The sequence below is a fragment of the Ancylobacter sp. GW821-FHT10E12 genome, from assembly GCF_058809335.1.
Window position 1 is genome coordinate 168,023 of the sequence record NZ_JBXASN010000004.1, and the last position, 104,060, is coordinate 272,082.

The following is a 104,060-nucleotide window of genomic DNA, read 5'->3' on the forward strand; positions in this document are numbered from 1 at the left end:
ATCCCGCCGCTCCCCGACGGCCTAGCCAAGCGATTTCGCATCCTGCCAGAGCTGCTCCATCTCGTCGAGGCTGGCATCGACCGGATGGCGGCTCTGTCCGGCGAGCGTATCCTCGATATGGGCGAAGCGCCGGGTGAACTTATCATTGGTGCCGCGCAGCGCCGCCTCCGGGTCGACGCCGAGGTGACGGGCGAGGTTTGCAACGGCGAACAGCAGATCGCCGACCTCGGCTCCGGCCGCGGCCCGGTCGCCGGCGCGGATCTCCACCTCGACCTCCTCGATCTCCTCGCGGATCTTGGCGACCACCGGCCCAGCGTCGGGCCAGTCGAAGCCGACCGATGCAGCCTTCTGCTGCAATTTCACCGCGCGGGTGAGGGCAGGCGAACCCACCGGCACTCCTGCAAGCACCCGATGTCCCTCGCCTTCGGCCGGCAGACCGCGCCGCGTCCGTCGCTCGGCACGCAGGCGCTTCTCCTCGACCTTGATCTCTCCCCAGGCGCGGTTGACGGCATCGACGTCGCGTCCGCGCTCGGCGCCGAACACATGCGGATGTCGGCGGATCATCTTGGCGGTGATCGCCGTTACCACGTCGCCGAAATCGAACAGGCCGCGCTCGCGCGCCATCTGCGCATGGAACACCACCTGCAGCAGCAGGTCGCCCAGTTCGTCGCACAGGTCCTCATAGTCGTCGCGGGCGATCGCGTCGGCGACCTCGTAGGCCTCCTCGATCGTATAGGGCGCAATCGAGGCGAAGTCCTGCTCGAGGTCCCACGGGCAGCCGGTACCGGGCGTTCGCAGGGCTGCCATGATCTCAAGCAGGCGTTCGATATCACGGGAGGGGGTCACTATTTTTCCGAGCCTCTATGAGTCGCAGAAGACATATTATGGAAAATAAATCGACATCGCAGGAGACACGCCTCGATACCCAGGCTTTTGTCAGGACGAGGCTATTTTGATTTTCATGCCATCGTGGGCCGGCACCACATTGGCGGGCAGCTCAGCGGCGAGGCGCCGATAGTCGAGGTCGGTATGCAAATTCGTCAGCACGGCGCGCTGCGGCTTCATCCGCTCGATCCAGCCGAGCGCCTCGCTCAGCGACAGATGCGTCGGGTGCGGTGCGTAGCGCAGCGCATCGATGATCCACATGTCCAGCCCCTCCAGGTAAGGCAGGCTTTCGGCCGGCAGGTCGTGGAGGTCCGGGCAATAAGCGAGCGAACCAAAGCGGAAGCCATAGGCGATGATGGAGCCGTGGAACATGCGGAAAGCCGTGGCCTCGATGACGCCGCCGGGTCCATCGATACGGATCGTGTCGCCGGCGGCAAAGCGATGCTCGACCAGGATCGGCGGATAGTCGCTGCCGGGTGGCGACTGGAAGCAGTAGCTGAAGCGGTTGTTCAGCATCGCGGACGTCTCGGCATCCATGAACACGTCGATGCGCCGGCGGTTCAGGATGGTGAGTGGCCGCAGGTCGTCGATGCCATGGGTGTGATCGGCATGTTCATGGGTGAACAGCACGGCGTCGAGCCGGTCGACACCGGCCTCGATCAGTTGCTCGCGCAGGTCCGGGGAGGTGTCGATGAGCACCCGGGTGACCGGACCGCCCTCGCCGTCCGAGCGCTCCACCAGCACCGAGCAGCGCCGCCGCCGGTTGCGCGGCTCGGTGGGGTCGCAGGCGCCCCACCCCTGTCCGACCCGCGGCACGCCGCCGGAAGAGCCGCAGCCGAGGATGGTGAAGGTGAGGGCCATGGCGATGTCGGAACGGAGCTCAATGGGCGCGGGAAAACAGGCGGAAGAAATTGTCGGTGGTCAATTGCGCGATCGCGTCGGGCGACAGGCCGCGCGCATCTCCCAATATACGGGCGGTTTCGACGACATAGGAAGGCTCGTTGCGCTTTCCCCGCCATGGATTTGGCGCCAGATAGGGCGCATCGGTCTCCACCAGCAGCCGGTCGGCCGGCAATTGCGCCGCGATCTCGCGCAGCGGTGCGCCGCTCTTGAAGGTCAATATGCCGGAGAACGACACATAGCCGCCCAGCGCCACCGCCCGGCGGGCAAGATCGGCGCCGGCGGTGAAGCAATGCAGCACGAAAGAGAACGCGCCCTTGGCCGATTCCTCCTCCAGAAGCTGCGCCACGTCGTCATCCGCTTCGCGAGCGTGGATCACCAGCGGCAGGCCGGTCTGTCGCGCCGCTTCGATATGCAGGCGGAAGCCGGCCATCTGATCGCCGCGCGGCGCGTTATCGTAGTGATAGTCGAGCCCCGCCTCGCCGATGGCGACGACCTTGGGATGGTCCGCCGCCGCCAGCAGCTCGGGGAGGGTGACGTCGCGCTCCTCGCCGGCATTGTGCGGATGGGTGCCGACCGAGCAGAACACGTCGTCGAAGCGTTCGGCGATCGCCCTCACCTCGCCCGAGCGCCGCACGCGGGTGCCGATAGTGACCATGCGACCGACGCCGACCGCGCGGGCGCGCGCGACGACGGCATCGATCTCGACGGCGAAATCGGGGAAATCGAGATGGCAGTGGCTATCGACAATCATGCGCTGGCGCTCGCGTCGGGCTCGACATAGCGCGGGAACACCCCGACGGGGGCGGGCAGGATCGTGCCGGCCGCGAGCCGACCCGCCTCCCCCATCGCCTCGAAACCGCGCTTCTCCGCGGGAATCGCGAGGAGATCCAGCAGCTTGCCGGCGCTGTCCGGGATGAAGGGCTGGGCGAGGATCCCGACCTGCCGGATCACCTCCGCCGTCGTCCACAGCACGCTGCCGAAGCGGTCCGGCGCGCTCTTGCGCAGTTCCCAGGGCGCCGAGGCGGCAAAGTAACGGTTGGCATCCGCCACCACCGCCCAGATCACCGCCAGCGCCTGGTGGATCTGCTGCTCGTCCATCGCCTTGCGCACGGATGCCAGCATGGCGTCGGCGCCGGCCAGCATCGTGGCGTCCTCGGGCGAGAGCGTGCCCGGCGCGGGAAGCGCGCCGCCGAGATTCTTGGCGATCATCGACAGCGAGCGCTGCGCGAGATTGCCGAGGTCGTTGGCAAGATCGGCATTGGTACGCGCCACGATCGCCTCGTGGGTATACGAGCCGTCCTGGCCGAACGGGATCTCGCGCAGCAGGAAATAGCGCAGCGCGTCGACGCCATAGGCCTTGGCGAGGTCGAAGGGGTCGATGACGTTGCCGACCGACTTCGACATCTTCTCCCCGCGATTGTGGATGAAGCCGTGCGCGAACACGCATTTCGGCACCGGCAGGCCCGCCGACATCAGGAAGGCCGGCCAGTAGACCGCGTGGAAGCGGATGATGTCCTTGCCGATGATATGCAGGTCCGCCGGCCAGAACCGCTTGAAGGTCTCGCTCTCGGTGTCGGGATAGCCGACGCCGGTGATGTAGTTGGTGAGCGCGTCGACCCACACATACATCACATGGGCGTCGTCGCCCGGCACCGGCACGCCCCAGGAAAAGGTGGTGCGGCTGATGGAAAGATCCTGCAGCCCGCCCTTCACGAAGCTCAGCACCTCGTTGCGGCGGCTTTCCGGGCGGATGAAGTCAGGATGCGCCTCGTAATAGGCGAGCAGCTTGTCCTGATAGGCGGAGAGACGGAAGAAGTAGCTCTTCTCCTCGGTCCACTCGACCGGCGTGCCCTGCGGACCGAGCCGCACGCCGTCGGCGTTCACGCTGGTCTCGTCCTCGGCGTAATAGGCTTCGTCGCGAACCGAGTACCAGCCGGAATAGGCGTCGAGATAGATGTCGCCGGCATCCAGCATCCGCTGCCAGATCGCCTGGCTGGCGGCGATGTGATCGTCGTCGGTGGTACGGATGAAGCGATCATAGTCGACACGAAGCAACTCGTCCATCGCCTTGAAGCGATTAGCATTCTTCGTCGCCCAGTCGAACGGCGTCAGCCCCTGGTTCGAAGCGGTCTGCGCCATCTTGAGCCCGTGCTCGTCGGTCCCGGTGAGGAATCGCACGTCATAGCCGTCCAGCTTCTTGAAGCGGGCGATGGCATCGGTGGCGATCTTCTCATAGGCATGGCCGATATGCGGCGAGCCGTTGGGATAGTCGATGGCCGTGGTGAGGTAGAAGGCGGGTTTCACGAAGCACGATCCTGCGGCAGCCGGACCCGGCGGTCTGCCACCACGCGGTCAGGGACGAACCGCCTCGTGAAGCGACGCGAAGATCCGGAACACAAATGTCTTGCGATCGAGATTGTAGACATCCGCGTCGATCGCGGCGCGGCGAACCTTCTCCCACACCTCCGGCAGGCGTGCAAGGCGCACGCCGGGGCTTTGCACCCTCCCCGTCGCCCGGTCTGAAATCCAGTTCTCGACCGCCGCCATGAAGCTCTCGGCGCCGCCGTCGCGGTCGGCCTGCAGCTTGTCGCCGAGGCTGTGCAGCGCCTTCGGATCGATATGGGGAAGCTGCGCCAGCAGCTCGTTGGTCGCCCGCCGCACCGCGAGCCGGTCGGCGGAGAGCAAAGCCAGAGCCTCGCGCACGCTGCCGCCGCTCGCCTCCGCGGCCTCTCCGAAACGCTCGCGTGCAAGGTCGGGCATATGGCCGGCAAGGTGTTCGAGCGCCTGCATCACCTGCTCCGTCCGCAGGGCGCGCAGTGGCAGCGCGCGGCAGCGCGAGCGGATGGTCGGCAGCAGCCGGCCCGGCGCGTGGCTCACCAGCAGGAACAGCGCGTTCGCCGGCGGCTCCTCCAGCGTCTTCAACAGCGCGTTGGCGCCCTGCGCGTTCATCTCGTCCAGCGTGTCGACGACGCAGACCCGCCAGCCGCCGAGCGCCGCGGTGGAACCGAAGAAGCTGCGCACCCGGCGCACGGTTTCTGCCGGGATAGCAGTAGGTAACTTGCCGGAATCGTTGGGAGTTCGGCGCAGCACCAGCAGGTCGGGATGCGAGAGCGCCGCCACTTGCCGCGATACCGGGTGGTCGGCACCGATCTCCAGCATGCCGGCCGGCGCTCGTCCGCCGGCCAGCGCGAAGCGTGCCAGCCGATAGGCGAAGGTCGCCTTGCCGATGCCTTCCGGCCCGCCGACCAGCAGCGCGTGCGGCAGGCGCCCGGCGTCCCAGGCTTCGCGGACCGACGCCTCCGCGTCGCCATGGCCGATGAGGAAATGATTGGTGCGCGGGGTCGGCGCGGTGCCGAAGCGATCGGCCTCGATGACGGCGTCGCTCATGGCACGTTCCCCTGCACGCTGGCCCTTGCCGGCAGTGCCAGCCGCTCGGCGACCGCGCGCCAGACATCCGCGGCGACGGTTTCAACGTCACGGCGGCCATCGATCACCACGCAGCGCGCCGGCTCCTGCCGCGCCAGCTCCAGGAACGCCTCGCGCAAATGCTTGTGGAAGCTCAGGCTTTCGCTCTCGAAGCGATCGGCGCCGGCGCCCGAACGCGCCGCAGCGCGTCCCAGCCCCTCATCTGCCGGCACGTCGAGGATGATGGTGAGGTTCGGCCGGGTCTCGCCGACCGTCACCGTCTCCAGCGCTCTCAGAATCCCCGCGTCGACCTGGCCGAGCGCACCCTGATAGACACGGGTGGAATCGGCGAAGCGGTCGCAGATCACCCAGCGGCCGGCGGCGAGGGCGGGGCGGATGGTTGCATCGAGATGATCAGCGCGCGCGGCGGCGAACAACGTCGCTTCCGCCAGCGGTCCCAATGGCTTGGCGGCGCCGGAGAGGATGACCTGGCGCAGGATTTCCGCCCCCGGCGACCCGCCCGGCTCGCGGGTGGTGACGACGTCGATGCCTGCCTGCCGCAGGCGTTCGGCCAGAAGCCGCACCTGCGTCGACTTGCCTGCGCCCTCCCCGCCCTCGAACGTGACGAAGCGCCCGGCCCTGGTTCGGCGGGTCGCGCGCGGCCGCAGCGCCACCGGCTCACGACGCGCCGGCATAAGCGCCCTTCAGCTTGCTGTAGCCCTGGCGGGCAAGGCCGACCACCAGTTCGTAGGCTCCGTCGAGCGCGCGGCGCCACAACGGGCCTTGCGCCACGTCCTCGGCCGCGACCAGCGGTACGTCGAGCGCCAGCTGGTCGCCGCGGAACACGCGAAGCCGCCCGAGCTCGGTGCCGGCCGCCACCGGGGCGTCGATCGGGCCCTGATACTGGATCCGGGCGTTGATCCTCTCGTCGCCGCTGCGCGGTACCAGAATGCGGATCGGGGTGCGGCCGACAAGCGGCACGCCGCCGCGCGCGCCGCCATAAAGCGTTGCTTCGCCAACCACTTGGCCCTTGTCGAACAGCAGCTTGGACTCGAAGGCGCGGAAGCCCCATTCGAGCAGCTTGCGCGCGTCCTCGGCGCGCTCCTTGTCGGTCTTGGCGCCCATCACCACGAGGATGAGGCGCTGGCCGTTCTGCACCGACGAGCCGACGACGTTGAAGCCGGATTCCTTGAGATAGCCGGTCTGGAAGCCGTCGGCGCCCAGACTCATGCCAAGCAACGGATTGCGATTGCTCTGGCGGATCTTGTTCCAGAGAAAGTCGCTCTCGGCATAGATCGGGTAAAATTGCGGATAGGTGCGGATGATATGGGTGGCCAGACGCATCATGTCGCGCGCCGTCGTCACTTGATCCGGGTCCGAGAGGCCATTGGAATTCAGGAAGACGGAGTTCGTCAATCCGATCTTCTTGGCTTCGTCGTTCATTTTCTGCGCGAAGGCGAGTTCGTTGCCGGAAATACCTTCGGCCAGCACGATGGTCGCGTCGTTTCCCGAGGGGATGATCGCCCCGCGCAGCAGGTCGGAAACCTTGATCGAGGTGTTGAGCCCGGCGAACATGGTGGCGCCGCCGGAAGGGGCGCCACCACGCCGCCACGCATATTCGCTGACCCTGAACTCGGTATCGAGGGTCAGCCGGCCTTCGCTAAGTTCCCGGAAAACAACGGCTATCGCCATCATCTTGGCAATGCTGCCGGGCGCGGTCCGGGCGTCGGCACCGCGCTCGAACAGCACCGTGCCGCTCTCGTAGTCGACGAGAATCGCCTCCGGCGAGGCGATGGTCGGCGGCTGCGACTGCGCGCGCGCGGGGAGCAGCGCGAGGCCGGAAAACAGCCCGACGGCGAGTATGGTGAGGTGTACGATGAGCCCGATGCGACCGATCGGACCGGGTCCGGCGACGACTTCCGATGACCCGATGCCCGACGACATGTCCGACGACCCTCCGCACAGATCCGAAGAGTTAGCAGCCGGCATCGGCGGGGGCAATCAGCCTCGCCTGCAGCCCGGCCTGACGGCCGTGCGGATCAGTAGAGGCCCTGCCCGGTATTGACCGCGACCGGAGCCTGCGAGGGGGCATAGGTCATGGCCGGCTGCGCGCCGACCACCCAGCCGGCGGCGGCGAGGGACTGCTGGGCCGGACGCGGCGGGGGCGCCATCTGGGCGACCGCCATCGGGGCGGTGGCCGGCGACTTCGGCTTGGCCGCGACGGGGGGCACGGTGACCGGAGCGGCGACCGGCTTCGGGGCAGCCACCGGGGCGGGGGTCGCGGAGGCGGTCTTCACCGGCTTGGCGGCCGGCAGCGGCGCGAAGGCGACCTGCTGGGGCGCCGGCTGCGGCGCGACGACGGCGACCGGCTGCTGGGCCGGGCGGGAGGCGACCCGCACCGGATTGACGGAATAGGCACGCGCCACCACCACCGGCGCGACGACCGGGGCTTCGGCGACGTCCTCGTCGCTGGGCTCGCCGAGCTCGAACGGGCGGCTCGGCGGCAGCGGCACATTCGCCACCGGCGCCGCGGCGGCCAGGCGGGGCAGCACCGGGGCGGCGGAGGCGAGCATCGTGGTCGGGACGACCTGCTGGCCGTTCTCGCGCAGCGTCGAGGCGAGCTGGACGTCGTCGGAGCCTTCCAGCGGCGCGCGGCCGACATATTCCACCCGCACGCGGGCGGTGCCGACGCGCTTGAAGCCGAGCAGGTCGGCGGCGCGCGAGGAGACGTCGATGACGCGGTTGCCGTGATAGGGCCCGCGGTCGTTCACGCGCACCACCATCGAACGGCCATTGGCCATGTTGGTGACCTTCACGTAGCACGGCATCGGCAGGGTGGGATGCGCGGCGGCGATGGAGTGCATGTCGAACACTTCGCCATTCGCCGTCAGGCGACCGTGGAAATCGTCGCCATACCAGGAGGCGAGACCCTCGGCGCGGTACTTGGTGTTCTCGTAGGGGGTATAGACGCGGCCGGCGACGGTATAGGGCTTGCCGACGCGATAGGTGCCGCCGCCCTTGGGAACCGGATCGCCCGGCTTGATCACGCGCGGGCTGGCGGCCACGCCGTATTTTGGATCGATCTTGCTGGAAATCTTGTCGGAGCCGCTGCAATTGGCGACGACAAGCCCGACCCCGACGAGAGCCGCGACGCGGCAGAGTCCCGGAAGACCCGTCAGCGTCCCCTGCGCCGGCTTGCCGCCGGCAGCTCGATCAAGAGCCGATTTCCGCCCCATTCACCCGACCGTTCCGTTGGCATCGCCGCGGCAACCTTTTAAGGCCGGTGCCGAACTCTACTGGCGGATGCGAACCCACTTTCGGGACATCGGTACACGCACCCGATCCCCCACTCCTTATGGCACAGGAGGCTGTCCGAGTGCGGCGAAAATGCGGCCAACATTACAACGTGGTAAACAAACGGTAAGCTGGCGTTCAGGAAAGCCTTGTGTTTTCAGGGCCGGAGGCCGCCCCGGCGCAACACTCCAGGGCAACCTCCCCCGCCGCCTCCAGCCCTCGGACAACGCCCTCGGACACCCGCGCTCGGGCGAGCCCCATCCCGAGAGCCTTGCTCATCCTTCGGTTCGGCCGCTCGAAAGCCGCCATTTTCGCCCTCATGCCCGGGGCGAGCCCGGAGATGAGGGCATATTTGAATTCCCGGTCGGTCCCTCAGGCGACGGGCCCTGCCCCCGCCGGCAGCACCACGACCCGCGAGCCGGCCGGGACGCGCCGGTACAGGTCGATGATGTCCTGGTTCATCAGCCGCACGCAGCCGGACGACACCATGGTGCCGATGGTCCAGGGCTCGGTGGTGCCGTGCAGGCGGTAATAGGTGTCGCGGCCGTCGCGGTAGAGATAGAGGGCGCGCGGACCGAGCGGATTGGTCGGCCCGCCGGCCAGCCCGTCCCGATAGGGGCCGTAGCGCTCCGGCTCGCGGGCGATCATCGACGGCGTCGGCGTCCAGCGCGGCCATTGCGCCTTGCGGGCGATCACCGCCTCGCCCTGGAAGTTGAACGCCTCTTCCCTGCCGACCCCGACGCCGTAGCGGATCGCCCGGTTGCCCTCGCGCACCAGATAGAGGAAGCGCCGGTTGGGATCGACCACGATGGTGCCGGCCGGATCGGTGCCGCGATAGGCCACTTCCTGCCGGAAGAACGCCGGGTCGACATCCGACAGGTCCACCGCCGGTACCGGAAACGGCTCGTCGTCGATCGGCCCGTACATGGCGAGGATGCGCGGATCGATGGCCGAGCTGGCGGCCATCGGGGACGGCGTCCGGCCCTGGGTGGCGCAGCCGGCAAGAAACAGGGGAGCACCGAGGAGGGCGGCACGACGGGTCAGCAGCATGATTGTTGGGGCCTCTGGGTGAGAGTCTCGGAACGTCGGGAGAGCCGAACGCAGCGGCAGCAAGCCTGATGGCCGGCGCCATGTCCATATGTTATGATGTGATTGTGATCATAACCGCTGGATATGAAGATGTGGTGTGAATGGACCTCTCGCTAGCCTTGCGCGCCTTCGTCCGCACGGTGGAGAAGGGGTCGGTCACCGGCGCGGCGCGCGACCTCGCCATCTCGCAGCCGGCGGTGACGAAACATCTGCGCAATCTCGAACGGCATGTGAACGCACGTCTGCTTGAACGCTCGGCGCGGGCCATGCGCCCGACCGCGCAGGGACAGGCGCTCTACGAGGCCTCGCGCACGGCGCTCGCCTCCATCGACGCGGCGCTGGAGGGCGTGCGGCGCGATACCGGGCGGCTGGAAGGCACGCTGCGCCTCTTCGCCCCCGCCTGCCTCGGCGCCCAGTGCGTGCATCCGCTGCTGATGGAGTTCCAGCGGCTTCATCCGGGCATCGCCGCCGATCTGGTTCTCGACAACCGGCAGGTCGACCTCGTCTACGAGAATTTCGACCTCGCGCTGCGCTATGGAAGGCCGGAGGAGCGCGACCTGGTGGCACGGCGGGTCGGCACCGTGCGGCGGGTGCTGGTCGCCTCCCCCGCCCATCTCGCCGCCGCCGGCCCGATCGACACGCCGGAGCAGCTGGCGGCGCGGCCGATCGTGGCGACGACGACGGTGCTGTCCGACCGCGACGGGCTGACGCTGCTGCACGACGCCGGGACCGTCGAGCTGACGGTGCGGCCGCTGCTGCGCACCAATGCGGCGCAGGTGATCGTCGCCAGCCTCAAGGCCGGGCACGGGCCGGGGCCGGTGCAGACGCTGCTGGTGGCGGACGAACTGGCGCGCGGCGAACTGGTGCGGGTGCTGCCGGACTACGAGGTGCGGCCGAGCGAGCTGTTCCTCAGCTTTCCCTCGACGAGGTTCCTGCGCCCGGCGGTGCGGGCCTTCGTCGACTTCATCGTCCCCCGCCTCAAGGAGGTGGAGGGGATCGACTGAGGCGGGCCGGAGCCGGGCTTCCGAGCGCTGCGGCTCAGTGAGGCGCGGCCATGCCGGCCTGCAGCCGCTGCGAAGCCCAGCCCGCGACCGAGCCGAGAGCGCCGGCGCCGCCCAGCTCGGCGAGCGCCGCCACCGACGGCTCGACATGCGCGGCGAAGAAGGCGATGAGGCCGAGGAACCAGGCCGGGATATTGTCGAGCATGCGGATGGCCCGCATCGAGACGACCAGCATCGCCACCACGAAGACGACCAGCGCCAGGGCCCATGGACCCATCATCGGCATCAGTTCCCGCAGGGCGAGGACGGCCATGGCGCCGAACAGAAGCCCGCCGATGAGGCAGAGCCAGGTATGGAGGCCCTGCCGGCCGGAGATCGGCCGGGTGAAATAGGCGACCCAGCCGACGAACATCGCCCAGGGCGCGAGGCCGAGATGCAGACTGGTGAACGCCGCGGTCGAGGCGACCGCCGCCGCGACGGCGCCGAAGCCGACGAATACCAGGGGCGCCTTCCAGCGCGAGGCGGGTGCGGATAAGTCGGTCATTGTGCTTGCTCCTGACGGTTTGGGAGGGGGCGGCCGGAGCGCTGGCCCGTCCGGCCGCCCGATAGGCCGGTCAGCCGGCGACGCGCGGCCCGAGCAGCGCCTGGAGATCGATGTTGCGGTACATCTCGCGGCGCATGCGGTCGGCGACGGCGTTCACCACTTCCGCCCCATCCTGGGACGGGTCGACATGCACCCGGAACGGGCGCTTGCCGAACGGCGTGTCGACCACGCGCACGATGGCGCGGGCGACCTCGGCCGGATCCGCATCGGCGGGCTCGAGGCCGGCGAGGCCCTTGAGGGCCTTGTCGGCGATGCCGGCATAGGGACCGGCCTCATATTCGGCGGCGCGAGCCTCGTCGGCGGGCTTGCCGGAATGGGCGAAATGGTTGGTGCCCTTGGTGAAGGCGCCGGGCACCATGATGGTGGTCTCGATCCCCCACAGCGCGAGCTCGGTGGAATAGGACACCGCGAGCGCGTCCATCGCCGCCTTGGCGGCGAAATAGGGCGAGAGGAAGGGCGGGGTGCCGCCGCGGGTGGAGGAGGAGCCGACCCACACCAGCAGCCCCCTGCCCTGCCGGCGCAGCTGGGGAAGCGCCGCCCGGTTCACCCGCTGCGTGCCCAGCACGTTGACGTCGTATTGCTGCATGAACTGCTCGGGCGTGAACGCCTCGGCGGGGCCGAACACCATGTGGCCGGCATTGTGGACGATGACGTCGAGGCGACCGGCCTCGGCCAGGACATGGGCGACGCCGGCGTCGGCGGACGCGTCGGACTGCACGTCCAGTTCGACGCTGCGCAGATCGGCGCCTTCGGCCTTCGACCATTCGGCGATTTCAGCCACGCGAGCCGCGTTGCGACCCTCGGTTTCACGCATCGAGGCGTAGACGGTATGGCCGGCCTTGGCGAGCGCCTGGGCGGTCATGAGGCCGAAGCCCGACGAGGCGCCGGTGACGAGAACGACATGCTTTGACATGGGGATTGTCCTTCAGGAATGATGGGCTGGCGGGCGGAGCGCGGGATCAGATGATCCCGCCGTTCACGCGCAGGGTCTGGCCGTTGACCCAGCCGCCGTCGGGGCCGACCAGCAGCGAGACGGCCGCGGCGATGTCCTCGGGCTGGCCGAGGCGCTCCAGCGGGGCGAGCTTGGCCAGACGGTCGACGACCTCCTGCGGCTTGCCGTCGAGGAACAGCTTGGTCGCGGTCGGGCCGGGCGCGATGGCGTTGACGGTGATGTTGCGGCCGCGCAGCTCCTTGGCGAGGATGCTGGTCATCGCCTCGACCCCGGCCTTGGTGGCGGCATAGACGCCATAGCTCGGCTGCAGCATGCCGACGACGCTGGAGGAGAAGTTCACGATCCGCCCGCCGTCCCGCAGCCGCCTGGCCGCCTCGCGCAGCGTGTTGAAGGTGCCCTTCAGGTTCACCGCGATCTGGCGGTCGAACAGCGCGTCGCCGCTGTCGGCGATGGTCGCCAGGTTCATGATGCCGGCATTGTTGATCAGCACGTCGACGCCGCCGAAGGCCGCTTCGGTGCTGTCGAACATGCGGCGAACCGCCTCGACGCTGGAGATGTCGGCCTGCGCGGTGACGGCGCGGCCGCCGGCGGCCTCGATCCGGGCGACCAGCGCCTCGGCCGGCGCGGTGCTGCCGGCGTAGTTCACCACGACGGTGAAGCCGTCGCTGGCGAGGCGCTCGGCTACCGCCGCGCCGATGCCGCCCGAGGCGCCGGTGACGATCGCGACCTTGCCGGCGGCTTTGGTGAAATTGGTGGTCATTGTCCTGCTCCTTGCTGTTCGCCGGGTGTCCGGCGGGTGTGATGAGACAATGCCCGTTCCAATGAGCGAGATAATCAGGCATAAATCGGCAACACTATCCGAATAGGCGAACAATGGATCGTTTCGATGCCATGCGGGCCTTCACCCGCATCGTGGAGCGCCGCAGCTTCACCAAGGCCGCCGAGGACCTCGGGCTGCCGCGCTCGTCCGTCACCGATGCGGTGAAGGGGCTGGAGGCGCGGCTGGGGGTACGCCTGCTTCAGCGCACGACGCGCCAGGTCAGCCCGACGCTCGACGGCGAGGCCTATTACCAGCGCTGCCTGGCACTGATCGCCGATCTCGAGGATGCCGAAGGCGCCTTTGCCGGCGCCAAGCCGAGCGGCCTGGTGCGGGTCGACGTGCACGGCACCCAGGCCCGCCACTTCCTGCTGCCGGGGCTATCGCGCTTCCTCGACACCTATCCCGGCATAAGGCTGCATATCGGCGAGGCGCATCAGGCTCTCGACATGGTGCGGGAGGGCTTCGACTGCATCCTGCGCGCCGGCCCGCTGAGCGACAGCCCGCTGATCCGCCGCAAGCTCGCCGAACTGCGCCGGGGCACGTTCGCCAGCCCGTCCTATATCGCGCGGTTCGGCACGCCGCGGACGCCGGACGATCTCGACAACCATCGCATCGTCGGCCTCTTCGCCGCCGATGCCGCCGCCGTCAGCCCGTTCGTCTTTCTCGACAAGGGCAAGGAGCGGCAGGTGACGCCGCCTTCCGTCGTGACGGTGACGGGGGCGGAGACCAACGTGGCCTGCGCCTGCCAGGGGCTCGGCATCATCCAGGTGCCGCGCTACCGCATCGAACCCGAACTCGCCGGCGGCGCTCTGGTCGAGATCCTGCACGACTATCCCCCGACGCGGCTGCCGGTGCATGTGCTCTATTCGCACACGCGCCAGCTCTCCCCGCGCGTGCGCGTCGTCATCGAATGGATGGCCGAGCAGTTCCGGGCACGCGCCGCCTGAACCGGGCCGGCGGCTCAGGATCGACGGGCCGGCATCGTCGTCGCGACGCGGCTCACGCTTCCCGCCGCCGCACGCAGCGAAACCCGATATGGCTCATCGAGCTGTCGACCGGCTCGGCGTGGCGGGCGGCGGGCCGATAGCGTTGGCAATAGCTTGGCGCGCACAGATGCGAGCCGCCCTTGACGACCTTGCGCGGAATGCGGACGGCCGGCTGCGAGGGATCGTAGCTCGCCTCCTCCGGGCCGCCGCGCGGGTTCTGCGGCACGCAGCAGGCCTTCGGCGCCTCCTCGGGGTGGCGCGTCGACCAGAAGTCGGCGGTCCATTCCCAGACATTGCCGATCATGTCGTAGAGGCCGTGGCCGTTCGGCGGGAACGTCTTCACCGGCGAGGTCCGCTCGAAGCCGTCGAGCGCCAGATTCTGGAACGGGAACTCGCCCTGCCAGGTATTGGCCATCTGCCGTCCGCCGGGATTCAGCTCGTCGCCCCAGGCGAACTCGGCGCCGTCGAGCCCGCCGCGCGCGGCGAACTCCCACTCCGCCTCGCTCGGCAGCTCCTTGCCGGCCCAGCGTGCATAGGCCTCCGCGTCGGCATAGGCGACGTGCACCACCGGATGCTCGTCCAGCCCCCTGGTCGACGAGCCGGGGCCATAGGGCCTGCGCCAGGAGGCACGGAAGCGGAACGCCCACCACTGGCTCCAGTCGCGCAGGTTCACCGGATGATCCGGCGGACTGAAGACCAGGGAACCCGCCCTGAGCATCTCCGGCTTCGCTCCGGGATAGTCCTTCGGGTCGGGCGGGGTTTCGGCCACCGTCACGTATCCTGTCGCCTCGACGAAGGCGCGGAACCGGGCATTGGTGACCGGGGCGGCATCGATGAAGAAGCCGGCCACCGTGACGCGATGGGCCGGCCGCTCCTCCGGGTAATGGCGGTCCGATCCCATGCGGAAGGTGCCGCCGTCGATCCAGACCATCTCGTCGGCGGCGGGCGGGGCCTTCGTCAAACGCTGGCGGCTCTCCCGGTTCATGGCACCCTCGTCATTTCGACACGGCCAGGGGAAAGGCCACGGTGACATAGCCCGCGGTACCCTCCAGCCGGTTCACGGCGTCGAACTCGCGATAGACCTTCAGCCGGGCGGAGACCGGCGTCCGCCCGAGCTCGAAATTATAGGCGACGGTTCCGCCCAGGGCCGTGACCTGTCCCTCGAAAGCACCCAGTTTCGCGCCGGGGCCGCTGTCGGCGGTGATCTGGTTGTAATAATAGCCGACCAGACCGACCGAGAGCTGCTTGGTCAGCGCCTTGGTCGCCGCCCATTCGACATGGAACTCGGTGCCGGTCGTGTAGTCGGTCACGTCGTTGGTGCCGTTGAAGGTGAAGCCGGCGGCGGCGGAAAGCTCGATGCCGCTCGACGGATTGAGCCACGTCACCGCGCCCGAGATGTCACCCGCCCAGCGATGGAAGGCGAGATTGGCGATCTCGCCCTCGCGATAGTCGCCGACCGGGATGTTGAGCAGGCCGGTGACGTTCCAGTGCCAGTCGCCCGCGTGCCAGCCGAGCGCCATCGACGCCACGGGGTCGCCGAAGATGCTGGCCGCGTCCTCGACGCCGACCTCGACCGGGGCGAAACCGGCGGGGGCGAGCAGCACGTCGGCGGAGACGTCGGGCCGGCCGAACGGCACGATCACGCCGATGGCGAGATTGCCGCCGAGCACCTCCTGCGGCAGCACCCAGCTTCCGGTCAAGAAGTCCGCCCAGATCTGCGCGCCGACATCGGCGATGATCTGTCCGCCGGCGGGAAAGCGCTTATTGCCGCCGCCGCTGCCGCTGTAGAAATAGACGTCGTTCTGGATGTAGAGGCCCGGCGGCGGGATGTAGCCGGCCATCGGCCCGCGTCCGCCGAGCAGGTAGAAGCCGACGCCGTTCTCGGCGGCGTGGGCGGGCGCGGCGACGGCAAGGAGAAGAGCGCAGAGGGCGGCATGGCCTGCCCGAGCGCGGGTCGATCCGTGAACCATGGCAGCCTACCCCCTCTACCTTTGCCGGCGGGACCCGAGGCCCCGCCCGCTATCGCCGGAGATTCCCAGCCGGCCCGCCTTCGGCGCCGCGCGGCCGCATGGAGGTCACTGGGCCGGGTTGACCGGCGGGGGAAGCATCGGGAATGCCCGTTGCAGCGCCCTTCCGGCTTTGATTTCACGCATTTTCCCTTCCATGACATTCGCCGGATTGAACGAGGGCGGGAAGGAGCGCGGCGGGAACTCGTCGAAGGTGGCCACGAACTTGAACACCTGGTCCATCATCCCGTAGGCGGACCCCACATGGTTGAGCTGCCAGTCCCAGAAGGTGTTGGAGGTGATATCCGCCCGCTCATAGGGGTCCTGCATGAGATTGAAGATCTTCTGCAGCCGCAGCGTGGTGAAGGGCTCGGCCCAAACCTGCATGGTGCCCGGCGCGCGCTGCTCGGAGAAGACGTATTTGTAGTCGCCCTGCCGCATGCCGACGAGAAGGCCGTCGTCGTCCGAGTAGAAGAACTCGGTGCGGCGGCTCTTCGCGTCATTCTCCCGGCCGATCTTGCCGGTGACCGTGGTCAGGAACTGCGATTGGTCGAAGCCGTCAAGGTGGACCTTGTACTCCACGCCGTTCAGCGTGCTGCCGGCCTTGAGCTCCTCGACGATGTTCGTGTCGCCGCCGATCGCCGCCAGCGTCGGAAGCCAGTCGTTGTGGCTCATGATCTGGTTGGTAACGGTGCCCGCCGCGATATGGCCGGGCCAGCGCACCAGCATCGGCACCCGGAAGGCGCCTTCCCAGTTGGTGTTCTTCTCGGACCGGAACGGCGTCATGGCCCCGTCCGGCCAGGTGTTCATATGAGGGCCGTTGTCGGAGGTGTAGACGACGATGGTGTTGCCGGCGATGCCCATGTCGTCGAGCGATTTCAGGATGGTGCCGATGGTGTCGTCATGCTCGATCATGCCATCGATATATTCGCTGTCGCCATGGGTGTACCGGCCGCGATGTTCCGGCCGGACATGCGTGCGAAGATGCATGCGCGTCGCATTGAACCAGACGAAGAACGGCTTGCCGGCGCCGTTCTCGCGCCGCATGAAATCGACGGCCGCGGCGGAGGTTTCGTCGTCGATGGTCTCCATGCGCTTCTTGGTGAGGGGGCCGGTATCCTCGATGGTCTGCTTGCCGACCCTGCCGAAGCGGGGATCGGTCGCGGGATCATCGACGTCGGTCGCCCTGGTCCTGAGAACGCCGCGCGGACCGAATTTCGCCAGATAGGCCGGATCCTTCGGATAGTCGGGAAGCTCCGGCTCCTCCTCGGCGTTGAGGTGATAGAGGTTGCCGTAGAACTCGTCGAAGCCGTTGACCGTGGGAAGCGTGTCGTTGCGGTCGCCGACATGGTTCTTGCCGAACTGCCCGGTGGCGTAGCCGAGACTCTTCATGACCACGCCGACCGTCGGATCCTTCTGGCTCAGCCCCATCGGCGCGCCGGGAAAGCCGACCTTGGTGAGGCCGGTGCGGATGCCGTGCTGGCCGGTGAGGAACGCGGCACGTCCCGCCGTGCAGCTCTGCTCGCCATAATATTGCAGGAAGCGGATGCCCTCGTCGCCGATGCGATCGATGTTCGGCGTGGCGTAGCCCATGACGCCGTCGCTGTAGGCGCTGATATTGGCAATGCCGATGTCGTCGCCGAAGATGACGAGGATGTTCGGCTTGGCCGCCGGCGGCGATGCCGGAGCCTGCTGCGCCGAGCTGACGCTCAGTCCGCATGCGAGACTCGCGGTGACGATCGCCACCGAGGTCAACAATCTTCCGATCCTCATTCTGTCCTCCCTGATTGCGTGCGCTGGAGCGGCACGACGTCGTTCACGGTCGCCCGCTGCCGCAGCACCACCCGGCGAGTGATGTGGCCGGCGGTGACGTGGTCGGTGGAGATGGCGGCGGCAGCCGCGCAGGGATGGCCGCGCCGGCGCGCGACAGGGCCCGGCGCCATGCCGAGGATGATAAAAACGCCGGCCGCCGACCCGATCGCAAGCACGGGGACGACGATGGCGAACACATCCAGAGCCGTCATGACCGACCTCACTTATGACGGCACGCCCTTGCGGAACCTAAGCCCCGATTGCGCGCATGGCGATCGGCGGGATTGGGAATCTCAAGGCTCCACCTGAACCATACCGCACGGAAACGGCAAAAAGTCCACGCGCGCCTCCCCTTTCCACAATCCGTTACCGAATATCGTGAAAGTAACAAACTGCCTCCGAGGGGTATATTCTTCGAATTTCATAGCATCGTGAAGAAACGCTTCCCGGTGGGCGGATTTCCATTGGGGATCGCGGGGTACCGGCTCGGGCCGGTCCTGCCCTCCGGCCAAGCGGGCGGTACCGTCGAGCGCGCGGGCCCACGCCTGGCAGTTCGACCGGGAAGAGACGGGCACGCCCGTCGCGGCGGGACGCATACCCGGCAAAGAGATGGTGCGGGCGGCCGGAATCGAACCGGCACTCTGTTAAGAAACGAATTTTAAGTCCGTTGCGTCTACCAGTTTCGCCACGCCCGCATATAGTCAGCGTATAATTCGGCAAGAACCGGATGACAACAAAAATTACGGAATTGCCTATCCGGCGGCGCTATCGACCCTATTGCGGGACGCCGTTTTATTTTCCCTGACGTTCATTACCAATATATCAAGCAAATTGCTGGCGTGAACGACATGGAAACACTCGATCATTTCAATGATCGCGCGCCGATGCTTGGCGCCTTCCCCTATATCCGCACCGGCGTGGAGCCGGAAACGGACATCGGCCTGCCGGTCTCGCCACGTCCCCGCCCAAGGGGCTGCCCAAGGGACCGCCCAAGGGGCCGCCGCGCGCGGATACTGGAGGCGCCGCCCTCTCCTCAGCTCAGCCCGGCGATGAAGCCAGTCTCGTCGACATAGATGTTCTCCGCCGCCGGATGCGAGGGCAGGCCCGGCATGGTCATCACGTCGCCGCACAGCGCCACCACGAAGCCCGCCCCCGCCGACAGCCTGACCTCGCGCACCGGCAGCACGAAGCCCTCCGGGGTGCCGCGCAGGCCGGGATCGGCGGAGAAGCTGTACTGCGTCTTGGCCATGCAGATGGGCAGGTCGCCATAGCCGAGCCCTTCGAACTCGCCGAGCCGCTTGAGCGCGGAACTGTCGAAGGCCACCGAGCCGGCGCGATAGATCCTGTGCGCGATGGTGTCGATCTTCTGCACCAGCGACAGGTTGGAATCATAGAGCGGCCGGAACGCGGACGGCCCGTCGGCGAGCCGCACCACCGCCTCGGCGAGGCCGAGCGCGCCGGCCGAGCCCTCCGCCCAGTGCGAGCACAGATGCACCTCGGCGTCCACCGCGGCGCAGGCGTCCTCGATGGCGGCGATCTCGGCCGGGGTGTCGGAGGTGAAGCGGTTGATCGCCACCACGACCGGCAGGCCGTAGGACTTCATGTTCTCGATATGGCGCACCAGATTGCCGGAGCCGACGCTCACCGCCGCCGGGTTCGAAGGCCCGAGATCCTTGTGGGCGATGCCGCCATGCATCTTCAGCGCCCGCACCGTGGCGACGATCACCACGGCGGACGGGGCGAGCTCCGCCTGCCGGCACTTGATGTCGAGGAACTTCTCCGCCCCGAGATCGGCGCCGAACCCGGCCTCGGTGACCACGTAGTCGGCGAGGCCGAGCGCGGTGCGGGTGGCGATCACCGAATTGCAGCCATGGGCGATGTTGGCGAAGGGACCGCCATGGACGAGGGCCGGCGTGCCCTCCAGCGTCTGCACCAGATTGGGCTGGAAGGCGTCGCGCAGCAGCGCCACCATCGAGCCGGTGACCTTCAGCTCGGCGGCGGTGATCGGCCGGCGCGCGCGCGTCTGCGCCACCACCATGCGGCCGAGCCGCTCCTCGAGGTCGTCGAAGGAACGGGCGAGGCAGAAGATCGCCATCACCTCGGAGGCGACGGTGATGTCGAATCCGTCCTCGCGCGGGAAGCCGTTGGCCGGCCCGCCCAGGCCGACCGTGACATGGCGCAGCGCCCGGTCGTTGAGGTCGACCACCCGCCGCCAGTTGATGCGGCGCGCGTCGATATCGAGCGCGTTGCCCCAGTAGATGTGGTTGTCGATGGCGGCGGCGAGCAGGTTGTGCGCGGCGCTGATGGCATGGAAGTCGCCGGTGAAATGCAGGTTGATGTCCTGCATCGGGATGATCTGCGCCCGCCCGCCGCCGGTGGCGCCGCCCTTGGCGCCGAACACCGGCCCGAGGCTCGGCTCGCGCAGCGCGATGGCGACCTTGTGCCCGGCCCGCGCCAGCGCGTCGCCGAGACCGATGGTGGTGGTGGTCTTGCCCTCGCCCGCGGGGGTCGGGTTGATGGCGGTGACCAGGATCAGCTTGCCGTCGGCCCTGGCCTCGGCGACGCGGGCGACCTCGAGCGCGATCTTCGCCTTGACATGGCCATAGCGGAACAATGCCCGCGGCGGCAGGCCGAGCCGGGCACCGACCTCCTCGATGGGAACCGGGGTGACGGAGGCGGCAATGGCCGCATCGCTGTTGGGATCGATCTTACGTGCGCCCCGTTCCATCACCGCTCCCGCTATCCAATTCCCGCCGCCTTAGAGCATGATCGTGCGAACATGCTCAAGGCCGTCGACCCGCGCCTGACCTCTCGTCGTCCCGGCGATCGCGCACGGCTGCAGGAGCCTCAGGCCGCGCGGGTGCGTTCGCCGAGAATGGCGACGAGCATCATTCCGCCGATGACGCTGACATGCTCCATCACGAAGAAGAATTCGAGCTGCGCGCGCTCGCCTTCCATCGTCCAGAAATGGTGGGCGATCGGAATGGTAAGCACGGTGAAGATGCCGAACGCGCCCGCGCCCAGCCAGGTCGCGCGGTTGAGCAGGATGAGCGCCGAGCCGACGATCTGGGTGACGATCGTCAGCACGGCGAAGAACCAGGGCGGGTTGAGCCCGAAATGCGCCATTTCCGCCACGGCCGCCGGGAAATCGACCAGCTTGGCGATGCCGCTGCCGAGGAACGGAACCACCAGCAGGAGGCGCGCGAACAGGAAGGTGACCGGCGATCGCAGGATCGCTGAAACGATGGCGGGCGTCATCGGGGAATGCCTTGTCCCAGGAGTTGCAGGGAGACAAGCTCGAATAGCGTAACGGCCTCGTGATTGCGAGGGGTTCGGATACCGTTATTGACGCCGGGGAAAGCTGCGGCTGCCGGCGAGCGGCGCCGCCGGATCGGCCGGGTTCGAGCCGGAAGAGGGCGGCTCGGCGGCCGGGCCGTCGGCCTGGGCACTCCCGGCCGGTACCTCGGCGGCGGGAGCCTCGTCCGGCTCGGCATCGTCCGCTTCCCGCGCGGCCTTGGCCTCGGCGATGAAGGCGGCGGCATTCTTCTTCGCCTCCCTCACCGAATCGCCCAGCTCGCGGGCGAAGCGGTCGAGGTCGAGTCGCAGCCCGCCGAGCGAGGGGCGCTCGGTTTCCGACGCATAGGCCACCATGCGCAGCGACAGGCCGAGATCGGAGACGAGGTCGGACATGAAGCCGTCGGCCAGCTCGTGCTGGTCGGCATAGGCCATCAGCATGTCGTAGAGCGCGGCGCGGTGGGTGTCGTAGAGCTCGTCATAATCGTCCGGCACGTCGTCGTCGGGCGGCGGGTTGCCGTAGAATTCATTGCCGCTCATCGCGGGCACTCCTCAGGCGACGCCGTCGCGGATGGGCGGCTGGAAGGACAGGCCCATGTCCCAGGGGAAGTAGATCCAGGTATCCTGGCTCACTTCGGTGATGAAGGTGTCGATGACGTCGCGCCCGAGCGGCTTGGCATAGACGGTGGCGAAATGCGCCTTGGGCAGCATGGCCCGAACCAGGCGCGCGGTCGAGCCGGTGTCGACGAGGTCGTCGATGACCAGAAGGCCGCGCCCGCCCTCGCCCGCCGCATCCAGCACCGTCTGGGCGATGGGCTTCAGCACCAGCGTCTCGCCCTGGTTCTTGTAGTCGTGATAGGAGGCGATGGAGACGGTCTCGATCAGGCGCAGGCCGAGCTCGCGCGCCACGATCGCCGCCGGCACCAGCCCGCCGCGGGTGATGCAGACGAGGCCGCTATACGGACCGAATCCCGACAGCCGCCAGGCGAGCGCCCGCGCATCGCGGTGGAACTGGTCCCACGAAACGGGAAACGCCTTCTGCTGACGTTCATCGGACATGTCGTGCCTCCTTCCGGCGGACGTGCGCGCCGGCGCTTGCGCGGATCAATAGCGGGTGTGGCGGCGCGGATGAAGGGGGCGTTTCGCGGAAATCGCGGGAGGCTCGACAGGATAGGCGGGCAGGACCGCCGGGTCACCGGCCTGCGCGGGCCGATCCGGCGGCGATCGTCACGTCGTACGCGCCCGGCGACAGTCGGTGCGGAGCGGAGGATGACGCCGTTCCGGGCCTTGAGCGCTTGCGCCGGAAGCCGACGGCAGGGCCGAGCCGGATGGTGCGGGCCGTGGCGATGCCGCTTTGGCCCGGCCGGCACCGGCCGTGGCGAGAGCCGTCCGGCGAGCCGGACCTCTTGCCCGCGCCCCCGCCTGCGCCATGATGGAGGGCGGGTCACCCGACCGCCCTCCTCTTCCGGGGCCGCCCATGCAGCACATTCTCTCCGCGTTTTCCGCCCTCGACCCGTTCATCGCGCTCGGCGTGTTCGTCGCCACGGCGGCGACCGATGCCTGCTACGTGGCCTTCACCTCGGCCGTGGTGGCGCGCAAGCGGCTCTCCGCCGCCAACTGGTCGAGCGTCTGGTACATGCTCTCGTCCTTCGCCGTGATCAGCTACACGGAGAACTGGGTGTATGTGGTCTTCGCCGCCGTGGGATCCTGGGTCGGCGCGTTCCTGTCGCTGACCCTGCTGCATCGGCCGGGACAGGCGCCGGCGCCCATCGGCTCCTCCCCGCCGGAGTAGCGCGGCGACGGGGCCCGAACCGGACCCGAAGCTATTTGCCGGGCAGCTTGTATTTCTTCGCCGCCTTGCCGGCGGCGGCGAAGACTTCCTTGGCCTCCGCGGCGGTGAATGCTTCCGTCGTCTCGTTGTCCGTTATGCCGCCGGCGGCGGCCGCCGCCAGGATGAAGGCCGACGCCTCCTGGGCATTGGCCGCCTCGGTAATCACCAGGAAATCGTAGCGACCGAGGGTGACGTAGAAGTGCAGCAGCTTCGCGCCGCTGGCCTCCACCAGATTGCGGACGGCCGGCAGGCGATCCTCGGGGTGGGCGACGAGGTTCTTGATGGACTCGGCCGAGTAGCGGCCGCGCGTGACGTAAATCGGCATCGGACTTCCTCCCAGGTGCGACCGGGGCTCTCAAGCGCCGGTAACGGGGTCGACGGTGATCCCCGGCACTGCTTCCGTCATCTGCTGATTGCGCCCAGTGCGCTGGTCGGGAGCCCCACATCGCTGGTCGGAACGTAATGGCGGGCTGGCCGATCATTACCCGGCAGCACGTCCGGCCGGCCTCCGCCCGACGGGTCTTGTCGCGCTGCGGGCGGGACGCGGTCCCCGGCGACGCCTATGCAGCTCAGTGACGGATCAATTGGGCCGTCGCACCGATGCCTCTGCGCAGACGATGCCGGGTGCGCGGAGACGCGACGAATCGATGGCCGCCGGTCCGGGCGTCCGCGTTTCGAGGTCTGGATGATCGGCGCCGCAGGAGACCGACGCTCGCCCTAATGAGACCGTGCGGCCACGGCGTTGAACGGCGGCCTCGCTTGGGAAGCCGCCCCCTCACCTCACCAGCGCCGCCAGCATCGCCCGCACGTCCGCCACCGCGGCGGCGAGCGGGGCGGCGTCGCGCGAGCGCACCACGAGATTGGTGTTCGGCCGGCCGAGCTCGTCGGCGAAGGGATAGGAGCCGATCGACACATCCGGGTGCGCCTTGGCGACCGCGGCGAGCGGGCCGCCAATGTCGCCCTCCTTGGCGTCGGCCCGCAGAGTCTCCGACAGCATCACCCGGCCGGTCTTCAGCTTCGGCGCCACCTCGTCCAGCATCGCCTGCATGATCGAGGGCACGCCCGCCATGACGATGACGTTGCCGATCCAGAAGCCGGGCGCCTTGGAGATCCTGTTGGCGACCAGCGCCGCCCCGTGCGGGATGCGCGCCATGCGCAGGCGGGCCTCGTTGAGGTCGGCCTCGGGGATGCGCTCCAGCAGCATGGCGCGGGCCTCCTCGTTCACCGAGATGTCGACGCCGAACGCCCTGGCGACGCTGTCGGCGGTGATGTCGTCATGGGTCGGCCCGATGCCGCCGGTGGTGAAGACATAGGTATAGCGGGTTCGCAGGGCGTTGAGCGCGGCGACGATCTCCGCCTCGACGTCGGGCACCACCCGCACCTCGCTCACATCCACGCCGATGGCGGTGAGATATTCGGCGATATAGCCGATATTGCGGTCCTTGGTGCGCCCCGACAGGATCTCGTCGCCGATGACCAGAATGCCCGCCGTGATCGTTTCCTGCGCGCTCATGCACCGATTCCTTGCCGATCGCGGCGTATCGGGCGCCGCATTCGCCGCAAATGCGCGCAAACTCCGCCGCAGGCAAGGGCAGCGAGCCTTCCTATTGGGCAAAATCGAGCCATTCCACGCAATATCGTCGTCGGTACCCGGCCCCCCCTTCCGCTGGCACGGCGTTTGTAGCTAACTTGCCTGAGTTGGGGAGTGAATTTGCCACGATGACGGTCGCGTTCGACGAAATGACCAATGCGGACGGCAGCGTTCGCGCCGCCTACACCGCCCTCGCCCGCTGGCTGAGCAACGTTCCGCCCGACGTGCTCGACTATCGCCGCAAGGAAGCCGAGTTCATCTTCCGGCGGATCGGCATCACCTTCGCGGTCTATGGCGACAGTGACGCCCAGGAGCGGCTGATCCCCTTCGACATCATCCCGCGCATCCTGACCGGCGGCGAATGGACCCGCCTGTCGCGCGGGCTGGAGCAGCGCACCAAGGCGCTGAACCTCTACATCAAGGACGTCTATTCCAGGCGCGACATCCTCAAGGCCGGCATCGTGCCGGAGGATCTCGTCTACCAGAACCCGGTGTTTCGCCCCGAAATGAACGGCCAGAAGGTGCCGCACGATCTCTATGTGCACATTGCCGGCATCGACGTGGTGCGCATCGACGCCGACACGTTCTACGTGCTGGAAGACAATGCCCGCACCCCCTCCGGCGTCTCCTACATGCTGGAGAACCGCGAGATCATGATGCGGCTGTTCCCAGAGCTGTTCGCGGAGAACCGCGTCGCGCCGGTGGAGAACTATGCCGACGAATTGCTGGCGACGCTGAAATCGCTGGCGCCGACCACCGCCACCAGCGACCCCGTGGTGGCGGTGCTCACCCCCGGCATCTACAACTCGGCCTATTACGAGCACTCCTTCCTCGCCGACAAGCTGGGCGTCGAGCTGGTGGAAGGGCGCGACCTGTTCATCAAGAACGACGTCGTCTACATGCGCACCACCGAGGGGCCGAAGCGCGTCGACGTGATTTATCGTCGCCTCGACGACGACTTCCTCGACCCCCTCGCCTTCCGCCCGGACAGCGCGCTCGGCGTGCCCGGCCTGATGAGCGCCTACAATGCCGGCAACGTCACGCTGACCAATGCGGTCGGCACCGGCGTCGCCGACGACAAGGCGGTCTACAGCTACATGCCGGACATCATCCGCTTCTATCTCGGCGAGGAGCCGCTGCTGAAGAACGTGCCGACCTGGCGCTGCCGCGAGCCGGACCACCTGAAATACGTGCTCGACAATCTGCACGAGCTGGTGGTGAAGGAAGTGCACGGCTCCGGCGGCTACGGCATGCTGATCGGCCCGCGCGCCGACAAGGCGCAGATCGAGCTGTTCCGCGCCAAGCTGAAGCAGGACCCCAACAATTTCATCGCCCAGCCGACGCTGGCGCTCTCCACCTGCCCGACCTTCGTCGACGAGGGCATCGCGCCGCGCCATGTCGACCTGCGGCCCTTCGTGCTGACCGGCTCCGACCGCACCCGCATCGTGCCGGGCGGGCTGACGCGCGTCGCCTTGCAGGAAGGCTCGCTGGTGGTGAATTCCAGCCAGGGCGGCGGCACCAAGGATACCTGGGTTCTGGAGGAAAACTGAGGCCGGCGCGTCGCGCATCTCCCCCGCGAGGGGGAGGAAGAAGCGAGTGAGTTGAGGGGGAAGATCGATGCCGATCGACGCGATGTCCATGGAGACATGGCTGGCCTTCGCCGCCGCCTCGGCGGTGCTGCTCGTCATTCCGGGGCCGACCATCCTGCTCGTGGTCTCCTATGCGCTCGGCCAGGGGCGGCGCGTCGCCCTGCCGGTGGCCGCCGGCGTGGCGCTCGGCGACTTCACCGCCATGACGCTCTCCATGTTCGGGCTCGGCGCGCTGCTCGCGACCTCGGCGGTGCTGTTCACCGCGTTGAAATGGGTGGGCGCGCTCTATCTGATCTGGCTCGGCATCAAGCTGTGGCGCGCCGGGAGCAGCCCGCTGGTGGCACCGGCGGGCGGCGCCGGCTCCTCTTGGCGGATGCTCGCCCACGCCTGGGTGGTGACGGCGCTCAATCCCAAGAGCATCACCTTCTTCGTGGCGTTCCTGCCGCAGTTCCTCGACCCTGCCCGGCCGATGCTCGGGCAGATGGCGGTGTTCGAGACCACCTTCCTGGTGCTCGCGGCGCTGAACGCCTTCACCTATGCGCTGGTGGCCGGAAGGCTGCGCGGCGCCATCGCCAATTCCTCCGTCGTCACCGCCGTCAACCGGGTCGGCGGCTCTCTTCTCATCGGGGCGGGCCTTGCCACGCTCGCCTGGCGGAACGCCAAATAAAGCGCGGGTCACATGCTTTCACGTACAGCCGACAATCTCTACTGGCTCGCCCGCTACATGGAGCGGGCGGATTGCCTCGCCCGTCTCCTCGATGTCACCCAGCGCCTCGCGCAGCTGCCGGTCGCCTATGGCGGCTCGACCAATGAATGGCGCTCGGCGCTGCTGACCGCCGGCTGCGCCGACCTCTACAAGCAGGTGCACGGCGAGGAGGCCACCGAGCAGAAGGTGATCTCCTTCCTCGCCTTCGCGCCGGAGAACCCCTCCTCCATCCGCAACTGCTTCGAGATCGCCCGCACCAATGCGCGCTCGGTGCGCACCGCGCTGACCATCGAGATGTGGGAGACCATCAACTCCGCCTGGCTGGAGCTGAAGCGCTATTCCACCAAGGACATGACCCGCGAGGAGTTGGCGCGCTTCCTGAGCTTCGTCAAGGAAACCTCGCTGCGCTTCGACGGCGCCGCCTACCGCACCATGCTGCGCAACGATGCGTTCTGGTTCTCGCGGGTGGGGATGTATGTCGAGCGCGCCGACAACACCGCGCGCATCCTCGACGTGAAATATCATGTGCTGCTGCCGGATTCGGAGCATGTCGGCGGGCCGCTGGACTATTTCCAATGGTCGTCCATCCTGCGCTCGGTCTCGGCGCTGACCTCGTTCCACTGGGTCTATCGCGAGAGCGTGAAGCCCTGGCTGGTGGCCGACCTGTTGATCCTCAACGCGCAGATGCCGCGCTCGCTCACCAGTTGCTATCAGAACATCTCGCGCTATCTCGACGATATCGCCGCCTATTACGGCCGGCAGGGAACCTCGCAGCGGCTCGCCCGTTCGACCTTCACCCGCCTGTCGAACAGCCGGATGGACGACGTGTTCCAGACCGGGCTGCACGAATATATCGAGACCTTCGTCTCCGAGAACAACCGCCTCGGCGCGATGGTCACCGAGCAATATCTGCTGTGACGGGCGCCGTGCCGTCCCCGCTCCCCGTCGCCGCTTCTCGCCTCGCCTGCTCCCTTGCGTGACCGCCGCCTCCGAGCCGCCAACCGGTTTTCCCATGCGTATCCATGTCAGCCATGCGACCGTCTACCGCTACGAGCCGCCAGCCAACGGCGCCATCCAGATCCTGCGGCTGACGCCGCGCAGTCATGACGGGCAATATGTCGTCGCCTGGCGCATCGACGTGTCGGAAGGCTGCCGGCTGCAGGCGCACGAGGATGCCTTCGGCAACCTGACCCACAGTTTCGCCGTCGACGGCCCGCTCACCGAATTGCGCGTGCTGGTGGATGGCGAGGTGGAGACGCAGGACACCTCCGGCGTGGTGCACGGAAGCATCGAGCGCTTCCCGCCCAGCCTGTTCCTGCGCGAAAGCGAACTCACCGTTTCCAATCCCGCCATGCGGCAATTCGCCGAGGCGGCGGTGGGCGCCGAGCCGGACAGGCTGGCGCGGCTGCACCGGCTGATGGAGGCGCTGTCGGAGGAGATGACCTACGACCCCGACCCGACCGTCGTCTCCACCAAGGGGAGCGAGGCCTTCGGCCTGAAGCGCGGCGTCTGCCAGGATTTCGCGCATGTCTTCATCGGCTGCGCGCGCCATCTCGGCGTCCCGGCCCGCTATGTCAGCGGCTATCTGGTCGGCGACGGCGCCAGCGCCGAGCAGGGCGCCGGCCACCAGGCCGGCCACGCCTGGGCGGAGGCGCATGTGGAGGGGCTGGGCTGGGTCGGCTTCGACGCCGCCAACAATCTGTGCCCGACCGATGCCTATGTGCGCGTCGCGGTGGGACTGGACTACCTCGGCGCCGCGCCGGTGCGCGGCAATCGCTATGGCGGCGGCGACGAAGTGTTGTCCGTGGCGCTCACCGTCGATCAATCGAGCCGCCAGATCCAAGGCTGATATTGCTCGCCCACAAAGCGTCCCGCTATAAGGACGCGCTTGAAACACGCGCCGCTGGGCGCCGGGGGAAGTGCCTTCCATGACCTATTGTTGCGGTATATTGGTGCGTGACGGGCTCGTCATGATCGCGGACACCCGCACCAATGCGGGCCTCGACAACGTGTCGACCTTCCGCAAGCTGCATATTTTCGAGGAACCCGGCCGCCACGTGATGGCGCTGGCGACCGCCGGCAACCTGTCGATCTCCCAGGCGGTGATCTCGACGCTGCAGGAAGGGCTCGAAAACGCCGAGACCGGCGAGAAGGACACCCTCGCCAGCGCCACCAGCATGTTCCGCGCCACGCAATTGGTGGGCCGCGCCATCCAGCACGTCCACGACCTCTATGGCGAGGGGCTGAAGGAAGCCGACGTGCGATTCGACGTGTCCTTCCTGTTCGGCGGGCAGGTGGACGGCGGACGGCTGCGGCTGTTCATGATCTACGCCGCCGGCAATTTCATCGAATGCACCAACGACACCCCGTTCCTGCAGATCGGCGAGCACAAATACGGCAAGCCGGTGCTGGACCGCTCCATCACCTACGGCATGGATATCTATGACGCCTTGAAGTCCGGGCTGATCTCGATGGATTCGACCATGCGCTCGAATCTCGGCGTCGGCATGCCCATCGACATCCTGGTGGCACGGCGCGATGCCGGGCAGTCGGAGCTCAATTACCGGATCGAACCCGGCGAGCCCTATTTCCACGACCTGCGCGAACGCTGGTCGGCGGCGCTGCGGGCGGCGCATAACGGCATTCCCCGTCCGCCCTATCGCTGAGCTCGATCAAAAAGCCCGACCGACATTCAGGTGCCGATCGAGCTTTAGTGAAGCAACCGAAGATATTCTGGCACACCGCGATCAGGTGAGCAGATAGAGAATGATGATGATCGGAATCGGAATGCCGATGAGCCACATCAGAATAGCGGGCATTGCTTGAGTCCTCCCTGAGGTTCCGAGCTTTCCTGCTTCGATAACACTCACCGGGCCGGTCAGTTCCCCCGTCGATTCCGCGAAAGGCAGGATGCCACCATGACCGAGACCGCGAAAATCGCCCTGATCACCGGTGCCGGCACCGGCATCGGCAAGGCCGCCGCCCTTGCCTTGGCCGCCGACGGCTTCATCCTGGCGCTGGCCGGACGCCGCCGCGAGCCGCTGGAGGCGCTGGAGGCGCAGATCGGCTCCGCCGCGCATGTCCTGCCCGCCGACGTGAGCGACAAGGCGTCGGTCGACGCGCTGTTCGCCGAGGTCGGCGTACGCTTCGGCCGGCTGGACCTGCTGTTCAACAATGCCGGCGGCTGGTCGCCGGGGAGCCCCATCGAGGACGTGCCGTTCGAGGACTGGCAGCGGGTGGTGAACGTCAACCTCACCGGCGTGTTCCTGTGCACGCAGGCGGCGATCCGGCTGATGAAGGCGCAGGACCCCAAGGGCGGGCGCATCATCAATAACGGCTCGATCTCGGCGCATGCGCCGCGACCGCTTACCGGCCCCTATACCGCGACCAAGCACGCGGTGACCGGCCTCACCAAGCAGGTGGCGCTGGAAGGGCGGGCGCACAACATCGCCTGCGGGCAGATCGATATCGGCAATGCCGACACCGACATGGCGGTGAAGATGAAGACCGGCATCCTGCAGGCCAACGGCCAGATCATGGTGGAGCCGACCTTCGACCCCGCCCATGCCGGACGCGCGGTCGCCTACATGGCGGGCCTGCCGCTCGACGCCAATGTGCTGACCATGACCATCATGGCCACCGCCGCGCCCTTCGTCGGCCGCGGCTGACGGATCAACCGCGCGGCCGGCGTGGCGCCTCGTCCATCTCGATCCCGGAGCTGAGAAGCTCGCCGATCGGATAGCCCTCGAAGCGCTTCACCGTCTTGGTCACCACATAGGTGTAATAGACCGAGATGCCGATCTCGCGGGTCAGGAGGTCCTCGATGATCTCCTGATAATGGGTGATGTTGCGGGCGATGATCTGCAGGATGTAGTCGATGCCTCCGCCCACCGCGTGGCAGGCGAGGATTTCCGGGATCGTCTTCACCACCTGCTCGAACCGGGCGAAATGCGCGCTGGTGTGGTGCTGCAGGGTGAGCGTGGTGAAGATGAGTTCCGTCTTCACCAGCCGGGCGAGGTCGATCTCGCCGCGATAGCCCCTGACATAGCCGGCCTGCTCCATCTTCTGCAGCCGGTCCCAGCAGGACGACAGCGACAGGCCGATGGCGGAGGCGAGCTCCACCTTCTTGATGCGGCCGTTCTTCTGCAACAGGGCGAGGATGCGCACATCCACCGCGTCCAGTCTGTCACCCGCCATCGCTCTCTCCCAGGCTGACAGCGCCGACGCGCTCAGCCGAAACTGCGCTCAAGCCAGGCTTTTGGCAAAGCCGGTACGAAATTTCCGTCGCGGCCGGTCATGTCGTCATTGGCGACCATCGCGTTGAGGATGGCCTCCTCGACGCTGTGCACGACCGCATCGAAGAACCGATCGATATCGGCATCCGGCACGAAAGCCGCGTTCATCAGCCGGCCGGAAGCCGCCGTCGCCGCCGCTCCGTTCGCCGTTGAGAAGGCCAGAAAGATGTCGCCCGAGGAATGGTATCCCAATCCGCCGGTCCAGGCGACGCCGAGCGGCACGCGCCGGGCGAGGCGCTTGAGCTGATGCGGCAGGAACGGCGCATCGGTGGCGATGACGGCGATGATGGAGCCTTTTTCCGCGCGCGGGGTGCGCTCGATCGGCTTCGGCTCGGCGAGCTCGGCGCCGCAGCGCCGGCCGCGAATGACGAGATTGTCCCGCCGGCCGAAATTCGCCTGGACGAAGGCGCCGACGGTGAAGCTCGCCCCCGCCCAGTCGACCCGGCGCGAGGCGGTGCCGGAACCGCCCTTGAACTCGAAGGCGATCATGCCGGTGCCGCCGCCGACGCTGCCCTCCTCGACCGGCCCCTCCGCCGCCCCGTCGACGGCGGCGAAGACATGCGCGTCGCGGACATGGAAGCCGTTGATGTCGTTGAGGAAGCCGTCATAGGTCTCGGCGGCGACCGGCAGGCCCCAGGCATCTTCCATCGCCCCCGGCAGCCGGGCGTTCATCCAGCGCAGCGTGGCATCGCGGGTGACGCCGCAGCTATGGGTGTTGGTGATGGTGATCGGGAAATTGAAGGCACCGATCTCCTCGATGATGTGCGAGCCGCTCATCTCGCCATTGCCGTTGGCGCTGAACAGCCCGGCGAAGACCGGCGTGGCGAGCGCCTCCCGCGGGCGCGGCAGGATGGCGGTGACGCCGGTGCGCACCGGCCCCTGGCCGACCACGAGCGGCCCCTCCCCCTCGATCAGCGTCGCATAGCCCACCGCCACGCCCGGCACATCCGTGATGGCGTTGTTCGGCCCCGGCATCCCGTCGAAGGGGATCGCGAAGCGACGGGCGCGCGGCAGGCCGGCAGGGGTGAAACGATGGCTGTGCGGAATCATGACTCGAAGTTGTAGAGCCGTTTGCTATCCGATGGAATGCGCTTCGGGATAGGAAAGTTCTATCTATTCAATAGTTTGGACCTCATGGTCCGAACCGACGGATCGGATGCAATCGGGCTTTGGATCGGATTCTACCCTACTTGAGCACCGGCGCCTCGTAGAACGGCACACGCTCCACGCGTGGACGCCAGGTGCCGGCGGCCTCCAGCGCCCGCACATGCGCGGCGATCTCGGACAGGGTGGCGAACCATACGCCGCCCTTCGCCTGCGTATGCTCGATCAGCGAGCGGATGGCGAGCGCCTGCGCCGGGCGTCCGCTCACCGCGGGATGCCAGACCGACACGAACAGGCCGCCGAACTCCCAGAGCGCGTCGAATTCGGCCTTGAACACCTCCAGCGCCCGCGCCGGCGGCGAGATCGTCATCACGTAGTCGAAGGCGCGGCTCGACACATATTGGTTGTAGTCGTCCACCGAGGCCGGAACCGGCAATTCGACCAGCGTGCCCTTGCCGTTGTCGAGCAGGATCGGCACGTCGTCGGCGAAGGTGGAGGAATCATAGGCGAATCCGTTGGCGATCAGCAGGTCGAAGGTGACGCGGGACAGCCCGTAATAGGGCGCCCGATAGCCCACCGGCCGCCTACCACAGAAGCGCTCGATGATCTCGCTGCCCTGCAGCAGCGTCGCCAGTTCCTCGGCCTCGCCCTGCTGGCTCGGCCATTCGTGGAAATGGCCGTGATGACCGATCTCCGCGCCGGCCTTGAGCAGGGCCTCGACCGCGGCGGGATAGGTCTCGATCACCCAGCCGGGCACGAAGGCGGTCAGCGGGATGCCGGCACCGGCGAACAGCGCGGCGAGGCGCGGCGTGCCGACGAACGGGTCGTAGCGCATATGGGCGAGCTCGTGCGGCATGTCCACCGCGCCGGCACGATGGGACGCGTGGACGACGCTGTCGGCATCGACATCGAAGCTGAAGGCGACGGCGCAGCGCGCGCCATTCGGCCAGGGCGGCGGATTGGCGATCATCACGGGTCCTCAGCTGGTGCGCACGCCGCCGTCGAGGAACAGCGCGTGCAGATGGCGAGTGTCGACCTCGGCGACCGGCACGTCCAGCGCCTCGCGCCCGCGCACCAGCACGCAGACGCGGCTGGCCAGCGACAGCGCCTTGGCGACGTTCTGCTCCACCAGCAGGATGGGGATGGACAGGCGCCTGTGCACGTCGGCGATCGCCTCGAAGACGAGATCGACGGTGGCCGGGGCAAGGTCGCTGCTCGGCTCGTCCAGCAGCAGCACCGAGGGGTTCAGGAGCAGCGTCGAGCCGATGGCGAGCATGCGCCGCTCGCCGCCGGACAGGTTGCCGGCGAGCGCCCGGCGCCGTTCCTTGAGACGCGGGAACAGCGCGAACACCTTCTCCACCTCGCGCTCGAAGGTGCTGGGATGGATATAGGCGCCCATGCGCAGATTGTCGGCGACGCTCATGTCGGCGAAGACATTGCGGGTCTGCGGGACATAGCCGAGGCCGGCCGCCGCGCGGCCATGCGCCGGCAGCGCGGTGATGTCGCGCCCGCCGAGCGCGATGCTGCCGGCCCGCACCCGGGTGAGGCCCATCGCGGTCTTCAGCACCGTCGACTTGCCCGAGCCGTTGGCGCCCAGCACCGCCACCACCTCGCCGGCGCGCAGCGTGAGCGACAGGTCGTCCAGCACGGTGATCGGGCCGTAGCCGGCGGTGAGGTGCGAGAGGGTCAGAACGTCCATCGGCGTATCCATTTCCCTGGGCGTATCCATTTCCTGGACATATCCTTGCCCATCCTCACGCCGGCATGCCGAGATAGGAGCGCACCACCCGCTCATCGGCGCGGATCTCCGCCGGGGTGCCGGAGGCGATCAGCTCGCCGGCATCGAGCACGAAGACCCGGTCGCAGACATTGGCGATCATGTCCATGTTGTGCTCGATCAGCAGGATGATGCGTCCCTCGGCCTTGAGCGCGTGCAGCAGCGCCGCCTGCTGCTCGATGAGCACCGGATTGACGCCCGCCGCCGGCTCGTCGAGCAGCAGCACGGCGGGATCGGACATCAGCAGCATGCCCATGGTGAGCAGCTTCTGCTGGCCGCCGGAAAGGCTGCCGGCAGTGTCGTTCGCCTTGTGGGCGAGGCCGAGCCGGGCGAGCATGGCATCGGCGCGCCCGGCGATCTCGGCCTCGCGCGCCTTCACCTTGCCGGGGCGCAGGAACAGCGCGGCGACGCCCTCCCCGCACTGGTCGCGCTCGCCGGCCATCATGTTCTGGAACACGGTGAGCCGGTGGGCGAGGCGCGGAATCTGGAAGGTGCGGCCGATGCCGGCCTGCGCCACCCTCTCCGGCCGGCCATAGGGCAGCGGCCGCCCCGACAGCGTCACCTCGCCGGAATCCGGGACATAGACGCCGGCCACCACGTTGAGCAGCGTCGACTTGCCCGAGCCGTTCGGCCCGATAATGCCGGTGATGCTCGCCGGCGGCGCCTCCAGCGACACCGAGCGGAGCGCCTGGAAGCCACCGAAGGCGAGGCTGACGTCACGGACGCTCAGCATCGCGGACCTCCTTCTTCTCCGGGAACAGGCCCTGCGGGCGGAACAGGAACATCAGCACCAGCACCAGGCCGAACAAGGCGAGGCGGCCGTTGGCCAGCACATCGGGCCTGAGGTCGATCCAGCCGGCGACGAAGCGCGAGGACACGCTCATCAGCTGGATCACCGCCGCGCCGACGACGACGCCGAGATTGTTGCCCGGCCCGCCGAGGATGAGCGCCGTCCAGACGATGAAGGTCTCGGTGACGGTGAAGCTGTTCGGCGCCACGTAGCCGATGATGTGGGCGTAGAGCACGCCCGCCGCCGCCGCCATGATCCAGGCGATGATCGACACCGCGCGCTGGTAGCGCACCGGGTTGCGGCCGAGCGTGGCGGCGAGCACCTCGTCCTCGCGCAGCACCTTCAGCATGCGGCCGAACGGCGACGCGGCCACGCGGTGCGAGACCAACCACGCCGCCAGCAGCAGCGCCAGCGCGGCGGCGAGCGCGACGCGCGGATCGGCGAAGCGCGGCACGCCGAGCCCGTCGGCGCCGCCGGTGAGGTCCGGCGAGTTGAGCGCGGTCAACCGGAACAGCTCGCCGGCGCCGAGGGTGACCAGCGCCCAGTAATCCTGCGACAGGCGGCGCGTGGGGATGAGCACCAGCAGCGCGACCGCCGCCGCCGCCGCGAGCCCGACGAGCGCCCCCACCGGCCAGGGCACATCGGCGCGGGCGGCGATGGCGGCGGCATAGGCGCCGAGGCCGAAGGGCAGGATCTGGCCGAAATTGACGAGGCCGGTCAGCCCGAACTGGATGTTCAGGCTGAGCCCGAGCACCGACCAGACGGCGATGATGGTGAGGCAGTAGATGGTGAAATCGAGCATGCCCTCACCTCCCTTGCAGCGGCGACAGGCGCGGGCGCAGCAGCAGCACCACCACCAGCGCCAGCACGGCGACATAGTCGCGGAACTGGGTCGGAATCTGCCAGGAGGTGCCGAAGGGCGCGCCGAAATCGATATAGATCAACAGGTTCTGCGCCAGCGACAGAATGAGCGCCCCGGCCACGGCGCCGAACACGTTGGACAGGCCGCCAATGGTGACGGCGGCGAAGACCGGCAGCAGGATGATGAGGTCCATGTTCGGCTGCAGCCGCGTCTCCATGGCGAGCAGCGTGCCGCCGACGGCCGCCAGCGCGCCGGAGAGGAACCACATCAGCCGGATCAGCCTATCGCCGGGAATGCCGCGGGTGACCGCGAGATCGGCATTGGAGGCGAGCGCGCGCAGGCCCGAGCCGATGCGGGTGCGGTTGAGGAACAGGTGCAGCAGCACCATCAGCGCCGCCGCGACGACGACCACCAGCACGTCCAGCGTGGTGAACACCGCATCGCCGACGATGACGGCGTCGGTGGAAAGATCGAACACCCGCGCCGCGCCGCCATAGGCGATGGCCACCACCGCGCGGATGAACAGCGCGACGCCCCAGGAGACGATCATCCGGCCTTCCGGCGTGATGTCGCGCAGGCGGCTGAAGACGAGGAAGTCGACCAGGACGGCGAGCAGGCCTGTCGCCACCGCGCTCATCGCCATCGCGGCCGGCAGCGGCACGCCCGGCAGGGCGGCGAAGCTGTAGGTGAGATAGCCGCCGACCACGGCGAACTGGATATGCGCGAAATTGGCGAAGCGCAGGATCGAGTAGCAGAGCGCCACGCCGACCGCGATCACCGCGATCATGCTGGCATAGACGAGCGAATTGATCAGGACCTGGAGCACGAGCGGCGACGGCTTCCGTATCTGCGGACAAGACGGGGCCGCCCGGCGCGAGCACGAGGCTCCGCCGGACGGCCATCGAAAGGATTATGCGTCAGTTGCGGCTGCCGGTGGTGACGAACTCGCCGGCCTTGTACTCGATGACGTCGAGCGGCGGGTCGATGCGCTGGTCGCGCGCGTCCCACACGATCTTGCCGGTGGCGCCGTCATAGGACTTCACCGCTTCCGGCATCGCCTTGGCGATGGCGGCCGGGTCGGCGCCGGCGGTCTTGATGGCGGCGGCGAGCACCATCAGCGCGTCATAGCCGTAATAGACATGCGCCATCATGTCGGCGGTGCCGTTGAACTTGGCGGCGTATTTGTCGGCCACCGCCTTGCCGGCCGGCTGCGCATAGCCGCCATTGTCGACGCCGAACAGCTTGCCGCTCATCCAGTCCTTGTTCTCGATCTCGAGGATCGAGGGATAGGCGGCGTACCACTTGGCAGTGATGCCCAGCTCGCGGGCGGCGCGCAGCGCGGCGCGGGAATCGTCGCCATAGCCGGCGGTGATGATGATGTCCGGCTTGGCCGCGACCACCGGCTGGATGTCGGCCTTGTAGTCGGGCTGGCCCTCGGTGAAGGCGACCTTCTTGACGATCTTGCCGCCCTTCGATTCGAAGGCGGCGGCCGCCGCGTCGGCGACGCCGAGGCCGAACGTGCTGTTGGGCACCACGATGGCGGCGGTCTTGGCGCCGCTGTCGGCCATCAGCAGGCCGAGCTCCTTGCCGACGATGTCGTCGAGCGGCAGGATCGAGAACAGCGTGCCGGGATAATTGCCGAGCTTGGGCGAGGAGGAGGAGGTGTTGATCAGCACCGTGCCCTTCTGCTTGGCGAGCTCCGCCACCGGGATCATCAGGCTGGAGCCGCCGAACATGATGGCGGCCGGCACCTTGTCGACATTGTAGAGCTTGTTGGCGGCGTCGAGCGCCGCCTGGGCGCGGTTCTCCGAATCCTCGACGATCAGCTTCAGCGGGCGGCCGTTGATGCCGCCGGCGGCGTTGATGGCGTCGGCGGCGAGCTCGACGCCACGCGTCATCTGCACGCTGGTCTTCACCGCCGAGCCGGTGAGATTGGCGATGACGCCGATCTCGATCGGGTCGGCGGCCGTCGCCGCACCCTGCCCCGCTGCGAGAGCGAGTGCACTGCAAAATACCAAGGACAGCCAGTTCTTCGTCATCGTGCCTCTCTCCGGATCAGGTCGCTTGCAGATTGTTCTTTGGCGTCAGGCCCGGCTTGCCGTCCCGTTCGACGCGGAAAAGCCGGTTCTGCGCATGACCCCGTCAAGGTAGCGGGCGCAGAAGAGAAGAAACAACACAACCTGCCGACCCTCGACCGAAGGAATTTCGGACGACAAAGCCGGTGCCGCCCGGCTTTTCTCCGAGGCGCCCGGCGTATGGTGCCAAGACCGATGAAACCGGCCGGAGCCACCATGACGCAGCGCAAGATCATCATCGACACCGACCCCGGCCAGGACGACGCCTTCGCGCTGCTGCTGGCGCTGGGATCGCCCGACGAGCTGGAGGTGGTCGGCGTCACCGCGGTGCATGGCAACGTGCCGCTGGCCCGCACCGCGGTGAATGCGCAGATGGTGATCGAGCTCGCCGGTCGGGCCGACATCCCGGTCTATCCCGGCTGCCCGCGCCCGATGGTGAAGCCCGGCTTCACCGCCGAATATGTGCATGGCGAGAGCGGCCTCGACGGCTGCGACCTGCCGGCGCCCTCGCGCCCGCTGGCTTCCACGCACGGGGTCGACTTCATCATCGACACGGTGATGGCGGCCGCGCCCGGCGAGATCACCGTCTGCACGCTCGGGCCGATGACCAATCTCGCCGTCGCCATGATCAAGCAGCCGCTGATCATCCCGCGCATCCGCGAGGTGGTGCTGATGGGCGGCGGCTTCTTCGAGGGCGGCAACACCACGCCGGCGGCGGAGTTCAACATCTATGTCGACCCGCACGCGGCGCATGTGGTGTTCGCCTCCGGCGCGCCGGTGACGATGGTGCCGATCGACTGCACCTACAAGGCGGTGATGACCCCGGACTGGCTGCGCCGCCTGCGCGCCGTCGGCACGCGGACGGCGGTGGAAGCTGCGGGCATGGCGGAGTTCTACCAGGATTATGGCAACAAGAAATTCGGCACCGACAGCTACCCGCTGCACGACCCCTGCGTCATCGGCTACCTGCTGCGCCCCGACCTGTTCTCGGGGCGCAAATGCCATGTCGAGGTCGAGATCCACTCGCCGGTGACCTCCGGCATGACGGTGGTGGACTGGTGGAACGTCACCAAGAAGCCGGCCAATTGCCTGGTGCTGCGCGACCTCGACAACCCGCCCTTCTACGAGCTGATGCTGGAGCGCATCGCACGACTGCCCTGAGAGCGGCGCATCGCGCGACTGCCTTGGGGTCTGCCCATCATCCAGTAACGCCGATCAAAACCCGACTTTTCCAACCTCATGCCCGGGCTTGACCCGGGCACCCCGCTTTCGACCTATGCGTGGATTGTGAGGTGGATCCCCGGGTCAAGCCCGGGGATGAGGGGGAATGTGATATTTTCGGGCCGCTCCTGAGAAGTTGCCTATTGCGCATTCGCTGTGCCGCGCGACGGCCCGCGCCCCTCACGGGTGGCGGCGCAGCCCGGCGGCGAAGCTCAGCACCGAGCGGGCGAGCCGTTCGCGGTCGTCCAGCGTCTCCATCAGCGTGCGGGTCGCCACCGCCGGCAGGCCGAGCTTCGAAGCCTCCGCCGCATCGGAATCGTCGAGGATGAAGCCGTCGATGAGGTCGCCGTAATGCTCGGCAACCGCCTGGCTGGTGACCGGCAGGCCGAGCTCCTGCATGATCTTGGCGGTCGGCCCCTTCACCGCCCGGCCGCCGACGATGGGCGAGACGGCGATGACCGGCGCCGGCGAGGCCCTCAGCGCCTCGCGCATGCCGGGTATCGCCAGCATCGGGTCGACCGAGAGATACGGATTCGACGGGCAGACGACGATGGCGGCGAGTTTCTCGTCGGCGATCAGCGACAGCACGTTCTTCTGCACTCCGGCACGCTCGGCGCCGGCGAAGGCGATGGCCCTCACCTTCGGGCGGCAGCGATGCTCGACGAAATAGTTCTGGAAGGCGAGCCGGCCCTCGTCGGTGTCGACGATGGTGCGCACCGGATCGTCGCTCATCGGCAGCAGCCGGGCGCCGATGCCGAGCCGGGCCGCGAGCGCGCTGGTGACCTGCGACAGCGACTGCCCGGCGGCCAGCCGCTGCGTGCGCAGCACATGGGTGGCGAGGTCGTGGTCGCCGAGCTGGAACCAGGTCTCGCCGCCGAGCCGGCCGAGCGCCTCCATGAAGTGCCAGGTCTCGCCGGCAAGGCCCCAGCCGCGCTCGGTGTCGTTCAACCCGGCGAGCGTATAGGCGACGGTGTCGATGTCCGGCGAGACATGCAGGCCGAGATGGGTGAAGTCGTCGCCGGTATTGATGGCGATGGTGAGATGGCCGGGCGCCAGCGTGCGGTAGAGCCCGAGCGCCAGCTTGGCGCCACCTATGCCGCCGCACAGCGCCAACACCTCCGCACGGGAACTCTCCTCGGGTATCGCCACGAAACGTCCCCTCTCTCAGGGTTTGACCACCAGCTCGCGCGGGAAATCCGTCAGCACCTCCGGCACGCCGGAGGCGGTGATACGGAAGGTCTCGCTGAGCTCATAGCCCCAATCGTCCATCCACATGCCGAGGATCATGTGAAAGCACATGTTCTCCTCCAGAACGGCGTGTTCGCCTTCGCGCAGGCTGAGCGTGCGCTCGCCCCAGTCCGGCGGGTAGTTGAGACCGATGGAATAGCCGATGCGCGAGGGCTTCTCATAGCCGGCGCGGGCGATGACGCGATTCCACGCCGCCGCCACCTCATGGGCGGTGGTGCCGGCGCGGGCGGCGTCGAGGGCGACCGCCATGCCCTCGGCGACCACCTTCTCGACATCGAGCAATTCGGCCGGCGGCGTACCCATGTAGAGCGTGCGGGCCAGCGCTGCATGGTAGCGGGCATGGCAGCCGCCGAGCTCGAGATAGGCGACCTCGCCATGCCGGTAGCGCTCGCCGGACCAGGTGAGATGCGGCGAGGCGGTCTTCGGCCCGCTCGGCACATTGGCCAGCGCGGCGGGATAGTCGCCCCAGAAGCCGGCGGCGCCGCGGAACTGGGCGGCGGTGATCTCGGCCACCGCGTCGCATTCGCGCACGCCGGGCGCAACCGTCTCCATGCCGACTTTCATCGCGTTCGACACGATGGCGGCGGCACCGCGCATCAGCGCCACCTCGGCCGGGGATTTGACGAGGCGCGTCCAGGCGACCATCAGCCCGGAATCGACGATGCGGGCGGCCGGCAGCGCCTTGCCGAGCTCCAGATAGGCGCGGGCGGTGAAATAGAAGGCGTCGAGATCGACGCCGATGCTGGTACGCGCCCAACCGAGATCGGCGATGACGCCGGCGAGGAACTGCGCCGGGTGCAGCACCGGCGAATCCACATGGCTCTCGGGATAGGGGCGGATCGAATCGGGGCTGAGGAAGCTGGTCAGCCTCGCCCCCGGGGCGTCCATGGCCCGGCCGACCCAGAGCGGTTCGTCGCGGTCGAGCCCCAGCACCGCATATTGGTGGACGTAGAACGACCAGCCGTCATAGCCGGTGACGTAGTTCAGGCTCGCCGGATCGGCGCAGACCAGCACGTCGATGCCGGCCTGCCGCATCCGCGCCTTCACCCGCGCGATGCGGCCGAGATATTCGTCGCGGGGGAAGACCGGCATGGCGAGGGCTCAGAACAGGTCGGGCAAGGCGGCATGGAAGGCGCGGATCGCCTCGACATGCGCCTGCGGATCGCTGAGGCCGCCGATATCGGCCTTGTTCCAGCGCTTCTCCTCCTCCACCCAACGCTCCGGCATGGTGTTGACGGTGATGTGGGTGGCACCGATGGCGCGCCACGCCTCCACCTCCTCGCGCAGTTCGGCCGGGGTGCGGTCGATGATGGTCATGGTCGCCTCGACGCCGATGGCAGCAGGATCACGGCCGAAAGAGCGTGCCATCTCGCGCATGGTGTCGATGCCGCGCCTGCCGGTGTCGTCGGCCTGGAAATTCGGCAGCCAGCCATCGCCGAGCCGGGCGACGCGGCGGATGGCGGCCTCCGACACGCCGCCGATCCAGATCGGGATCGGCCGCTGCACCGGCAGCGGGTTGATGCCGCCATCCTCGATGCGGTGATACTTGCCCTCATAGGTGATGAGGTCGGCGCACCAGAGCTTGCGCAACACATCAATCTGCTCGTCCATTCGCTTGCCGCGATTGGAGAATTCCTCGCCGCACGCTTCGAATTCCTCCGGCTTCACGCCCACCCCGACGCCGAGCCGCAGCCGGCCGCCGGAGAGCAGGTCGACCTCGGCCGCCTGCTTGGCGACCAGCGCGGTGCCGCGCATCGGCAGCACCAGCACGCCGGTGACGAGCTCGATGCGGGACGTCACCGCCGCCAGATAGCCGAACAGCACGAACAGCTCGTGGAACATGTCCCCGGCATCGTGGACATAGGTCCAGTTCGGCCGGCTGGCCTTGTTGAGGCCGATGATCTGGTCGAAGGCGGTCAGGTGCGTGTAGCCGAGTTCCTCGGCGGTGACGGCGAACGCCTTGATGGTCTTCGGATCGGTGCCGATCTCGAATTGCGGGAACAGGGCGCCGATCTTCATGGGAGCTTCTCCGGGCAAGGCGCTATCGTCGGGCGATGTCGGCAAGGCTAGGCGGCGGCAAGGCTGTTGGGCGGCGGGGCGCAATGTCCCCGCCATTCTAGAACGCGGGAGGCGCGCCGGCACAAGCGGGCGCGCAGTCCCTCACAGCGTGGCGGCGACGGCCGCGACGGCGGCCCTGGTGGCATCGACCACGATGTCGGCCTCCTCGCGGCTGAGGCAGAGCGGCGGGGCGAAGCCGATGATGTCGCCCTGCGGCATGGCGCGGGCGATGACGCCGCGTTCCAGCATAGCGCTCGCGATTCGCACGCCGACCTTGTCGGCGGCATCGAAGAACACGCGGTCGTCCTTGTCCTTCACCAGTTCGACGGCCGCCAGCATCCCCTCGCCGCGCACCTCGCCGACCAGCGGATGATCCGCCAGCGCGTCGCTGAGCGCGCCGCGGAAATACGGGCCGACCTCGCGGACATTGGCGAGCAGGTCCAGTTCGTCGATCAGCTTGAGATTGGCGACGCCGGCGGCGGCGCAGAGCGGGTGCGAGGAATAGGTCCAGCCATGGCCGATGGGGCCGAACCTGTCGGAGCCATCGACCAGGATCTTCCACAGCTTCTCCGACACGATGACGCCGGACAGCGGCGCATAGGCCGAGGTGAGGCCCTTGGCGATGGTGATGAGGTCGGGCTCCAGCCCGTAGAAATCCGAGCCGAACATGGTGCCGAGCCGGCCGAACCCGGTGATCACCTCGTCGACCACCAGGAGGATGTCGTATTTCTTCAGCACCGCCTGGATCTTCGGCCAGTAGCCGGAAGGCGGCGGCACGATGCCGCCGGTGCCGAGCAGCGGCTCGCCGACAAAGGCGGCGATGGTGTCCGGCCCCTCGGCGAGGATCATCTCCTCCAGCTTCATGGCGCAGAAATCGGAGAACTGCTCCTCGGAGAGGCTGCGGTCGGCGCGGCGGTAATAATAGGGCGCCTCGGTGTGCAGGATGCCGCCGAGCGGCAGGTCGAACAGGTTGTGGAAGCCGGCCAGCCCGGTGAGGCTGCCGGTCATCAGGCCCGAGCCGTGATAGCCGCGCCAGCGCGAGATGATCTTCTTCCTCGCCCGCCGGCCGAGCACGTTGTTGACGTACCAGATCAGCTTGATGTTGGTCTCGTTGGCGTCCGAGCCGGACAGGCCGAAAAACACCCGGCTCATGCCCTTGGGCGCCCGCTCGATCACCATCTTGGCGAGCTCGATGGAAGGCTCGGAGCCGTGGCCGGCATAGGCGTGGTAATAGGCGAGCCTGTGCGCCTGCTCGGCGATGGCGTCGGCGATCGCGGTGCGGCCATAGCCGACATTCACGCAATAGAGCCCGCCAAAGGCATCGAGGCTGCGGCGCCCCTCGCGGTCGACGATATAGACGCCCTCGCCGCCGGTGACGATGCGGTTCGGCGTCTCGCCGCGCGCATGCTGCGCCATGTGGGTGGAGGGGTGGAAGAAGTGATCCCGGTCCCAGGCATGGAGTTCGTTATCGGTGGGGCCGGCATGATCGAGCATCGTCTTCTCCCGTCTGATGCGGCGGCGGGCGCGCCGAGCGCTCTCTGCCGCCGAGGCCGGAATCATAGACGGGCGGCGCGCGCGACTGTCCCGCCGCCGCGTGGAATTCTTCCGATGGGTTTTTCGGAGGATGCGGGAGATCGGCAGCGTTTTTTCGAGGCCGGCCAGACGGTTACAACTTTTGGTCTAGGCCGGGCAACCGACGATTGATCGACGGCAGGACGTCGACGTCCGATTTCGATCTCGACGCATCATCGGAACTGCCGGCATCGTCGACCGATGCCCTATGGCAAAGCCGGCCGGCTCCATCACCGCCGGCTGGCGACCCCGCCTGGGCTCGAACCAGGGACCTGCCGCTTAGAAGGCGGCTTTCCGCAACTACGATTTACTCTTTCTTGACAGTGGCTTACGTGAATTATTCGTTGAGGGCTCGGGACTTTCTCGGGACTTCGTGTTGCGGATATGTGTCTCGCGGCGTTCGGCTTCGTCCCGTACGCGGGCCTTCATGGCGTCGGCGACATCTTCGGTCAGGGTGTGCGCATAGCGCATCGCTGTCTTTATGTCCGAAAGCCCAAGCATCTCTTTCACCGCCCGGAGATTCTTGGATGCGCGCAGGGTGCGCGTCGCGCTGGTGTGGCGGAGATCATGGATGTGCAGATCCTCGAGGTTCGCCTTCTCCCTGTCGCGCGCAAAGCGGCTTCCCCAGCCCCAATAGGTTATCGGGTAACGCTTGCCTTTTTCATAGACGTTGCCGGACTTGGCACACCGGCGGGTGCGGCGGGCGATGAAGGTGAAAACGCGGGTCTTGTGGTGCTGACGGAGCGGCCAGAGAATCTCGGAGACCTCCGGCGTGATGGGGATGACGTGCGGCTTGTCGCCCTTGCCGACGACGCGAATGATGCCGGCCGACCAATCGACCTGTGGCCATGTGAGGCTGACGAGCTCGCGCCGGCGAAGCCCCGAAGCCTGGGCAAACAGGCGTATCGGTCGGTAATCGTCCCTCTCGATCGCTTCGATGCTGATCTCTTCATCGATCCGCATCTCGCGGATGCGTTCACGCGGCTCCTTGAGGATATGGCTGGCCCAGTCCGGCTCGTCCGGCAGGGTGATCTTCCACACTTTGCGGGCGCGCATGAAAATGCGCCGCAGCAATTGGGTGAACCCGCGATTGACGGTGGCCGACTTTACCAGGCCGCGCGACGGTTTGCCGAAGCGGAACTCCCCGCGCCGGCGGGCTACCCACGCGGCTAGCCGGTCGTCCGAGATATCGGCAAGCGCGGTGCTGGCGCCGATGGTCGTAACCAGGCTGGCAAGCTCGCGGTCGAGATCGGCGGCATTGGTGGTGTGCTGGCCGACTTCGGCCCAATAGCGAGCGGTGGCGTCGTCGATGGTCATATGGGCGCTGGCGCTGGTGCCGCGCGCGATCGCCGCCTTCACCCTGGTTTTTTCGGCCCGTTCATATTCTTCTGCCGATCGGCGAGACGTTTCGCCCGTTGATCCATGAAACCGAATACCACGGCATTGGAAGTCAAAGTGGTAGAACGGCGAGTCTTTCCGCTTGTAGACGGACATGCCTGCCTCCGCTGCCGCTCCAGAAATTCGAGAATGTCGGCGAGGGTGAACTCGCGCCGGGGGCGCGTGACACCGATGCCTTTGGCTCGAAAGCGAATGTTCCCCGCCTTTACGTGCCGCTGCAAGGTCGAATAGTCCATGCCGAGCAGGGCGGCGGTCTCTTTCGCCGGCAGGCTTACGCGCGTTTCAAATGCCGCGAGCAGTGGTTTCGGGATTGGATCGGCTTCCATCGCCCTACTCCCCGCACCATCCGCCGCGGCGCGGGCAGTGTCCGTCCGGGCAGGCATAGGGCCGGGCGAAGCCGTCCGCGATCATCATGCCGGCGATGTTCTGGCCGTCGACCTCCACCGTGGCGAGCGTGCGGCCGTAGCGATCGCGGATCGGCAGGCGTTCGATGCGCAGGCAGTTTCTTGCCTGCGCGTGCGCCAGCGGGCCGCAGGCTGTGGTCAGCCTCTCCACCAGGTGCTGCCTGGCTCGATCGCCGGCCGCCCGTTCGGCTTCGCAGCGGGCGTGGCGGGTCTCTGGGGCATCAATGCCGATGATGCGGATATGCTCACGCCCGAGGATGATGGTGTCGCCGTCGATCACATGGATATCGGCACTGGCGGCGTCGCCGGCGAACAGCAAAAGTGAAGCGCCGACTATGGCAGCGATCCCTCGCATCACTCGCTCCCGTCGAGTGCGGAGAGAGCGGCGCGGGCGATATCTTCCGCTTCGCGCAATTTGCGATATGACGTGAACGAGCGAGCGCCGGCGCCAATGTTCGCGATCTGGTAGAGGGCATCCTTCAGCCGCTCGACCTCGGCCTTGTAGTGATCGGCACGGCAGCTTTCCGCCTCGAAGCGAGCTTCGTGCTCGGCATTTCTGGCGCGCAGATCCGAAGCTGTCCTATCCACCTCAACGATGCGCGCGTCCTTGGCCGCGAGAAGGACGAGGGCCTCGTCACGTTCTTTCGCCACTTCTTCGAATGGGCCACATGGTCCGTCGCCTTCGGGCAAGTCTTCAATGCAGCATGACGACACCAGCCCGCCCGCCTCGCCGGCAACGGGGGCGGGGACAATATTGTAAAGCTTGCCGTCAATGCCTTTAGTTGTCTGGCCGGAGAATGGAAAGCGCGGGTCGTGCGCTGCCGGCAGCGCCAACGGATCAGCTTGTTTGGCCGCGTAGGAATGGGCCTCGATCCTCCCGCCGCGCTGGTGGATCATCATGGCGAAGTTGCCGACATCGACCGGATCGCCTTTGCTGACGTGCTTGATGAGCAGATTGGACAGGTGCTCGACCGAGCATTCGTTGGGCCTGTCCCAGCCGCCGTAGCCCTGCGCCCGCTTCTCGGCGAGCTTGGCTTTCATCGCAGCGGCGAACCGATCCACGGCCAGATCGTCAGGGTGCGGCCCCGGCTGCTCAGGCGCGGCGGTGGAGCCCGCGATCCACTTCTCGCCATAGACGTGAACGACGCGTGTTCCGTCTTGCTGAACCACAATGCCGCGCTTGCCTTCCCGCGTCTCGTAGTGGCCGATGATGTCGCCAGAGAAGCCGTCGTGCGCGATGTCGACATGGCCGGTGGGGGTGGCACGCCCTGCCGAGGCTTCGCCCTTGTCGCTCACCTCCGCCGTCTCGTGAGAGACAACGGGGCTTGTGTCGCGCGGGTGATCGGCAAGCGGCCCCGGCTGCTCGGGCGCGGTGGTGGCGGCAGGTTTCATGCCATACCGCTTTATCGCTTGTTGCACTGCATACGGCTGATGTTGCTCTTTCGGTGAAAGCACCATTTCGGTTTCGTCGATCAAGTCGCGGAGATCAGTCTCGGCCTCTCCGTGCCAATGCGGAGGCAAGGTTTCGAGCAGCGCGTTGCCGGCCGCGATGAATTCCTTCAGGCGATCTTCCGCTCGACAAACATCGATGTAGAACGCCTCGTTCATCTCCTTCAGCGTCGGCAAATGCGGCGGCTTATCCCGCGCCACCTGCACGGGGTCGACGGCATGGGTGTGCTGGTTGGTCATGGTTCGCCCTTCCGTCAGAACGGGATTTCATCGTCGATATCGGCCGCGACCCCGGCGTCGGGCGTCGTCGCCTGGCGTGGCTCGCGCGGCGGGTCGTGGCGGTCGTACTCGTCCGGCGCGCCGCGCGTGCCGGTGTCGGCCCTGTCGAGCAGGGTGACCTCGCCGCGGAACTGCCGCAGCACGATCTCGGTGTAGTAGCGCTCGATGCCGTCCTGGCCGGTGTGCTTGCGGGTCTCGACCTGCCCCTCGATATAGACCTTCGAGCCCTTGCGCAGATATTGCTCGGCGATCTTGAGCAGGTTCTCGTTGAAGATGACGACGCTGTGCCATTCGGTGCGCTCGCGGCGCTCGCCGGTGGCCTTGTCGCGCCAGACTTCCGAGGTGGCGAGCCGCAGATTGCAGACGCGCCCGCCATTCTGGAAGCTGCGCACCTCCGGGTCGCGGCCGAGATGGCCGATGAGGATCGCCTTGTTGACGGTGCCGGCCATCAGGAGCGCTCCTCGATCATGCGGTGCCAGCGGCGGAAGCCGGTTAACTTGTCAGTGGTCCGTTCGATGTCGGCGAAGACGTTGAGACGGCTTTCGGCGATGCGGATGCATGCGAGAACATCGGATATCTCACGGGCCAACTCCTCGCGGTTGGTCCGCCCGCTGGCCGGGTCGCGCTCGTCGAGCCCTTGGATGATGCTCCGGGCGCACCGACCGGCGAGCTCGTTGCACTCCTCCGCCAGCTTGCCGAGCACGGCGAGCCGGATGCGATCCTGCTCCGGCATCCAGGGTGAAATAGTGGACTGGATCGGCTCGCTCACAGCAGCCTCCCTTGTGGCGTGGATACGGGGTTGGCGACGGGGCGAGCCGCTTCGCCGGGATTGAAGAAGCCGAGCGCGCCCTTGCAGGGCTGGAACGGCAGCGGGCGGGCGTCGGCGAAGACGAGGCCGATCGGGCCGAAGAACCACGGCGATTCCATCTCGCGCACGATGTCGACGATGCGGGCGCGGCCGACGATGCCGCCGCGCTCGAATTCGTGCGGCTTCGGCAGCGGGATGTGCGGGAAGGCCTCAGTGATCCAGTCGTAGCCGTCGCGGTCGAATTTCTGGCCGGCATGCAGCAGCACGTCGCCGCGGAAGCGCAGGCCGGGGTTGTTCGGCCGCCAGTCGCGGTTTTCCACCGGCTTGAAGCCGTGGGAGACCACCCACGTCCAGGGCTGGATGATCGAGAGAGCGCGCCATCCGCAGGCGGTCATGGCCGCTCTCCCCGCTTGCCGATGGAAATATCGGCGCCCTTGCAGAGGAGGGCGGCGAGCACGAACCACCATCCGCTCTGGCCGAGCCAGAACACCGCATAGGCTGTCGTCCCGAGAACGATTCCGTTCCACGCCATGACGATGGCGAACAAAAGCACTGAGGCGGCATTGTCGTTCATCGCATCGCCCCTCGGCTCGGCATGGCGCTGTGCTCGGCGCCGTCGAGCAGGCGGCCGGCGGCGCGCTTGCCGACCCGGCGCATGACGTGGAAGCGCTCGCCATGGAAGCCGCGCCCGCCCTCGAGATTGATCCACCTGATATCGCCGCGGTCGCCGAACCGATGGCCATAATCGAGGCGCCAATCCGGGTCGTCGCGCTCGCGATCAACGGCCGGCTCGAAGGATCCCCACTGCTTGAAGAAGAACGCCGTGCCGGCAGCTGCGCACTGGTCGCGCAGGCTGCGCGCCCAGTCGGGGTGCATCGGGCGGGCATGTGGGCCGCTCTCGCCGCCGACGATTACCTGGTCGATGCCGTCCATGTCGCCGACGATCGGGCCGAGCAGCGGCTCGGCGGAGACGAAGCGCACGGCCGCTGGCGTCGCCTTCAGGTCCGGCACCCGGGCATCCCATTCCGCCTGCCGCTCGGCGGAGATGCTGAGCCAGACGTTCGGGAGGGGCCACGGCATCGAGCAATAGAGCGAGTAAAGGTTCCCGTGCTTCTTGAGAGTGTCCCACGGCTCGCCGTCGTTCTGCGCGTCGAAGTGGATCCGCTCCAGCGGCAGCCTGCCGAGCACCGGGAGATCAGTGGTCGGCTGCATGTATCGCCGCATCCGCGCCGAGCGTTTCGTCAGCACCTGGAAGGTGTGCTGCGGGCACAGCGCCATGACGGCGAACACCCGGTCGATCCACTCGTCGGGCACGCTCTCATGGAACAGGTCGCCCATGGAGTTGACGAAGATGCGCCGCGGACGGCGCCAGCGGAGCGGCTGCGTCAGGATGTGATCGGGCGCCAGGGCGAGCTTGCCGGTCCACACCGCGCCGGCCTTGCTGGCCTGCGTCGTGCCCGCATAGTGGCTGCCGGGCTGCATGGCCTCGATCCGCGCCGCCATCTTCATGGCGTAGCAGTTGGTGCAGCCCGGCGAGACGATGGAGCACCCGACGATCGGATTCCATGTCGCATCCGTCCATTCGATGCCGGTGCGGTCAGCCATGATCGTTCTCGGTGGGTTCCACACGATATTTCGTGCCGCAGAACGGGCAAAAGGTCGGGATGACCCCCATCTTGTCCCGGCTGCGCTTGTTGATCTTCTCGGTTTCGATCGCGGGATAAGCGAAGCCAGGCATGGCCTTCGTCCCAAAGGTGAACCCGATCAGCAGCTTGCTATTGTGGGTCGCGAGTTGCGCGTCGATCTCTGTGATGCAGTTGCAGGCCATCACGCCGCCTCCGGCTGATATGCTGCGATCTTCTCGGCGGTGGCCCAGCAGTTGGCGCAGATGTCGTTGAACGACGTGCAGCGCGCCTCATGCCATTCACGGCGGTACGTCGCCACGTCCTCCGGCGCCATCGTCTCGACCTCGGCCTCGAACAGCCGGCGGTCGGCCGGGCTGCCAACGAGGAAGGACCGGTACGCGGCAGCGTAGGACTGCAGCCGCGCCGCATCGCTCCAGAGGGTGTCGTACCGGTGCGCGATATCGTCGACCATCGGAGCCGCGCCCGTCTCGACGTCCTTCACGAAATACGGACCCTGCGCCATCCGATCGGCGATGAAGGCCGCTTCCTCGACGGTCGCCCGGAAGGTGATCGCGTCGGAGGGGTTGATCAGCTCATAGAGGCGGATCTCACCCATGATCCGCCTCCCCCACCTCGACGAACGCCGGTTTCCCGGACTCGGTCTGGGTCAGCAGCAGGCGGGTGTTGCCCCATTTGCCAAAGCGCAGGGTGATCTGAGTGGAGTCGCCGTCGTCGAGGGGGTCAACGTCGAGATAATCGCGCACCACCGCGTCGATACTGTCGCCGGAGACCTCGGCCTCGTCCTCTTCCCAGACGCGGGTGTAATCCTCCGGCTCGGTGCCGAGCAGCCTCCATGTGCCGTCGCCGTCGATCGCGACAACGGCGCTGCCGCGCTCCTCGTACCATGCGAAATCGACGGCGCTGCCGAGCGGCTCGGTGAGGCACCCCCAACCGATCCGTTCATCGGTGCTCGATGGGCCGAGGATGCATGTGCCGCTGCCCAACATGCCGAGGATCCATGCCCCCGGCGTGGGCAGGCCCTCCGGCATGCTCTCGTCCATGTAGTCGGCGGGCCACCATGCGCGCCCCGGCGGCAGGCGCTCGAAGCGGCCATCGTTGAATTCCTGCTCGAAGCGGCACCAGAGGCGGCCCTTGTCGCTGCGATAGACCACCAGCCGGTCGCCTTCGCGGCAGACATGGCCGATGGCGAGCGACAGCTGCAGTTCGGCGGTGCCGAGCACCTCGTAGACGCCGCCGCTCTTGATGTGGCGGACGCGCTCAAGCGTGGTCATGGGGCGGCTCCATCGGCATGGGAAGCTGAAGATCCGGGCGGTGCTCGCCGCACCAGTCGCCGGCATCGGTCGGCGGCCAGACGGCCGACCGTTCGTCGCTGTAACGGGCGAGTTGCAAGCGCGGCGAATTGCGGCGGCACTCGCCATAGGCGCGGCCAAGCTGCCATTTGAGCGGCTGGGCGCCTTCCGAATGCCACCAGATGCAGGTGCGGCAGGTGGCACTCATGGCTGCACTTCCGCGGCGCGGTCGATATCGCCGGCAAAATAGTATCCATCGAGCGACAGGCCGCCGGCGCGGGCGAGGTCCTGCATGGGCATGTTGTCGACATAGGTGCCGAGTTCGATGCGGCTAAACCCCTGCCGTCGCGCCATTTCGACAACGGCGCGGAAAAGGATCCCGCCCAATCCCTGCCGCCGTGCATCCGGGCGGACATAGAGGATGTCGAGCCACACCCGATCATCGTCGACGTCGAAGAAGGTGGCGAAGCCCGCCGGCGCCGCGGATTCTCCGATGAAGACGATCTGCTCGCTGCCGGACGGCAAGGAGCGATGAGGTGTGATCGCTCCTTCCGCTTGCGCCAATGTCAGCCCAGCGCATGTGGCGGCGATCAGTTCGGGGCGCTCGCTGAATTCGAGCAGGTATGTGATTTTGATGTCCATGATCACACCCTCATCGGCATGAGCACCGCCAGCGCTTCCGGCGCGGCGGCGGTGCGGAACACGGCGGGGCTGCCGGGGTCGGTGAGCTGCACGCGCAGCGGCGCCGGCTTGGGCGCCAGGGCGGCGATGACGTCGAGCAGGTAGCGGGTGTTGAAGCCGATGCTCATCTCGCCGGCGGGCAGGCCGATCTCGATCTCCTCGCTCGCCGAGCCGGAATCCGGGTTGGTGGTGGTGAGGGTCAGCAGGCCGGGCGCGAAGTCGAAGCGGCCGGCGCGGCTGCGCTCCGAGGCGATGGTGCCGACGCGGTCGGCCGCCGCCGCCAGCTCGCCGGAAGCGATCTCGGCGGTGATGCCGCCTTCGGCCGGGATGACGCGGACATAATCGGGGAAGGTGCCGTCGATCACCTTGGTGGTGAATTCGGCGCTGCCGGTGCACACGCGCAGCCGGTTGGCGTGGACGGTGAAATCCAGCCCCTCGCCGGCCTCATCGGCCAGCCGGCGCAGCTCGGCGACCGCCTTGCGCGGGATGATGATGCCGGGCATGCCGGCGCTGCCGGCCGGGGCGTCGATGGCGTCGAGCGCCAGCCGGTGCCCGTCGGTGGCGACATAGCGAATCTGCGGGCCATCGGCGCCGGCATGCGCGTGCATATAGATGCCGTTGAGATAGTAGCGGGTCTCCTCGGTGGAGATGGCGAACTCGACCCGGCCTAGCACCTGCTTCACGGCGGCGGCGGTAAGGGTGAAGGCGTGCCCGCCCTCGAAGGAGGTCGCGTCGGGAAACTCGGCCGGCGGCAGCGTCTGCAGGCTGAAGCGCGAGCGCCCGGCGCGCAGGATGAGCGTGCCGCGATCGCCGGCGACCTCGAGCGTGATCTGCGCGCCCTCGGGCAGCTTGTTGACGATCTCGCGCAGCATATGCGCCGGCACCGTGGTCTCGCCGCCCTCGCCGATCACCGCGCCGGCGATGCGGGAGGTGCACCACATGTCGAGATCGGTGCCGAGCAGGGTGACGGTGTCGCCCAGCGCGCGGATGAGCACATTGGCGAGGATCGGGATGGTGTTGCGCTTTTCCACCGCCCGCACCACACGCGTCAGCGCGGCGAGCAGGGGAGCGCGTTCCAGGGTGGCTTTCATCGGGCGGGCCTCGCGGGGTGGAAGAAGGGGCCGGGGGCGCATGCGATCGCCACCCGGCAGGTGCCGGCGCCTCGCCAAAGGCGCCGGGGGAGGAAGCGGTCAGGCCTCGGGCGAACCTTCGAAGGTCGGCAGGCCGGTTTCGCTCTCGACCCTGTCCAGATCCTGCTGCACGCGATCGGTGATGTGCTCGTCGGGGCGGTACATGGCGAGAAACCAGGTGATCTTGCCGCCGCCGGCGCGGTACCGCAGGCGAACCGGCAGTCGTATCTTCTCGCCCATGAAGAAGGGCGATATGTTGAGGATGAAGATGCCCGGCACCTTCAGCGGTTTGCCGTCGCCGTCCTTGTGGGTTTCCTCCCACTGGATCTGGCCCTCGCCGGTCTGCAAGGTGGTGGCATTCTTCACGACGCTGTCGACATTGACCTGCAGGCCACGCGAGAGTCGCATCAGGTCGGACGGAGTGGCGACGGTGGTCTGGAAATCCTTCTCCAGATTTATTTTCTCGCTATCGAAGGGCGCTGCCAGTTCGGCAATGTGGTCCTCGATAAAGGCGGCAAAGGCGGCCTGTGACAGCGGTTCGCCATTGAGTGCGACCCACGCCTTCCATTCCTCGGAGAGCGGGAACTCGTAGCGGATGCGGTGCTTCAGGTTGCCGGGCCTGGGCTGGTCGCCCGCGCCCGGCTCTTCGGCGGCGGCATCGGCGAGCACCTCGTGATAGTCGATCACCGCGTCGAAGCTGGGCTTGTGCCAATCGGTATCGGCGAACACCGCCGAATGCGCGGTCTGGTGGCGGTTGACCAGCTTGATGAAGCTGTCGAGGGTGAGCGCCTTGGCGATGCCGCGCTTGTCCTTCGGGTGCTCGCGGTAGCTTTCGAAGTAGCGCGACACGTCCAGAACTTCCGGGGTGGTGCCATGCTTCACCGCTACCGGAATATAGGCGGGCACGCCGTCCGTACCGGGTGGCGCGGCGATGGTGACGATGTCGACGCCGCGAGCCTGGCCGGCGAGCGCGACCAGTTCCTTCAACCCTTCGGCGCCGGACGGAATCGGGGTGGTTTCGGTGCCCATCTGAGGGCGCTCCTCTGTTCGAATGGAAATCAGGCGTTGACGGGCTCGCGCGTGCTGACATCGCGCGGGAACATGTTCATCTGCTGCGGGTGCTCGGTGCTGATGCGCCCATCATCGAGCGCCCAGAACATCGAGGCGCCGCGCTTCGGCTTCGGCGCCTTGGCGGCGACGTCACCTTCGATGGTGACGATGCCGCCCTCGGCCTTGATCGACAGCTTGAGGGTGATGGAGCCGTTCGCCTTGCCCTTGGGCCCGGCGCGCTCCTTCACGGCGGCGATGACACGCCGCATCTCGGTGGAGAATTCTTCGGAGAGATCACCATCGTCGATCAGGCCGACGATCTGTGTACCTTCGGCAACAATGGCCATGGCATCCTCAATTGGGTTAGGCGGTGAACAGGTCCGGCCCCTTGGCCGGCGGCGAGCAGGGCGACACGGCGGCGGGGTCGCCGGCGTCCGCCCTGGCGAAGCGTCCGGCGGGGCCGCGGCGGCGGGCGGTGCGGGCGACCTCGCTGCGCAAGATGTCGGTGGTGAGCCGGCACAGCAGGCCGGTGAGCTGGCTGCGGGCGCCGTGGGCGACCTTCGCCTTCGCCACCTCGTGCATGAGATGCGCGCGCGCCCGACGGGCGAGGCTGAGCTCGGCGCGGGTCATGTCACCCCCTCCCCGTTCGCCCGTCGCGCAGCGCCGGCAGGTAGGTGTTGAAGGCCCGAAACAGCAGGGCCGCCTGTTCCGCCGGCGGCTTCCACTTCCACTTGCGCGGCAGCGGCGGGTGCTGGCTCACGGCCGGTGCCCAGGCCCGCTCGCAGGGCGCGAGGAAATCCCGCCGCTCGGTGGCGAGCGCGATCATGTCGCACATGTGGATCGCGGCGCGCTGGTCGCGCGTCGGCATGTCCAGCCCGGCGGCGGCGTGGATCGCCAAGTCGTGCCGGCGCTTGGCCTCGCGCCAGATCTCCTCCGTCATGTCGCGGGCGGTGCGGCCGTAGATTTCCTCGGCGAGGCCCTGACGCATCTCCTCGACCGGGGTGATGCTGTCGCCGAGGCGGGATTCGTGCGCATCGTGCAGCAGCACCAGGGCGGTGACCCGCGGCGGCAGCTTGGCGTTCTCGGCCGCCTGCAGGCCGATCAGCGTGTGCATCGCCACGCTGACCGGCATCTCGGTGGCGCCGGCATAGCGGTTGATATTCGCCAGCGTGTCGGCGATCTCGCGGAAGTCGACCTGGTCCGCCCGGGGGTTTTGCAGGTCGATGGCGCGGCCGCGCAGCGACTGCGTCCACGGTTCCGGCCGCGACAGCGGGTGGGTGCCCATCGGCGGGGCGGCCCGCAGGGTATCGGCATTCATTGCACGGCCCTCGCGAAGAGAAGGAAGGACAGCCAGACGATGCCGACGCCGAGCGCGGCGCCGCAAAGCGGCACGGCCAGCCCGTAAAGCGCGGCCTCGCGCAGGGTGCGGCGGGTGAGATGCGCCATGTCAGGCCCCCTTCCCGATCCAGTCGGCCATCAAGAGGATGAAGCCGAGGAACAGCGCCAGCGCGGCGGCGTCGGGAACGGCGCGGGCAACGGCGCGGGCCGCATGGCCGGCAAAGTCGCGGATCATTGCAGGAACTCCCTCGAATGCGCGGCGGGCGCGGCGGCGGGGTCATGGGCCCACGCGTCGAGCGCCGCGACATGGGCGGACATCCGCTGCGACATGGCGTGAACGATGGCCTGGCGCCCCGTCTCGTTGGAGGCCGGCACGCCGGAGATGACGCAGGCGGTGATATCGGCCGCGGCCAGGGCCCATTCCTCGACGCTGTAGCGGCGCCCGCTGCGGGCGAGCGCACCCTTGATCAGGCAGAGCAGGCAGTCGCAATCGGGGGCGGCGTTCATCGACGCCCCTCCGGCCCGAAACTCCGCCCGGCCATGCGGAAGGCGCGGGTGAGCTTGCGCACCGAGGACGACCGGCCCGGGTGCAGGTCGGCCTTGCTGAGATAGCGGCGGGCGGTTTCGATGTTGCCGGTGGGATGGCGGCGCGCCGCCGTCTGGCGCTTTGTGTAATCCGCGCTCACGGTTGGGTAGTCGGGCCGGGAACGCCAAAGCTTGGCGATGGCCGCGAGGGCAAGGAGGGGAGTGAACATCACGCGGCCTCGCTGGTGGCGGCGGCCTCGCGGCGGGCGCGCGCCGTGCGGTAGGCGCGGGCGGCGCAGTCCATCGCCTCGGCGAGGCAGGCCGCTTCCAGCGCGAATTCGGCGATGAGGGGCTCGGCAATGCCGAAGCCGGTGAGATAGGCGGCATCGGCGGTGATGCCGGCGGCGGCAGCGCGGCACAGCAGCACCGCCATGCGGTCGACCGGGGCGCCATTATGCACCGGCGCTGTCTCGCCCTGGATGGCGTCGAAGCGCTGCGCCAGCAGCAGCCCGGCCCCGCAGGCACCGCGCCTGTCCTCCTCGTGGAAGAGGCCGCCGCCGATGGTCACATAGGGCGCGCTGCCGGGGCTGCAGATGCGGTAGTCGCCGGCGATCCAGCAGCGGGCGGCCTGGACGGCGAGGCCCATGCGCTCGAGGGCGGGGGCGCCGCCTTCCGGCACCGGGATATCGTGGCGGCGGAAGAAGCCGGCAAGCGCGGCTTCGTGATGGGCGGGATGCATCGGCTGGGCTCCCAATCGGTGGCGGATTGGGGAAAACCATAATGCGGGTTTCAACCCGCGTCAATCACCATGCGGTGCATAACCCGCATTTCGCGTTTTGATCGGTTGCCTCGGCCCGTGCTAGCACGTCTAGCGGGTGGGTTTTGGCGGGTGATCCTTATGGGATGGTGGGTGTTCTTTGGCTCGGCGGTCGTGATTTGCCTCGCTCTTGCCGTGGCTCGACATGGGCGACGGGAGCGGGAGCGCGAGGAGGCGGCGGCCGAACGGCTTCGCCTTCAGCGGCTCGACGACGATCTCCGATTGACGCGCGCGTCCCGCCAGCCTTCCGACTGGTCACAGGGGCCTTTTCAGGCATCATCGTCCTTGCGTTCGGCCGCACCGGCGCCGGCCCCGCAACGTCTGTCGCGTGCCAGTTGGGAGAGCGACCTTGACCCCGACCAGTTCCATCTTTCCTATGGCGATGCCGACGGCGTGGTGAGCGAGCGGCGCATTCGCGTGCTCGAGGTCGAGAACAATGGCGCTGCGATTTATGTGCGGGCCATGTGCGCATTGCGCGATGCCGAACGGACCTTCCGGGCCGACCGGATGCTCTCGGTGCGGCCCTGTAATGGTGGCGCCGCGATTGCCGACGCCGAGATCTTCTTCGCGCAGCGCCTGCCGCTCGACCAGCAGTCCGATCCTTCGCATGAGGGCGTCATGCGGCGGGTGATGCCCAGCCTGCAGGTGCTGATCTGGATCGCGCGGGCCGACAGGGATATCGCCGCCGACGAGATGGAGGTGCTGCTCGACTTTATCGAGGCGCGCAACAAGCTGGCCGGCGATAAATTCGCCGCCGAGCCGTGGAACCGCGCCCGGGCGGTCATCGAGATCGAGAAGGCCCGCCCGACGCTGGCGGTTGCTTCCGGGGCAATCACCAAGATGACGCCGACCGGGCGGGAAGTGGCGATGTTGCGCACCTTCGCGGCGCGATTATCGGCCATGGGCGGCGAGGGCGGCGAGCGGCGCAGCCGGCAATTATTCCGCTAGACGCCGAACAGATCGTTCATCGTCAGCACCCGGTGCATATGCTTTACGTAGATCAAGGGGATTTCGATGGTGAGCACCGGGTTGATCTGCTGCAGCACGACGCGCTCCAGCGTTCGTTTGGCGAGTATCTTTATGTAGGCCTGGCCGGGATCGTCATCGTGGGTGCGGGTAAAGACGATGACGCTGTCGCCGATCATCGGGCGCTGCCTGGGGTCGATGAAGCGCAGGTCGCCATGGCCATGCAGTGGAGACATGGAGAGCCCACTGACATAGATCGCATAGACGTCGGGATTGTTCGTCAGCGCCGGCGGGCGCCGCACGTAATCGACCACATCGCGGTCCATGGAGAACCCCTCGACATTGCGAATCACCGACCCGGCGGCGGTGCCCATGACCTTCACATCTCTCGGAAAGCTGCGGATTCGCGGCGCGGGAAAATCAGATGCTTCGACTGAGCTTTCGCCGGCGGGCACTCCGATAGATACCGGGATAACCGGCTCCGCCTCGTCGTCAACGTCCGGGGATTCGGTGCCCTCCCCGGTCATCAGCCATCGCGGCGTCGTTCGAAGTGGTACGGCCAGCTTGGCAATGGTCTCGGTCTCGACGCTTCGCTGTCCACGGTTGGCGATGCCGCGCCGAATGGAGCGGATGGTGTCGCGCGACAGTCCGGCGCGCTCACCGGCAGCGCTCTCCGAGAGCCCGACGGCTTTCAGCCGGCGCTGAATGCGCTCCAGGATGAGTTCGATATTGTGCATGGCGCGGGAGTTTACCCGCATCGCGTCGTCCGGCTGAGCGGAACATGACCCGCATTCTGCGCTTGACGAAGCGGGTTTTAACCCGCATATGATGTCGGCCATGACACTCGTATCGCAATTGCTCATCGTCGCAGAGACCTATTGTGCCGCCAAGTCGCTGGCGCCTTCGCGCGTTGCGACGCTGGTGTTCAACGATGGAAAGAAGCTCGGGCTGCTTGCCCGCGGCAAGGATCTGCAGACCGGCAGTTTCGAGCGCGCCATGATCTGGTTTTCCGCCAACTGGCCGGAGGGGGCCGTGTGGCCGGCCGATGTGCCGCGCCCCGCCCCTGCCGCCCCCTGCCCCGAGGAGACCGCTGCATGAGCCTGTTTCGCAGGATTGCCGATCTTCTGACGGGCGGCCCGGCCCGCCTTCGCTTCGATGACGAGACGTTGTTGGCGCCGGGGTCGATGGTGGTGTGCATCGCCGACAAATGGGACTCGGCGATCTCCGGCGATGGCCGCGTGCTTCCCCGCATTCCGGGGCCACATCCGCGCGCGAAAGCCCTCTATGGCGTGCGGGCGATCGGCAAGGCCGATTGCGGTGCGATCGGCGTGGCTCTGACCGAGTTTCCCGACCGCTGGTATCGCGCCTGTTTCTTCCGCCCGGTGCGCGCCACCAACATCGCCGTGTTCCGCGACCTGCTGGCGCCCAGCCCGTTCGATGCGATGGACATCGCCATCCACGATCTCTCCACCGACCTCGAGCGGGTGCCATGATGACGCGCGCTCTCCACCCTTCCCGTTCTTGCGGGGGCAGACCTTTCCCGGTGCGCGCGGGCATCGGGCCGAAAGACCGGATCGGGGCCCCCGGCGCCGCAGGGCGTTCATATACCCGTCAATCCGGTCGTCCCGCGCCGTCGCTTTCATGGTTCCGCCCCCCGCCGATCCGTCCGCCGCCGTGATCTGATACCGCCACTGTTGCACCGCACCACAGTTTCCCCCTCCGGGAAAACGCCCGTCGTTTTCCCGCGTGAGCACGCTTGACTTTTGCGAGGCGAACATGAGCGACCGCGCCATTTCCCATGCCTGGTTCAACCGTATCAAGGCGGCGACGCGCGACCTGGTGAAGGCCTGCGGCGGCGTCGAGCGCGCGGCCGAGATCGCCATGGTCGGCAAGTCGACCGTGGGCCGCTGGCAGCATATCGGCGAGGAGGACGTCATCCCGATCACCGCGGTGCTGGCGCTCGAGGCCGATTGCGACCGTCCGTTCGTCACCCGCATCATGGCCGATCTCAACGGGCGCGGCCTGACCGACCCGGAGGCGACGTCCGATGCCGGCGGCTGCCTCGACATCCAGCATGGCGACGTGCTGGCGGCGGCGGCGGCGATGACCACCGAGCATGTCATGGCCAAGCGCGACGGGGTGGTGTCCCCGGCCGAGGCCGAGGTGCTGGACCGCCGCGCCGCCGAGATGGAGCGCAAGATCGCCGATTATCGCAGCACGCTGGCGGCCAGGAAGGCCGGCATGCGGCTGGTGCGGGAGGGCTGACGCCATGATCCTGCCCCGCTTTTCCGCCGAAGAGGATGAACGGCTCAAGCAGCTCGTCGGCCAGGGCTATTCCTACAGCCAATGCGTCGCGCTGCTGGCCGGTGAAGGCTTCCCCGCCCGCACGCGCAATGCCGTGATCGGCCGTGCCCGGCGGAAGGGTTTTGCCGCGCAGGCGCCGCAGGCGACCCCGGCCCGGAAGCGGGCGCCGAAAACCGCGGTGAAGCGGGCGGCGGCGGTGAAGGTCCCGTCCGTCAAGGCTCCCTCCGTGCCGCCGGCCCTGCGCCGCGCCGCGCCGGTTGCGCCGCCGCCCCCCGCGCCGCTGCCGGCCGGGCGGGCGGGCGTGGCCTTTCTGTCGCTTCTCCCCGGCCAGTGCCGCTGGCCGCTCTGGGCCGACCATGAGCCGCTGGCCGCCGACGCGCTGCGGATGTGCGGCGCGCCGGTGATGCAGGCCGGCCCCTATTGTCCCGCCTGCCGGGTGCTGGCCTACCAGCCCCGCGAGGGGCGCGCGCTCACCGCGCGCAGCCTGTCGCGGCAGGCCGGCGACCTCGCCCGGCACGACCGGGTGCCGGCGGCGCGCGCGGATGACCGCGAGGCCGAGCCCGACCTCGTCGACCAGCTGGCGGGTGCGGCATGACGATGTGCGGCCGCAATCGGGGTGGCGCGGCGGCGTCTTATCGCCCGCGCGGCTGGTCGCCTTCCATGGACGCGCTGCTGCGCGACGGGCTGGCGCGGCACCTCTCCTTCGCCGCCATCGCCGAGCGGCTGTGGGCCGAAGGCCATGGGCGGCGCTCCGCCGACGCGGTGCAGGCGCGGGCCGAGCGGCTCGACCTGCTGCCGGAGCTCGGCGCGGCGGCAGAAATCGATTGCCGCATCGGCGGCGAGGACCGGTTGCTGGCGGCGCTTCGGGCCAGCTTCGGCGCCCGGCCCGTGCGGGAAGGTGCGCCGGCGTGATGCGCGTGCCGCCCTTCCCCCGACGCCCCGTTGTCGTCATCCGCCGCGGCCGGCCCTGGCGCCGGCTGGTGGCGGCCGCGCGCGGGCTGGCGCGGCGCGGGGTGCGCGAATGGGAGATCGCGAGCCGGCTGCGGATGAGCCGGGCGCGGGTGCGGGTGGCGCTGAGCGAGGGCGCCGGCATCTGGACGACGGCCGAACTGGCGCGGATGCGCGCGGCATTCACGAGGGAGATGGCGCGGTGAACGCTCCGGTGGACTATCGCGACTTCCTCGAGGCGAAGCGGCCGGTTGCCGCCGTCACCGGGATCGATATCCCGCTCGACGTGATCAATCCGGCACTGAAGCCGCACACGCGGGCCATCGTCCAATGGGCTGCCAAGGGCGGACGGCGCGCCATCTTCGCTAGCTTCGGCCTGCACAAGACCTCGACCCAGATTGAACTGTGCCGGCTCATGAAGGCGCGGGTCGGCGGCCTAGCGCTGATCGTGCTGCCGCTCGGGGTGCGACAGGAATTCTTCCGCGACGCAGTGCTGCGCTTCACCGGTGAGCATGCGGTGCGGCTCAAGTTCATCCGCAGCGCGGCCGAGATCGAGGCCGATGACGACGCGGGTATCTCGCCGATCTATCTCACCAATTACGAGACGGTGCGGGACGGCAAGCTCGACCCATCGCTGTTCGCCATCGCTTGTCTCGACGAGGCCTCTTGTCTTCGCGGCTTCGGCGGCAGCAAGACCTTCCGCGAGTTCATGCGGCTGTTCGATCGGGTGCCGTACAAGTTCGTGGCCACGGCGACGCCGTCGCCGAATGAGTTCATCGAGCTTCTGGCCTATGCGGCATTCCTCGGTGTCATGGATGTCGGGCAGGCCAAGACCCGGTTCTTCAAGCGCAACAGCGAGAAGGCCGATGAGCTTACCCTGCATCCCCACAAGGAGCGGGAATTCTGGTTGTGGGTGTCCACCTGGGCGCTGTTCGTCTCCAAGCCGTCCGACCTTGGTTTCTCGGACGAGGGCTATGACCTCCCGCCGCTCGACATCCGCTGGCATGAAATTCCTGCCGATCACAGCGACGCCGGCGTCGAGCGCAGCGGCCAGGTGAAGATGTTCAGGGATCACGCCGTCGGCGTGGTCGGCGCGGCGCGGGAGAAGCGCGACAGCCTCAAGGCCCGGATCGCCAAGATGATGGAGATCCGCGCCGAGGATCCGCTCGCGCATCGCATCCTCTGGCACGATTTGGAGGCCGAACGGCACGCCATCGAGGCGGCGATCCCATCGGCGGTGTCGGTCTATGGCGCGCAGCCGCTTGAGCTGCGCGAGCAGCGGATCATCGAGTTCTCGGACGGCAAGTTCGCCGAGCTCGCCGCCAAGCCGGTGATCGCCGGCTCGGGCTGCAATTTCCAGCGGCATTGCCGATGGGCCGTCTTCCTCGGCATCGGCTTCAAATTCAACGACTTCATCCAGGCGATCCATCGCATCCAGCGTTTCGGTCAGACGTTCACCGTCCGCATAGACCTCATCTACACCGAGGCCGAGCGGGCGGTGCGCGAAGATCTGGAGGCGAAGTGGCGCCGCTACATCGAGCAGGTCGCCATCATGACAGAGATCATCCGCGAATACGGCCTGTCGCGCGCGGCGATGGCCGAAGAAATGACGCGGGCCATGGGCGTCGAGCGTGTCGAGGTGAAGGGCGGCGGCTATACGCTGGTCAATAATGACTGTGTCGACGAGATCGGTCGCATCGCCGAGAACAGCATCGACCTGATCGTCACTTCGATTCCGTTCTCGACGCAGTATGAATACTCGCCGAACTACGCCGACTTCGGCCACACCGACGACAATGATCATTTCTGGCAGCAGATGGACTTCCTGACGCCGAAGCTGCTGCGCGCGCTGAAGCCGGGGCGGAACGCCTGCCTGCATGTGAAGGATCGGATCGTGCCGGGCGGCATGACCGGGATCGGCTTCCAGAGCGTCTATCCGTTTTCCGATGCGACGGTCGCGCATTTCGTCCGGCACGGCTTCGCCTTCATCGGCCGCAAGACGCTCGGCACCGATGTGGTGCGGGAAAACGCGCAGACCTATCGGCTCGGCTGGTCGGAGCAGTGCAAGGACGGCACCCGCATGGGCTGCGGCATGCCGGAATACATGCTGTATTTCAGGAAGCCGCCCACGGATCGCAGCAACGGCTATGCCGATGATCCGGTGCGCAAGGCGAAGAAAGAGGCTATCGGCCGGGCGGTGAGCGACGTCGTCGACGGCGGCGTGGAGATCCGGCAGGGGCCGGCCAATGGCTGGAAAAATCCCGACGGCTATAGCCGTGCCCGTTGGCAGCTGGACGCGGCACCGGTGACGCGATCCTCCGGCGACCGGCTGCTGATGCCGCACGAACTGGTCGGGCTGAAGGCGGATGTCGCCTATCGGCTGTGGAAGAGCTTCAACCTCGCCACCGTCTATGATTTCGAGCATCACGTCGCCATCGCCGAGGCGCGCGAGCTTCACGGCCAGTTGCCGCCGGACTTCGCCCTGCTGCCCGTCCATAGCTGGATGGAGGGGATCGTCACCGGCGGCGCGCAGATGCTGTCGTTGAACACGATGCAGGCGCAGAAGGGTGCGGAAAAGCACCTCTGCCCGCTGCCCTTCGACATCGTCGACCGTGAGATCGTGCAGCGCTCAGAGCCGGGCGACCTGGTGCTCGATCCGTTCGGCGGGCTGATGACAGTGCCGTATCGGGCGCTGCTCAAGGGACGGCGGGGTTACGGCGTCGAGCTCTCGCCGACCTATTTCCGCGACGGCATGAAGTATTGCGAGGCCGCCGCCAACAAGGTCGCGATGCCGGGGCTATTCGATCTGCTGGATGCCGAGGCCTCGGCCGAGCCGGATGTGGTGGCGTGAGCAGGAAGATCCTCGTTGCCGATCTCCTCTGCGGCGCCGGCGGATCGTCGACCGGGGCCATCAAGGCGCTTCTCGCGCTCGGCTGGTCGCTGGAAGACATCGTCCTTACCTGCGTCAACCACTGGCCGGTGGCGATCGACACGCACCAGCGCAATCATCCCGAGGCCCGGCACTATGTGCAGGACATCGCCACGGTGCGGCCGCATCTGCTAGTGCCTGAGGGATATCTCGACCTGCTGATGGCTTCGCCGACCTGCACGCATCATTCGGTGGCGCGCGGCGGCAAGCCGACCAGCGACCAGCAACGTTCCGACCCGTGGCACATCATCACCTGGCTGACCGAGCTGCGGGTGAAGCGCCTCATCATCGAAAATGTCTGGGAATTCATCGGCTGGGGGCCGGTCGACCCGAAGACCGGCAAGCCCATCGCCTCGCGCAAGGGCGAGTATTTCCATGCCTGGATCGAGACCATCCGGCGGCTCGGCGGCGAGCCGGAATGGCGCAAGCTGAACGCCGCCGACTATGGCGACGCCACCACCCGGCAGCGCTTCATCATGATGGTGCGGTTCGACGGCAAGCCAGTGCATTGGCCGATGCCGACGCACCGCAAGCGCGGAGCCGATGCAGGCTTGTTCGCGGGGATCGATACGGACATGAGGCCCTGGCGGCCGGCCCGCGAGATCATCGACTGGTCGATCAAGGGGCGTTCGATCTTCGGGCGGAAGAAGGCGCTGGCACCAAAGACGCTGGCGCGCATCTACACGGGCGCCGTGAAGCATGGCTGGCCGGAGCCCTATCTCGTCATCCTGCGCAACCATATGGCGGCGCAGGGCGTCGACGGGCCGCTGCCGACCATCGCGGCGGGTGGACAGCATATCGGGCTCGCGCAGCCGGTCCTTCGAAATGGAGTTGGCAATGCTGAAGGCGTTCCTTTGGATTTGGGACGATCAGAGATGGCTGCCCTGGTGGATGAAACGCTGCCACTGCCGCAGCTTCCACCGCCGCACGCGACGGCATGTCGAGGATTGCCCCAGACATCGGTGATGACCGGCGCGCCTTTGGTGCTCTCGCAGCACACGAGCGGCAGTGCCCGCACGGCCGACGATCCGTTGCCGACGATTACCACTGGCGGTGCCGGCAACGTCGAGCATCCCGGTTGTGCGCGCCCGATGCTGGTAGAGCCCTTTGTGCTCTCGCAGGCATCCGGCGGGGCTCCGCGAGACGTTGGAAGCCCTCTGCCTACCATAGTGACTGGAGGGCAGCGTGGCAGCGGCACGGCACTGATATCGCCCTATTACGGTTCCGGCTCGGGTGAGACATGCGTGAGCGTGGACGAGCCGGTGCCAACCGTCACATCGAAGGGCCGTTTCGGCATGGTGGTGCCGGTCACGCAATCGGGTGGCGGCGCCACGGCGCGCGACGTCGCCGATCCGATTCCGACCCTGACCACGGCCAAGGGCGGCGAGTTCGCCATCGTCATGCCGGTGACGCATGACGATGGAAGCGCCCGCGCTCGCGATGCGGCGACCGACCCGCTGCCGACGGTGACGGGAGCGAACCGGGGCGATCTGGCGTTCATCGCCGCGCAGTTCGGCGAGCGCGAGGGCCAGGCGCCGCGCGTGCACGGCATCGACGACCCGGCGCCGACCATCTGCGCCACCGGCCGGGTGAACCTGGTCGAGGGGACCGACCAGTACGACATTCTGTTCCGCATGTTGGAGCCGCACGAGCTCGCCGCCGCCATGGGCTTCAACACCGAGGAAACAACCTACGAATTCGCCGGCACCAAGACCGAGCAGATCAAGCAGATCGGCAACGCGGTATCCGTCGCGAAGATGAAGGCCTGCGTCGGCGCCATCATGGCCGACGCGGCACCGACGAAGCGCGCGCCGACGGCATTCCGGGAGGCGGCGGAATGAGGCCGCGCGCGTGTACGAATGTCCTATGCGGCCGCTTGATGCGGCTGGATTTCGGCGAGGTCCGCCGCCGTTTTCTCGGCGGATGTCAGGTCATGGACCGTCTGCAGGTTCATCCAGAATTCCGGGCCGGTGCCGAGGAAACGGCCGAGGCGCAGGGCGGTGTCGGCCGTGACCGGCACCTCCTCGCGCGCAAGCCGCTCGATGCGGGTGCGCGGCACGTGCACGGCTTTCGCCACGGCATAGGGCGTGAGGCCGAGGGGGGTGAGGAACTCCTCCCGGAGGATCTCCCCGGGGTGGATGGCGGGATGCGGGCCGAGCATGGTGGTCTCTCCTCAGTGGTAGTCGGTGATGTCGACGTCGGCGGCGTGGCCGTCGCGCCAGATGAAGCAGATGCGGAACTGGTCGTTCACGCGGATGGAGTGCTGGCCGGCGCGGTCGCCCTTCAGGGCTTCGAGCCGGTTGGCCGGCGGGACGCGCAGGGCGTCGAGGGTGATGGCGGCGTTCAGCATGGCCAGCTTGCGCTGGGCGGGGCGGACGAGATCGGCGGGGAAGCCTTTGCCGACGGTGCCGTTCCACACCGTTTCCGTCAGCTTGTTCTTGAAGTTCAGGATCATCGCCGCCTCGCCGCTTCCGATGCAGATAACGTATCTCAACACGATACGTTCGGCAAGGCAAAAGTATCGTGCGGCGATACGTTTTTCGAGGTGGAGAGATGAGCCACCTATCTCTTGTTCCCCTCTCGCTGGCGGAGGCAAATGCCTTCGTCGATCAGCATCACCGCCACAATGATCCAGTCGTCGGTCACCTGTGGTCGACGGGGGCTGAGTTTAATGGTGCGCTGGTTGGTGTCAGCATCATCGGCCGCCCGGTGGCGAGGTATCTGCAGGATGGGCTGACAGTCGAAATCCTGCGCGTCGCGACCGATGGCCACCGCAATGCGGTGTCGTTCCTAAAAGGGGCGGCATGCCGCGCCGCGTTCGCGCGAGGCTTCCGCCGAGTGGTGACATACACGCTTGCCAGCGAGGGCGGGGCTTCCCTGCGTGGGGCCGGATTTCGTGTAGTTGGCGAGGTTAAGGGCCGGTCGTGGGATACGCCGTCGCGGCGGCGTGAGGCGGGCCCGCTCTTCGATAAGCTCCGTTGGGAGCAATCTCTATGAACGCCGATACCGCTCTCGACGGCGCGCCGCCCTGCTGCCCGACCTGCGGCCATGGGCTCGCGGCGGCGCGTGTGCCGGTCGCCGCGCTGCTCAATCTGGAGATGGGGCGCAACCCCCGCCGGCTGCTGGAAGTGTTGGTAAGGGCCTATCCGCGCCCCGTCGCCCATGGGGCCTTGATCGAGGCCGTCTATGGCGACGCGCCCGATGGCGGGCCCGACACCGCCGACCAGATCATCAGCGTCATCGTCTGCCGTTTGCGGCCCCGGCTGGCCCCGCTCGGCTGGACGATCCCCCGTGCGCGCAACACGCCCGGTGAATATGCGGCGCGCCGGCTGGTGCCTGTGGAGTCCGCGTCATGATCTCCGACGCTGCCCTCGACGATCTGCGCGCCCGCAACCCGGTCGGCACCATTGCCGGCAGATGGGTGAGCCTGCGCCGCGGCACGCGCGCGGGCGTGCTGGTCGGCTCCTGCCCGATCTGCTCGACCGACCCGGCCAGCCGCACCGCCGCGCGCTTCGAGTGCAGCGACGACAAATGGGTGTGTGCCGTGTGCCCCGATGGCGGCGACGTCATCCGCCTCGTCGAGCGGCGCGAGCATCTCGACTTCCGCGCCGCCGTCGAGTGGCTCGGCGGCACCCACGCGATCGACCCGGAAGAGGAACGCCGCCGCACCGAGGCGGCGGCGCGGAAGAAGGCGGAGAGCGAGGCGACGAGCGCCCGCTATCGCGAGGATGAGCGGCGGCGGCTGTATCGCTATTGGCAGGCGGCGTGGCCCATCGCCGGCACGGCGGCCGAGGCCTATCTCAGCCAGCGGGCGCGCATCGCCCTGCCGCCGCTGCGCCTGCGCTTTCACCCGACCTTCAATTATGTCGTGCCGGCGCCGGGCGAAGGCGCGCGGAATGGCTGGCGGGTCATCCACACCGGCCCGGCCCTGCTGGCGCCGATCGTCGCGCCGGACGGGCATTTCACCGGCCTGCACATCACCTGGCTGGATCTCGACCAGCCCAAGGGCAAGGCGCTGATCGTCCACCCCGACACCGGCGAGGTGCTGAAGGCCAAGAAGATGCGCGGCACCAAGCAGGGCGGGCGCATCGAGCTGCTGCGCTGCGCCTCGCCGCGCTGCCTCGTTCTCGGCGAGGGCATCGAGACCGTGCTGTCGGTCTATGCCGCCCTGGTCGATGCCGGGCGTTCCTTGGACGGCATCGCCTTCTGGGCCGCCGGCGATATCGGCAACCTGGCCGGGCGGGCGCAGCGCGACAGCCGCGAGCGCCACCCGACGGCCAAGGATAGGGCCGGCCGGGCCTTGATCGTGCCGGGCGCGGCGCCGGACCTCGCCAGCGAGGCGGTGAGCATCCCCGACAGCGTCACCGACCTGCGTCTGCTGGCCGATGCCGACAGCGACCCGTTCGCGACAAAGCTCGCCATGGAGCGGGCGGCGGCGCGCCATGCCGCGCCGGGCCGGCGGATCACCATCGCCTGGCCGGAGCCGGGCCTCGATTTCAACGACATGCGCATGAGCGCGGCACCGCAGGTGGCCTGATGGACGACCATCCGAAAAATCCGGCGGACGACGCGATCCTGCGCGCGGTGTTCCCCGATGAGGTGGTGGGCAATCTCAGCGGTGCGCCGGCGATTGCCATTGATCCGGACGTCGATGACATCGAATCCGTACTGGCGCATCCCGACGATCATGCCGATGAGGCGACGGGCGACGAAGGCTCCCCGCCGGGTGACGACACGACCGGGCCGCCGCGCGGCCGCGCCATGGGCTATTCGGTGGAGCGGATGAACGACGAATGGGGCCTGGTGCTGATGGGCTCCAAGGCCGTCATCGTGCATGAGCAGGCAGGTGGGCCGATAGAAGACCGCTTGCGCATCATTTCGCTCGATGCGTTTCGCGCGTGGTTTGCCAATAAATTCACCGAAGTAATCGACCATGATGGCAAGCTGAAGGTGAAGACCTGGGCGTCTCGCTGGCTGACATCGTCGAAGCGCCGGCAATATATCGGCATCGAATTCAAGCCCGGCCCCGATGCCGTCGCCACGCCGCGCTATCTCAACCTGTGGCGGGGATTCTCGGTGGAGCCGCGCGCGGGCGGATCTTACAGGATCCTGCGCGATCACATGCTCAATAATGTCTGCGACGGCGACGAAACTCTTTACCGCTGGGTATTTGGGTGGTTTGCGCATCTGATGCAGCGCCCGCGCGAGCGTGTCGGCACCGCGATCGTGATGCGCGGCAAGATGGGCACCGGAAAGACCAAGGTCGGCGAGGTGGTCGGTAGCCTGATCTCGGCGCATTACTTCGCCGTCGACGACCCGCGCTATGTGACCGGCCAGTTCAACGCGCATATGGCCTCCTGCCTGCTGCTGCAGGCCGAGGAAGCGGTGTGGGCCGGCGACAAGGCGGCGGAAGGCCGGCTGAAGGGTCTCGTCACCTCGAAATTCCAGATGATCGAGGCCAAGGGCATCGACCCGATCCGCATCGACAATTTCGTGCGGCTGATGATGACCTCCAACGAGGATTGGGTGGTGCCGGCCGGCAAGGATGAGCGGCGGTTCTGCGTCCTCGATGTGCACCCGCGCTGTGCCCAGAACACCGATTATTTCCGCGAGATGGATGAGGAACTCGACAAGGGTGGGCGCGAGGCGCTGCTGCACGACCTGCTGGCCTTCGATCTCTCGACGGTCGACCTGCGCAAGATACCGCGCACCGCCGGCCTGCTGGAACAGAAGCTGCGTTCGCTCGACAGCGTCGAATCCTGGTGGTTCGAGCGGCTGGTGAGCGGCGCCACCCGCCGCGGCAGCGAATATTGGGAAACCGAGATCGCCGTCGATGTGCTGTTCGCGGACTACCTCGATGTCGCCGACAAGGTCGGCGTGCGCCGCAAGTCCGAACAGACCGCCGTTGGCATGAAGCTACGCAAGCTGGTGCCGGACCTGAAGGTGGTGAAGCGTCAATGGGAGACCGCGCCGGGTTCGCAGCAGTTTCGCCGCAGCCGCTGCTACCTGCTGCCCGGCCTCGATGTCTGCCGCGACGCCTTCGTCGCCGAGCTCGGCCAGGACGTGGACTGGGGCGATTCCGATGAGTGAGGGAGACCGGGCTAAAGGGGTGGAAGCGCCTGCGTCCAACCCTGTCCAACCTTCAATCCTTCCCCATCGATAGGTTGGACAGAAATTCATGAGATATTTCAAAGACGTGTCCAACCTGTCCAACCTGTCCAACCTTGCCGCGCGTACGCGTGTGATCGCACGCCCGCGCGTGTAGGCCGCCGGCTCTCTGTAAATTCGCGCCGAGGCCCCGCTCTCGCGGTCGTAACCCGGCTTTTAGGTTGGACAGGTTGGACAGGTTGGACAAGGCAAGCGAAATCAACGGGTTATTGGTGTCCAACCTTTTATTCTTTCATTCAAAAGGTTGGACAGGTTGGACATTGGAGGGCGGCGCGTGAAAACGAGCATCGATATCGAAGCTTTGCTGGGCTGGGCCTATCGGGACATGGCTATTGATCGCCAGCTTGGCCGGTTGGAGCCTGCGGCGGTCGATCAGTTCAGTTCCAGCTGGGCGCGGGTCGAGACGCTCAAGATTTACGGCACCTTCCCGCAATCCAGCCCGCGTCCTCAGGCGGCGCCGGCGAGCTTCGCCTCGGAGGATGACGCGGCCTTGGTGCATCTCCGGGTGCTGGAACTCGACGACGCCTTCATCGAGATGACCGAGGCGGGCGAGGCTGCCTTGTGGGATCGGGCGTTGATCGCCGCGCAGGGCGGCACGTTGATGGAGAGCCCGTCCGCCGGTGCGCGCCTGCTTCTGCCGGGGCGCGAGGCGGCGCGGCTGGTGCGCGTGACGACGTCGGTGGTGTTGATCGAGCATGCGCGCGCCGGCATCCGCCCTGAGAGCTTCGCCGACCTGCGCCGCCGTGCCGGACGGCCGCCGCGCTCGGGCGAGATCGCGCCCGGCGTCACCTGGGCCGACGCGACCTATCATCGGGCGGTGTACAGCGTATGGCGGATGGCGCTCGGCATCCTCGCGGCGGAGATGGCGGGGCGGCTGGAGATGTGGGAGGTCACCGGGCCGTCCGCGCCTGAGTCGCCATGGCTGGCAGCGCCGCGCCAAGTGAAACACGCGATTTCGCGCGAAAATTATTCGGCCGATAAGTCATTGATGCAGCAGGATAATTGAGGGGATTTACAAACCGACCCTCTTGACGGATATTCAGCCCATCGGAATTGCGCCTCGGGGATCACCTCCCCGGGGCGTTTTGTTTTCGGGTTGATGAGGTTGCCATGATCACCGTGGAAGCCAAATGGGCTGACGATGAACTGGCCAAGTTCGGCGATGCGGTCGAAGAGTTGAACCGCCGCTTCCCGGTCGTGCTGCCCCGCATCATCAACCAGGTCGGCGGTCGCGCCCGAACCATTGTCGTCCGCACGCTCACCAAGCAGACCGGCCTGCCGCGAGCGACGATCGACAGGGCGGTGCGGGAAGGGGCGCGTGCCCATTCGCGGCGGCTTTCCTACGAGATGGTCGCGCGCGGCGGCAATATCCGGCTCAAGTACCTCAACCCCAAAGAGGTCGCGGGCGGTGTCGATGCCAAGCCGTTTGGCAAGAAGACGTTCTATCCCGGCGCCTTCATGCGCGGCGGACGCTTCCCGGACGGACGAAAGGAAGTACCGGAATGGAACGGCCATGTGATGGTGCGCAACCGCAGCCGCTATGACGCGGAAGCCAATGCGTTGGGGCTGTTCGGGCGAGTGCCCGGGCAGGAAAAGGGGGCGTCGAGGCATTTCACCTATGCGCGCTCGGGCGTCATCATCCCCAACGAGATGACCAATGGCGCAACGCGTGCCGCCTTCGAGCGCACCGCCCTGCCCTTGCTGCGCGAGCGGGTCGAGAAAGCAATCCTGAAGCTGCTCGGCTAACCCCGAGGCGATGCCGCGGGCGGCACCGATCCCTGCCACCATGCAGGGATGTGGCACATCGGCAACAGCCCCCCCATTTAGGGACCGTACACCCCTCCCCCCACCCGGGCGGGCCAGCAGCATTGCCGGCTTCCTCCAGTTATACAGTGGGTTAGCTTGGGTTGACAGGGTTGACAGGGTTGACACATGGCGGAGGCGGTTGACAGCGATGCGCCGCGCGTCATGTGGACGGTGTCGCAGATCGCCGAGCGGGACGGTATCTCCAAACAGGCGGTTTCCAAGGTCGTGCTGGCCCTGGTGGCCAAGCACGATGTGCCGGTGGAGCGCGACGGGCGCGGGCGCATCGCCCGGCTGTCGCTGGCGCACTACGATTTCCATCGCGGCCAGTTCGCCAACCCCGCCAAGGTGCTGGCCGGGCGCGGGGTTCCGCTGGCGCCGTCCCAGCCCGAGGGGCGCAATGACAGTTTCGACGAGGCTCGCCGCCAGAATGAGTGGCTGAAGGTCGAGCAGACGCGGCTTGCCCATCGTGTCGAAGCCGGCCGGCTGGTGCGGGCCGACAAGATCGGCGACGCGGTCGATCGCATCGGGCGCGAGGCGCAGGCGCTGATCTCCCGCCTGCCGAACAAGGCCGACGACCTCGCCCTCGCGGGCGCCAAGGAAGGCGTGCACGGGGTGCGGGTGCTGCTGCGCTCGATCGCGGTCGAGATCAGCACGGCGATCGCCGATGCCCTTGCCAAGATCGCCGAGGATGCGCCGGCGACGGATGCCGCGATAGTGGATGAGCCGCCATGAACGCACATACCGGGGCGTTGCGGCTGATCGCCGAAAGGCTGTCGGCGGCGATGCGCCCGGTGCCGCCGGTGCCGTTCGACCTGTGGCTGCCAAACAATATCGTGCTGGTGGACGGTGCGAAGAAGGGTGAGTTCTGGGCGGCGGAAGACGCTCCCTATCTGGTCGAGCCGGCCCGCTGCCTGTCCGTCGAGCACCCCTGCAACCTGGTGACGATCCGCAAGGGACAGCAGACCGGCGCCTCGATCCTCGCCCTCGCCTGGTCGCTGTATCTCGCCGAGGTGGCGCCGGACAACATCATCTATGCGGTGCCTGGCATCGATGCCTTGCAGGATATCAACGGCCAGAAGCTGCAGCCGCTGATCGACGCGTGGCAGAAGGCGACCGGCAAGCGGATCATCCTGCCGCATATCGGCCGCTCGACCTCGGGCTCGACCGTTTACGAGAAGCGGTTCCCCGGCGGCTATATCAGCCTCGCCAACGCCAATGTGGCGATGGCGCTGTCGATGCGCACCTGCCGCTACGGGGTCGAGGACGAACTGTCGAAATGGACGGAGACGTCCGGCGGCGACGATCCCGAAGTGCTGTTCTTCGGCCGGTTCACGGCGTTCCGCCGGCACAAGTCCTACAAGATACTGCAGATATCGACGCCGGAAGTGGATTCCGGCGACGAGCTCGGCGACGGCCCCGGCCATTGCCGGATCGACCGTTCCTTCCGGCGCTCCGACCAGCGGTTCTGGAACATCCTCTGCCCGGAGTGCCGGCACGAATTCGTGCAGTGCGACGATGGGTTGGTGGTCGACCGGCTGCATCCGCACCGAACCGAATATGCCTGCCCTGAATGCGGTCACCTGATCAGCGAGATGGAGCGGGTCGCGGCGGTGCGCGCCGGCCGCTACATCGCGACCATGGAGGGGCCGGACCGCCATCCCGGCTTTCACATCGACGCCTTCATCAGCCTGATGATGAGCTACGAGGCGATCGCCAATGACCGGCTGGAGGCCGAGAGGAAGGGTGAGCCGGGGGCGAAGAACTACGCCAACCTGGTGTGCGCCCGGCCCTATGCCCTGCGCGGCAACGCGCCGGACCATCAGCGGCTCATGGAGCGCCGCGAGGTCTATCAACGCGGGGTGATCCCAAGCGAGGGGCTGATCTTCGTCTGCGGCGTCGACGTGCAGCATGATGGATTGTGGTTCGAGGTCGTCGCCTTCGGCGAGGATCGCCAGAGTTGGACGGTGGATGCCGGGTTCATCGAGGGCCCGACCGACCAGCCCAATGCCGGCGCATGGGAGAAACTCTCCGAGTTTCACGGGCAGTTCTGGCCCGACAGCTTTGGCGGCGAGCGCCGCATCGAGGCCATGTCCGTGGATGCCGGCGACGGCAACCGCACGACGCAGGTGCTGGAATGGTGCCGGCGCCATGCCAATTGCTACGCGATCAAGGGCATGAAGGGGCGCGGCCTGCCGGCGATCGGCGCGCCGCTCTCGACCTCGATCCGCAAGACCGGCAAACGGGAGAAATTCCGGGCGGCCAAGCTGTGGCCGGTCGGCACCTGGTCGCTGAAGGGCGAATTCTACGGCAATTTGCACAAGATCGGCCTCGCCGCCGGCGAAGCAACCGACCCGCCCGGCTATTGCCACTTCGGCGATTGGCTCGGCGAGGAATATTTCCGACAGATCACGGCGGAATATTTCGAGCAGAAGATGATCAACGGGCGCTTCCATGAGGAGTGGAAGCCGATCCGTCGGGATAACCATCTGCTCGACTGCCGGATCTATGCGATGGCGATGGCCGAACATCTCGGCCTGTCGCGGCTCACCAAGAGCGGCTGGGCGGGACTGCGGGCGCGGCGGATGCCGCAGGTCGAGATCGACCTGTTGTCAGGCGAGACGGAGAAGCAGGCGGCGGCGCCTGCTGATGAGCCCGTGCCGGCCGACCTCCCGCCAGGTAAGGCCCTCGTCCCTCCGCCCTCCATTCCCGGGGAGCGGAAGGAACTGCCCCGTGTGCCGCGTCGGTCGTGGGGCGCGTATCGATAGGGACGACGATGATCGAAGCGAAGCCGCGATATCGGGTGCCGGCGATCGCGCGGGTGATGCCGCCGGTGACCACGGTGCCGGATCGGGTGCCGCGTCCGACGGCGCGCTATCTGCGCGAGAGCCCGCCGGGCATCCTGTCGATGCGGCGCGCGGTGACGCGCGACGGGTGGCGCGATGTGTGGGAGGCCGGTGACCGCGCCTATGCGCTCGCCCTCGACTTCCTGCACAATAATGGCTGGATCGCCGGCGCGGCCGACCAGATCCTCGTCGACACGATCGGCGTCGAACTGCAGCTCAATGCGCGGCCGGACCTGTCGAAGCTCGGCTATTCCGACAAGGAGCGCTCCGACTGGTGCCAGATGGTGGAGGCCGCCTGGCGCCGCTACGCCTGGAACGCGGCCGAATGCGATCTCGCCGGCAAGGCGACGATGGCGGAGGGTGCCGACGGGGTGCTGCGCACCTATCTCGCGAGCGGCGAGGCGTTCTCGGTCGTGTCCTTCCTCGGCGAGCGGGAGCGGCAGCATTACGGCATCAACACCGGCACCAAGTTCAGCCTGGTGGCGCCGCATCGGCTGCCGCGCACCACGCGGGAGATGGAGGGCCTGTATCAGGGCATCTTCCACGATGCCAATGGGCGCCCGACGCATTACCGCTTCAAGCGGCGGGTCGACGGCATCGAGCGCGACGAGGATATCGCCGCGCGCGACGGAACGGGCCTGGTGCAGGTGGTGCATGCGATGGACCGGGGCGAAAACCCCGACAGCCCGCGCGGCATCTCGCCTCTGGCGCCGATCCTGCGCGTCATCGCCCAGAGCGACCAGCTTGCCGATGCCACGCTGGCGACGGCGCTGCTGCAGACGGTGTTCGCGGCGACGATCAAGAGCCCGGAGCCTAGCGAGCAGGCGTTCCAGGCGATCCAGACGTTGGCGGATACCGAGCCGCCGTCCGGCTTTCCCGGCACGGCGGCGGACTGGCAGGCCTATGTCGGCGGGCTGGCGAATGACCTGATCGATGTCTGGGGCCAGCGGATCGATGCGCTGAAAAAGGGCGGCATCAACCTGTCGGACAGTGCCCGCATCGGCCATCTCGGCCCCGGCGAGGAGTTCAACTTCCACACGGCGCAGACGCCGGGTGACAATTACATTCCCTATTCGCAAAATCTGCAGCGGGAGATGGCGCGCCGGCTGGGCATCACCTTCGAATCGCTGACAATGGACTATTCGAAGGCGTCCTATTCCTCGGTGAGGATGGGGATTTCCAGCATCTGGCCATTGGCGGTGCGCCGCCGCGAGCGGATCGTGGTGCCCTTCTATCGCGGCTGCTACGAGCCATGGCTCGACGAGATGATCGCCAGCGGGACGATCCCGTTCAAGGGCGGCTATCGGGCGTACAGGGCCAACCGGACCAAGGTCGCCAATGCCGAATGGCAGGGGCCGCCGAAACCGAGCGCCGATGACTACAAGTCGGCGATGGCGGCGAAGATCCGGCTGGAGATCGGGGTCTCCTCGGTGGCGGATGAGAGCGCCGAATATGGCCGCGACTGGGAAGAGACCGCCCGGCAGCGCCATCGCGAACGTTCCGTCATCGTCGACGAGCTCGGCCTGCCGGATCCGTTCGTGAAGATGAGCGGCGGCGCCGGCCCGAACGGGGCGGCGGCGGACGGCAACCGGGAGCCTGCGGCATGAGCATGGTGACCATCGACGGCCAGCAGGTCGACGGCGACGACCCGTGCGCCATGTGGCAGGCGCTCTATGCCTTCAAGCTCAAGGTGCTGTCGGGCGGCAAGGTCGATGAAATCGAAGTGCGTTCGCCGGTGACCAACCGGCGAACCCGCTTCGGCGCGGCGAATATCGCCCAGATCGAGGCCGAGCTGACCCGGCTGCAAGCGGCCTGCGACGCGAAGCAGGGCCGATGCCGGCGGCGCTTTGCCGGTCAAGGCGGCTTCTTCCGCCCCTATTGAGGTAAACCCATCATGCGCGGTTTCGACGCGGTGCTTGGCACCGCCTGGGCCATGCTGCCCGAGCAACTGGAAACGCTGGTTTCGATCAGCCTGCGGGAGAATGAAATCTCCCCGGAGGCGCTCGAGGCCTATCGGGCGCAGGCGGTCGGCAAGGCGGAGACGCTGGAGCATCGCGACGGCGTGGCGGTGCTCAACGTGATCGGCCCACTGTTCCGCCGGGCCAATCTGTTCACCGAGATTTCCGGCGCCACCAGCTACGACGTGCTGCGCCGCGATCTGCAGGTGGCCGTCGACGATCCCGGACTTACGGCGATCCTGCTCAATCTCGACACGCCCGGCGGCGATGCCAACGGGGTCGATGAGCTGGCAAAGGCGATCGTGGCCGCCCGCGCGGTCAAGCCGGTGGTAGCCTATGTCGGCGGCACGGCTGCCTCCGGCGGCTACTGGCTCGCCGCGGCGGCGAGCGAGATCGTGGTGAGCGATGCCGCCCTGCTCGGGTCGATCGGCGTCGTCATCTCGCTGCGCTCGCAGGAGCGGCCCGACGGCGCGAAAACCTATGAATTCGTCTCCAGCCAGTCGCCGCACAAGCGAGCGGACCCCTCGACGGAATCCGGCGCCGGCCAGTTCCAGCGCGTCGCCGACGATCTCGCGCAGGTATTCGTCGATGCCGTGGCCGCTAACCGTGGACGGACGGTCGAGCAGGTGCTCGCCGACTTCGGCGGCGGTGGCGTGCTGGTCGGGGCCAAGGCGGTTGCCGCCGGCATGGCCGACCGTCTCGGCACGTTCGAGGGAACGCTTGCCAAACTTCAGACCAGCGGCCGGACGCCCGGCCGATCCCCGCAACGCTCTGTGAGAGGAAAAATCATGAGCGAAACGAACCGGGCGGACGGCGAGGATATCGCCGCTCTCCGCGACGACATCAAAGCCCTGCGCGACGAGAATGCGCAGATGAAGGCGGCGGCGGATGATCGCGCGCGTCGCGACGCCATCCTGGCGCTGCCGGAAGCCAAGGGCCGCGAGGCGCAGGCCACGGCGCTCTGCGATGCCGGCGTTACCGCCGAGGCCGCGAAGAAGGTGCTCGCGGCGGCGGCGCAGGCTGCGGCCGAGGATGAGCCCGACGAGGACGCGGGCCTGCCGGACCCGGCGGCCTATGAGCGCCGCCGCGCGGCTGGCGCCGGGCTGGGCGGTGGCGGCAAGCCGCCCTCCGCCAAGGGTGACAAGTCCATCCTGGCCGCGGCGGTCGCCCGCGCCAACAAGCGCCGCTGAGGGAGGCCCGCATGCCCACTCTTACCTACGATCCGAATGCCGGCGACGGCCATTACATCGTGTCCGAGGCGAACGGCTATCGCTCGCGGGAGGAAATCACCGTGGTATCCGGCGCCGGCGTGCTCAAGGCCGGGCGGGTGCTCGGCAAGATCACCGCCAGCGGCAAGTACACGTCGTACACGCCGGGTGCCGCCGACGGCAGCCAGAACGCCGCCGCCATCCTCTATTCCGGCGGCGACGCCACGAGCGCTGATGTCCGTCGCACCGTCACGGCGCGCGACACCGAGGTGAATGCCGCGGTGCTGAACTGGGGCGCCGCCGTCACCACGGACACCCACAAGAATACCGCCCTCGCCGCGCTTGCGGCGCTCGGCATCATCGGCCGCTGAGGAGGGCGCAGCAGATGGCACTCGTTACCGACATCTTCAAGCAGAACGCCTGGGGCGCGATCGAATTCCACGAGGAGATCGTTGCCAAGGTCGACTTCAAGCCGCAGCTGCTCGGCTTGCTCGCCCTGTTCTCGCCGATCTATTCGCGGTCGCGCACGATTGCGATGGCGGCCAAGAACCGCACGCTGGCGCTGATCCCGACGTCGGCCGACGGCTCGCCGCCGGACGAGCTGGTGCCGGAAGGCGCGGATGTCCGCACCTTCCAGACGGTTCGCCTGGCCAAGGGCTCGACCATCTATGCCTCGGCAATGGCCGGTGTCCTCGCCCTGCCGTTCGACCAGCAGACCAAGGACATCGCCGAGGAGGTGACCGACCGCTCGGCGCAGATTCTCGACGAATTGGAACTGACCTGGGAGCACATGCGCTTCGGGGCGATCCAGGGCAAGGTGCTGGACGCCGACAACACCACGGTGCTGTTCGACTGGTACGCGCTCTGGGGCATCAGCGAGCCGGCGGAGATCGATTTCGCGCTCGGCACCGACACCACGGACGTGCGCAAGAAGTGCCGCGACGTGAAGCGGACGATGCAGAAGGCGGCCAAGGGCGTATGGACTCCGGCCACCCGCGTCGTTGCGTTGGTCGGCGACACCTTCTTCGACATGCTGACGAACCACCCGCAGATCAAGGAGACCAAGCTCGGCACCGAGCGGGCGTCGATGCTGGAGAATATCGAGGGCTATTCGGCCATCGAGATCGAGGGCATCACCTTCATCAACTACCAGGGGACCGATGACGGCTCGAAAATCGCCATCGCCACCGACAAGGCGCGGTTCTTCCCCGTCGGCGCGCGGGGCGCCTTCCAGGTCGGCTACGGCCCGGCCAACGAGTTCAAGCCGTACCTCAATCGCCGCGGCCAGGAATATGTCAGCCTGCTCCTGGAGGACAAATCCGGTCGCGACGCCTGGGATCGCGTCGAGGTCTACTCCTATCCCATCATGATCTGCACGCGGCCGGAAATGCTGCTGCGCGCCAAGGCGCAGTGAGGCAACAGCCATGGTGAAAGCTTTCCATGACGGGCAGTTCGGCCGGGTCCTGACGGATCCGGCCGACGGCGCCGACGATCCGGCCGTCGACCTCGCGACGCTGACCAAGTCCGAGCTTCTGGCCGAGGCAGAGCGGCGCGGGCTGACGGTGTCGGAATCGTCCACCAAGGCCGAGATCATCGCGGCGCTGGAAGGCCCCGCCGAGTAAGCGCGGGGGCGGGCCATGGGCTGGGATGACGATCTCGCGGCGGCGGATGACGCCGTCGCGGGATATTTCGACACGGCGGCCTGTACCGCCATCCCGATGAAGAAGCCGCCGCGGGATGCGAATGCCCCGGCGATCGCCGATCCCGACCGGGCGGCGTTCGACTTTCTCGGCACGGTGGAAACCGCGCCGGAATTTACCGGCATGGCCTCATCGAACGCGCCGCGGCCGACCGACCGCTCGATCCGCCATGTGGCGAAAATCTGCCTCACCGCGCTGTCGACCGGCTGGCCGTGGGTGCCGCGCATGGGCGACCGCATCCTGATCGGCGGCGTGCTGCACCAGGTGGCGGCGGCGCCGGACAGCGACGGCACCGCCCGCCTCGCGCTGTGGCTCAACCGGGTGCAGGCCTGACCCAAAGGATATTCCCATGCTCGCCGCTGAAGCGCTGCGCCTTGCGGTGATCGAGGCGCTGGCCCCGACCGCCGCCAAAATCAGCGGCACGGGGTTTCCGACGCTGGCCGGCTGGCGGGTGTTCGACAGCGCGATGATCACGCCCGACCAGCTGGAGCCGGGCCAGCCGTGGACGCCGTGCATCTCGGTCTTCACCGAGGATGTGACGGTGTCCCGGCGCGGCGAGATCGCCACCTCTTCCATCGGCAATGCCGAGGTCGACCTCGTCTTCGTGGTCGAACTGGCCGAAAAGATCGATGACGATCAGGGGGCCGGCACCACCCCGCTTATCGGCGGCGATGCGCAGTCGCGGCTGACGCTCGCGGCCCTGACAGCGCAGGTGCGCGATGTGATGGTGCGTCGCCCCTCCAGCGCCGGCGTCAGGCGGGTGCTCAAGGCGGTGGCGAATGTCGCCATCGAGCCGGTTGGCCTGCCGCAGAATGGCGTGCGCCTGGTCTGCAACGTGATGACGATGCGCTGCGAGATCGCCGACGACAAGTTCACCGACGCCGCCGGCTTTCCCGAGCCGATGCGCTCGGTGGCGGCCGACCTGCCGGAGGGCAGCTATGCCAAGGCGACGCTGGAGGCGCTCGGCGCCGCCTTCCTGGCGACGACGCGCGAGCAGCTTGAGGCGATCGACATGACGACCACGGCGAATGGCCGCCCGGCCATGCCGTTCCCCGGCGCCTGACGCCTCTCCATCCGACAGACGAGGACGACGCGATGACGCGCTACCGCGCCCGCGAGGGCGACCGCATCCCCATGCCCGACCGGCCCGGCCAGTTCATGCCGACCACGGCGCCGGGCACCTCGGTCAACGAGATGTCCGCCTATTACGCCCGGCTGATCGCCGATGGCGACCTCGTCGAGGTGGTCGATGACGCGCCGGCGACGGCGCCCGAATCCCGGAAAGGAAAAGCCTGATGCCCATCGGTTTCAACTCCATTCCCGGCAATATCCGGGCGCCGATCATCTCCTTCGAAGTGAACAGCGGCGGCCAGTTCGAGAGCGTGTCGCGGCTGCTGCTGGTCGGCCACAAGAATGCCGATGCGGGCAACTTCCTCGCCGACAACACACCTATCCGCTGCAACAGCGTCAACGAGGCCCTCAGTCTCGCCGGCAAGGGCTCGATGCTGGCCGAGATGTTCATCGCCGCGCGGCGCAATGCCCCGGCGCAGGATATCTGGCTGCTGCCGGCGCCGGCGACCGGCACCGCCGAGATCCGCACCATCACGGTCGGCACCGTGCCGGCGGCGGGCGGCTATGGCGTGCTGGCGATCGCCGGCCAGGAGATCGCCGTCACCATCGGCGCCGGCGACAGCGCCGCGACGGTGGCGGCGGCGCTGTCGGCGGCGATCAACGCCTATCAGGACCCGCTCACCAAGAGCGCCCTGCCCTTCACCGCCACCGTCGCCACCAATGTGGTGACGCTGACGGCGCGCAATGCCGGCGATCTCTACACGCTGGCCGACGTCTATGTGCCGACGGTGGCGACCGGCAACGCCTTTGCCGGGCTGTTCACCTTCGCCACCACCACGCCGGGCGCCGGCTCGCCCAACCTGGCCGCCGCCCTCGCCGCGCTCGGCGACGATCCGTTCGACTGGATCGTCTCGCCCTTCGCCGACGCCACCAATATGGGGCGCTACCAGACGGTGCTGTCGGATATTTCCGGCCGCTGGGCGTGGAACCGGCAGAGCTACGGCCATGTCTTCGTGCCGAAGACGGACACGACCGGCAATCTCACCACCTTCGGCCTCGGATATGACACCCGCCATATCAGCGTGCTGCCGCGCCTTGCCGCCGGCGGTGACGCCACCCTGCCGTGGGTGTGGGCGGCGGCGCTGGCGGCGCGGGTCGTGCCGTGGCTGTCGGATGGCGCTACGGGCAACGTCTCGCGCAACCAGACCGGGCTGGTGGTCGAAGGGGTGTACGCGCCGCGCGACCGCACCAAGTGGATGAACGATTACGCGACGCGGGACGCCTTCATCGGCTCCGGCCTTTCGACCTATGGCGTGCGCACGGACGGCGCGGTGACGATCGACAAGATCGTGACGATGCAGCGCACCGACGGTGCCGGCAATGTCGACACCACCTTCCGCGACATCCAGAAGATCGGTCAGATCATGTATGCGCTGCGCCGGTTCCGGGCGCGGCTGCAGGCCGAGCATGGGCAGAAGGCGATCGCCGACGACAATCCCGGCAACCTGCTGGCCCTCACCACGGTGAAAGACATCAAGGCCACGGTGGCGGCGGTCTACCGCGAGATGCCGGGCGTGCTCGAGAACGCCGACGCGTTCTGCGCGGCTCTCGACGTGCAGCGCAATGCGGACAATCCCAACCGCGTCGACATCTACGCCCCGCTCGACATGGTCAACCCGCTCGACGTGCTGGCCGCGAACGCCACGATCTACAGCCAGTTCCCCGCCGCGCTGGCGGCCTGAGGAGAAACACCATGTCCGGACGTGATTTCGGCGGCGAGATGCGGCTGCGCCTCGCCGCAGGCCAGAACCTGACCATGCGCGGCGCCTTCACGATCGGCCCGTCGGGCGTGTCGATCGAGGTGGTCACGAACGATGACGGCTCGGTGTCGCGGCAGGCGACGCCGCGCCCGCGCACCGCCGAGATCACCCTCGAGGATGACGGCACCGACGTGAACGCGCTGATGCGTGCGGCGCGGCAGGACATCTACATCGTCGAGGACTTCACCGGCGTGAGCCATGTGTTCGTGAATGCGGTCTTCTCCGGGGAGCCGAGCATCGACCGCAAGACCGGCGAATGGACCGGGATGACGATCAATGCCAGCGGCTATCAGAGGCTGAACGGATGACGCCGCTCCCCCTCTCCAAGAGCTACACGGTGGGGAGCGAGACGTTCGCCGCCGTGGAGATGCGCGACCCGACCTTTCAGGACTACCGGCAGATCGGGCCCGCCTTCGACGTGCAACGCGGCGTGATGCTGCCCGACCGCGAGGCGATCTTCGGCTATGCCGACCGGCTGGTGACAAAGCCGGCGCCGGGCGCGCTGGCGGTTCTGTCGATCGAGGACACGATGGCGCTGGAGGATCACATCCTCGGTTTTTTCGTCGCTGCCCGGGTGTCGATGAGCAAGCGCAAGAACTCGTCTTCCGGCTCCGATGGGACCCCGGTTACGTCGACGGACTGACGCTTGGCGAGATCGGCCAGTGGTTCGCGCGGGCAGTGGCGTGGCATGACCGGGAGGCGCGGCGGCGGAAGTGAGAGATCACTTCGGGAGGTAGCCGCGCTCGCGGAGCCAGTCGGCGAGGATGAACTGCGCGGCCATGGGCTTGTTCATGTCGTGGTCGCGGCCATAGGCGGCGACGGCGTCGGCGATGGCTTGGTCGTCTGGCGTTCCTTGCCCACCGGCGGCCCGCAGTTCGTAGAGCAGATTGAAGGCGAAGGTTTCCGACATGTCGAGGCTGGCCTCGAGGCGCTTGACCAGGGCGGCCATGCCAGCCTGCGTGTAGGGGCCAAACTCCCCAAGCGTCTCCTCCAGCCGGGCGACGATCTCGCTGTTGATCGAGCGGCCATTTTCATTGGCAGCGTCTCGAATGCGGTCGCGCATTTCTGGGCTTAGCCGCAGAGCGAGTTGAACTGCCCCTTGCCCGGCTCTTGGTTGGACCATCGCTGTCTCCATTTTGCGCAACTACTGTAATTTTCCCAGTTGACAGTCAATGCAATTGCGGTAATTTCAACTACGGTAGTTATTCGCATGGAGGCCATATATGGAACAACACATCAGCCCTTTCCTGTTCGAGGGAGAACATTTGGTTCGGCAAGTCGACACTGACGGCGAGTCGTGGTTCGTGGGGGCCGACGTTTGTCGCGTTCTCGGTGTCCGTGATCATCATCAAGCGCTTGATCGCCTTGATGAGGACGAGAGGGGTACGTGTACTGTACCCACCCCCTCCGGGGATCAGACGATGATCGTCATCTCGGAAGCCGGCGTATATCGGCTCGTTTTCACCTCGCGGAAGCCGGTCGCGGAGCGGTTCAAACGTTGGCTCGCCCACGAAGTCATTCCTGCCATCCGCAAGAACGGGTTCTACGCGCCCGCGCATGCCGCCGTCCTCCCGCCGTCTCCTATGGAGGTCCGGCCTTTCCCTGATTGGCCGCTGGATGAAATGCGAACCAAGCGCGGCGTGGTTGACATGTACCGTATGCTCTACGGCTGCATGGCGGCGCAGTGGATCAGTCCCCAGATTGGCTTTCCATCGCCGCCGCTTGATCTGGTGGAGCGTGGCCGCCAGTTCTCCCTAACCCTCGTACCGAACAGGGGGGTGGCATGATTGTAGGTCGAAACTCGGATCAGTACTCGCTCCGCCTGCCCGATGGGTTGCGTGAACGCATCAAGGCGGCGGCCGATGAGGCGGGGCGGTCGATGAATACCGAGATCGTGCTGCTGCTGACGAAAACCTACGGCGATCCTCCGCCGTCCGCCGATCCCCCCATCACCAAATGATCGGGCCGCGGTGGGGCTCGTACCTCCCGCCGCGGCCCTGACCTCAACCTTCGGAGCCAAGCCGATGATCGAAGCTGACGCGACTTTATCGCGGCGCGGCGGGGAGGGCTATTGCCCTCCGCCCCCGCCGGCCGACCTGCTGCCCGATCTCTGCGCTCACTGGCAGCGCCTGCGGACCCGTATCGACGAACCCGACACCGGCGACGCGGAAGTCGCCATGTGCAGCGATATCGCCAGTTCGCTTGCCGATGCCATCCTGATGGCGCCCGTCACCTCCCGCGAGGGGGCGCAGGCCTGCCTGCGGCTGGCGGCGCGCAATATCCGGGAATACGGACAGGGCTTCGTGCCCTTCCTGCTGGATGAAGACAAGCTGGCGGGGCTGCTGGAGCGCTGCGCCGATGCCGTGACGCCGAATTCCTGAATTTTCGAGTTTTCCCCGAGGCCAAGGGGAAGGCGCGACACCGAGCTCCATCGGCTCCGGTGATCGCGAAAGCGACCCTGTGCGTCTCAGGCTTGGCCGGCCGGACGCCGATGGAGACTGAAACATGAATGCGATTGTGAATTTCGACTTCGAAGGCCACGGTGTCCGCACGGTGCTGCGTGAGGATATCCCGTGGTTCGTGGCTGCCGACGTCTGCCGGGTGCTTGGCATTGCCAATGCAAGAGACGCGGTGCAAAAATTGGATGACGACGAAAGGGGTGTCGCTTTAACCGACACCCTTGGTGGCGCCCAGGAAGTCGTCATCGTTTCCGAGTCCGGGTTGTACACCATCGTGCTGCGGTGCCGGGACGCGGTGAAGCAAGGCTCCGTTCCGCACCGCTTTCGCAAGTGGGTGACGGCGGAGGTTCTGCCGTCGCTGCGCAAGACCGGCTCTTACACGATGCCGGCCAATCCGCCCCGCCCGCCGCGCCGGCGGTTCAAGAGCGACATTCACCCGGCCGAGGTGTCGGCGTGGTCGAGCGCGGCGCGGGTCTATCACAGCATCTACGGCAAACGCGCGGCGCAGGAACTGATCGAGCGCAGCCCCCTGCCGCCGCCGAGCAAGCGGGCCGCCCTGCCCGCCCGATGGGATGGCACGGCGGCGCTGGAACACCTTCTGGCGCTGCCGGTCGGCGGATCGTCGCTCGGCGACCTGATCCGCCTGGCGGTCGGCGACAAGCCGAAGCGGCGCGACCTCGAGGATTACGGGGTGCGCCTGCTCGACCTTGCCGAGGGCCTGGCGCTGTTCGTCGCCGACGACCATCGGTTCCTGCGCGAGGGCTTCGACGACACCGAGATCTGCTTCGCGTGGAACGACTATCTGCACAAGCTGCCCGGCGCACACCGCGCCCGCAAGCCGCTGATGGTCGACGACAAGATGCGGCGCGGGGTGGTGGTGCCGATGGCGGGGGTGGAGGGCTAAGATTCTGTCAGTGACAGTGGCTGGTGCCGGCCTTTCGGTCCATGTGACAGCATTGGCCGGGCGGCGAACTCTTGCGACATCCGCCCCCGTGGGCGAGAGCGGATGATAGCGTCGCCACTGACATCATGGCTGCAAGAGCAAAAAGGGTGATCTTCATTTGTCGTGATCCCTGCGCGTCTGCATCGCGGCCTTGATGCCGGCCAAGTGCCAAACGGCCAGTCCAATGCCGAGGGTTATCGCCCCGCTGCTGAAAGTGTAGGCGGCTTCCGCGAGTGCCCCTCCGAAAGATATTCCGGCGAGCGGCGCAAGGCTGACCAGCATCTGAGCGATGCCGATGATGATTATCAGGTGGCTCATTTCCTTCCTCCGTTTATCGGACGGTAGCAGAGGGATTTCACCACGCAAGGGTTGTATCCATGGCCGCGAAAACCGTCGAAGCCGAACTGATCATCTCGGCGAAGGATCGCTCGGCGCGCGCCTTTGCGTCGGTTGCGGGGCGGCTTGAGAAGGCGGAACACAAGATCTCGGCCTTCAACCGCAAGCAGGCGATGCTGGCGAAGTGGGACAAGGCCAATGCGCGGGCCGACCGCGCGCTGATGCTGGGCACCACGGCGGTGATCGGGGCGCTGGCGGCTGCCGGCGGGGTGCGTGGCGGTCTGACCACGCTGACCGACTATCAGGATGCGCTGATCGAAATCCGCAAGAAGGGCGGACTGACGGCGGATCAGATCCATGCTGTTGGCGAAGAGGCCAAGGCGCTCGCCACCAGCGGGGACCTCGCGGTGCCTATCAATGAAATCCTGGCTGCCTATGAACGTGGCGCGGCGGCTGGCCTGCCGCTCGACGAGTTGAAGGAATTCGCGTCGCTTTCCGCCAAGGCAGCGGATGCATTCGGCATGACGGCCGAGGAGGTCGGCAACGCGGCGGCGGGATTCAAGGTCGGGCTCGGCATCCCGATGAAGGAAATGGAACGGTATTTCGACCTGATCAATTCGTTGGCGGATAGCGGCATCAGCGACGAATCCGACATCATCAAGTTCCTCGACAATGCCGGCGCCGGGCTGAAGAATTTCGGTCTCAGCGCGAAAGAGGCGGCGGCTTATGGCGCCGCGCTGCTCAACCTCAAGCTCGGGCCGGAGGTTGGCGCCCGAATGATGAATGCGCTGACGTCCAAACTCATCGCGCCGGAGAATTTGAGCCCGAAGGCTTATGGCGCCTTCAAGAGCATCGTCGGCGACGTGAAGGCCTTCAAGAAGGAGTTGAAGGCGGATGCGGGCGGAGCCCTGCAGAAGTTCCTGGGCGGCCTGACCAAGCTCGACAAGTTCAAGCGGGCGCGGTTGATCGGCGCGCTGTTCGGCTCGGAATGGTCCGATGAGATCATGCGGCTGGTCGACGGCACCGAGGAGGTCAAGCGTAACCTGGAGGTGGCGGCGAGCACGGATTGGTTCGGATCTCTGAGCAAGAGCTACCAGATGAAGCTCGATGCGCTCTCCTCGCGCTGGCAGCTGTTCAAAAATCAGGTGTCGGAACTGGCCATCGATCTCGGGACGCTTTCCTTGCCGGCGCTGGAGACCGGGCTGGAGAAGGCCCAGTCGCTGGTCAAGGAGATTTCCTCGGAGGTGGGGCAGTTCGGCGCCAAGCTCGACACCAAGGCGCTGGACGATATGTCGAGCGCGCTTGGCCGGCTGAAGGCGGATCTGGCATCGATGCTGGGGGTGGATACCGGCCAGTCGCAGATTGCGCTGTTCTTCCGTGACCTCGCGAAGGCGACGAACGATGTCGCGGCCGGTATTGCCAAGGTGGAGGAAACCTACCGGGCTCTTGCGGAGCCTTTTGGCTTGAAGCCAAAGGCGCCCGGCTCCAAGGAGGGCGCGCCGACCTATGACAGTTATCTCGGTGGCGCTTTGCGCATTGAAAAAGGCGGCCTCGCTGATCGGGCCATCGGCGGCATCCAATCCTATCACGGCTGGATGAACAGCTTCACGGCGCCGGCCCCGCCCCCGGACGTGGGGCTGCAGGAAGAGCAGTGGCGAAACGCCCTGATGCGCAATCAGGACCTGTTGACGGGCACGCCGGGGCTGTTTTTGCCCGCATCTCCACCGCCGATACCGACCTTTCGGAAGCCGCCGGCTGTGCCGATCGGCCGCGGCCAATACCCTCTGGGAGCGTCGGTTCCCATGCCTCCTCCTTTGCCGGCTCCCTTGCCGATGGGGTTGCAGATTGCACCTGGTGAAAATGCCGATGCGCTGCGCAAAGCCATGTCGGCCGGCGGCGCCGATATCTCGCAGGCCGGTGACAAGGTGGGCGCGTCGATCGAGCAGGCGGCGGTGCGGCTGGAAGCGGCGGCGGCGACCATCTCCGAGCAGGGGCGACAGGCGGCGGCGGCGATCTCCGGCGCCCGGATCAGCGTGCCGGCCATGCCGGCGCCCGGGCGCGGGGCCTATCGCACCGGGGTGAATGCAAATGTCGGCCAGACCATGGAAGATGCCGGCACGCCCGGCCGATAGGAGAGCGCCATGATGCGCGACTGGACGCGGGCGTTCCGGCGGGCGTCGTTCCGCGGGGTGCGGTTCTGGGTCGAGGAGGATGGGCCGACCAGGGGGCGCCGCGTCGCGGTGCATCTCATCTCCGGCGGCGAGGCGCATAAAAGCGAGGATATGGGCCGGACGCCGCCCCCGTTCGACGTGACGGCCTATGTCGCCAGCGACCTGGCCGATGTCGAGGGCAAGGCGCTGGAGGCGGCATGCGAGGCGCCGGGGCCTTCGGTGCTGGTGCTGCCGATGGATTCCGCGCGGCCGGCGCATTGCCTCTCCTGCCGCCGCAGCCGGACCAAGGATCGTGGCGGCTATATCGGCTACGAGCTCTCCTTCGTCGAGGCTGGAAGCGGCACGGCGGTGGCGGCGGTCGGGGTGCCGGCGCTGCGCACCAGCTTTTCGGCTGGCCTTCCCGGCATGGCGGCCTCCATCGCCATCGACTTCTGAGGTGCCCCATGGCCTGGCTCGCGGACCTGATCGACCGCTTCGTCACCGACGCCTCCGACCTCTCGCTGGCGCAGAAGAAGCTGACGGCGATGGAGGCGTCCGGCGCCCCGGCCGCCACGGCGTATCTGGAGGCCTGCCGGCTGCTCGGCGAGAGCGCGGCTGACACCGCGGGACTGATTTCGGCGCTCGACGCGGTCGAGGATCCGGCGGAAGTCGACCTTGTCGGGTTCCTGGTGGTGCACAGCTTCGCGGCGGTGCGGGCCGATTACCCCTCGCGGCAGGATGCGCAGGCCGGGCGGGCGCGGCTGGCGGCGCGGGCGGATGCGGCGATCAACGCCGCCGGCGACCTCTATGGCGCCGACGCGCATGCCTGGCTGCTGGCGCTGGTCGGCGAGGCGGTGACGCAGATATCGCAGATCGCCGCCACGCGGGCGCCGCTGGTGCGGGTGGAGACCGGCGTCTCGCTGCCCTCTTCGCTGCTGGCCTATGACCTCTATGCCGACCCGGCGCGCGGCGCCGAGATGGTCGCGCGCGCCCGCACCGGCACGCCGATGCTGATGCCGATCCTGTTCGAAGCGCTGGCCAGCTGACGCGCTGGCCCGCTCACCTCCCAAGAGATTGCAGGCGCCACCATGCTGGAGGTCATCACGCTGACGGTGGCCGGCCGGGTGATGGCGGTCTCCAATGCGCGGCTCAATGCCAGTGCCGAGCAGGCGGTACGCAACGCCGAGTTCGCGGTGGCCTGGGCGGAGCCCGGCCTGCCCTGCGCGGCCGATGAGGAATGCACGGTAGAGATATCCGGCGAACTCTGGCTCACCGGCTATGTCCGCGACGTGAACTGGTCGCATGAGGCGGCCGACCGCCGCTACGACGTGTCGGTGGTGTCGCGCACGGTGGACGCTACCGAGGCGTCGATCGACCACCCGACCGGCTCGCTGGAGAATTGCGATCTCAAGGCGATCGCCGACGAATTCGATACCGCCGGCATCGGTGTCGACTGCGAGATCGCCACCGAGCGCAAGGCGCTGCACCAGATCCGCCCCGGCGAGACGCTGTTCCAGACGCTGGAGACCGAGGCGCGGGCCAATGGGGCGCTGATCCACGACACGCCGGAGGGCCGGCTGAAGGTTGCCGACGGGCCGGAAGGGCGCCATGCCGGGGCGCTGCGGCTGCGCGAAAACATCATCCGCGCCAGCGGCACGCTCTCCGGCCGGTTCAATTATTCGGAGGTGCGGGTGCGGGGGCAATCCTCCTACGGCACCACCGGGGCGGCGCTGTCGCCGGAGGCGCAGGCCAAGGGCACCGCCAACCGCAAGCGCCCGCTCATCGTCTATCACGAGGGCGACCTCACCTCCGAGCGCGCCAAGAAGCGGGCCGGTTGGGAAGCGAAGCGGGCGGCGGGGAAGGGCAAGGCTGCGTCCATCACCGTGCCCGGCTGCCGCGATGCCGCCGGCGAGATTTTCCAGCCGAACTGGCTGATCCCGGTGGCCGACGACTGGGGCGGGCTCGACCAGGACATGGTCATCGCCTCGGTGTCGATCGAGCAGGATGCCGAGGGCGGCACCACGGCCACGCTCGAGGTGAAGGACCCGCGGGCGCTCGGTGGCGAGAACCCGCGCGGCGACAGCGCCGAGGGCTGGGACACGCCGGACGCCAGCGACCCGAGTTTCCGCGAGGATTGAGCCTGATGAGCTGGGATGCCGGCGTCACCCGGATGAAGCTGGACGGCAGCGTCCGGCACGAGCAGGGGCAGCAATTCCTCGGCGGCAAGGGTTTTGCCGGCGAGAGCTTCCCGCGGGTGCACCGGGTGGAGCCGCATGGCTTCACCTCGCATCCCGTGGCCGGCGGCATCGCCACCTTGATGCAGGCGCGGGGCAACCGCGACAGCATCTATGCCATGGGCGGCGCCAATCCGGCGCTGATCCCCGCGCTGACGCAGGGCGGCACCGCGATCTATGACCATCTCGGCAACATCATCTCGCTGGTGGTGGCCGATCTGCGCATCGTCCATGCCAGCAAGATCCACCTGGTGGCGCCGGAAATCGTGCTTGAGGGGCTGGTCAAGCTCGGTGGCCCGGATGCCGCCCGCCCGGCCTCGGCGCAGGGCACCATCGATTCGGCCGGCGATGTCGAAGCCTCGAATTTCGCGACCCTGGTGCTGGTGACCTGATGCGCATCATCCCGCTGCCGGAGACGTCCGACCCGATCCTGACGCCGGATATCGTCTGGAACGGCGTCTCCGGCGACCCCGTCGTCGACACCGAGGCGGGCGACCTGCGCTGCGCGGCGGCGCTGGAGACCGCGGTGCTGATCTGCCTGATGACCGACCGACGGGTCGACGACAGCGAACTGCCGGATGGCGAGACCAATCGCGGCTGGCCGGGCGACGCCTTCGACATCCGCCCCGGCGAGGTACCGCTCGGCTCGAAGCTGTGGCGGCTGCGCCGGCGGGCGCTGACCAATAATGACGGCACCGCCATCGAGATCGAGGCCGAGGACTATGCCCGCGAGGCGCTGCAGCCGCTGATCGACCAGGGCGTGTGCGTGCGCGTCGACGTGACGGCCACGGCGGATCGCAGCCGCAACCGGCTCGATCTCGACATTGCGCTGTATGGCCGCGACGGCAACCAGATTTTCCAGAAGCGCTTCGCCGTGTTGTGGGACCAGATCGATGCCGTATGACCTGCGCTCGCTCGACACGCTGGGCGCCAAGGCGCGGGGCTTCTTCCGCCAGTACCTCACCGGCACCGATGCCTGGCTGCAGCAGAATTTCGTCTATGTCGCCGCCAAGGTCTCGGCGCTGCTGTGGCGCGAATTCGACCTGCGCGCCAAATGGCTGTTCGACCAGCTGTTCACCCGCACAACGACCGATATCGGCGTGCTGCGGATGCAGGGTGCGGATTTCCAGATCTACCAGAAGGGCGCGGCGGCGGCTTCTGGCGGCATCGCCGGCAGCGGGCAGGCCGGCACGACCTATCCCGCCGGGGTGCGCTATCTCTCCGGCGGCATCACCTATGTGACGACCGCCGCCTTCACCGCCGCCGGCGACGGCAGCTTCGTCGCCGCGGTAGCGGCGGAGAGCAAGGGGGCCGCGACCAACCGGGCGGCCGGGGTAACGCTGAACCTCGCCGACCCCTCGCTGTACCCGACCCTCTCGGCGACGGTGCTGGTCGATGACGGGGCGCTGGGCGGCGGCGCCGACATCGAGGGTGTCGATGACCTGAAGGCCCGCATCCTCGAGCGCAAGGCGCGTCCGCCGCAGGGTGGCGCCCTGCCCGACTATGAGCGTTTCGCCAAGGAAGTGCCGGGTGTCACCAAGGCCTGGGCCTTCGCGTTCTCCAACGGGGTCGGCTCGATCGCGCTGTTCTTCCTGTTCACCGGGCGGGTGAACGGCATCCCCGAGCCCGCCGATGTGGCGGTGGTGCAGGCCCATATCGATGCCAAGCGGCTGATCCGCGTCGACGACGCGGTCGCGGTGGCGCCAGTCCCGGCACCGGTGAACATCACCATTGCCGACCTCGCCGTCGACAGCGACGACGTCCGCGCGGCGATCGCCGCCGGCCTCGCCGCCATGTTTACCGCCAAGGCCAAGCCGGGCGTGGACGCCACGCCTTTCATCCTGTCGCGCTCGTGGATTTCCGAGGCGATCTCATCGGCGACCGGCGAGGACAGCCACACATTGGTGCTGCCGGCGAGCGACCTCGCCTTCGATGGCGGCGACTATCCGGTGCTCGGGGCGGTGACCTATGCGTAGCCCGGCCCTCAATACGTGGAATTATTACCAGCCCGCCGACGACCCGGCGGAGATCGACCCGCCGGAGCCGGCCGATGCGCTGTCGGCGCCGGATATCGAGGACCTGCTGCCCGCCGGCCTCGCCCTGTGGCCGCGCGGCGCGGCATGGGGAACGCCGGACGGAATGGCGGCGTCGACCGACACGCGGCTTGCCGGCTTCACCCGCACGCTGCTCGGCCCGCTGGCCGACATGTATGCGCGGCTGTGGTCGATCCTGACCGAGAGCTGGGCGCGGCGGGTGGAGAACAGCCTGCCGGAATGGGAGGCCGATTACGGCCTGCCCAATCCCTGCGCCGCCGCCGGTGCCACCACGGCGAGCCGCAAGGCCGACCTGCTGTTCAAGGTGCGCTCGACGGCGACGATCACGCCGCAGGACTTCATCCGGCTGGCGCGCAATGCCGGCTACGACATCGCCATCGAAGAGCCGGCCATGTTCGAGTGCGGGTTCTCGGAATGCGGCGGCCTGCACACGGTCGGCGATGTGCGGCAGGAAGTGTTCTGGGTCGTGCATATCTTCGGGCTGTCGGTGGATTATTTCCGCGTCAGCGAAAGCGAGTGCGGCTACGACCCGCTGTTCTCGACCGGCGACATCGCCCGGCTGCAATGCCTGTTCCGCGACATCTACCCGGGCTGGAGCCAGCCCGTCTACCAGATCGACGACGGCGTGCTGGTGCTCGACGATTCCATCCTGGTGCTCGACGGCGAGCCGCTGCTGCTCGGCGACTGACGTCCGCGACGTCCAGCTTTCATTCCCCGCCCGGCCCTCCCGAGGACCCCCATGAAATACAATCCCCCGTACGGGTCGATCGACCCGGACGCCGCCTATGTCGACCACAACACCCCGGGCGCCACGCGCGGCTCGGTGCCGCCGGGCGCAGCGATCGAGCATACGCAGCGCGAGATCGTCGCGGCTGTCGCCGCCGCCGGGCTGACGCCGTCGCCCGGCACGCTCAACCAGCTGGCGAGCGCCATCCAGAGCCTGGCGACCAGCTACGCGGTCGCCGCCGGCACGTCGAGCGCGATCACCGCGGCGATCACCCCGGCACCGACCTCCTATGCCTTGCTGGCCGGCATGGCGCTGCGGCTGCTGCCGGGCGTCGACAGCGTCGGCGCGCAGACGCTCGCGCTCAATGCGCTCGCGGCGCTGCCGGTCCTCCATGGCGGGCAGACGCTCGGCGACGGCGCGCTGAAGGCCGGCCGCGCGGCGCTGCTGATCTGCATGGTCGATCATTGGGAACTGATCAACCCGGCGCCGCTGGCCTTCGGGATCACCCTTTACGACACGGCGGGCGCCGTCAGCCACACGGTGGCGGCGGGCGTCTATGCCGAGGACGAATATATCGTCGGCGGCGGCGGCGGCGGCGGCCTCAACGTGACGACGCCGGGCGAGACCCATGGCGAGGGCGGCGGCGGCGGCGCCTGCGCCTTCAAGCGCCGGGGCGTCACGCCCGGCCAGGTGATCGCCGGCGTGGTCGGCGCGGCCGGCAATTCCAGCGGCACCGGCGCCGGCACCTCGGGCGGCTCGTCGAGCTTCGGCGGCATCACCGCCGGCGGCGGCGCCGGCGGCAATATCGGCACCGGCGTGCCCGGCGCCGGCGGCACCGCCACCGGCGGCGACATCAACTGGGCCGGCCAGGTCGGCCTCAACGGCGATTTCAATCTGCAGCAGTTCCAGGCCACCGGCGGCGACGCCGGCGGGCCGTTCGGCGGCAAGGGCGCCACGCGCCCGACCTCCGGCGGCACCACCGAGGCCGGCACCTGGCCGGGCGGTGGCGGGCTGGCGTCCGCCACGGTCGGCGGCACGCCGAGCGTCCAGCACCCCGCCAAGGGGGCGATCTTCATCCTGACCGGCGGGGGACTCGTCTGATGAGCCAGTTCGTTCATGCGCCCGGCGGCGTCGCGCGCGAAATCCTCCCGCCGCTGCCCGCCGGCATGGTTCCCGCCGACATCTACCACCCCGATTTCGTCGCCGATCTCGTCGAGACGGATGACACGGTCGCCCCCGGCTGGACGGTGGCCGACGGGCTGTGGTCGCCGCCCGCGCCGGAGGCTGTCGATCTCGACGCGTTGAAGGCGACGTTGAGCCTGCGGATCGACGCGCAGGCCGAGGCCGAGCGGGCCAAGTACATCACCGCGGGTTCCGGGCAGGCGATGAGCTACCAGCAGAAGGCGGCGGAAGCCGTGATGCTGGAAGAGGATCCCGCGCCGGAGCCGGCCGCCTATCCGATGCTCTCGGCGGAGGTCGGCATCACCGCCGCCACGCTGGCCGAGGTCGGCGTCATCGTGCGGGCCCTGCACGGCCAATGGATCCTGATCGGCGCGCAGATCGAGGCCGCCCGGCTGGCGGCGAAGAAGGCGGTGGCGGCGGCGCCTGACGCCGCCACGGCGGAGGCGGTGGCGGTGGTGATCTGGCCGGGAGAACCGGAATGACCGAAGGGGTGGTGGATATCCAGAACCCCGGCGCGCGGACGCTCGACCTGCGCCGTGGATTGCTGGGCGTTGTGAACCGATACACCGTGGTTGCCGCAGACAGCTACGCGATTATCCCCTGCGAGATATTGCTGGCGGACCTTTCCGGCGGGGCGGCCACCTGGTCGATGCCGGCCTCGCCGTCGGCCGGCGACACGGTCTCGGTCCTTACCGACGGCAATGCCGCCGCCAACCCGCTGACGCTCGACGGCAACGGCGCGGATTTCCCGGATGGCGCGGTGCTGATCGTCGACATCCCCCATATCCGCGTCGATCTCATTTTCGACGGCACGCTCTGGCGGCCGGATCTGGAGCTTTCCTCGATCGTCACCCTGGTCGAAGAAGAGGACTGGCCCCCGGCCGAGGAGGACACCAGCCGATTCCGCTTCTATGTCCGGGTGGCCGAATGAAGCTCGACCTGACGCCTTACAGCGCTGTCCGCGTGGCGGGCCGCGATGTGAGGGAGGTGCGCCTGCTCGGTCGCACCATCTGGACGCCCCTGGCCTATATGGGCGCCCTGAAGCGCACCGTGTCGGTTGGGTCCGCGCAGCGGGAATTCTTCGTCTACCGGCCCGCCGGCCTCGGCGCGGGCGCCGATTGCGTCGTGATTTTCCACGGCGGACGGGCCGAGCCGGAGAAGATCGCGCTGCAGAGCGAGGTCATCTCCTTCGCCGATGAGTACGGGTTCGTCGTCGCGATCCCGGCCTCGACCGCCCAGCAGTGGAGCGATGGCCGGGGAGAGACGGCAGGCCAGGACGATGTCGGGTTCGCCGGGGCCCTGGTTGACCAGCTGGTGGATTCGGGGTGGATCGACGCGGGACGGGTCTTCGCCCTCGGCGCTTCCAATGGCGGCATGATGGTCTATCGGCTGGCGATCGAGGCCAGCGCCACGTTCGCGGGCTTCGGGGCGGTGGTGGCGAACCTGCCGGCCGACATGGCGAGCGCGGCGGCGTCTTCTCCCGCCGTCAGCCTCGCGATCTTCGATGCCACCACCGATCCGCTCATGCCCTATGGCGGTGGGACCATCCCCGGCTCCCCCGGCGGGACCGTGCTCGGCGCGGTCGAGACGCGCGATATCTTCGCGGGGAAGCTTACGACCCCGACCCTGACCGACACGCTCGTCAATCCGGCCGCGGATGGCATGCTGGAGCGCAAGTTCCTGCATGTGGACAGCGTCGACCCGACCCGGTTCGTCGCCCTCTACCGGGCCTCCCCGACGCCGCCGGACAATCTCGTGATCCCCGGCCACACATGGCCCGGCAGCTCTTACCCGTTCCAGGCCGGCGCGACGCCGATGGATGTCCACGCGACACGCGAGTTCTGCACCCTGTTCGGCATCGGCAGCGCCTGAGGCCTCCCGCGCGGCCTCATCCCTCCGCCCCCGCCGCCGGCCTTCAAGAGGAGTATCAGCATGGCCGCGACGCCAGCGACCGGCTTCAATGTCGGCACGAACGATCCTGACGTGGTGTGGACCTTCCCGGATATTGACCTGACCGGGAGTTTTCTGGAGCTCGAACTGGCCTGGCCCGGCGGATGCCTGGCGGTCACCTCCGACGAGGGGGTGCTCGTCGGCGCGCCGGGCACGGTAACCTGGGTTCGCTCGGTCGAGACGTCGGAAATGTTCCCGAGCGGGCCGCATTACGACCTGTTCCGCACCCTCGACGGGCGGCGCTCGAAGATTGCCGCCGGCACCTTCATGCTGGGCAAGATCGGCGAGCTCGTGCTGCCGGCCGCCGGCGCGGTCGTCATTCCCGGCATCCAGGGGCCAGTGGGTCCCGAGGGGCCGGAGGGCGACGTCACCCCCGAGGCTCTCGCCGCGCTGGCGGAAGCGGAGGCCGCTCGCGACGCGGCCGAGCTGATGCTTGTCGAAATGCAGCAGATCGTTGCGGCCACAACGGGTCGCCTCGACTTTTCCAACCCCTACCAGAGCGGGTGGCTTTGATGGCGACGCCGAACAATTATCAGGTCAAGGATGCATCCGCCGAAATCACGACCTTCCGGGGGCACACGGTCGATGGGGTGCAGACGCAATCGCCCTTCATCCCCGAGATCGGCGAGACGGCGGACGCCGCATGGGCCGGGACCGGCAGTGCGACGATGGTCGGAATCCTGAAGGCCCTCTTTCTCCAGCCGGGCGGGGGCGTGGCCGATGATACCGGCGTCGTGATCTATCCCGACAGCTATGCCGTGTCAGCGGTCACCCGCGATGCCGATGGCAACCTGCTGACCACCACGATCACCGACGGCGCGACGTCATGGGTGCAGACGATCACCCGCGATGTCGACGGCAACCTTGCGACCATGAGCCTGTGGGTGCGCCAGTGAACGAAGCTGATATCGAACGCGCGGGCGGCGTCACCAACGCCAAGCTCAGGGGCCGTCTTATCCCGAAACCGTCCGACCCGGCCACGAGCCTGCTTGCGGCGCAGCGCTCGCTCGGCATGGACCCGGTCTACAACTTCGATGCGAAGAAGTACCTCAATGTCATCTCTGCCCTTGGCGGCACCCGGCTCGGGCTGGGCGACACGATCATCGCATCATGTGGCGACAGCACGGACAGAGGCACCGAGGACACCGGCGGGACCGGCCAATATCCCAATGGAGTTGGGATCCAGACCGCGAAGCTTCTGGAAAAGAAGGGCTACGATGTCGCGTTTGACAACGTGTTTGGCAATCTCGCGTCAGGCTCGCTTCCCGGCTCGGACAGTCGAATTGCGTTCGCCGGGTCGGTAGGCCAAGCCAACAACCACCCCGGCGGCCGGTCCTTCTGGCTGGACGGCACTGGCGACAAAGTATCGTTCACGACAACGCGCGCCTGCACCAAGGCTGTCGTTTGGTATTTGCGCAATACGGGGTTCGGGACCTTCAATGTCGATGTCGACGGCGGCGCGCCGACGCTCATCAACACTGATGGTTTGAAGGATTTTGTTGGCGCCGAACTCACCTTCGCCTCGGGCACGCACACGATCAGCGCGACGTGGGCCTCCGGCACCGTCTACATCATGGGGATTGAGTGTTGGGATGCTTCGATCCCCCGCGTCCGGGTTTGGAATATGGGGTGGCCGTCGTCCAGCAGTGTCCAATGGGCGCTTTCCGGCAACATATGGGAGCCGCGTCAGGCGCTGACCCGGTCATATCTCCGGCCGAACCTGATCTTCTTCAATGTCGGCTTGAACGACATGAACACCGCGCCTGTAAGCGATGTGACCTTCAAGACCAATCTACTGTCCATCATCAGCAACTGGATGTCGGTCGGCGTGAACGTGGTGCTCGAAACGCCGGTCCCGCCGTCGACGAGCTGGGCGGCGCAAAGCGTCATCGATGCGCATGTCGCGCGGATCTACGAGGCCGCCCATGAACTCGGCATCGCCTTGATCGACATGAACGCGATTTACGGCAGCTGGGCAGCCTGCAACGCTCTCGGTCTCACGACCGGGATGGTGCATCAATCGCGCAAGGGATACTCGGTCAAGGCCCAGGCCCGCGCCGCCTTCATCCACAAATTCATAGGATAGCCATGCAGACCATCAGCGTCGAACTGATCGATGACATGATCAACGTCGTGAAAGCCGCAGAGATCGAGATCGGCGACTACTACCCGCCGACGATCATGTTTGAGGGCAAGCCCTACAGCTTTCATGGCCTGCGGCCGGAGGGCGGGGCGGAGATCGGGATTTACCGTGAAGCCGAAGCCGTCACTCTGGAGTGAGCCATCCGATGCCGAGCCGCGTGGGTAACCTCGCGGGAATGGCCGGACGCGACGTTTCGGGGAGCGCGCCCGGCCACACCATGCGTCCCATCGGGCGGAACGACGCTTGGCCGTCAAAGACTAGCACAGGCCCGATTGACGTCGAGATGCATTGACGAGGCCGTCACGGCTTAGGCGTCCCCTCTCAGCCTGCCCGCACCGCCGCCTTTCGGGGCGGCTTTTTTGTGCCTGCAACCCGGACATCGCCATGACCGATTTTAGGGGCTTCCGCGGCCGCGCGAAGCCGCTGGACGATATCGACCTGCCGCGCCTCGGCGCCCGAATCGGCGTCGGTGAGGATGAGCTTCACGCCTTCATGGAGGTGGAGACCTCCGGCAGCGGCTTCGATCCGCAGGGGCGACCGAAGATCCTGTTCGAGCCGCATGTCTTCTACCGCAACCTCTCCGGCGACAAGCGTGACAAGGCGGTGGCGGCCGGGCTCGCCTACAAGGTGTGGGGCACCAGGCCCTATGGCAAGGAGAGCGAGCAATATCCCAAGCTCGCCAGGGCGCTGGCGATCGACGAGACGGCGGCGCTGAAGGCCTGCTCCTGGGGGCTCGGGCAGATACTCGGCGAGAACTGCGCCATGGCCGGCTATGCGACGCCGCAGGCCATGGTGCTGGCCTTCATGGAGGATGAGGAGGCGCACCTCGAGGCGATCGTCGCCTTCCTGATCAAGTCCGGCATCGACGACGACCTGCGCCGGCACGACTGGGCGGCCGTGGCGCGGGTCTATAACGGCACCGGCTATGCGAAGAACAGATACGACACCCGCATGGCGGCGGCTTTCGCCAAGTGGGCGAGGATCCGCGACACGCCCTGGAGCCCCGACCAGCTGCAGCACGAGCCGCCGCCGGCCGCGCCGCCGCCCGTAGCGGCCAATCCTCCCATCCCCGTTTCCCCGCCGCCGGCCGCTGTGCCGGCGGTTTCCGTCTGGGCCGGCCTGTTCGCGGCGCTGGCCAGGCTGCTCAAGGGAGCCCGAGCATGAACGGCGCCGTTGCCCGCATCGTCCTGCGCTATCTCGCCGGCATGCTGCTCGCCCGCGGGCTGCTGTCGATCGACGACGTCTCGACGCTGACGTCCGATCCGGACGTCGCCATGCTGGTGGAGGCCGGAATCGGCGTTGCGCTCGGTGCGGCGATCGAGGGCTGGTACTGGCTGGCCAAGCGCTGGGGATGGCGGACATGAGCTGGCTCCTCTCGCTGCTGACGGGCGGTGTGATCAAGCAGTTCACCGGCCCGCTGCTCGACGCCTACAAGGCGCGCCTCGATGCCAAGAACGATCAGGACCGGGTCGCCGCCGAGCTCACCATCTCCAAGCTCGAGGCGGCGCGCGACATCGCGCTTGCCGAAGCGCAGGACCGCTGGTCGGCGGTGCGGGTCGGCCGCTGGCTCATCGTGGTGCCGTTCGGCCTGTGGTGGTCGGCGATCTACCTGGTGCAGATCGTCAATCCATGGTTCGGCCTAGCGCTGGTGGTGGTCGACGTGCCGGCGCATATCAACGATATGGCGACCATCCTCGTCCCGGCCATCGTGCTCGGCGACGCGGGGGCGCTGATCACCCGGCAGGTTGCCGGAAGGGGGCGCTGATGCTGGTCCGCTTCCTCAATTCCCACGCCGACCGCTCGATGGAATGGTTTTCGGCCGGGGTGATGCTGGTGTGGTGCATCGTCCTGACGCAGCCGGGCGATACGCTCGCGACCTCGCCCACCTTCTCCGAGTTCGTGCGCGCGGGCTTCAGCGAAACCCGGCTGGCGGCGGCGCTCGGCGTCATCGGCGCCGCCCGGGTCGTCGCCCTGATCATCAATGGCCGCTGGCCGCGCTCGCCGTTCTTCCGAATGGCGGGGGCGGGCGCCGGCTGCATCATCTGGGGGCAAATCGCCTGGCTGCAATATCTCGGCTCTACCGCCTCCGGCGCGGTCTCCACTGGTGTCGGCGTCTATGCGCTGCTCGCCCTCGCTGATTCCGCGAACGTGTATAGGGCGGCATTCGATGCTCGGTATCACCGTCGCTGACGCCGTGCTCGTCGGCACCCTCCTGATCTCCCTGCTCGCCGCCTGGCGCGGCTCCCGCGAAGGCGACAAGGCCAAGGCGACCCGGGCGCCGGCGCCCGAATATGCGATCATGGGCGCCACCATGGTCGACACCGACACTTTCCGCGACGTGGCGGCGGCGGTGCGCGAACTCACCGTCGTGCTGCGCGAGGGGATCGCGGCCCAGCATGACGCCGCGGAGGCCAAACTCACCGCGCTGATGGAGCAGATCCGTGACGCCCTGCGCGAGCCGCCCCCGCCGCCGCCGAGGCGGCGCAGCCCGAGGGGGCGCGGATGACGGACATCATCTCGCATGAATCCGCGCCGCCCGTCGTCGCCCGCGCCGGTCGGGTCGTGCTCTGCCATGGCGGCGGGCTGGACCTGACGCCGCAGCAGGCGGAGGCCCTCGCCTCTCAACTGATCATGAAAGCCTATGACGCACGCGCGATGCGCAAGCTGCGCGAGGCCGCGCCGCGCTCCATGCAGATCAGGGATTGAACGGGTCGGCCCTCAGCGTCGCACCACCGCCCCGTCGGCCTTCTTCGGAGGGCTGGCGGGGCTTTTTTCGTTTCAGGCCGGTCGCAGTGCGTCCACGATCTTCAGCAGATCGCTATGCCCCGCGACGATCACCACGCCGCCGTCCGTCGGTATGAAGTCGGCGGGGAAAGAGATGGACACCTGCGCCACCCGCTTTTTGACGTGACCGAGTTCGCCCGGGATGAACGCCGACCATCCGGTCCATGTGCGCATGTCGGGCGGCGGATTGCCCGGTGGCAGCATCCAGTTGCCGTCGATCCTGGTGATTTTCCGCCGAACGGGGGCATAGGGTTCCATGGCCGCCTTCTTCGGCGATTCCCTCGTCATGTGCCAGTCGGCTCGCTGCCGCCCCGCGACCTGGTGCCGGACGGATGGCCCCCGCCGCTCGACCATATGCCGATGTCCCGCCCGCCGCAGGCGCTGCATTTGAGGCGAGGACAGAGATGGATGCGCAGCGTGCTGTGATCGCGGCCGAGACGCTGCGCGAGCATGGCGAGGTCAAGCTCGGCGCTGTGACGGCAGCGCTCGTTGTGGCATGCGGCCCAAAGACTGAACCCGTCATCCAGCATGGCGCCGATGGTGGAGGCGTTGAAATCCGGCCTCTTCATTGGGGGCGTGCCTATCGTCTCAACCTTCGACATGGCGAACGAAAAGAGAACGTTCCATGTCGAGTGTCAAGCAGCTGGTATCGCGTCGCCCATTGTCGCGCCCGGCTCAACGACCACCACGGCGTCGTCCGGCAAGGATCTCTGCAGCGCCTTCGCCTCACCCCATGGCGCTCTCAGCCAAGCCTCTCGCTCCTCGGCCGTGGTGAGGATGACGGGCATGGCCTTCGCGTGAACCGCGCCGACGATGCCGTTCGGTTCGGTCGTCAGGAAGCCGTAGAGATCGGCGGTGACCTCCCCCTCCTTCAGTTTCCGAACCGACGTCCATGATGTCCATAGGCCGGCGAAGAAGGCGAGTGGCTCATCGGCCCGGAGGGCGAACCATTTCCATGTCTCCGGCCCGCGGGCACCCGCAGGCGGCTCGCTGAAGGCGGTGAAGGGGACAAGGCAGCGATGCTCGGGGCCGAGCCACCGTCGCCAGTGCGGCGAGTTCGTGTTGCGGATGTTGGTAACGCCCTTGTCCGTCTTCTTGCCAGCCAGAGCGAAGGCGGGCGACGGCATGCCCCAGCGGGCCATGACGATCTCGCACTCGCCGCTGCCAGCCTCGCGAACGATCGGCGCCGGATAGTCCGGGAAGATCGCCGGCATGGGCGGCAGGTTGCCGACGCCGTTACGCAGGGTGCCGACGAGGTCGGTGATCGCGTGCAGGTTCGAGTGGTGGCTGTAGAGATTGCACATGGCTCGGGACTTTCTCGGGACTATGTGTCTCAAACGACCGAAATCAAGCTGCAATGTGCCCTATCTGTTCCATCCAACGCGCCGAAGGAGATAAAATTTATGCTTGAAATATCAACATACTAGCTGGCGACCCCGCCTGGGCTCGAACCAGGGACCTGCCGCTTAGAAGGCGGCTGCTCTATCCAGCTGAGCTACGGGGCCGCAACGGGATGGCGCCGCGCCTGGACGCGGCCATCCCAGGCAATCGACCCGCACCGATCGGCGCGAGGCCTCAATGCGTCCACTGGCCGACGCGGCGGAAGCTGAAATTGTCGGAATAGGCCATCTTGCGGCGGGCCGGCTCCTTCGGCTCCTGCAGCTGGTAGGCGATGCCATGCCGCTCGGCATAGGCGACTGCCTCTTCCTTGCTGTCGAAGCCTAGGCGCAGCTGGCTCTTCATGTCGCCGGAGCTGGTATAGCCCATCAGCGGCTCGACCTGCCGCGGCTGCTCGGGCTCGTAATCCAGTACCCAGAGCTTCGTCTTGGCGGAGCCGGACTGCATGGCGTTCCGGCTCGGCTTATAGATGCGTGCGACCATCGACCTGCGCTCCCAACACAAGCGGGCCGGCTTCCCGCGACCCGGTTTCCACCAGCGGCAAAGGCGGCGAAGCACGGCGCGGGTTCGGTTTGGTCGGGGTAGCAGGATTCGAACCTGCGACCTGAAGTACCCAAAACTTCCGCGCTACCGGGCTGCGCTATACCCCGCCACTCGCAATCACTTGGCGCGCAAGGATTTCATCCGCGCGCACCAAGCTTCGACACATGAGGAAATGGCACAGATGCCGGTGCCAAGGCAAGGGCCGGAGCCCGAACGCAGGGCGCCGCGCGATGATTGTGCCCCGGTGAGGTGATTGTGGCGCGGTCGCCGGATACGCGCGATCAGAAGCACTGCGACGGCGACGCAACCCGGCCGCGAATTATACTGACGCAAGGTGTTCCGATAAGGCAACACAAGGCCACAAGCCCGTGACAAGGAATCAAAATTCGTTGACACACAAACACCGTTTCTCCACTTTGTGCCCATACGAAAGCAAGAGAAAAGTCACTTTTTAATAATAAAAATCGCTGCACGGTTCGACTGTGCGTCAACTGACGATGAAAAGACACCCATGGCTGTTCCGCGCAAAATAGCTCTTATTGTCCACAATCTCGACAATAGATCGGACTCAATTTCGGCCGATTGTCTTTTTCATCTTGATGTCTTCAAGGAAAAATCGTCGCACTCGCCGTCCGTCGCACTCTTCACCGCCACCGGAAGCGAAACCGACCTCGACTGCCGTCCGATAGAGGCGCTCGCGGATTTCGTCGGCGACGGTCGCGACTGCCTGGTCATCTACCATTGGTGCGACGGCTGGCCCCCCTTCGACGACACCTTCCTCGCCTTGCCGGCGCGCAAGGTGGTGCGCTGGCACAACAACACGCCGCCCTGGTTCTTCGCGCCCTATTCAAT

133 protein-coding genes and 4 tRNA genes (1 of these 137 cut by a window edge) are annotated in these 104,060 nt (G+C 67.4%); 66 read left to right on the forward strand and 71 right to left on the reverse strand.

Annotated features, from left to right (window positions below; all coding sequences use genetic code 11):
• Nucleotides 1-21: 21 nt before the first annotated feature.
• The 9 genes from mazG to AC1RU4_RS06835 all read right to left on the reverse strand — a co-directional run bounded on the left by mazG (nt 22) and on the right by AC1RU4_RS06835 (nt 9,537).
• Nucleotides 22-846, reverse strand: coding sequence for a nucleoside triphosphate pyrophosphohydrolase (gene mazG / locus AC1RU4_RS06795; RefSeq protein WP_492890289.1), 825 nt, complete (start codon nt 844-846; stop codon nt 22-24).
• Nucleotides 847-936: 90 nt separating this feature from the next.
• Nucleotides 937-1,746 (reverse strand): MBL fold metallo-hydrolase, encoded by an 810-nt coding sequence (locus AC1RU4_RS06800; protein WP_492890290.1) that lies wholly within the window; start codon nt 1,744-1,746, stop codon nt 937-939.
• A 19-nt stretch (nt 1,747-1,765) separates the two neighbouring features.
• On the reverse strand, nt 1,766-2,539 hold the full coding sequence (locus tag AC1RU4_RS06805; RefSeq protein WP_492890291.1) for a TatD family hydrolase: 774 nt from the start codon (nt 2,537-2,539) through the stop codon (nt 1,766-1,768).
• The gene (gene metG / locus AC1RU4_RS06810) at nt 2,536-4,092 is read right to left on the reverse strand and encodes a methionine--tRNA ligase (protein ID WP_492890292.1); all 1,557 of its coding nucleotides are present in this window, start codon (nt 4,090-4,092) and stop codon (nt 2,536-2,538) included. The genes AC1RU4_RS06805 and metG overlap by 4 nt, the downstream gene beginning before the upstream one ends.
• A gap of 48 nt (nt 4,093-4,140) precedes the next feature.
• Complete coding sequence (locus tag AC1RU4_RS06815; protein WP_492890293.1) at nt 4,141-5,175, reverse strand: DNA polymerase III subunit delta'; 1,035 nt, start codon at nt 5,173-5,175, stop codon at nt 4,141-4,143.
• Complete coding sequence (gene tmk / locus AC1RU4_RS06820) at nt 5,172-5,888, reverse strand: dTMP kinase (protein WP_492890294.1); 717 nt, start codon at nt 5,886-5,888, stop codon at nt 5,172-5,174. Before tmk ends, AC1RU4_RS06815 begins: the two co-directional genes overlap by 4 nt.
• Complete coding sequence (locus AC1RU4_RS06825; protein ID WP_492890295.1) at nt 5,872-7,137, reverse strand: D-alanyl-D-alanine carboxypeptidase family protein; 1,266 nt, start codon at nt 7,135-7,137, stop codon at nt 5,872-5,874. Before AC1RU4_RS06825 ends, tmk begins: the two co-directional genes overlap by 17 nt.
• Nucleotides 7,138-7,232: 95 nt before the next feature.
• Nucleotides 7,233-8,429 carry a septal ring lytic transglycosylase RlpA family protein gene (locus AC1RU4_RS06830; protein ID WP_492890296.1) on the reverse strand — a complete coding sequence of 399 codons (1,197 nt, stop codon included), beginning with the start codon at nt 8,427-8,429 and terminating at the stop codon, nt 7,233-7,235.
• A 430-nt stretch (nt 8,430-8,859) separates the two neighbouring features.
• Entirely contained in the window at nt 8,860-9,537 is a 678-nt protein-coding gene (locus AC1RU4_RS06835) for a L,D-transpeptidase (protein WP_492890297.1), read from the reverse strand.
• Between the two features lie 140 nt (nt 9,538-9,677).
• Between AC1RU4_RS06835 and AC1RU4_RS06840 the strand changes: the two genes are divergently transcribed.
• Nucleotides 9,678-10,580 (forward strand): LysR family transcriptional regulator, encoded by a 903-nt coding sequence (locus AC1RU4_RS06840; protein ID WP_492890298.1) that lies wholly within the window; start codon nt 9,678-9,680, stop codon nt 10,578-10,580.
• A 34-nt stretch (nt 10,581-10,614) separates the two neighbouring features.
• Here AC1RU4_RS06840 and AC1RU4_RS06845 read toward each other — a convergent pair whose 3' ends face one another.
• The 3 genes from AC1RU4_RS06845 to AC1RU4_RS06855 all read right to left on the reverse strand — a co-directional run bounded on the left by AC1RU4_RS06845 (nt 10,615) and on the right by AC1RU4_RS06855 (nt 12,893).
• The gene (locus AC1RU4_RS06845) at nt 10,615-11,121 is read right to left on the reverse strand and encodes a DUF1097 domain-containing protein (RefSeq protein ID WP_492890299.1); all 507 of its coding nucleotides are present in this window, start codon (nt 11,119-11,121) and stop codon (nt 10,615-10,617) included.
• Between the two features lie 70 nt (nt 11,122-11,191).
• Nucleotides 11,192-12,094 (reverse strand): SDR family oxidoreductase, encoded by a 903-nt coding sequence (locus AC1RU4_RS06850; protein WP_492890300.1) that lies wholly within the window; start codon nt 12,092-12,094, stop codon nt 11,192-11,194.
• Between the two features lie 46 nt (nt 12,095-12,140).
• Nucleotides 12,141-12,893, reverse strand: coding sequence for an SDR family oxidoreductase (locus AC1RU4_RS06855; RefSeq protein ID WP_492890301.1), 753 nt, complete (start codon nt 12,891-12,893; stop codon nt 12,141-12,143).
• Nucleotides 12,894-13,006: 113 nt separating this feature from the next.
• On the opposite strand from AC1RU4_RS06855, the gene AC1RU4_RS06860 reads away from it, so the two are divergent.
• Nucleotides 13,007-13,900 (forward strand): LysR family transcriptional regulator, encoded by an 894-nt coding sequence (locus AC1RU4_RS06860; protein WP_492890302.1) that lies wholly within the window; start codon nt 13,007-13,009, stop codon nt 13,898-13,900.
• Nucleotides 13,901-13,952: 52 nt separating this feature from the next.
• On the opposite strand, the gene AC1RU4_RS06865 is transcribed toward AC1RU4_RS06860, so the two are convergent.
• The 9 genes from AC1RU4_RS06865 to gpt form a co-directional block, all read right to left on the reverse strand.
• A complete protein-coding gene (locus tag AC1RU4_RS06865; protein WP_492890303.1) occupies nt 13,953-14,924 on the reverse strand; it encodes a formylglycine-generating enzyme family protein in 972 nt (323 codons plus the stop codon).
• A 10-nt stretch (nt 14,925-14,934) separates the two neighbouring features.
• Complete coding sequence (locus tag AC1RU4_RS06870) at nt 14,935-15,909, reverse strand: SphA family protein (protein WP_492890304.1); 975 nt, start codon at nt 15,907-15,909, stop codon at nt 14,935-14,937.
• A 105-nt stretch (nt 15,910-16,014) separates the two neighbouring features.
• Nucleotides 16,015-17,718, reverse strand: a complete 1,704-nt coding sequence (locus AC1RU4_RS06875; protein WP_492890305.1) for an arylsulfatase — start codon at nt 17,716-17,718, stop codon at nt 16,015-16,017.
• The gene (locus AC1RU4_RS06880; protein ID WP_492890306.1) at nt 17,715-17,969 is read right to left on the reverse strand and encodes a DUF3302 domain-containing protein; all 255 of its coding nucleotides are present in this window, start codon (nt 17,967-17,969) and stop codon (nt 17,715-17,717) included. Before AC1RU4_RS06880 ends, AC1RU4_RS06875 begins: the two co-directional genes overlap by 4 nt.
• A 398-nt stretch (nt 17,970-18,367) precedes the next feature.
• Nucleotides 18,368-18,452, reverse strand: a tRNA-Leu gene (locus tag AC1RU4_RS06885).
• A 338-nt stretch (nt 18,453-18,790) separates the two neighbouring features.
• Nucleotides 18,791-20,485, reverse strand: a complete 1,695-nt coding sequence (locus tag AC1RU4_RS06890) for a formate--tetrahydrofolate ligase (RefSeq protein WP_492890307.1) — start codon at nt 20,483-20,485, stop codon at nt 18,791-18,793.
• A 119-nt stretch (nt 20,486-20,604) separates the two neighbouring features.
• Nucleotides 20,605-21,015 carry a DoxX family protein gene (locus tag AC1RU4_RS06895; RefSeq protein WP_492890308.1) on the reverse strand — a complete coding sequence of 137 codons (411 nt, stop codon included), beginning with the start codon at nt 21,013-21,015 and terminating at the stop codon, nt 20,605-20,607.
• An 84-nt stretch (nt 21,016-21,099) separates the two neighbouring features.
• Entirely contained in the window at nt 21,100-21,591 is a 492-nt protein-coding gene (locus tag AC1RU4_RS06900; RefSeq protein WP_492890309.1) for a hypothetical protein, read from the reverse strand.
• A 12-nt stretch (nt 21,592-21,603) separates the two neighbouring features.
• Nucleotides 21,604-22,110 carry a xanthine phosphoribosyltransferase gene (gene gpt, locus AC1RU4_RS06905; RefSeq protein ID WP_492890310.1) on the reverse strand — a complete coding sequence of 169 codons (507 nt, stop codon included), beginning with the start codon at nt 22,108-22,110 and terminating at the stop codon, nt 21,604-21,606.
• Nucleotides 22,111-22,528: 418 nt separating this feature from the next.
• Between gpt and AC1RU4_RS06910 the strand changes: the two genes are divergently transcribed.
• Nucleotides 22,529-22,843, forward strand: a complete 315-nt coding sequence (locus AC1RU4_RS06910; protein ID WP_492890311.1) for a hypothetical protein — start codon at nt 22,529-22,531, stop codon at nt 22,841-22,843.
• Between the two features lie 31 nt (nt 22,844-22,874).
• On the opposite strand, the gene AC1RU4_RS06915 is transcribed toward AC1RU4_RS06910, so the two are convergent.
• Nucleotides 22,875-23,207, reverse strand: a complete 333-nt coding sequence (locus AC1RU4_RS06915) for a GYD domain-containing protein (protein ID WP_492890313.1) — start codon at nt 23,205-23,207, stop codon at nt 22,875-22,877.
• Nucleotides 23,208-23,657: 450 nt separating this feature from the next.
• The gene (locus AC1RU4_RS06920) at nt 23,658-24,395 is read right to left on the reverse strand and encodes a competence/damage-inducible protein A (RefSeq protein ID WP_492890314.1); all 738 of its coding nucleotides are present in this window, start codon (nt 24,393-24,395) and stop codon (nt 23,658-23,660) included.
• A 206-nt stretch (nt 24,396-24,601) separates the two neighbouring features.
• On the opposite strand from AC1RU4_RS06920, the gene AC1RU4_RS06925 reads away from it, so the two are divergent.
• From AC1RU4_RS06925 to AC1RU4_RS06950, 6 genes are all read left to right on the forward strand, one after another.
• A complete protein-coding gene (locus tag AC1RU4_RS06925) occupies nt 24,602-26,023 on the forward strand; it encodes a circularly permuted type 2 ATP-grasp protein (protein ID WP_492890315.1) in 1,422 nt (473 codons plus the stop codon).
• An 82-nt stretch (nt 26,024-26,105) separates the two neighbouring features.
• Complete coding sequence (locus tag AC1RU4_RS06930; RefSeq protein WP_492890488.1) at nt 26,106-26,729, forward strand: LysE family translocator; 624 nt, start codon at nt 26,106-26,108, stop codon at nt 26,727-26,729.
• Between the two features lie 12 nt (nt 26,730-26,741).
• Complete coding sequence (locus AC1RU4_RS06935) at nt 26,742-27,686, forward strand: alpha-E domain-containing protein (protein WP_492890316.1); 945 nt, start codon at nt 26,742-26,744, stop codon at nt 27,684-27,686.
• 94 nt (nt 27,687-27,780) lie between these two features.
• Entirely contained in the window at nt 27,781-28,617 is an 837-nt protein-coding gene (locus tag AC1RU4_RS06940) for a transglutaminase family protein (protein WP_492890317.1), read from the forward strand.
• 79 nt (nt 28,618-28,696) lie between these two features.
• Nucleotides 28,697-29,434, forward strand: coding sequence for a proteasome-type protease (locus AC1RU4_RS06945; RefSeq protein WP_492890318.1), 738 nt, complete (start codon nt 28,697-28,699; stop codon nt 29,432-29,434).
• Nucleotides 29,435-29,686: 252 nt separating this feature from the next.
• Nucleotides 29,687-30,436: an SDR family oxidoreductase gene (locus AC1RU4_RS06950; protein ID WP_492890320.1), complete on the forward strand. Its 750-nt coding sequence runs from the start codon at nt 29,687-29,689 to the stop codon at nt 30,434-30,436.
• A gap of 4 nt (nt 30,437-30,440) precedes the next feature.
• Here the strand turns inward: AC1RU4_RS06950 and AC1RU4_RS06955 are convergent, their stop codons facing one another.
• The 8 genes from AC1RU4_RS06955 to AC1RU4_RS06990 form a co-directional block, all read right to left on the reverse strand.
• Nucleotides 30,441-30,965: an Lrp/AsnC family transcriptional regulator gene (locus AC1RU4_RS06955; protein WP_492890321.1), complete on the reverse strand. Its 525-nt coding sequence runs from the start codon at nt 30,963-30,965 to the stop codon at nt 30,441-30,443.
• A 32-nt stretch (nt 30,966-30,997) separates the two neighbouring features.
• Nucleotides 30,998-32,113, reverse strand: coding sequence for a DmpA family aminopeptidase (locus tag AC1RU4_RS06960; RefSeq protein WP_492890322.1), 1,116 nt, complete (start codon nt 32,111-32,113; stop codon nt 30,998-31,000).
• Between the two features lie 136 nt (nt 32,114-32,249).
• Entirely contained in the window at nt 32,250-33,137 is an 888-nt protein-coding gene (locus AC1RU4_RS06965; RefSeq protein WP_492890323.1) for a polysaccharide deacetylase family protein, read from the reverse strand.
• 9 nt (nt 33,138-33,146) lie between these two features.
• The gene (locus tag AC1RU4_RS06970) at nt 33,147-33,866 is read right to left on the reverse strand and encodes a branched-chain amino acid ABC transporter ATP-binding protein (RefSeq protein ID WP_492890324.1); all 720 of its coding nucleotides are present in this window, start codon (nt 33,864-33,866) and stop codon (nt 33,147-33,149) included.
• Nucleotides 33,867-33,921: 55 nt separating this feature from the next.
• On the reverse strand, nt 33,922-34,677 hold the full coding sequence (locus tag AC1RU4_RS06975; RefSeq protein ID WP_492890325.1) for an ABC transporter ATP-binding protein: 756 nt from the start codon (nt 34,675-34,677) through the stop codon (nt 33,922-33,924).
• Complete coding sequence (locus tag AC1RU4_RS06980; protein ID WP_492890326.1) at nt 34,661-35,536, reverse strand: branched-chain amino acid ABC transporter permease; 876 nt, start codon at nt 35,534-35,536, stop codon at nt 34,661-34,663. Before AC1RU4_RS06980 ends, AC1RU4_RS06975 begins: the two co-directional genes overlap by 17 nt.
• 4 nt (nt 35,537-35,540) lie before the next feature.
• Nucleotides 35,541-36,422, reverse strand: a complete 882-nt coding sequence (locus tag AC1RU4_RS06985) for a branched-chain amino acid ABC transporter permease (RefSeq protein WP_492890327.1) — start codon at nt 36,420-36,422, stop codon at nt 35,541-35,543.
• Nucleotides 36,423-36,513: 91 nt separating this feature from the next.
• Nucleotides 36,514-37,635, reverse strand: coding sequence for an ABC transporter substrate-binding protein (locus AC1RU4_RS06990; protein WP_492890328.1), 1,122 nt, complete (start codon nt 37,633-37,635; stop codon nt 36,514-36,516).
• Between the two features lie 252 nt (nt 37,636-37,887).
• Here AC1RU4_RS06990 and AC1RU4_RS06995 point away from each other — a divergent pair, with 252 nt between their 5' ends.
• Nucleotides 37,888-38,832 (forward strand): nucleoside hydrolase, encoded by a 945-nt coding sequence (locus AC1RU4_RS06995; RefSeq protein ID WP_492890329.1) that lies wholly within the window; start codon nt 37,888-37,890, stop codon nt 38,830-38,832.
• A 240-nt stretch (nt 38,833-39,072) separates the two neighbouring features.
• Here AC1RU4_RS06995 and cofD read toward each other — a convergent pair whose 3' ends face one another.
• The 29 genes from cofD to AC1RU4_RS07140 form a co-directional block, all read right to left on the reverse strand.
• Complete coding sequence (gene cofD, locus AC1RU4_RS07000; RefSeq protein ID WP_492890330.1) at nt 39,073-40,041, reverse strand: 2-phospho-L-lactate transferase; 969 nt, start codon at nt 40,039-40,041, stop codon at nt 39,073-39,075.
• Nucleotides 40,042-40,056: 15 nt separating this feature from the next.
• Entirely contained in the window at nt 40,057-41,232 is a 1,176-nt protein-coding gene (locus AC1RU4_RS07005) for a M24 family metallopeptidase (protein ID WP_492890331.1), read from the reverse strand.
• 9 nt (nt 41,233-41,241) lie between these two features.
• Complete coding sequence (locus tag AC1RU4_RS07010) at nt 41,242-42,159, reverse strand: LLM class F420-dependent oxidoreductase (protein WP_492890332.1); 918 nt, start codon at nt 42,157-42,159, stop codon at nt 41,242-41,244.
• A 141-nt stretch (nt 42,160-42,300) separates the two neighbouring features.
• Complete coding sequence (locus AC1RU4_RS07015) at nt 42,301-43,692, reverse strand: aspartate aminotransferase family protein (RefSeq protein WP_492890333.1); 1,392 nt, start codon at nt 43,690-43,692, stop codon at nt 42,301-42,303.
• Nucleotides 43,693-44,011: 319 nt separating this feature from the next.
• Nucleotides 44,012-44,083: transfer RNA gene (locus AC1RU4_RS07020), tRNA-Ser, on the reverse strand.
• A complete protein-coding gene (locus tag AC1RU4_RS07025) occupies nt 44,071-45,129 on the reverse strand; it encodes a tyrosine-type recombinase/integrase (protein WP_492890334.1) in 1,059 nt (352 codons plus the stop codon). Before AC1RU4_RS07025 ends, AC1RU4_RS07020 begins: the two co-directional genes overlap by 13 nt.
• The gene (locus AC1RU4_RS07030; protein ID WP_492890335.1) at nt 45,126-45,494 is read right to left on the reverse strand and encodes a helix-turn-helix domain-containing protein; all 369 of its coding nucleotides are present in this window, start codon (nt 45,492-45,494) and stop codon (nt 45,126-45,128) included. The genes AC1RU4_RS07025 and AC1RU4_RS07030 overlap by 4 nt, the downstream gene beginning before the upstream one ends.
• Nucleotides 45,495-45,498: 4 nt before the next feature.
• Nucleotides 45,499-45,891, reverse strand: coding sequence for a thermonuclease family protein (locus AC1RU4_RS07035; RefSeq protein WP_492890336.1), 393 nt, complete (start codon nt 45,889-45,891; stop codon nt 45,499-45,501).
• A 35-nt stretch (nt 45,892-45,926) separates the two neighbouring features.
• The gene (locus AC1RU4_RS07040; protein WP_492890337.1) at nt 45,927-47,261 is read right to left on the reverse strand and encodes an ATP synthase subunit B family protein; all 1,335 of its coding nucleotides are present in this window, start codon (nt 47,259-47,261) and stop codon (nt 45,927-45,929) included.
• Between the two features lie 14 nt (nt 47,262-47,275).
• Complete coding sequence (gene ssb, locus AC1RU4_RS07045; RefSeq protein WP_492890338.1) at nt 47,276-47,749, reverse strand: single-stranded DNA-binding protein; 474 nt, start codon at nt 47,747-47,749, stop codon at nt 47,276-47,278.
• Nucleotides 47,749-48,069 (reverse strand): hypothetical protein, encoded by a 321-nt coding sequence (locus AC1RU4_RS07050; RefSeq protein WP_492890339.1) that lies wholly within the window; start codon nt 48,067-48,069, stop codon nt 47,749-47,751. The genes ssb and AC1RU4_RS07050 overlap by 1 nt, the downstream gene beginning before the upstream one ends.
• Complete coding sequence (locus AC1RU4_RS07055; protein WP_492890340.1) at nt 48,066-48,503, reverse strand: ASCH domain-containing protein; 438 nt, start codon at nt 48,501-48,503, stop codon at nt 48,066-48,068. Before AC1RU4_RS07055 ends, AC1RU4_RS07050 begins: the two co-directional genes overlap by 4 nt.
• Entirely contained in the window at nt 48,500-48,682 is a 183-nt protein-coding gene (locus tag AC1RU4_RS07060) for a hypothetical protein (RefSeq protein WP_492890341.1), read from the reverse strand. The genes AC1RU4_RS07055 and AC1RU4_RS07060 overlap by 4 nt, the downstream gene beginning before the upstream one ends.
• Complete coding sequence (locus tag AC1RU4_RS07065; RefSeq protein WP_492890342.1) at nt 48,679-49,713, reverse strand: phage Gp37/Gp68 family protein; 1,035 nt, start codon at nt 49,711-49,713, stop codon at nt 48,679-48,681. Before AC1RU4_RS07065 ends, AC1RU4_RS07060 begins: the two co-directional genes overlap by 4 nt.
• Nucleotides 49,706-49,936, reverse strand: a complete 231-nt coding sequence (locus AC1RU4_RS07070) for a hypothetical protein (RefSeq protein WP_492890343.1) — start codon at nt 49,934-49,936, stop codon at nt 49,706-49,708. Before AC1RU4_RS07070 ends, AC1RU4_RS07065 begins: the two co-directional genes overlap by 8 nt.
• The gene (locus tag AC1RU4_RS07075) at nt 49,936-50,349 is read right to left on the reverse strand and encodes a hypothetical protein (RefSeq protein WP_492890344.1); all 414 of its coding nucleotides are present in this window, start codon (nt 50,347-50,349) and stop codon (nt 49,936-49,938) included. The genes AC1RU4_RS07070 and AC1RU4_RS07075 overlap by 1 nt, the downstream gene beginning before the upstream one ends.
• Nucleotides 50,342-51,025 carry a hypothetical protein gene (locus AC1RU4_RS07080; RefSeq protein WP_492890345.1) on the reverse strand — a complete coding sequence of 228 codons (684 nt, stop codon included), beginning with the start codon at nt 51,023-51,025 and terminating at the stop codon, nt 50,342-50,344. Before AC1RU4_RS07080 ends, AC1RU4_RS07075 begins: the two co-directional genes overlap by 8 nt.
• Complete coding sequence (locus AC1RU4_RS07085) at nt 51,012-51,251, reverse strand: hypothetical protein (RefSeq protein WP_492890346.1); 240 nt, start codon at nt 51,249-51,251, stop codon at nt 51,012-51,014. The genes AC1RU4_RS07080 and AC1RU4_RS07085 overlap by 14 nt, the downstream gene beginning before the upstream one ends.
• Nucleotides 51,248-51,685, reverse strand: coding sequence for a GNAT family N-acetyltransferase (locus AC1RU4_RS07090; RefSeq protein ID WP_492890489.1), 438 nt, complete (start codon nt 51,683-51,685; stop codon nt 51,248-51,250). The genes AC1RU4_RS07085 and AC1RU4_RS07090 overlap by 4 nt, the downstream gene beginning before the upstream one ends.
• 2 nt (nt 51,686-51,687) lie before the next feature.
• Nucleotides 51,688-52,815 (reverse strand): DNA polymerase III subunit beta, encoded by a 1,128-nt coding sequence (gene dnaN, locus AC1RU4_RS07095; RefSeq protein WP_492890347.1) that lies wholly within the window; start codon nt 52,813-52,815, stop codon nt 51,688-51,690.
• Nucleotides 52,816-52,914: 99 nt separating this feature from the next.
• Nucleotides 52,915-53,883 (reverse strand): DUF2303 family protein, encoded by a 969-nt coding sequence (locus AC1RU4_RS07100; RefSeq protein WP_492890348.1) that lies wholly within the window; start codon nt 53,881-53,883, stop codon nt 52,915-52,917.
• Nucleotides 53,884-53,912: 29 nt separating this feature from the next.
• Nucleotides 53,913-54,251 (reverse strand): YfdP family phage-associated protein, encoded by a 339-nt coding sequence (locus AC1RU4_RS07105; protein WP_492890349.1) that lies wholly within the window; start codon nt 54,249-54,251, stop codon nt 53,913-53,915.
• A gap of 16 nt (nt 54,252-54,267) precedes the next feature.
• The gene (locus tag AC1RU4_RS07110; RefSeq protein WP_492890350.1) at nt 54,268-54,534 is read right to left on the reverse strand and encodes a hypothetical protein; all 267 of its coding nucleotides are present in this window, start codon (nt 54,532-54,534) and stop codon (nt 54,268-54,270) included.
• Between the two features lies 1 nt (nt 54,535).
• A complete protein-coding gene (locus AC1RU4_RS07115) occupies nt 54,536-55,222 on the reverse strand; it encodes a hypothetical protein (protein ID WP_492890351.1) in 687 nt (228 codons plus the stop codon).
• Nucleotides 55,219-55,350 carry a hypothetical protein gene (locus AC1RU4_RS07120; RefSeq protein ID WP_492890352.1) on the reverse strand — a complete coding sequence of 44 codons (132 nt, stop codon included), beginning with the start codon at nt 55,348-55,350 and terminating at the stop codon, nt 55,219-55,221. Before AC1RU4_RS07120 ends, AC1RU4_RS07115 begins: the two co-directional genes overlap by 4 nt.
• 1 nt (nt 55,351) lies before the next feature.
• Nucleotides 55,352-55,477: a hypothetical protein gene (locus tag AC1RU4_RS07125; protein WP_492890353.1), complete on the reverse strand. Its 126-nt coding sequence runs from the start codon at nt 55,475-55,477 to the stop codon at nt 55,352-55,354.
• Entirely contained in the window at nt 55,474-55,749 is a 276-nt protein-coding gene (locus AC1RU4_RS07130) for a hypothetical protein (RefSeq protein WP_492890354.1), read from the reverse strand. Before AC1RU4_RS07130 ends, AC1RU4_RS07125 begins: the two co-directional genes overlap by 4 nt.
• A complete protein-coding gene (locus AC1RU4_RS07135) occupies nt 55,746-55,997 on the reverse strand; it encodes a hypothetical protein (RefSeq protein ID WP_492890355.1) in 252 nt (83 codons plus the stop codon). Before AC1RU4_RS07135 ends, AC1RU4_RS07130 begins: the two co-directional genes overlap by 4 nt.
• Nucleotides 55,997-56,506 carry a hypothetical protein gene (locus tag AC1RU4_RS07140; protein ID WP_492890356.1) on the reverse strand — a complete coding sequence of 170 codons (510 nt, stop codon included), beginning with the start codon at nt 56,504-56,506 and terminating at the stop codon, nt 55,997-55,999. The genes AC1RU4_RS07135 and AC1RU4_RS07140 overlap by 1 nt, the downstream gene beginning before the upstream one ends.
• 159 nt (nt 56,507-56,665) lie before the next feature.
• Here AC1RU4_RS07140 and AC1RU4_RS07145 point away from each other — a divergent pair, with 159 nt between their 5' ends.
• Nucleotides 56,666-57,532, forward strand: coding sequence for a WYL domain-containing protein (locus AC1RU4_RS07145; protein ID WP_492890357.1), 867 nt, complete (start codon nt 56,666-56,668; stop codon nt 57,530-57,532).
• On the opposite strand, the gene AC1RU4_RS07150 is transcribed toward AC1RU4_RS07145, so the two are convergent.
• Nucleotides 57,529-58,389, reverse strand: a complete 861-nt coding sequence (locus tag AC1RU4_RS07150) for an XRE family transcriptional regulator (protein WP_492890358.1) — start codon at nt 58,387-58,389, stop codon at nt 57,529-57,531. The two genes, AC1RU4_RS07145 and AC1RU4_RS07150, sit on opposite strands and share 4 nt — an antisense overlap.
• On the opposite strand from AC1RU4_RS07150, the gene AC1RU4_RS07155 reads away from it, so the two are divergent.
• The 8 genes from AC1RU4_RS07155 (at nt 58,388) to AC1RU4_RS07190 (ending at nt 65,572) form a co-directional block, all read left to right on the forward strand.
• Nucleotides 58,388-58,648: a hypothetical protein gene (locus tag AC1RU4_RS07155; protein ID WP_492890359.1), complete on the forward strand. Its 261-nt coding sequence runs from the start codon at nt 58,388-58,390 to the stop codon at nt 58,646-58,648. The genes AC1RU4_RS07150 and AC1RU4_RS07155 overlap by 2 nt on opposite strands.
• The gene (locus tag AC1RU4_RS07160; RefSeq protein ID WP_492890360.1) at nt 58,645-59,043 is read left to right on the forward strand and encodes a hypothetical protein; all 399 of its coding nucleotides are present in this window, start codon (nt 58,645-58,647) and stop codon (nt 59,041-59,043) included. Before AC1RU4_RS07155 ends, AC1RU4_RS07160 begins: the two co-directional genes overlap by 4 nt.
• Nucleotides 59,044-59,326: 283 nt before the next feature.
• A complete protein-coding gene (locus AC1RU4_RS07165; RefSeq protein ID WP_492890361.1) occupies nt 59,327-59,815 on the forward strand; it encodes a hypothetical protein in 489 nt (162 codons plus the stop codon).
• Between the two features lie 4 nt (nt 59,816-59,819).
• Nucleotides 59,820-60,449, forward strand: a complete 630-nt coding sequence (locus AC1RU4_RS07170; protein WP_492890362.1) for a GcrA family cell cycle regulator — start codon at nt 59,820-59,822, stop codon at nt 60,447-60,449.
• A 65-nt stretch (nt 60,450-60,514) separates the two neighbouring features.
• Complete coding sequence (locus AC1RU4_RS07175) at nt 60,515-60,766, forward strand: hypothetical protein (protein ID WP_492890363.1); 252 nt, start codon at nt 60,515-60,517, stop codon at nt 60,764-60,766.
• Complete coding sequence (locus tag AC1RU4_RS07180; protein ID WP_492890364.1) at nt 60,766-61,008, forward strand: hypothetical protein; 243 nt, start codon at nt 60,766-60,768, stop codon at nt 61,006-61,008. The genes AC1RU4_RS07175 and AC1RU4_RS07180 overlap by 1 nt, the downstream gene beginning before the upstream one ends.
• A complete protein-coding gene (locus AC1RU4_RS07185) occupies nt 61,005-63,653 on the forward strand; it encodes a DNA methyltransferase (RefSeq protein ID WP_492890365.1) in 2,649 nt (882 codons plus the stop codon). Before AC1RU4_RS07180 ends, AC1RU4_RS07185 begins: the two co-directional genes overlap by 4 nt.
• Entirely contained in the window at nt 63,650-65,572 is a 1,923-nt protein-coding gene (locus AC1RU4_RS07190) for a DNA cytosine methyltransferase (protein ID WP_492890366.1), read from the forward strand. The genes AC1RU4_RS07185 and AC1RU4_RS07190 overlap by 4 nt, the downstream gene beginning before the upstream one ends.
• A 23-nt stretch (nt 65,573-65,595) precedes the next feature.
• Here the strand turns inward: AC1RU4_RS07190 and AC1RU4_RS07195 are convergent, their stop codons facing one another.
• Together AC1RU4_RS07195 and AC1RU4_RS07200 are read right to left on the reverse strand one after the other, a co-directional pair.
• Nucleotides 65,596-65,892, reverse strand: a complete 297-nt coding sequence (locus tag AC1RU4_RS07195; protein WP_492890368.1) for a HigA family addiction module antitoxin — start codon at nt 65,890-65,892, stop codon at nt 65,596-65,598.
• Nucleotides 65,893-65,904: 12 nt separating this feature from the next.
• Nucleotides 65,905-66,186, reverse strand: a complete 282-nt coding sequence (locus AC1RU4_RS07200; protein ID WP_492890490.1) for a type II toxin-antitoxin system RelE/ParE family toxin — start codon at nt 66,184-66,186, stop codon at nt 65,905-65,907.
• 98 nt (nt 66,187-66,284) lie between these two features.
• Between AC1RU4_RS07200 and AC1RU4_RS07205 the strand changes: the two genes are divergently transcribed.
• The 20 genes from AC1RU4_RS07205 (at nt 66,285) to AC1RU4_RS07300 (ending at nt 82,948) form a co-directional block, all read left to right on the forward strand.
• A complete protein-coding gene (locus AC1RU4_RS07205; RefSeq protein ID WP_492890369.1) occupies nt 66,285-66,728 on the forward strand; it encodes an XF1762 family protein in 444 nt (147 codons plus the stop codon).
• Nucleotides 66,725-67,087 (forward strand): winged helix-turn-helix domain-containing protein, encoded by a 363-nt coding sequence (locus AC1RU4_RS07210; RefSeq protein ID WP_492890370.1) that lies wholly within the window; start codon nt 66,725-66,727, stop codon nt 67,085-67,087. Before AC1RU4_RS07205 ends, AC1RU4_RS07210 begins: the two co-directional genes overlap by 4 nt.
• Entirely contained in the window at nt 67,084-68,268 is a 1,185-nt protein-coding gene (locus AC1RU4_RS07215) for a DUF7146 domain-containing protein (RefSeq protein WP_492890371.1), read from the forward strand. The genes AC1RU4_RS07210 and AC1RU4_RS07215 overlap by 4 nt, the downstream gene beginning before the upstream one ends.
• Nucleotides 68,268-69,821 (forward strand): DUF5906 domain-containing protein, encoded by a 1,554-nt coding sequence (locus AC1RU4_RS07220; protein WP_492890372.1) that lies wholly within the window; start codon nt 68,268-68,270, stop codon nt 69,819-69,821. Before AC1RU4_RS07215 ends, AC1RU4_RS07220 begins: the two co-directional genes overlap by 1 nt.
• A gap of 352 nt (nt 69,822-70,173) precedes the next feature.
• Nucleotides 70,174-70,905 carry a hypothetical protein gene (locus tag AC1RU4_RS07225; protein ID WP_492890373.1) on the forward strand — a complete coding sequence of 244 codons (732 nt, stop codon included), beginning with the start codon at nt 70,174-70,176 and terminating at the stop codon, nt 70,903-70,905.
• A 104-nt stretch (nt 70,906-71,009) separates the two neighbouring features.
• Nucleotides 71,010-71,645, forward strand: coding sequence for a hypothetical protein (locus AC1RU4_RS07230; protein ID WP_492890374.1), 636 nt, complete (start codon nt 71,010-71,012; stop codon nt 71,643-71,645).
• A 186-nt stretch (nt 71,646-71,831) separates the two neighbouring features.
• Nucleotides 71,832-72,437, forward strand: coding sequence for a hypothetical protein (locus tag AC1RU4_RS07235; protein ID WP_492890375.1), 606 nt, complete (start codon nt 71,832-71,834; stop codon nt 72,435-72,437).
• Complete coding sequence (locus tag AC1RU4_RS07240; RefSeq protein ID WP_492890376.1) at nt 72,434-74,470, forward strand: terminase gpA endonuclease subunit; 2,037 nt, start codon at nt 72,434-72,436, stop codon at nt 74,468-74,470. The genes AC1RU4_RS07235 and AC1RU4_RS07240 overlap by 4 nt, the downstream gene beginning before the upstream one ends.
• Before the next feature lie 8 nt (nt 74,471-74,478).
• Nucleotides 74,479-76,155 (forward strand): phage portal protein, encoded by a 1,677-nt coding sequence (locus AC1RU4_RS07245; protein WP_492890377.1) that lies wholly within the window; start codon nt 74,479-74,481, stop codon nt 76,153-76,155.
• 2 nt (nt 76,156-76,157) lie between these two features.
• Nucleotides 76,158-76,430, forward strand: coding sequence for a hypothetical protein (locus tag AC1RU4_RS07250; protein ID WP_492890378.1), 273 nt, complete (start codon nt 76,158-76,160; stop codon nt 76,428-76,430).
• 12 nt (nt 76,431-76,442) lie between these two features.
• On the forward strand, nt 76,443-77,696 hold the full coding sequence (locus AC1RU4_RS07255; protein WP_492890379.1) for a S49 family peptidase: 1,254 nt from the start codon (nt 76,443-76,445) through the stop codon (nt 77,694-77,696).
• 11 nt (nt 77,697-77,707) lie between these two features.
• The gene (locus tag AC1RU4_RS07260; RefSeq protein ID WP_492890380.1) at nt 77,708-78,085 is read left to right on the forward strand and encodes a head decoration protein; all 378 of its coding nucleotides are present in this window, start codon (nt 77,708-77,710) and stop codon (nt 78,083-78,085) included.
• Nucleotides 78,086-78,099: 14 nt separating this feature from the next.
• Nucleotides 78,100-79,128, forward strand: a complete 1,029-nt coding sequence (locus tag AC1RU4_RS07265; RefSeq protein ID WP_492890381.1) for a major capsid protein — start codon at nt 78,100-78,102, stop codon at nt 79,126-79,128.
• A 10-nt stretch (nt 79,129-79,138) separates the two neighbouring features.
• Nucleotides 79,139-79,336: a hypothetical protein gene (locus tag AC1RU4_RS07270; protein WP_492890382.1), complete on the forward strand. Its 198-nt coding sequence runs from the start codon at nt 79,139-79,141 to the stop codon at nt 79,334-79,336.
• Nucleotides 79,337-79,351: 15 nt separating this feature from the next.
• Entirely contained in the window at nt 79,352-79,747 is a 396-nt protein-coding gene (locus tag AC1RU4_RS07275; protein ID WP_492890383.1) for a hypothetical protein, read from the forward strand.
• A gap of 16 nt (nt 79,748-79,763) precedes the next feature.
• Nucleotides 79,764-80,477 (forward strand): hypothetical protein, encoded by a 714-nt coding sequence (locus AC1RU4_RS07280; protein WP_492890384.1) that lies wholly within the window; start codon nt 79,764-79,766, stop codon nt 80,475-80,477.
• Between the two features lie 32 nt (nt 80,478-80,509).
• Nucleotides 80,510-80,710 (forward strand): hypothetical protein, encoded by a 201-nt coding sequence (locus tag AC1RU4_RS07285; protein WP_492890385.1) that lies wholly within the window; start codon nt 80,510-80,512, stop codon nt 80,708-80,710.
• Nucleotides 80,710-82,227, forward strand: coding sequence for a phage tail sheath subtilisin-like domain-containing protein (locus tag AC1RU4_RS07290; protein ID WP_492890386.1), 1,518 nt, complete (start codon nt 80,710-80,712; stop codon nt 82,225-82,227). The genes AC1RU4_RS07285 and AC1RU4_RS07290 overlap by 1 nt, the downstream gene beginning before the upstream one ends.
• A gap of 11 nt (nt 82,228-82,238) precedes the next feature.
• On the forward strand, nt 82,239-82,613 hold the full coding sequence (locus AC1RU4_RS07295) for a phage tail tube protein (RefSeq protein WP_492890387.1): 375 nt from the start codon (nt 82,239-82,241) through the stop codon (nt 82,611-82,613).
• Nucleotides 82,610-82,948, forward strand: a complete 339-nt coding sequence (locus tag AC1RU4_RS07300; protein WP_492890388.1) for a phage tail assembly protein — start codon at nt 82,610-82,612, stop codon at nt 82,946-82,948. The genes AC1RU4_RS07295 and AC1RU4_RS07300 overlap by 4 nt, the downstream gene beginning before the upstream one ends.
• Nucleotides 82,949-83,026: 78 nt before the next feature.
• Here AC1RU4_RS07300 and AC1RU4_RS07305 read toward each other — a convergent pair whose 3' ends face one another.
• Nucleotides 83,027-83,440, reverse strand: coding sequence for an Arc family DNA-binding protein (locus AC1RU4_RS07305; protein WP_492890389.1), 414 nt, complete (start codon nt 83,438-83,440; stop codon nt 83,027-83,029).
• A gap of 88 nt (nt 83,441-83,528) precedes the next feature.
• Between AC1RU4_RS07305 and AC1RU4_RS07310 the strand changes: the two genes are divergently transcribed.
• From AC1RU4_RS07310 to AC1RU4_RS07325, 4 genes are all read left to right on the forward strand, one after another.
• Nucleotides 83,529-84,092 (forward strand): BRO-N domain-containing protein, encoded by a 564-nt coding sequence (locus AC1RU4_RS07310; protein ID WP_492890390.1) that lies wholly within the window; start codon nt 83,529-83,531, stop codon nt 84,090-84,092.
• Nucleotides 84,089-84,265, forward strand: coding sequence for an Arc family DNA-binding protein (locus AC1RU4_RS07315; protein ID WP_492890391.1), 177 nt, complete (start codon nt 84,089-84,091; stop codon nt 84,263-84,265). Before AC1RU4_RS07310 ends, AC1RU4_RS07315 begins: the two co-directional genes overlap by 4 nt.
• Before the next feature lie 64 nt (nt 84,266-84,329).
• On the forward strand, nt 84,330-84,686 hold the full coding sequence (locus AC1RU4_RS07320) for a hypothetical protein (protein ID WP_492890392.1): 357 nt from the start codon (nt 84,330-84,332) through the stop codon (nt 84,684-84,686).
• Between the two features lie 124 nt (nt 84,687-84,810).
• Nucleotides 84,811-85,668, forward strand: coding sequence for a BRO-N domain-containing protein (locus AC1RU4_RS07325; protein WP_492890393.1), 858 nt, complete (start codon nt 84,811-84,813; stop codon nt 85,666-85,668).
• Between the two features lie 153 nt (nt 85,669-85,821).
• Here the strand turns inward: AC1RU4_RS07325 and AC1RU4_RS07330 are convergent, their stop codons facing one another.
• Nucleotides 85,822-86,025, reverse strand: a complete 204-nt coding sequence (locus AC1RU4_RS07330) for a hypothetical protein (RefSeq protein WP_492890394.1) — start codon at nt 86,023-86,025, stop codon at nt 85,822-85,824.
• A 59-nt stretch (nt 86,026-86,084) separates the two neighbouring features.
• On the opposite strand from AC1RU4_RS07330, the gene AC1RU4_RS07335 reads away from it, so the two are divergent.
• The 22 genes from AC1RU4_RS07335 (at nt 86,085) to AC1RU4_RS07440 (ending at nt 101,189) form a co-directional block, all read left to right on the forward strand.
• Nucleotides 86,085-88,175 (forward strand): phage tail tape measure protein, encoded by a 2,091-nt coding sequence (locus tag AC1RU4_RS07335; protein WP_492890395.1) that lies wholly within the window; start codon nt 86,085-86,087, stop codon nt 88,173-88,175.
• A gap of 9 nt (nt 88,176-88,184) precedes the next feature.
• A complete protein-coding gene (locus AC1RU4_RS07340; protein ID WP_492890396.1) occupies nt 88,185-88,649 on the forward strand; it encodes a DNA circularization N-terminal domain-containing protein in 465 nt (154 codons plus the stop codon).
• Between the two features lie 8 nt (nt 88,650-88,657).
• Nucleotides 88,658-89,239, forward strand: coding sequence for a hypothetical protein (locus tag AC1RU4_RS07345; RefSeq protein ID WP_492890397.1), 582 nt, complete (start codon nt 88,658-88,660; stop codon nt 89,237-89,239).
• Between the two features lie 42 nt (nt 89,240-89,281).
• The gene (locus AC1RU4_RS07350) at nt 89,282-90,331 is read left to right on the forward strand and encodes a phage baseplate assembly protein (protein WP_492890398.1); all 1,050 of its coding nucleotides are present in this window, start codon (nt 89,282-89,284) and stop codon (nt 90,329-90,331) included.
• Between the two features lie 5 nt (nt 90,332-90,336).
• On the forward strand, nt 90,337-90,819 hold the full coding sequence (locus tag AC1RU4_RS07355; protein WP_492890400.1) for a phage baseplate assembly protein domain-containing protein: 483 nt from the start codon (nt 90,337-90,339) through the stop codon (nt 90,817-90,819).
• Complete coding sequence (locus AC1RU4_RS07360) at nt 90,819-91,331, forward strand: phage GP46 family protein (RefSeq protein ID WP_492890401.1); 513 nt, start codon at nt 90,819-90,821, stop codon at nt 91,329-91,331. Before AC1RU4_RS07355 ends, AC1RU4_RS07360 begins: the two co-directional genes overlap by 1 nt.
• Entirely contained in the window at nt 91,321-92,403 is a 1,083-nt protein-coding gene (locus AC1RU4_RS07365) for a baseplate J/gp47 family protein (protein ID WP_492890402.1), read from the forward strand. The genes AC1RU4_RS07360 and AC1RU4_RS07365 overlap by 11 nt, the downstream gene beginning before the upstream one ends.
• Nucleotides 92,396-93,169: a hypothetical protein gene (locus tag AC1RU4_RS07370; protein ID WP_492890403.1), complete on the forward strand. Its 774-nt coding sequence runs from the start codon at nt 92,396-92,398 to the stop codon at nt 93,167-93,169. The genes AC1RU4_RS07365 and AC1RU4_RS07370 overlap by 8 nt, the downstream gene beginning before the upstream one ends.
• Nucleotides 93,170-93,220: 51 nt before the next feature.
• On the forward strand, nt 93,221-94,309 hold the full coding sequence (locus tag AC1RU4_RS07375) for a glycine-rich domain-containing protein (protein WP_492890404.1): 1,089 nt from the start codon (nt 93,221-93,223) through the stop codon (nt 94,307-94,309).
• A complete protein-coding gene (locus AC1RU4_RS07380) occupies nt 94,309-94,872 on the forward strand; it encodes a hypothetical protein (protein ID WP_492890405.1) in 564 nt (187 codons plus the stop codon). Before AC1RU4_RS07375 ends, AC1RU4_RS07380 begins: the two co-directional genes overlap by 1 nt.
• Nucleotides 94,869-95,321, forward strand: coding sequence for a hypothetical protein (locus tag AC1RU4_RS07385; protein ID WP_492890406.1), 453 nt, complete (start codon nt 94,869-94,871; stop codon nt 95,319-95,321). The genes AC1RU4_RS07380 and AC1RU4_RS07385 overlap by 4 nt, the downstream gene beginning before the upstream one ends.
• The gene (locus tag AC1RU4_RS07390) at nt 95,318-96,262 is read left to right on the forward strand and encodes a CE1 family esterase (RefSeq protein WP_492890407.1); all 945 of its coding nucleotides are present in this window, start codon (nt 95,318-95,320) and stop codon (nt 96,260-96,262) included. The genes AC1RU4_RS07385 and AC1RU4_RS07390 overlap by 4 nt, the downstream gene beginning before the upstream one ends.
• A 60-nt stretch (nt 96,263-96,322) precedes the next feature.
• Nucleotides 96,323-96,853 carry a hypothetical protein gene (locus AC1RU4_RS07395; protein ID WP_492890408.1) on the forward strand — a complete coding sequence of 177 codons (531 nt, stop codon included), beginning with the start codon at nt 96,323-96,325 and terminating at the stop codon, nt 96,851-96,853.
• Nucleotides 96,853-97,236 (forward strand): hypothetical protein, encoded by a 384-nt coding sequence (locus AC1RU4_RS07400; RefSeq protein WP_492890409.1) that lies wholly within the window; start codon nt 96,853-96,855, stop codon nt 97,234-97,236. Before AC1RU4_RS07395 ends, AC1RU4_RS07400 begins: the two co-directional genes overlap by 1 nt.
• Entirely contained in the window at nt 97,233-98,426 is a 1,194-nt protein-coding gene (locus AC1RU4_RS07405; RefSeq protein ID WP_492890410.1) for an SGNH/GDSL hydrolase family protein, read from the forward strand. Before AC1RU4_RS07400 ends, AC1RU4_RS07405 begins: the two co-directional genes overlap by 4 nt.
• A gap of 2 nt (nt 98,427-98,428) precedes the next feature.
• A complete protein-coding gene (locus tag AC1RU4_RS07410; protein ID WP_492890411.1) occupies nt 98,429-98,620 on the forward strand; it encodes a hypothetical protein in 192 nt (63 codons plus the stop codon).
• A 247-nt stretch (nt 98,621-98,867) separates the two neighbouring features.
• A complete protein-coding gene (locus AC1RU4_RS07415) occupies nt 98,868-99,647 on the forward strand; it encodes an N-acetylmuramidase family protein (RefSeq protein ID WP_492890412.1) in 780 nt (259 codons plus the stop codon).
• Nucleotides 99,644-99,847: a hypothetical protein gene (locus tag AC1RU4_RS07420; RefSeq protein ID WP_492890414.1), complete on the forward strand. Its 204-nt coding sequence runs from the start codon at nt 99,644-99,646 to the stop codon at nt 99,845-99,847. Before AC1RU4_RS07415 ends, AC1RU4_RS07420 begins: the two co-directional genes overlap by 4 nt.
• Complete coding sequence (locus AC1RU4_RS07425; RefSeq protein WP_492890415.1) at nt 99,844-100,248, forward strand: hypothetical protein; 405 nt, start codon at nt 99,844-99,846, stop codon at nt 100,246-100,248. The genes AC1RU4_RS07420 and AC1RU4_RS07425 overlap by 4 nt, the downstream gene beginning before the upstream one ends.
• The gene (locus AC1RU4_RS07430; RefSeq protein WP_492890416.1) at nt 100,248-100,673 is read left to right on the forward strand and encodes a hypothetical protein; all 426 of its coding nucleotides are present in this window, start codon (nt 100,248-100,250) and stop codon (nt 100,671-100,673) included. Before AC1RU4_RS07425 ends, AC1RU4_RS07430 begins: the two co-directional genes overlap by 1 nt.
• Nucleotides 100,651-100,989, forward strand: coding sequence for a hypothetical protein (locus tag AC1RU4_RS07435; RefSeq protein WP_492890417.1), 339 nt, complete (start codon nt 100,651-100,653; stop codon nt 100,987-100,989). The genes AC1RU4_RS07430 and AC1RU4_RS07435 overlap by 23 nt, the downstream gene beginning before the upstream one ends.
• A complete protein-coding gene (locus AC1RU4_RS07440; RefSeq protein WP_492890418.1) occupies nt 100,986-101,189 on the forward strand; it encodes a hypothetical protein in 204 nt (67 codons plus the stop codon). The genes AC1RU4_RS07435 and AC1RU4_RS07440 overlap by 4 nt, the downstream gene beginning before the upstream one ends.
• 72 nt (nt 101,190-101,261) lie before the next feature.
• Here AC1RU4_RS07440 and AC1RU4_RS07445 read toward each other — a convergent pair whose 3' ends face one another.
• The 6 genes from AC1RU4_RS07445 to AC1RU4_RS07470 form a co-directional block, all read right to left on the reverse strand.
• Nucleotides 101,262-101,525 carry a hypothetical protein gene (locus AC1RU4_RS07445; RefSeq protein WP_492890419.1) on the reverse strand — a complete coding sequence of 88 codons (264 nt, stop codon included), beginning with the start codon at nt 101,523-101,525 and terminating at the stop codon, nt 101,262-101,264.
• 26 nt (nt 101,526-101,551) lie between these two features.
• Nucleotides 101,552-101,836, reverse strand: coding sequence for a hypothetical protein (locus AC1RU4_RS07450; protein ID WP_492890420.1), 285 nt, complete (start codon nt 101,834-101,836; stop codon nt 101,552-101,554).
• A 66-nt stretch (nt 101,837-101,902) separates the two neighbouring features.
• Complete coding sequence (locus tag AC1RU4_RS07455; RefSeq protein WP_492890421.1) at nt 101,903-102,571, reverse strand: SOS response-associated peptidase; 669 nt, start codon at nt 102,569-102,571, stop codon at nt 101,903-101,905.
• Nucleotides 102,572-102,695: 124 nt separating this feature from the next.
• Nucleotides 102,696-102,772, reverse strand: a tRNA-Arg gene (locus AC1RU4_RS07460).
• 70 nt (nt 102,773-102,842) lie between these two features.
• Nucleotides 102,843-103,148: an ETC complex I subunit gene (locus AC1RU4_RS07465; RefSeq protein ID WP_492890422.1), complete on the reverse strand. Its 306-nt coding sequence runs from the start codon at nt 103,146-103,148 to the stop codon at nt 102,843-102,845.
• Between the two features lie 90 nt (nt 103,149-103,238).
• A tRNA-Pro gene (locus AC1RU4_RS07470) sits at nt 103,239-103,315 on the reverse strand.
• A gap of 404 nt (nt 103,316-103,719) precedes the next feature.
• Between AC1RU4_RS07470 and AC1RU4_RS07475 the strand changes: the two genes are divergently transcribed.
• On the forward strand, nt 103,720-104,060 hold the start of the coding sequence (locus tag AC1RU4_RS07475) for a glycosyltransferase family 4 protein (RefSeq protein WP_492890423.1). It continues 1,324 nt past the right edge of the window; only the first 341 of its 1,665 coding nucleotides appear in the window; its start codon is at nt 103,720-103,722; the stop codon falls past the right edge of the window.

Excerpts from the sequence above, each read along its gene's own strand:
- AC1RU4_RS06800 (WP_492890290.1), bottom strand. The coding sequence starts at position 1,746 with ATGGCCCTCACCTTCACCATCCTCGGCTGCGGCTCTTCCGGCGGCGTG.
- AC1RU4_RS06805 (WP_492890291.1), bottom strand. The coding sequence starts at position 2,539 with ATGATTGTCGATAGCCACTGCCATCTCGATTTCCCCGATTTCGCCGTC.
- AC1RU4_RS06815 (WP_492890293.1), bottom strand. The coding sequence starts at position 5,175 with ATGAGCGACGCCGTCATCGAGGCCGATCGCTTCGGCACCGCGCCGACC.
- tmk (WP_492890294.1), bottom strand. The coding sequence starts at position 5,888 with ATGCCGGCGCGTCGTGAGCCGGTGGCGCTGCGGCCGCGCGCGACCCGC.
- AC1RU4_RS06825 (WP_492890295.1), bottom strand. The coding sequence starts at position 7,137 with ATGTCGTCGGGCATCGGGTCATCGGAAGTCGTCGCCGGACCCGGTCCG.
- AC1RU4_RS06830 (WP_492890296.1), bottom strand. The coding sequence starts at position 8,429 with ATGGGGCGGAAATCGGCTCTTGATCGAGCTGCCGGCGGCAAGCCGGCG.
- AC1RU4_RS06835 (WP_492890297.1), bottom strand. The coding sequence starts at position 9,537 with ATGCTGCTGACCCGTCGTGCCGCCCTCCTCGGTGCTCCCCTGTTTCTT.
- AC1RU4_RS06840 (WP_492890298.1), top strand. The coding sequence starts at position 9,678 with ATGGACCTCTCGCTAGCCTTGCGCGCCTTCGTCCGCACGGTGGAGAAG.
- AC1RU4_RS06845 (WP_492890299.1), bottom strand. The coding sequence starts at position 11,121 with ATGACCGACTTATCCGCACCCGCCTCGCGCTGGAAGGCGCCCCTGGTA.
- AC1RU4_RS06850 (WP_492890300.1), bottom strand. The coding sequence starts at position 12,094 with ATGTCAAAGCATGTCGTTCTCGTCACCGGCGCCTCGTCGGGCTTCGGC.
- AC1RU4_RS06855 (WP_492890301.1), bottom strand. The coding sequence starts at position 12,893 with ATGACCACCAATTTCACCAAAGCCGCCGGCAAGGTCGCGATCGTCACC.
- AC1RU4_RS06860 (WP_492890302.1), top strand. The coding sequence starts at position 13,007 with ATGGATCGTTTCGATGCCATGCGGGCCTTCACCCGCATCGTGGAGCGC.
- AC1RU4_RS06865 (WP_492890303.1), bottom strand. The coding sequence starts at position 14,924 with ATGAACCGGGAGAGCCGCCAGCGTTTGACGAAGGCCCCGCCCGCCGCC.
- AC1RU4_RS06870 (WP_492890304.1), bottom strand. The coding sequence starts at position 15,909 with ATGGTTCACGGATCGACCCGCGCTCGGGCAGGCCATGCCGCCCTCTGC.
- AC1RU4_RS06875 (WP_492890305.1), bottom strand. The coding sequence starts at position 17,718 with ATGAGGATCGGAAGATTGTTGACCTCGGTGGCGATCGTCACCGCGAGT.
- AC1RU4_RS06880 (WP_492890306.1), bottom strand. The coding sequence starts at position 17,969 with ATGACGGCTCTGGATGTGTTCGCCATCGTCGTCCCCGTGCTTGCGATC.
- AC1RU4_RS06890 (WP_492890307.1), bottom strand. The coding sequence starts at position 20,485 with ATGGAACGGGGCGCACGTAAGATCGATCCCAACAGCGATGCGGCCATT.
- AC1RU4_RS06895 (WP_492890308.1), bottom strand. The coding sequence starts at position 21,015 with ATGACGCCCGCCATCGTTTCAGCGATCCTGCGATCGCCGGTCACCTTC.
- AC1RU4_RS06900 (WP_492890309.1), bottom strand. The coding sequence starts at position 21,591 with ATGAGCGGCAATGAATTCTACGGCAACCCGCCGCCCGACGACGACGTG.
- gpt (WP_492890310.1), bottom strand. The coding sequence starts at position 22,110 with ATGTCCGATGAACGTCAGCAGAAGGCGTTTCCCGTTTCGTGGGACCAG.
- AC1RU4_RS06910 (WP_492890311.1), top strand. The coding sequence starts at position 22,529 with ATGCAGCACATTCTCTCCGCGTTTTCCGCCCTCGACCCGTTCATCGCG.
- AC1RU4_RS06915 (WP_492890313.1), bottom strand. The coding sequence starts at position 23,207 with ATGCCGATTTACGTCACGCGCGGCCGCTACTCGGCCGAGTCCATCAAG.
- AC1RU4_RS06920 (WP_492890314.1), bottom strand. The coding sequence starts at position 24,395 with ATGAGCGCGCAGGAAACGATCACGGCGGGCATTCTGGTCATCGGCGAC.
- AC1RU4_RS06925 (WP_492890315.1), top strand. The coding sequence starts at position 24,602 with ATGACGGTCGCGTTCGACGAAATGACCAATGCGGACGGCAGCGTTCGC.
- AC1RU4_RS06930 (WP_492890488.1), top strand. The coding sequence starts at position 26,106 with ATGTCCATGGAGACATGGCTGGCCTTCGCCGCCGCCTCGGCGGTGCTG.
- AC1RU4_RS06935 (WP_492890316.1), top strand. The coding sequence starts at position 26,742 with ATGCTTTCACGTACAGCCGACAATCTCTACTGGCTCGCCCGCTACATG.
- AC1RU4_RS06940 (WP_492890317.1), top strand. The coding sequence starts at position 27,781 with ATGCGTATCCATGTCAGCCATGCGACCGTCTACCGCTACGAGCCGCCA.
- AC1RU4_RS06945 (WP_492890318.1), top strand. The coding sequence starts at position 28,697 with ATGACCTATTGTTGCGGTATATTGGTGCGTGACGGGCTCGTCATGATC.
- AC1RU4_RS06950 (WP_492890320.1), top strand. The coding sequence starts at position 29,687 with ATGACCGAGACCGCGAAAATCGCCCTGATCACCGGTGCCGGCACCGGC.
- AC1RU4_RS06955 (WP_492890321.1), bottom strand. The coding sequence starts at position 30,965 with ATGGCGGGTGACAGACTGGACGCGGTGGATGTGCGCATCCTCGCCCTG.
- AC1RU4_RS06960 (WP_492890322.1), bottom strand. The coding sequence starts at position 32,113 with ATGATTCCGCACAGCCATCGTTTCACCCCTGCCGGCCTGCCGCGCGCC.
- AC1RU4_RS06965 (WP_492890323.1), bottom strand. The coding sequence starts at position 33,137 with ATGATCGCCAATCCGCCGCCCTGGCCGAATGGCGCGCGCTGCGCCGTC.
- AC1RU4_RS06970 (WP_492890324.1), bottom strand. The coding sequence starts at position 33,866 with ATGGACGTTCTGACCCTCTCGCACCTCACCGCCGGCTACGGCCCGATC.
- AC1RU4_RS06975 (WP_492890325.1), bottom strand. The coding sequence starts at position 34,677 with ATGCTGAGCGTCCGTGACGTCAGCCTCGCCTTCGGTGGCTTCCAGGCG.
- AC1RU4_RS06980 (WP_492890326.1), bottom strand. The coding sequence starts at position 35,536 with ATGCTCGATTTCACCATCTACTGCCTCACCATCATCGCCGTCTGGTCG.
- AC1RU4_RS06990 (WP_492890328.1), bottom strand. The coding sequence starts at position 37,635 with ATGACGAAGAACTGGCTGTCCTTGGTATTTTGCAGTGCACTCGCTCTC.
- AC1RU4_RS06995 (WP_492890329.1), top strand. The coding sequence starts at position 37,888 with ATGACGCAGCGCAAGATCATCATCGACACCGACCCCGGCCAGGACGAC.
- AC1RU4_RS07005 (WP_492890331.1), bottom strand. The coding sequence starts at position 41,232 with ATGCCGGTCTTCCCCCGCGACGAATATCTCGGCCGCATCGCGCGGGTG.
- AC1RU4_RS07010 (WP_492890332.1), bottom strand. The coding sequence starts at position 42,159 with ATGAAGATCGGCGCCCTGTTCCCGCAATTCGAGATCGGCACCGATCCG.
- AC1RU4_RS07015 (WP_492890333.1), bottom strand. The coding sequence starts at position 43,692 with ATGCTCGATCATGCCGGCCCCACCGATAACGAACTCCATGCCTGGGAC.
- AC1RU4_RS07030 (WP_492890335.1), bottom strand. The coding sequence starts at position 45,494 with ATGGAAGCCGATCCAATCCCGAAACCACTGCTCGCGGCATTTGAAACG.
- AC1RU4_RS07040 (WP_492890337.1), bottom strand. The coding sequence starts at position 47,261 with ATGACCAACCAGCACACCCATGCCGTCGACCCCGTGCAGGTGGCGCGG.
- ssb (WP_492890338.1), bottom strand. The coding sequence starts at position 47,749 with ATGGCCGGCACCGTCAACAAGGCGATCCTCATCGGCCATCTCGGCCGC.
- AC1RU4_RS07055 (WP_492890340.1), bottom strand. The coding sequence starts at position 48,503 with ATGACCGCCTGCGGATGGCGCGCTCTCTCGATCATCCAGCCCTGGACG.
- AC1RU4_RS07060 (WP_492890341.1), bottom strand. The coding sequence starts at position 48,682 with ATGAACGACAATGCCGCCTCAGTGCTTTTGTTCGCCATCGTCATGGCG.
- AC1RU4_RS07065 (WP_492890342.1), bottom strand. The coding sequence starts at position 49,713 with ATGGCTGACCGCACCGGCATCGAATGGACGGATGCGACATGGAATCCG.
- AC1RU4_RS07070 (WP_492890343.1), bottom strand. The coding sequence starts at position 49,936 with ATGGCCTGCAACTGCATCACAGAGATCGACGCGCAACTCGCGACCCAC.
- AC1RU4_RS07075 (WP_492890344.1), bottom strand. The coding sequence starts at position 50,349 with ATGGGTGAGATCCGCCTCTATGAGCTGATCAACCCCTCCGACGCGATC.
- AC1RU4_RS07080 (WP_492890345.1), bottom strand. The coding sequence starts at position 51,025 with ATGACCACGCTTGAGCGCGTCCGCCACATCAAGAGCGGCGGCGTCTAC.
- AC1RU4_RS07085 (WP_492890346.1), bottom strand. The coding sequence starts at position 51,251 with ATGAGTGCCACCTGCCGCACCTGCATCTGGTGGCATTCGGAAGGCGCC.
- AC1RU4_RS07090 (WP_492890489.1), bottom strand. The coding sequence starts at position 51,685 with ATGGACATCAAAATCACATACCTGCTCGAATTCAGCGAGCGCCCCGAA.
- dnaN (WP_492890347.1), bottom strand. The coding sequence starts at position 52,815 with ATGAAAGCCACCCTGGAACGCGCTCCCCTGCTCGCCGCGCTGACGCGT.
- AC1RU4_RS07100 (WP_492890348.1), bottom strand. The coding sequence starts at position 53,883 with ATGGGCACCGAAACCACCCCGATTCCGTCCGGCGCCGAAGGGTTGAAG.
- AC1RU4_RS07105 (WP_492890349.1), bottom strand. The coding sequence starts at position 54,251 with ATGGCCATTGTTGCCGAAGGTACACAGATCGTCGGCCTGATCGACGAT.
- AC1RU4_RS07110 (WP_492890350.1), bottom strand. The coding sequence starts at position 54,534 with ATGACCCGCGCCGAGCTCAGCCTCGCCCGTCGGGCGCGCGCGCATCTC.
- AC1RU4_RS07115 (WP_492890351.1), bottom strand. The coding sequence starts at position 55,222 with ATGAATGCCGATACCCTGCGGGCCGCCCCGCCGATGGGCACCCACCCG.
- AC1RU4_RS07120 (WP_492890352.1), bottom strand. The coding sequence starts at position 55,350 with ATGGCGCATCTCACCCGCCGCACCCTGCGCGAGGCCGCGCTTTACGGG.
- AC1RU4_RS07125 (WP_492890353.1), bottom strand. The coding sequence starts at position 55,477 with ATGATCCGCGACTTTGCCGGCCATGCGGCCCGCGCCGTTGCCCGCGCC.
- AC1RU4_RS07130 (WP_492890354.1), bottom strand. The coding sequence starts at position 55,749 with ATGAACGCCGCCCCCGATTGCGACTGCCTGCTCTGCCTGATCAAGGGT.
- AC1RU4_RS07135 (WP_492890355.1), bottom strand. The coding sequence starts at position 55,997 with ATGTTCACTCCCCTCCTTGCCCTCGCGGCCATCGCCAAGCTTTGGCGT.
- AC1RU4_RS07140 (WP_492890356.1), bottom strand. The coding sequence starts at position 56,506 with ATGCATCCCGCCCATCACGAAGCCGCGCTTGCCGGCTTCTTCCGCCGC.
- AC1RU4_RS07145 (WP_492890357.1), top strand. The coding sequence starts at position 56,666 with ATGGGATGGTGGGTGTTCTTTGGCTCGGCGGTCGTGATTTGCCTCGCT.
- AC1RU4_RS07155 (WP_492890359.1), top strand. The coding sequence starts at position 58,388 with ATGACACTCGTATCGCAATTGCTCATCGTCGCAGAGACCTATTGTGCC.
- AC1RU4_RS07150 (WP_492890358.1), bottom strand. The coding sequence starts at position 58,389 with ATGGCCGACATCATATGCGGGTTAAAACCCGCTTCGTCAAGCGCAGAA.
- AC1RU4_RS07160 (WP_492890360.1), top strand. The coding sequence starts at position 58,645 with ATGAGCCTGTTTCGCAGGATTGCCGATCTTCTGACGGGCGGCCCGGCC.
- AC1RU4_RS07165 (WP_492890361.1), top strand. The coding sequence starts at position 59,327 with ATGAGCGACCGCGCCATTTCCCATGCCTGGTTCAACCGTATCAAGGCG.
- AC1RU4_RS07170 (WP_492890362.1), top strand. The coding sequence starts at position 59,820 with ATGATCCTGCCCCGCTTTTCCGCCGAAGAGGATGAACGGCTCAAGCAG.
- AC1RU4_RS07175 (WP_492890363.1), top strand. The coding sequence starts at position 60,515 with ATGGACGCGCTGCTGCGCGACGGGCTGGCGCGGCACCTCTCCTTCGCC.
- AC1RU4_RS07180 (WP_492890364.1), top strand. The coding sequence starts at position 60,766 with ATGCGCGTGCCGCCCTTCCCCCGACGCCCCGTTGTCGTCATCCGCCGC.
- AC1RU4_RS07195 (WP_492890368.1), bottom strand. The coding sequence starts at position 65,892 with ATGCTCGGCCCGCATCCCGCCATCCACCCCGGGGAGATCCTCCGGGAG.
- AC1RU4_RS07200 (WP_492890490.1), bottom strand. The coding sequence starts at position 66,186 with ATGATCCTGAACTTCAAGAACAAGCTGACGGAAACGGTGTGGAACGGC.
- AC1RU4_RS07205 (WP_492890369.1), top strand. The coding sequence starts at position 66,285 with ATGAGCCACCTATCTCTTGTTCCCCTCTCGCTGGCGGAGGCAAATGCC.
- AC1RU4_RS07210 (WP_492890370.1), top strand. The coding sequence starts at position 66,725 with ATGAACGCCGATACCGCTCTCGACGGCGCGCCGCCCTGCTGCCCGACC.
- AC1RU4_RS07215 (WP_492890371.1), top strand. The coding sequence starts at position 67,084 with ATGATCTCCGACGCTGCCCTCGACGATCTGCGCGCCCGCAACCCGGTC.
- AC1RU4_RS07220 (WP_492890372.1), top strand. The coding sequence starts at position 68,268 with ATGGACGACCATCCGAAAAATCCGGCGGACGACGCGATCCTGCGCGCG.
- AC1RU4_RS07230 (WP_492890374.1), top strand. The coding sequence starts at position 71,010 with ATGATCACCGTGGAAGCCAAATGGGCTGACGATGAACTGGCCAAGTTC.
- AC1RU4_RS07235 (WP_492890375.1), top strand. The coding sequence starts at position 71,832 with ATGGCGGAGGCGGTTGACAGCGATGCGCCGCGCGTCATGTGGACGGTG.
- AC1RU4_RS07240 (WP_492890376.1), top strand. The coding sequence starts at position 72,434 with ATGAACGCACATACCGGGGCGTTGCGGCTGATCGCCGAAAGGCTGTCG.
- AC1RU4_RS07245 (WP_492890377.1), top strand. The coding sequence starts at position 74,479 with ATGATCGAAGCGAAGCCGCGATATCGGGTGCCGGCGATCGCGCGGGTG.
- AC1RU4_RS07250 (WP_492890378.1), top strand. The coding sequence starts at position 76,158 with ATGGTGACCATCGACGGCCAGCAGGTCGACGGCGACGACCCGTGCGCC.
- AC1RU4_RS07255 (WP_492890379.1), top strand. The coding sequence starts at position 76,443 with ATGCGCGGTTTCGACGCGGTGCTTGGCACCGCCTGGGCCATGCTGCCC.
- AC1RU4_RS07260 (WP_492890380.1), top strand. The coding sequence starts at position 77,708 with ATGCCCACTCTTACCTACGATCCGAATGCCGGCGACGGCCATTACATC.
- AC1RU4_RS07265 (WP_492890381.1), top strand. The coding sequence starts at position 78,100 with ATGGCACTCGTTACCGACATCTTCAAGCAGAACGCCTGGGGCGCGATC.
- AC1RU4_RS07270 (WP_492890382.1), top strand. The coding sequence starts at position 79,139 with ATGGTGAAAGCTTTCCATGACGGGCAGTTCGGCCGGGTCCTGACGGAT.
- AC1RU4_RS07275 (WP_492890383.1), top strand. The coding sequence starts at position 79,352 with ATGGGCTGGGATGACGATCTCGCGGCGGCGGATGACGCCGTCGCGGGA.
- AC1RU4_RS07280 (WP_492890384.1), top strand. The coding sequence starts at position 79,764 with ATGCTCGCCGCTGAAGCGCTGCGCCTTGCGGTGATCGAGGCGCTGGCC.
- AC1RU4_RS07285 (WP_492890385.1), top strand. The coding sequence starts at position 80,510 with ATGACGCGCTACCGCGCCCGCGAGGGCGACCGCATCCCCATGCCCGAC.
- AC1RU4_RS07290 (WP_492890386.1), top strand. The coding sequence starts at position 80,710 with ATGCCCATCGGTTTCAACTCCATTCCCGGCAATATCCGGGCGCCGATC.
- AC1RU4_RS07295 (WP_492890387.1), top strand. The coding sequence starts at position 82,239 with ATGTCCGGACGTGATTTCGGCGGCGAGATGCGGCTGCGCCTCGCCGCA.
- AC1RU4_RS07300 (WP_492890388.1), top strand. The coding sequence starts at position 82,610 with ATGACGCCGCTCCCCCTCTCCAAGAGCTACACGGTGGGGAGCGAGACG.
- AC1RU4_RS07305 (WP_492890389.1), bottom strand. The coding sequence starts at position 83,440 with ATGGAGACAGCGATGGTCCAACCAAGAGCCGGGCAAGGGGCAGTTCAA.
- AC1RU4_RS07310 (WP_492890390.1), top strand. The coding sequence starts at position 83,529 with ATGGAACAACACATCAGCCCTTTCCTGTTCGAGGGAGAACATTTGGTT.
- AC1RU4_RS07315 (WP_492890391.1), top strand. The coding sequence starts at position 84,089 with ATGATTGTAGGTCGAAACTCGGATCAGTACTCGCTCCGCCTGCCCGAT.
- AC1RU4_RS07320 (WP_492890392.1), top strand. The coding sequence starts at position 84,330 with ATGATCGAAGCTGACGCGACTTTATCGCGGCGCGGCGGGGAGGGCTAT.
- AC1RU4_RS07325 (WP_492890393.1), top strand. The coding sequence starts at position 84,811 with ATGAATGCGATTGTGAATTTCGACTTCGAAGGCCACGGTGTCCGCACG.
- AC1RU4_RS07330 (WP_492890394.1), bottom strand. The coding sequence starts at position 86,025 with ATGAGCCACCTGATAATCATCATCGGCATCGCTCAGATGCTGGTCAGC.
- AC1RU4_RS07335 (WP_492890395.1), top strand. The coding sequence starts at position 86,085 with ATGGCCGCGAAAACCGTCGAAGCCGAACTGATCATCTCGGCGAAGGAT.
- AC1RU4_RS07340 (WP_492890396.1), top strand. The coding sequence starts at position 88,185 with ATGATGCGCGACTGGACGCGGGCGTTCCGGCGGGCGTCGTTCCGCGGG.
- AC1RU4_RS07345 (WP_492890397.1), top strand. The coding sequence starts at position 88,658 with ATGGCCTGGCTCGCGGACCTGATCGACCGCTTCGTCACCGACGCCTCC.
- AC1RU4_RS07350 (WP_492890398.1), top strand. The coding sequence starts at position 89,282 with ATGCTGGAGGTCATCACGCTGACGGTGGCCGGCCGGGTGATGGCGGTC.
- AC1RU4_RS07355 (WP_492890400.1), top strand. The coding sequence starts at position 90,337 with ATGAGCTGGGATGCCGGCGTCACCCGGATGAAGCTGGACGGCAGCGTC.
- AC1RU4_RS07360 (WP_492890401.1), top strand. The coding sequence starts at position 90,819 with ATGCGCATCATCCCGCTGCCGGAGACGTCCGACCCGATCCTGACGCCG.
- AC1RU4_RS07365 (WP_492890402.1), top strand. The coding sequence starts at position 91,321 with ATGCCGTATGACCTGCGCTCGCTCGACACGCTGGGCGCCAAGGCGCGG.
- AC1RU4_RS07370 (WP_492890403.1), top strand. The coding sequence starts at position 92,396 with ATGCGTAGCCCGGCCCTCAATACGTGGAATTATTACCAGCCCGCCGAC.
- AC1RU4_RS07375 (WP_492890404.1), top strand. The coding sequence starts at position 93,221 with ATGAAATACAATCCCCCGTACGGGTCGATCGACCCGGACGCCGCCTAT.
- AC1RU4_RS07380 (WP_492890405.1), top strand. The coding sequence starts at position 94,309 with ATGAGCCAGTTCGTTCATGCGCCCGGCGGCGTCGCGCGCGAAATCCTC.
- AC1RU4_RS07385 (WP_492890406.1), top strand. The coding sequence starts at position 94,869 with ATGACCGAAGGGGTGGTGGATATCCAGAACCCCGGCGCGCGGACGCTC.
- AC1RU4_RS07390 (WP_492890407.1), top strand. The coding sequence starts at position 95,318 with ATGAAGCTCGACCTGACGCCTTACAGCGCTGTCCGCGTGGCGGGCCGC.
- AC1RU4_RS07395 (WP_492890408.1), top strand. The coding sequence starts at position 96,323 with ATGGCCGCGACGCCAGCGACCGGCTTCAATGTCGGCACGAACGATCCT.
- AC1RU4_RS07400 (WP_492890409.1), top strand. The coding sequence starts at position 96,853 with ATGGCGACGCCGAACAATTATCAGGTCAAGGATGCATCCGCCGAAATC.
- AC1RU4_RS07410 (WP_492890411.1), top strand. The coding sequence starts at position 98,429 with ATGCAGACCATCAGCGTCGAACTGATCGATGACATGATCAACGTCGTG.
- AC1RU4_RS07415 (WP_492890412.1), top strand. The coding sequence starts at position 98,868 with ATGACCGATTTTAGGGGCTTCCGCGGCCGCGCGAAGCCGCTGGACGAT.
- AC1RU4_RS07420 (WP_492890414.1), top strand. The coding sequence starts at position 99,644 with ATGAACGGCGCCGTTGCCCGCATCGTCCTGCGCTATCTCGCCGGCATG.
- AC1RU4_RS07425 (WP_492890415.1), top strand. The coding sequence starts at position 99,844 with ATGAGCTGGCTCCTCTCGCTGCTGACGGGCGGTGTGATCAAGCAGTTC.
- AC1RU4_RS07430 (WP_492890416.1), top strand. The coding sequence starts at position 100,248 with ATGCTGGTCCGCTTCCTCAATTCCCACGCCGACCGCTCGATGGAATGG.
- AC1RU4_RS07435 (WP_492890417.1), top strand. The coding sequence starts at position 100,651 with ATGCTCGGTATCACCGTCGCTGACGCCGTGCTCGTCGGCACCCTCCTG.
- AC1RU4_RS07440 (WP_492890418.1), top strand. The coding sequence starts at position 100,986 with ATGACGGACATCATCTCGCATGAATCCGCGCCGCCCGTCGTCGCCCGC.
- AC1RU4_RS07445 (WP_492890419.1), bottom strand. The coding sequence starts at position 101,525 with ATGGAACCCTATGCCCCCGTTCGGCGGAAAATCACCAGGATCGACGGC.
- AC1RU4_RS07450 (WP_492890420.1), bottom strand. The coding sequence starts at position 101,836 with ATGAAGAGGCCGGATTTCAACGCCTCCACCATCGGCGCCATGCTGGAT.
- AC1RU4_RS07455 (WP_492890421.1), bottom strand. The coding sequence starts at position 102,571 with ATGTGCAATCTCTACAGCCACCACTCGAACCTGCACGCGATCACCGAC.
- AC1RU4_RS07465 (WP_492890422.1), bottom strand. The coding sequence starts at position 103,148 with ATGGTCGCACGCATCTATAAGCCGAGCCGGAACGCCATGCAGTCCGGC.